Raw genomic sequence first — 115,343 nt, 5'->3', positions numbered from 1 at the left:
CGCGGGCTTCTTCGACTACCGAGAAATCCATGTCCACGCTGGTTTCCGGATTGACCCGGCCCGGTCCGGTCATCGGCTCCAGCAGTTCGCGGATGCGCTGGTTGTAGGAGCTTTCCTGGCGGCGCACCTGTTCGAACTGGGCGGCGTGCTGGGCTGCGTCGCTGTTGGGGTCGGCGATGGAGAGCATGCGGCCGCTCTGGTCGACCACGGTGACGCGTTCGGGGGTCATGTCCGGAATGCTGGACGCCACCAGATTGACGATGGCATCGACCTGATTGCGCTCCAGGCCCTGGCCGCCGCGCAGCTCCAGCACCACCGAGGCGCTGGCGACATCACGCTGGCGGGTGAAGGCGCTGGGCTTGGGAATGGCCAGGTGCACACGGGCTTCGCGCACCGGGCGCAGGGTGCCGATGGTGCGCGAGAGTTCGGTTTCCAGCGCGTGCTGGTAACGGGCGTTTTCCACGAACTGGCTGACGCCGAAGCCCGGGTCCTTTTCCATCAGTTCGAAGCCGCCACCGGTTTCCTTGCCGGTGAGGCCGGAGCCGGCCAGCTTGAGGCGGGCGTCGTACAGACGGTCCTGCGGCACCGAAATGGCGCCGGTGCCCTGGTCGATCTTGTAGGGAATCTGCGCGGTACGCAGCAGGTCGGCCGCTTCGGCATTGCCCTTTTCATCCAGGCCGGTGTACAGCGACTGATAGCCGGGCTTTTGCGACCAGAAGAACACGGCCAGGCCGGCCGCCACCGCCAGGGAGATCATCGCCATCATGGTCAGCTTGCGGGTGATCTGCAGGCTGCGGACACGGTCGAACCATTGCCCCGCCTTTTCGGCGTTCTGGTTCATGTTTTCTTTGCTGATCGCGAGTGCCATGTGTCGTCAACCTTTACAGCGGCATGTTCATGACGTCCTGATAAGCCTGGACGAGACGGTTGCGGACTTCCACGGTGGCGCGGAAGGCCACCTGGGACTGCTGGGAGGCGACCATGACACGTGCCAGATCGGCAGTGGGGTCGCCCATTTCGAATGCTTTGGATAGCGCGCCGGCCTTCTGCTGGGCCTCGTTGACGCCGCCGATGGCGCCGCGCAAGGTCTCGCTGAAGCTCGGTGCCTGGGTTGCCGGTGTTCCCTGCGCGCCGGCCAGTCCCTGGATCTGGTTGCCACGCGCCGCATCGCCCACCGCACCCATCGGGCCTTGGCCCATCTGCGTCTGGTAGCTGCGGATCTGCGAGAGGATGGAGGTAACGGAGTCGCTCATGGGTGCGGTCAGCCAGGGAGGCATCCACACCAATGCAAGCGGCGTGCCGAAATCGCGCCAGGATTCCGGCACGGGACATTCCGGTCGCACCTGTCGGCGGGGGCGTTGCAGCGATATCGCCCCCATCCGCCCTTCGGGCACCTTCCCCCGCAAGCGGGGGAAGGGAACCGGTAGGCGACCAATTGCAGTGCAACCGACAGATCACGCGCAGCCAGGCTTCCCTTCTCCCGCAGGCGGGAGAAGGTGGCGCGCAGCGCCGGATGAGGGCAACACCGTCAATTCACACACAGCCCCACATCCGTTCTACCGCAAGCGGGAGAAGGCTGAAGCAGTGTCCCCGCGCCAGTCCGGCAACCAGGCGGCTCGCCAGGTGTCCAGATGGCTGCCGCTCAACATCCAGTCGCGGTGCACTGCCTCGCGCAACGCTGCGCCTTTCGCCGCTGAGGCGGCCGGGTCGGCCAGATGCGCACGGATCGCGCCGATCCAGTCGCGGTACCGGTTTTTCACCAGCGTCACCGGCAGGTTGCCCTGGTAGCAGCGGACATCGCTGGCGATCACCGGATAGCCACAGGCGCCGTACTCCAACAGCCGCAGATTGCTCTTGCACTCGTTGAACAGGTTCTGCTCCACCGGCGCCAGCGCCAGATCCAGATCCAGCGCTGCCAGCGCGGCCGGGTAGTGGTCGATCTGCACGCCAGGCTGGAAGTGATGGATGTGCTGGCGCAGCGCGAACGGGTACATCCCCATGAACACCCACTCGACTTCGTCGGCCAACTCGCGCACCACGTCGGCGATCAGTTCCAGATCGCCGGTATGGCTGGCACCGCCGGCCCAACCAATCCGTGGCTTGCCACCCTGGCGCTCGCCTCGCGCCGGCAACTGGTCCCACCAATGAGGCGGCAAGCGGTTTTCGGCCACGCGGATATCGCTGTGCAGCCCGGCAAACGCCTCGGCCAGCGCAGGCGTGGACACTACAAAGCGGTCCACCAGTCCCAACCCGCGCCGCATGGTCTTGAGAATGTCCTTGGGCATGTGCTCGCGGTGGGCATTCTTCAGCGGCAGATTGGGCAGGTAATCGTCCAGCTCGTAGACCTTGAACGCGCGCGACAACGCTTTCATCCGCCGCATCGCTTCCAGCCGTGGCTCGCCGACCTGGCGTTGCAGGATCACCACGTCGGGATCCTGACGCGCCAGCTCGCTGATCTCCAGATAGCCGTTGAACAGCACGCCCTCGGCCATCCCGGCCTCGCGCAGGGCGCGCAACGGCTGGATCACCCGATAGTGGCCGCAGCCCTCGATATCGGCCGGCAATGCGATCACGCTCGGCAGCGGCCGCCACGACTGCAACGGCCGCCAGCTGGCGCGCGGATCGGCCAGCGCGAAGCCGGCGCCCGGGTCCAGCGAAAATCCCGGGTTGTAGGCGGGGTCATTGGCCATCACCGGCAGCCAACGCGCGTACATCGCCTCTTCGTCCAGCGCCGTGGCGGGCGTGCGCTCCGCTGGATCGATCAACAGCTGCGCCCGCGCCGCAAACACATTCAGGTACCCGGCCTGGTGCAGGCGCAGGCACAGGTCGACATCGCTCCACTGCGCCAGTGCCGGCTCCAGCGCAAAACCGCCTGCGTCGATAAACAACTGGCGCGGCAGCATCAGACACTCGCCACTGAGCGCGCTGTAGTTCTGATCCAGCTGCAGGCGCTGCAGATAGCCGGATTCGTCGAACGCACTGCCTTCGAAGGCGCGCGCCGCCGGTGCCCCCAGGCCCAGCAGCAGACCGGCGTGATGCACGGTGCCATCGCCGCGCAGCAGCTTGCCGGCCACCGTACCCACTTCCGGGCGGAGTGCGTGGTTGAGCAGTTGCTCCAGCCAATCGGCCTTCATCACCGCAGCGCCGGCCGACAGCCACAACAGCACGTCCCCACGTGCATGTTCGGCGGCCGCGTTGCAGACCGCTTCGCGCGCAGGCTCGGCAGCAAAGCGCAACACGCGGATCTGTTGCGTGCCCAGCGCATCGATGCCGGCCAGCCAAGCGCGCAGGTCCGCAGCGGCGCTGTCGCGATCCAGCAGCAGCACCTCGTAATGCGGGTAGGCCGTGTTGGCCAGGATGCTTTCCAGGCAGCGCTGCACCTGCGGCAAACGGCCATCGACCAGCACCAGGATGCTGACCAGCGGCTGCTGTGCATGACGGTAGTCCACCGCATGCAGGCCGGGCCCGGTGCTATGCACCATGGCGTCCACGTAGCCGCGTTCGGCGAGATGACGCGCAATCGCCTGCCGTTCGTCGTCGTCGGCATGCTGCGGCGTGGTCGATGCAATCAGTAAGGGTTCGGCGATATGTCGAATGCAGGCCAGCCCGTAACGCTCGACCAGGCCGAGCTGGTAATCCAGTTCGAATGCCGCGCCGGGCCCGGTGGGGAAGCCGCCATCGGCAAGCAGCGTGCGCTGCCGGAACATCCAGTGCCGCGAGAGCGTCGCCGGCGCGCTCAATAGCATGTCCAGATACAGCGCGGGTCGTAGCGCCAGCCCCAGCTGGCCGTTGTCCAGCGCCATCACTTCGTCGGCGTAGATGGCCTGGCAGTCGTCGGGCAACGCGAGCATTTCCAGGGCCAGCATCAGCAGGCCGCTGGCAGTGAACAGGCTGCCGGCATCGATCAGCAGCACCCAATCGATCGCGTCTTGTGCGGCGATGACCCGGTTGAGCGTTGCCGCCAAGCCATGCGCGTCGATCTGTACGCCGTGCTCGCCATCCGCCGCAACCTGCTGCGGTGAGCTGCTGACGACCCAGGTTTGATGCTGTTGATAGCAGGCCACCGCGTCCAGGCTGTCCCGCGTTGCTGCCACCCCCGCGGCATCGCCGTGACGATCAATCAGCAATATGGCAATGCGCGGCCCGCCGGCATGCGCCTGCAAGCGGGCATCGATCAACGCGCGCTGCACGGTGCTGGGATGACGCACGCCCAGCCAGGTGGCCGGCGACACCCGCTCGGCCATTCCTGCACTCTGCATCAAGGCGTTGACCAGATCCACCGACTTGAACACCCGCGCCTTGTGCGGGCTGAGCGGGGCAACCCGCACCTGGCGGTTGTCCCCGGTCTCGCGCCGCCAACCCAGCTGGCGGATGCCCTGGCGCAGATCCTCGTGCCCCTGGTCGCCGATGCCGGGCTGATTGCGCCCGGCCTGACTGAACTGCGCGCTGGACACCCGGAAATGCGTGAGTGGACTGGACAGCAAGGCTAGGTTGCCGTGACGCAGCAGCTTGACGTAGATCGCCAGGTCGCCAACCCAGTGGATGGCCTTGCCGTTCAACGTCATCAGCGCGTTGCCCAGCGCCAGCAGGTCGGCGCGGCGTGCCAGCACGCAACTCGGCTCGCCGATGAAGTTGATGGTGTGATCGGCCAGGAACGACACCAGCTCCGGCCCGTCCATCAGCACGTCGTCGGCAAACGGAAAGCAGGTAGCCAGGATGTCCGGCAACGGCGCGCCATCGTCGTCGATGCGCAACCGACGCGACGATGCCATCGCCGTGCCCGGGTTGCGCTCGATCGCCTCCACCAGTTGCTCAACACAGTCCGGCTGCAGCACATCGTCGTCGTGCAGGAACTTGACGTATTCGCCTTGCGCCAGGCCGATCCCCTTGATCGTGCTGCCGAGCTCGCCAAGCCGTGCCGTGTTGCGGTGATAGCGAATGGGGAAGGGCGCATCCGCCAACCTGGACGCCAGCACCGCCTCGATGGCGCCATCGGCGTTGTCGTCGCAGATCACCAGCTCCATCGCCGGATAGGTCTGTGCCAGCACGCTGTCCAGCGCCTGCGCGAAGTAGCGCGGCTTGTAGGTCGGCATGACGATGCTGACGAGTGCGGTGGAGGTCATCGGCGATCGATTGTCCTGAACAGTCAAAGTGCATCCACGGCGAGGCGTTGAGGGAAAGCAGTACATGCCATCGAGCACCCGCGGGGTGCAACTGGGCAGTACTCAGCCTAGCCCAAGATGCAACAAGCGTGCCGTTGAAATGCCGGTGACTACCAAGCCATCACCCAGGCACTGCCATCAAAGCTGTGCCGGCGAAGGCTGTAGAGAAAGATCCTTGCGGTACACCACCTCGATCCAATCGGTACGCAGGCTCTTGGGGTTCTTCGAGACCTTCGCGATGTCCCACAGCGAAAACCCGGATGCCTGCATCAGGTTGACCACGTCCACGAAACTGCTGGTCTTGCCGTAGAAGTCGTACAGCCCGATCTCGATTACCGCACAGTCGGTGTCTTGCAGTATCTTCGCGGCGCCCTCCAGCACATGGCGCTCGAATCCCTGTACATCGATCTTCAGGATATTCACGTGGGTGATTCCCAGCCCAGCGCATGCGCAGTCGAGCGTGGTCTTGTTGACTGCGATGGCCTCATTGGATGCCTTTCGCGCATAGCCCAGAGAGTCGTTTGAAGCCGGATCGATTGGCAGCAATCCACCCAGGTGCGAGATGTCCTGCCGGTAGTAGTGGCTGACCTCTTCCTTTTCTCCCAGCGCCACGCAGACGGCGGTGCTACCAAATTGCGCAGCCACCTTTTGCAATTCTGCGAAGTTCAGCGGGTCCGGCTCGAATGAATACAGTTGGCAATCCGGATAGATGGAAGTGAAGTAGTGGATCGACTCGCCACGGTGCGCTCCTACGTCCAGAATGACTGGCATCTGCGTGGCCAGCAACTGGTCGAAAAATTTGCGTGGCGAATACGCCTGGGCATGTTCTTCATTTCTCAGATCGGAGGTGCCGCAGATCGGCGAGTGCATGGGGGGAGCGTTGTCCTGCGTCATGGTGCAGTGGACTCGGCGAACTGCCTCGCACGCAATGCTGCCTCAACACGCACTACATCTGCAGGCGTATCCACCGCGATCGATTGATTGCTCATTTGCACCATCCGCACCTCGAACCCCAATTCCAGAAACCGCAGGATCTCGATATCTTCGATATCTTCAAGCGCGGTCTTGGACGTCACCGACGCGAATGCCTGCAATGCCCGCTTGGGAAACGCGTACGCACACACCTGCCGCCAGGCACGCCGGAACTCGCCTTGCTTGGTGATCGGGATCGACGCGCGCGACATGTACAACAGACGCCCGTCTGGACGCACGACCACCTTGGGCACGCTCGGGTTGCGGAACTCGTCGATGTTGGCGACAGGGCAGTAACCATTGATCACATCATTGGGCGCCGCTACCGCCGCGTCGATCAGCAGGCGCACGTCTTGCGGATTGAATAACGGGTCATCGCCTTGCACATTGATGTAGGTGTCCACATCGAGTTGCTGTGCGACCTCCGCAACACGATCGGTGCCGGTCAGGCAGTCGCTGGAGGTCATCAAGGTGCGGATGCCGGCCTGCTCGCAGGTACGTTGAATCACATCGCAGTCGGTGGCGACCAGAATCTGCTCGGCCGGCGCGGCCTTGGCGCATTGCTGATAGGTGCGCACGATCATGGGCACACCGCCCAATTGGATCAGCGGTTTTCCGGGCAGACGCGAGGAGTCGCGTCGCGCGGGGATGATGATGGCGTAAGTCATAGAAGCCTCCTGGCAACCGATGGCGTTGAGTCGCTAGGGCGGCTCAGCCGACTCTGCCTTGCCAAAAATCGGTGGAGTTGAGCTCCAGCCGGCTGACTGCCTCGGCAGCCTCCAGCACCGCATCGCTGTCGGTGAACAGCCGGTTCCACAAGTCCAACGAGAAACCATAGCTGTTGTCGCGAGCCACATTGAACAACGACACAAGCTTCAAGGATGTCCAGCTCATATGCGGCTCCAGTGCCAGCAGACGGGACTGTGCAAAGCGATAGCTATCGACCAGTGTCTCGGCCGGGAAGCCAAGCCGGCGTGCGTAGTCCTTCCACAACGACGATTCGAAGGCGTATTGGCTTATCTGTTGAAAATGCCGATTGGGTGCAAGTTCGTTCATTGGAGACAATTCGTCGTCTGCATAATTTGCCGATCGCGGATCCTCTGGCATCGACCACAAAGCCAGCATGTCTTGCGTTCTGCCAAGCATGGCTTTCTCGGTGAAAAGAAACGGGATGTTTCGAAACCCTCCTCCCAAAGAAATTGCGATTTTTCCCTGATTGCGTTTGCCTCTAAAATAGGTATTGATGGCGTCATGGATTGAGCCGTTCAGCACGTTGTCGCTACGGCAACGCACCGCAAACTTGATACCTTGCTCAGCCAGATGCTCAACGCCCAGGCGTGCGGAGCGCAGCACCGCATTACGGTAATGCAGACCCAGGTTGTCCGGTTGAGGCACCAAAATCAGCTTATCCAGCCAGGGCCTGCAGCGGTCCAGCAGCGCACTTGGTTGGTGGTCCCAGGTCACCATGCACTGGTACGCCCAAGGGAAACGCAGGCGATTCCAGGCCAGCACCAAGGGCGTAAAGTCGAACGCGAGCCCCTGCACGAAGATGCCGGTATCCGCCTTTGTCAGTTGGCGCGACAGTTGCAGCTCGGGCAACAAACGCGAGAAATCCTGCAATTCCTGCAGCAGTGCAATGCTGCCCTGGTCGTATTCGACGGCACGCACCGTGCGGAAACTGCCATGTGCCCTTGCGATCTGGTTCATCACCTCTGCTGCGTGATTGGAGAAGATAACGATCAGCACATCATCGACCGATTCGTCCTCCAGCGCCGAAGGTGCTCTGACCGGCAAGCCATGGACAGTCGTTCCCTGATTCTCCGGCCGTGGGCAGATGGTGTACTGCAAGTTCAACTGCTGAGCGATGGCTGGATAGAAGTCGCGAAAAAACTGTCCCGCACCCCAGCCGATCAACTTAGTGTTGCGCGGATTCAGTCCTGGATATTTGATGGTGGCTCGCTCGATCGAGCCGATTGCTAACGCCATGACAGGGCTTCCTTGTGTGCTTTGCTCGTCTTGCTGTGTCATCGAATTCGGAAATGCGGTTGTTTTTCGTCGAGCAGTTCTGCGCCGATTGCGATGGCGATCATCCAGCGCCATGTAGCGATCGAGTCGGCGAAATGGCGCTGGGCGCCTGACGGGTGCGTCGCATATGCGCTCATTTTCGGGTAAGGCAGGTCGTGCGCATCGGGACAAGTTTTTTTGATGCGTCCCGCGCAAACGTCCGGCCACCGGGAACCCATAGGCCGCGATGCAGAGCGTGGCGTGATGGTGGAAGCCCCGCCAACCACGCCCGTCGTCGTGGTCCAGGCCGAACTCCTGCTTCAACTGCTTGTCATCGCGTTCGATCCACCGGCGGGCCTTGACCGTGTTCACCAGTCCCTGGCGCCGCGTGTCTGCAGGAAGATTGGACGGGAAGTAGAAAGAAAAATTTTGCGGGCTTCACTCATCGCTCTATCTCTCCAAGTCGTGAAGTTTCCTGGGCTTACTCCGCCCAGGGCGGCGGTGCGGCACCAGCGACCGGCGATGCATACAAAACGAGGTCGTAGTAGTGGCCGGGTGAGTGCTGGCGTAGACGGAAGTGATAGCCCTCCACCAATTTGTCCAGTTGTTCCACGATATCCAGCAAATCCTGGGCGTAGTGGTAGACACAAATAGCCATGCGGGGGCGCTGGGTCCGGATGAGCTGAGATGCCCCTTCAAGCGCCTTGGCTTCAAATCCTTCGATGTCCAACTTCAGTAGCGTGAGCTTTTCCAATTCGTCGTCCAGGCGTGTAGTCGCCACGGAGATTCCGCCATTTGGCGATACATGGCTGGAAACGGTGCCGGTCTCCTCGAAGCGCAGCGTCGTCTGTTCGTTGGAGATGGCTTTTTTGATGGCCCTGAAATTGTGCGGGGGAAGGGGAATGGCGCTCGCAATACCCTCCAATTTCTGGAAGTTGATGTTGTCGGGTTCGAAGGCGGTGATGCTTTCGTAGCGATAGCGGGATGCTTCCAGAAATTTTTGGACGATGGGGCCCTGGAAGGCACCGCCATCGCAAAAGTGTTCACGCTTGCCCAGCTGGAATGTGCTGCTATCGGCGTATTCTGAAAAGTACTCGTTGATCGGCGTCGCCCAGCAGTCCAGCAGGAGGCTGGAATCGTAGGTCAGGCGGAACAACAGATTGCTGTAGAGCGTAAAAACGCTTAAATCGTCGTCCAGTCGATCCGCAAGACGCAGAAACTCGTCCAGGCGCAGAAGCGTCCGCTGACGGTATACCTGGGCAGGCTCGTATACGGCGGGCAGCCCGCAGTGCGCAACGGCTAGGCAGGCATCTACCCTTTCAATGCCTGCTTGCTCGCAGAGCTTGCGTGCCAAACCCGATTCTCCGGGGGTGTAAGAAAAATCGATGGCCAATGCTTGAGAATGCTGGGCCGCTTGCTCGATGAACCGGCGCGAACTCCAACGCGGCACCCCATGAACGGTATCGCGGTCCCGTGGCTCGTCATCAATGGCGGCAATGACATGGCTGGCGCGCTGGACGATCTGTGGGCCATAAATGTTGCCAAGGCCCGAGCGCGGTTGAATCAGAAAAAGGGGGCGCTGCTCGAAACGTGGGATCGGCGGGGTCACGGAAGGCGCAACGCTCAGTTGCTCGATGCCCGCGCTGGCGCACAGGTCATTTGCAAACGCCCGTCCGCGCGGGCTGCAAGAGAAATCGATAGCGATTGCATCGGCATACTGCCCCGCCTTGGCAAGAAATTCCTGGCTGCTCCAGCGCCGCGCGCCGTGTATGTGGTCCAGATGGACGCTTTGGTCATCAATGGCGGCAACAACATGGTGCAGGTCGGCAACGACCCGGGGACCGTGCACCATGCCTACATGGGACTCGGGAGCGACGAGAAATACAGGGCGGTTGGCAATCGCGGGTAGGCGCGCAATGACATCCTCAAGTGCAGGGCGCTCCTGCTCCGCAATACGTAGAATTCGTTGGCGAAGCTGCTCATTTCTTGAATTCATGAACGTCATGTTCCATAGGTATGAATGGGGGTGTCGTAGCGGGCGTCGAAATAGGTTTTGGTAGGTACGTCCTCGCTATAGACACGCTGCCAACCAAGTTCGCAGCTTCGTCCTATCTTGACGCCCCCGCGCACGATGACACCGGTCCGCAAGATGCTATTGCCGCCGATCTCGACGCCCGCGCCGATTTGCACACCATTCTCTATCCAGCATGACGATTTGACGCGGCATGCTGGTCCCAGGTGTGCGCCGGCATGGATGACGGTGTTGTAGTCGATCCTGCACCCGTGCTCGACGACAGCATTGGCACCCACGAATGCGTTGAGCCCAATGGCCGTGTCGGAGCCGATGGCTGCGCTGGAGTGGATAAAGGGCTCCAGCTTGAAGCCTCGTTCCATCGCTGCCTGCATCAGTTCTACGCGCTTGAAGTTGCCGAAGCGTTCGTCGAAAGCCACGAACATGGCCCCGTCGGTCGGATTCAGTCCATCCAGCACGCCCAGATCGAATTCGTAGTCCGCTTCTTGTGGCACGTCGATCCTGATGACCATCTCGTCCTGACGCGCCTGCTTCCAGGCGTGAAAGGCTAGGTCGAGGTAGTCGCTGCGGCCGATGATCCACCTAGATTTCATGTTCGGTCTCCATCAGTAGCGCGTACCAGCGCTCGACCAGCCGATTCATGGATTCGTAGGCACCCTGGGTGGGTAGCGGAGCATCCGTGTGCAATGCCGCCTGCACCCGCTCCATGATGTCCACGTCTTCGCCCACCACCACCTTGCTGCCGTGCATCTGTGCCAGTAGCACTTGGCTGGAAGAGCCGTAAGGCTGTTTCTTGCGGGCGCTGAACCAATAGATTTCCAGGTCGGTCCGGTCCGGTGCGACGGGGATGTGGTGTTCCAATGTGAAGGAATAGCCGCCGTTGGAACTGGCGATATGCATGTTCGGGAAGGCTAACCAGTTGAAGTAGGCATCCTGCGTGCCCCAGCGTTCCACTTTGTCGTGCCAGCCGAAGTGCTTGAGGTTGGGGATGGGTGCTTCCGGGCCGCCGAAACTAAAGCGGCGCATCTCGCGCCTCAAGGCAGCGGGCGAGCTGTCTTGCAACGCTTCCATGGACTCCTTGGCTTGTTCCTCGTTGACCTGAGGAACGAAGCTGACGCTCTTGGCCAGGGTCTTGGGGTGGACGAAGCGCGGATGGTTGGCGTCCCGCAGATTCTCGTAGGCCAGCTTCCAGTTGTACCGGCCATGCCATGTGGTCACCATGACCTCGGTGTCATAGGCATTGGAACTGCTTTCCAGCAAGGCGATGAAGTCTGTCGAAAACTGTTCGTCGATTGGCATCGGGTCGGGATCGAGGTTGACGAACAGCAGGGTGCCCACCTCGCACAGCGCGAACTCGCGCAGCTTCATACCGCGCCGTTCGTCTTCGCTGAAGCCATAAACGGCATCGCATTCGGGGATGTTCTCGACCCGACCGTCGGCGTCGTACTTCCATGCGTGATACGGGCAGACTAGCGGGCGTTTTCCCACCGCAGTGGTTTGTAACAGCGCGCTGCGGTGCAGGCAGACGTTCTCGAACGCGCGCAGGCGGCCCTGGAAGTTCTGGATCAGCACCGGAATGCCGGCGAGCTTGCGGGTGATGAAGCAGTTGTTGTCGGGCAGCAGCGTCTTCAGGCCGGCAAACAGCCACGCCTTTCGGAAGATCTTGCGCTGTTCACGGGCGAAGATGTCCGTCGACAGGTAGTAGCTGGGGTGCATTCGCGATCGCATCGGCGGGCTTCCTCAGGAATCCTTTTGGTAAATGACTCGGGCAGGGTTGCCGAATACGCTGGCTCCTGCCGGCACGTCCTTCACCACCACCGAACCGGCGCCGACCACTGCGCTGTCGCCGATGTGGATGCCGGGCAGAATGGTGGCGTGTGGGTGCACGATCGCGTGCTTACCGATTCGCGCGCCGCCGCCGACGAAGGTCATCGCCCCGATCTGCGCATAGTCGCCGACATGGACATCGTGCCCGAGCATGGTGTTTGCCTGCACGTTGACGAAGTCGTCCAGCCACACATTGGGGCTGAGCTGTACGCGGTGGCATAGGAAGCAGCCCTGGCCGATGTGCACGCGCGGGCTCAGAAACGCGCCGGTGAGGATGGGGATGAACTGCGCGCCTTGTTCCAGCAATGGCTGCGCATAACGCTGGCGCGCATGCGGATCGCCGATCGCGCAGACGAAGCGTTCTTCATCCTGCGGCTGATACGCGAGCGGGCTGCCGACGATGGTCAGGTCGCAGCCAAGACCGTCCAGTATCTGCGGGCGCGTGTCGAGAAATCCCACCGGACGCCACGTCGTTCCGCATGCGGGATCGCCCTGCATCTGCGCTAGGACCTCGCGCCCCCATCCGCCGGCGCCAACAATCAAAACTGGGTGGGTCATAGGATCGAGCCGCCGTCCATTACTAGGCTGGTCCCAGTGACCCAGCGGCTGGCATCGGCTAGCAGGTAGATTGCGGCGTTGGCCACATCCTGCGGCTTGCCCAGGCCCAAAGGATGTCTTGCCTTCTGCGCTTCGAGTTGGTCTTCGCCCCACATCGGCGTGGCGACAGCGGACGGAGAAATGCCGTTGACCCGAATCCTGCGCTTGGCCTGTTCGAGCGCAAGGCATTTGATGATGCCGATGAGGCCCGCTTTCATCGCCGAATACGGCCCTACGCCTCGGGTGCCGAGGTGCGCGGCAGTGGATAGCATGAACACGATCGAGCCCTGCGGGGCGATGGCATTTGCCTGCAGCAGGCGCTGCGTCAGCATCACCGGAGCGAGAAAATTGACCGTGTACATCTCGGTCATCGCCGCCTCGGTCAGCTGTCGGATCGGGCAATGCTTCTGCATGCCAGCGCAGTGCACCAGACCATGAACCGTCGCACCCGCTGCAGCGGCCAGTGCTTCTCGATCGGCGGCGCTGGTTAGGTCGCCGAGCACGCCAACGTGGCCCGTGCCCTGCAGCTGCGCCTGGGTCTGCGCGAGACGCTCTTTGTCGCGGCCAGCGAGAACAATACGGGCGCCGCGCTGCGCGCAGGCGATCGCGATTTCCTGGCCCAGCCCCGACGACGCTCCCGTCACCAGGATCGTCTTTCCGTTGAGCGAAAACGCAGTGTGTGCCGGTGTGTTCATGCGTAGATGTCCATCGGCACGGTGAGGCCGCCATCCACGACGAAATAGTTGCGCGTGATCCAGCGACTCGCATCGGCAAGCAGGAAAGCAGCGGCGTAGGCGACGTCCTCCGGCTCGCCCATGCCGAGTGGTGTCAGTTCGAACAGCCCTTCCATATTGCCGCCGCTGCCTTGCAGGCCATCTAGCAGCGGCGTGCGCACGTAACCTGGGGCAATACAGTTAGCGCGGATGCCGTTCTTGGCAACTTCCTGCGCCAGCGATCTCACCATGCCGAGCAGCGCGCTTTTGCTTGCCGCATATGCGCTGCTCGCCATCGGCCCGATGTGCGAGGCGACCGAAGCGACGAACACCAGCGAGCCGTTTGCGGCGATGCGTTTCTTCGCCAGCAGTCCCCGGGTCAGCAGCATCGGTGCGAATGTATTGCTGGAGAAGATGTCGTCCAAATGCGCCCGATTGACCAGACGCAGTGGAACCAGCCGAGAGATGCCGGCCGCATGAGCCATCCCGTCCAATACGCCGACATCGGCGACCAGGCGATCGATGTCATCCTGCCGATCAAGGTCCGCCCCGATCGCCACGTGTCCTTCGCCTGCCAACGCATCCAAGGTGGAGGCCAGTCGTATGCGGTCGCGTCCGCTGATTGCCACCTGGGCACCGAGCTCGGCGCAGGAAATGGCGATCTGGCGTCCAATACCCGAGGAGGCGCCGGTGACGAGGATGCGTTTGCCGGCAAGCGAGAAAGGGTCGGGGGCAATACTCACGACTCGATCAGATCCGGGAAGACGGCCCCTTCGATGTCGAGCAGACAGGTGCCCCACGACAAGCCGATGCCGAACCCGCACAGCAGCACACGCTTGGGCCCGGCTTCCAGCTCTTTGTTGATGCGCGCGGTCATGGTCACCGGCAGCGAGGCGCCGCTGGTGTTGCCGAAGTCGCGTAGCGTCGAAGGTACCTTTTCTACAGGTAGGCCGAGCTTCTTGCGGATGGTCTCGTTGATCATGCGGTTGGCTTGGTGGAATACGAAGTAATCGATCTCATCCTTGGACACACCGCTGTAGTCGAGCAGCTTCTGTACCGCCGGCGGAATGCGCTGAGTGGAAAAACTCAATACCGCCACGCCGTCCAGGATCAGGTCAGTTGCACGCCGCCACTGGCCATCGGGTTCTTCGCGGAACGGAATCAGGTGCTGCATGGCAACCGGTTCGCGTTGGCCACCGACTGGCAAAATGATCGCCCTGTAGCCGCTGCCATCGCTGTTGAGATCGAAATACATCGGCGGCGCGTCGGCGCTGAATTCCAGCGCGGTGGCCGTGCCGGAATCGGAAAAAATCGGGTCTTCCAGATTGGCACTGCGGTCGCCGACCAGCAGCAGCCCCTTCTTGACGCCGCCGGCGGCGATCATCGAGCCGAGCAGGTTGATGCCGAACGGGTAGGCCGAGCAGCCCAGGTTGACGTCGAAGGCCACCGTGGCATGCGACAGGCCCAGCCGGTCCTGCAGGATGATGGCGGTGGCCGGGATCGGGTAATCCGGCGATTGGGTCACCACGATCAGTGCATCGATCTCCTCGCGCTTCCACTGCAGCTTCTCGAGCAGCACTTCGGTCGCATCGAAGGCCAGGTCCGAAAAGCATTGCCACTCCGAGGCCATGCGGCGCGTCTCGATGCCGATGTTGCGCACCAGGCGCTCACGCTCGGAGCGGATCTGCGGCCGGCAGTCGGTGAGATTGGACACGACCCGCTTCGGCACGCAGGTCGCCATGCCGGCAAAGCGGACGTTGTGCAGCGTGGAGGTCGGCATGTTTACGCCTCGGTCAATTTGTAGAGATCGCCCACGGTGGTTGCGGCGGTGAGATCTTCGCCGGTAATGGTCTTGCCGTACTCCATGTCGAACATCACGATCACGCCCAGCGCAGCCAGCGAATCCCACTCCGGCAATTCCAGCAGCACGGTGTCCAGCGTGACCTCCACCGGCTCCTGGAAGTCGGTGGCGGAGAGGAAGTTCTCGATAAATGTTGCCTGGGTCATGCGCGCTCGCCTGGTTGCCGGTTGAAGAAATGGGAGTCTGAAATGCAGGTGCAGCGTGGTGCGATCATGTTGCCTGTGCGCCGGCGATCAGGTCGGCAATGGTATCGACCTGTTCGCTGCTCAAGCCGGGAAAGATCGGCAGGCACAATACTTGGGCGGCCACCGAGCGCGCCACCGGCAACCATGCCGGCGCTGAGGAGGGCAGGGCGCGATACATCGGGAAGTCGCTGATCAACGGATAGAAATAGCGCCGCACCAGAATGCCGTGCTCGCGCATCAATTGGTACAGGGCATCACGCGACAGTGGATAGTCGTCCTGCACCAGGATCGGAAAATACGCGTAATTGGGGCTGGAATGCGCGGGCCGCGCAACACAACGGATGCCGCTTACATCGCTCAGTCGCTGCCGATACTGCGCATCGATAGCGCTGCGTTGGGCGATGGCGTTGTCGATGTGCTGCAGCTGCAGCAGGCCGAATGCTGCGCTGATCTCATTCATTTTGCCGTTGATGCCGGGCGCTACCACGGTGGTTTCATCGACAAAGCCGAAGTTCTTCAGATGCCCGATGCGCTGGTAGGTTTTTTCGTCGGGACACACAATCGCGCCGCCTTCGAAGGTGTTGAAGACCTTGGTCGCATGAAAGCTCAACACGCTCAGGTCGCCATGGCGCAGGATCGAGCCGCCGTCATCGCGCACGCCGAAGGCATGCGCTGCGTCGTAGATCACCTTGAGGTTGTAGATGTCGGCGATGCGTGTGATGGCTGTCGTATCGCAGGCGGTGCCGTAGCAGTGCACCGGCATGATGGCGGTGGTCTGCGGAGTGATGGCCGCCTCGATCTTTGACGGGTCCATATTGAGCGTCACCGGGTCGATATCCACGAACACCGGCGTGATGCTTTTCCACAGCAGCGAATGCGCGGTGGCGACGAACGAGTAGGGCGTGGTGATCACCTCGCCAGTGATACGCAACGCCTGCAGCGCAGTGATCAAGGCGGTGGTGCCGTTGGTCAGCAAGGCCAGATGCGGCACGCCCAGGTAGTCGCACAGCGCGCGTTCGAGCGCGTGATGCATCTCGCCACCGTTGCTGACGATGCGGCTGGTCCAGATCCGCTCCAGATAGGGCAGGAATTCTTCCAGCGGCGGCAGCAGCGGACTGGTGACGGGGATGGGCATCAATGCCTCGGCAGGTGCTGATGAAGGTCGGGATTCCGTCGCAGCCGGCAGCTGCGAACGGAGTAATCCTGCTGAAGCAAGCGCTATGCCAGCGAGCGGAAGCTGCGCGTATATCCGCTCAGTTGGCCAGCTCGGTCTGCTCGCGGTCGATGCCGTACTTGCGCAGCTTTTCCACCAGTGTGGTGCGGCGCAGGCCCAGCAGCTGAGCGGCATGCGCCACCACGCCCTGCGTGCGTTCCAGTGCCTCGTTGATCAACGCCAGCTCGATGTTGGCCATATGCCCGCGCAAATCGATGCCGTCGTCCGGCAAGCTGGACGTCGCGGCCGGTTCGGCATCGGCACTCTTCGGTTGCAGCGTCACCACATTGCTCGGCAGGGCGCTGACCTCGACTGGTGCGGCCACCAACTCTGGCTCGGGCGGCAGCTCGACCGGAATGGCCGAGGCAAAATCGCCGCGATAACGCGCCGGCAGATCCTGCACCCGCACCAGCCCACCGGGGTGCAGCACCGCCAGGCGCTCCACCAGGTTGGTCAGCTCGCGCACATTGCCCGGCCAGTCGTAGCTGCGCAGCGCCTGCAGGGCCTCGTCGGCAAAGCGCACTTCACCGCGACCGGTGCGCGCCAGCTGGCCCGCAATCGTCTGCACCAGCATGGCAAGATCGTCCACGCGCTCGCGCAGTGCCGGCATTTCGATCGGGAACACGTTGAGGCGATAGAACAGGTCCTCGCGGAACTGGCCGTCGCTGATGCGGGTTTCCAGATTGCGGTGGGTGGCGGCGATCACGCGCACGTTGCAGCGGATGGTCTGTCCGCCGCCGACGCGCTCGAAGCTGCGCTCCTGCAGCACGCGTAGCAGCTTGACCTGCATCGGTAGACTCATGTCCCCGATTTCGTCCAGCAGCAGCGTGCCGCCTTCGGCCATTTCGAAACGGCCCTTGCGCGTTGTCAGCGCGCCGGTGAAGGCGCCTTTCTCATGGCCGAACAATTCGCTTTCCAGCAGATCCGGCGGGATCGCGCCGCAATTGATTGCGACGAACGGCCCGTCGCGCCGCGGCGAGTGCTGGTGGATGGCGCGCGCCACGACTTCCTTGCCGGTGCCGGATTCGCCCAGCACCAGCACGGTGGTGTCGAACGCGGCCACCTGGTCGATCAGCCGGCGCAGGCGGGTGACCGCCTCGCTGTTGCCGGTCGGGCCCGAATCCTGCTGCACACCGGCCTGATGCTCGGCATCCAGCCGCTTGAGGCTTGCGCGGCGCAGCAAGGCTTCCAGCTGGGCGTGACGCAGGGGGGTGTCCAATGCCCACACATTGGCTTCGTGCAGGCCGTGCGCTTGCGCAAACGCGGTCGGGCTGCCTTCCATCAGCAGCACGGGTGGCGGCAGCTTGGCATCGGCCAGCCAGTCGAAGAATTTGTCGGCCTGTGCAGCATCCTGCGCAGAGCCCACCATCACCGCCATCCACTCATCGTGGCGGTGACGGCCAGGATTGATGTCGGCGCCGTCGGTGACCCAGCGGGGATTGAAGTCCATGAATTCGAGCAGCGACACGGTGCGCTCTGCGCGCACGGCGTCACTGTCGATCAACAGAATGCGGGACTCACTCATTCCTGGCTCCTTCCGTCAGGCCCTCCAGGATTGGCATTACTTCCTGGATATAGGACAGCTTGCTGACAAAATTGTCAGCACCCGCGCGAAGAGCATGTTCACGATGCTCGGCATCATCGAAGTGGCTCGCGATGACAATATACGGCGGATCGTCCTGCGTCTTGATCAGACGCGTGGCCTGCAGCCCGCCCATCTCGGGCATGGCCAGGTCCATCAGCACGACATTGGGGCGCAGCGACTCAGAGCGCTCGATCGCTTCCAGTCCATTGGCGGCACTGCCCACGATATCGAGCCACTCCACTTTGCGAAAATGACGCATCGCAGCGTTGATGAAGCCCTCGTGGTCGTCGACCAGCAGCACGGTGAGTTTGCTCATAGTAGTCCTTATCCTGCCCGGGCAAGCAGTGGTTTAGTAGTGCGGCGGCGCTCGCGTGCCGGGGCGATATCAAGTTGTTCGCGGTACTTGGCGACGGTGCGGCGCGCAATGTTAACGCCTTGCCGCGACAACAATCCGGCAATGGCCTCGTCGGCCAACGGCCGGCCGGCCGGCTCGCTTTCGATCAAGCGGCGCACCATCGCCTTGACGGCCTGGCCGGAGACGCTGGCGCCTTCCAGCCGCACGGCAAAGAAGTGCTTGAGCTCCAAGGTGCCGCGCGGGGTCTGGATGTACTTGCCGGTGGTGATGCGCGAAATCGTCGATTCGTGCATGCCGATCTCGTCGGCGATTTCCTTCAGCGTCAGCGGTGCCATTGCCTCTTCGCCGCGCGCCAGGAAGGCGGCCTGGCGTTCGACGATGGCGCGCGTTGCGCGCAGCAGGGTTTCGTAGCGCATCGACAGCCCGCGGGTCAGCCAGCGCGCTTCCTGCAACATGTCACGCAACGGCTGTGCTGCCTCGCCGGCTTCAGCCAGCGCACGTTCGTGCACCGGATTGATGCTGACGCGATGGGTGGTGGCCGGATTGAGAGCAACACGCCAGCTGCCATCGGCATGCCAGGCGAGCACATCCGGGATCACGCTGGCGTTGCTTTCCTGCAGCAGGTCGTCGCCCGGACGCGGTTGCAGCGAGAGGATCAGCCGCACCGCTTCGCGCGCATCGTCCACCTCGGCATCGTGCGCACGCGCCAGCACCGCGTAATCATGCGCGGCCAGCAGCTCCAGGTCGCCGTTGAGGATACGCGCCGCCAGGTGGCGTGCCGGCACACGACCGGGCAGGGCGGTCAACTGGGCCTGCAGGCACTCGCGCAGGTCGCAGGCGGCCAGACCGGCCGGATCACCGTGCAGCAGGCGCTGGCGGATCGCTTCCACTGCCTGCACGGTCATACCCAGGCGGGTGGCGCCCAACTGCTGCAACGTCGACAGCGCTTCGGTCAGATACCCGGCGTCGTCGGTCTGCTCCAGCCAGAACGCAGCGGCCCCCAATGCCACCTCGTCCAGGTCCAGCGCCAGTTCGCGCAGGATGCGCACATGTGGGTCGGTGGACTCGCCGGCGGCCACGCGCTGCATGCGGTCGTCGTCGCCATCGTTCCAGCTGCTGCTCTGCACGTCCCACATCGTGCTTTCCGGCAGCTCGTCGAACGCGGCGACATCGCTGGCGCCATCGTCGTTGGTGGTGGCCGTCTCCCCGTTATCGGCCAGCTCTTCCAACTCCAGCAACGGATTGGTTTCCAGGGCGCGACGGATTTCCAGTTCCAACTGCATGCCGTCCAATTGCAACAGACGGATCGACTGCAGCAACTGCGGCGTGAGGTGCAGTTGCTGCCCGAGCTGGGCGGAAATGGTCGTCTTCATGGAAGCGCTTCCGAAGGGCGCTGCACGCAGCAGCGATGGAATGCATCTTGCAGGACAACGCGACGGGTTTCTAATCAGGGAGTCAGGTGAGGTGGCTCATGATTTTCCCGACAGTGTGTCAGGAGCTTCCTGACATTGCAGGCGGACTCAAGCATGCCCGCCGGAATCCCGTCACTGTTTTGACCATCGCTAGCCCGACAGCGCGCGCTGAGGTTTTGCGCGTCAGACCAACTCGTTGTGATGTTTGGCCGCCAGCAGCACCAGGTCGTTGGCGCGACGGCAACCGAGCGATTCCATCATGCGTGCGCGGTGGGTTTCCACCGTCTTGACGCTGATGCCGAGGTCGGCGGCGATTTCCTTGTTGCTCTGGCCGCGGCCGATTTCGCGCAGGATTTCGCGCTGGCGCGGCGACAAGGCGGCGATACCAACCGGTTTTTCCCGGCCTAGCATCGGCGCAATCATCTTGGACGAGATCTGCGGGCTCAGGAACACTTGGCCAGCGGCAGCAGCGCGCAAGGCCAATTCCAATTCCAGCGGTGCGGCATCCTTGACCACGAAGCCGACCGCGCCGCGATCGAGCGCATCGCGCACGTGCACCGGGTCGTCGTGCATGGACATCATCACCACATGCGTGCGCGGCGCGGCGCGCAGCACGTCCGTCATGGCATCCAGGCCGCTACGGCCGGGCAGGGACAGGTCCATCAACACCAGGTCGGGCCGGTGCAGGGACGTCATGTCCAGGGCTTGTTGCGCGTTGCTCGCCTCGCCAACGACATCGATGCCGGCGAAAGTTTGCAGCAGCCTGGACAGGCCGGCACGGACAAGGGTGTGATCGTCGACGATGATGACTCGCACGGCGCAGAAGAGACCTTCTTTTTCAGTAAAGAGCACATTAGCTGACCCGGCGCCCCGCGCCAACCATGGCAATCAGCGCTGGCGGCGGGCGTCTGCGATCTGACGGCGATGCAGACGGAACAGGTGGCGTTCCAGGGCGTCCTGCAGTCCCGGCGCAAGCGGGGCAAACCGCAGCCACAGCCAGAAATCATGGCCATCGCTCGCGCTCGCCAGCACGGTGGCAGGGAGCTGTACAAGTTCAGGAAGCCAGTCCGATGGCTGCAAACAAACGCTGCCAGTCGTGCCTGGTGCGTGGCTGGTTGCGCAACTCAGGCGGATTCCGCGCACGGACCAATGCACCAAGCCCTGGCTCAGGCCGCTGTCGCCGTGGCGCACAAGGCGGCCGATCAGCGCCAGCATCAAATCGAGTTTGGCGTCCATGCGCTGCACCAGCAATGGCAGTTCGCCGCGGTCTTCGCTGGTTTCCTCGCTTCGCAAGTCTTCGACCTGGCCAAGGCTGCGCAACAGGGTTTCTGCAGCGTTATGCGTGCCAGCATCGCTCCCCGCGCGGAAGCCGGCCGGCAACTGCAACTCGCAACTAAGCGTGTCGGCAAACAGCTCGGCATCGGCGGATGGCGCGAGTGTGCCGAGCGTGCTCATCAGATCCGACCGACCCGTGCGTAGGCGCGGCTGGCCGACGACGACGTACGCTGTGCGCGGATCAGTTCCAGCAGCTTGCGCTGACGCTCGCGCATCATCCGCATCAGGTCCTGATGCATGGTGAGCAAGGTCTGCAGCGCGTCGCGGTCCTGTTGGATATCGACCTGTTGCGCGTATTCGCGCAGGTGCAGGTCGTGGGCGTCCAGCATCTGCGGCATCACCTCGAACTCCTCCTGCGCCATGGCCAGGCGGAGGTCGGCGATTTCTGCTTGAAGGCTTTGCACGTTATGCATGGCAGGACTCACGAAACGGCGGAAAGGCCGCGTTGTTCGAGGGGGATGGAGTTCCACGCCGAGTCGATTTCGCTGAGCAAATCCAGCGCTTCGGTCAACGCGGTCTCATCGTTGTGCAGGTTGGCTGCAGTCAGCCGCTGCATGACGTAGTCATACAGGGCCGAGAGGTTGCCAGCGATCTCGCCACCGGCTTCGTGATCGAGCGAGCCGTTCAAGTGACCGACGATCGCGCAAGCCTCACCAATCGCCTTGCCCTTGCGTGCCTGATCGCCTTGCGCCAGGCAGGCCTGGGCCAGACGGATGCGCTGGCAGGCACCGGCAAACAGCAGCGAGACCAGCTTGTGCGGGTCGGCTTCGGTCACGCTGGTGGCCACGCCGACCTTGCGGTATTGCTCGGCATATTGACGATTGGAACCGTACATGGATGACTCCTCAATGGGCTGACCTTCGCTGGTCCCGGAGCGCTACGCTCCTGCGACGACGCTCCTGCCGGAAGGCAAGGCCGAAATCACGATAGGCCCTTCTTGTATCGGCAATACCCTGACAGGACTTGAGGATTGTCATCACAGAAATCAGCTTGTCAGCAGGCCGCTGAGCGAGCTGGTGCTGCTTTGCAACTTGCTGATCATGGTTTCCATCGCGGTGAACTGCGCGGTGTAACTATCGGAGAGCTTGGTCATGCGCGCGTCGAGGTCGTCCAGGTCGGACTCGTAGCCCTTGATGGTCTTGTTCAAGCTGTCCGAACGCAGGGTCAGGGTGCCACTGGTGGCGTTGACGTTGCTGTCCAGCAACTTGGTCAGGCCGGAGCCGAACTTGCCGTCCTTGCCGAACACGTCGGCGGCAGCACCGCCGTCGGAGGCGATGGCGGTGTCAAACTTGGCGCTGTCGAAGCTCATCACGCCATCCTTGTCGATGGTCAGGCCCAGCGCCTTGAGCTCGTTGACGTTGCCGCTGACTTGGCCGCGCAACTGTTGCTGCAGGCTGCGCACCAGCGAGTCGCCGGTCAGGGCTGCGGCGGTCTTGGTGGTGGCGTCGTAGGCGCTGCTCTTGGCCAGCAAGGTGTTGGCGGTGTTGTAGGCCGCAGCAAACGCAGTGAGGTTACCTTTGAGGCCACTGGTATCGGCCGCTACGCCCAGGTTGAACTTTGTGCCTTCGGCGGCCTTGGTCAGGTTGAGCACCACGCCGGGCACGATGTCGCTGATGGTGTTGGAGCTGGAGGTGCGCTCGAAGCCGTCCACGCGCACGAGTGCGTCGGCGGCAGCCACGGTCTGGTTCAGCCCGCCGGTGACGCCTGGGCCGTAGGTCAGGCTGCTCAGGCTCGGATCGCTGGCACTGATGGTCAGGGCGCCCTTGGTGCCGGGGTCGACCGCGTTGAAGACCAGGTGCTGGCCATCGTTGGCAGTGACCACGCTGGCAGTGACTCCCTTGCCGCCAGCAGCCTTGTTGATGGCCGCAGCGATGTCGGTGAGCTTGTCGGTGCCGCTGATGTCCACCGTGACGCTCTGATCGCCATAGCCGATCGTCAGCGTGCCGCTGCCCACCGTGGCATCGGCCGTAAACGCGCCGGAGGCCAGTTTTTGCGAGGTCGCCAGCGAGACCAGTTCCACCGAATAGTTGCCCGGCGCCGCCGAGCTGGTGGTGGTGGCGGTGAAGCCGGCATCGGTCGGCACCGTGGCCTTGTAGGCGTTGGTGTCGGCACTGCTGACCACCTTGTCCAGCGCGGACTTGAGCGTGGTCATGCTGCTCTTGATCTGGCTGATGGCCGACAGCTGCGTGGTCGCGGCGGTGCCGGCCTTGTTGATGCGCGCCTGCTCCGGATCCCTCTGACGGGAGACCAGGGTGGACACCACGGTGGGGATATCCAATCCTGAAGCAGAAGTACTGATCAACGATGCCATGTTGCATTCCTCGTCTGGGCATCCGAACAACGGATGCATGGGATTACGAGACGGGTATCGGCCGCATCCGGGAGGACTTTAGCGGCGCCGACGCGTCTTGCTCACCCTTTTGTGGATGCAACTTCCGTGCCCAGCGCGCTGATCGACTGGCGTCAAAAAACCGCGCCCACAAAAAAGCCCCTCCGAAGAGGGGCTTTTGACTTGCTGCAAAGCGTTGCTGGTGACTGTGGCAAGTTACTGCAGCAGGCTCAGCACGTTCTGCGGAACCGACTTGGCCTGGGCCAACATCGCGGTACCGGCCTGCTGCAGGATCTGCGTGCGGGTCAGCTCGGCGGTGGTCTTGGCGTAGTCGGTATCGGCGATGCGGCTACGCGAGGCCGACAGGTTTTCCGAGGTGGCGCTCAGGTTGGCGATGGTGGAGGTGAAGCGGTTCTGCACCGCACCCATGTCGGCGCGCGAGGAGTTGACCGTGGTCAATGCCTTGTCGACGATTTCCAGGGCCTTCTGCGCGCCGGAGAACGTGGAGATATCCAGGCTGCCCAAGGTCGAAGCGGTGGAGCCGGAAGCGGCCGAAGCGGTGGTGATGCCGGCGCCGACGGTGATGCCGGCGGCGCTGGAGGTACCAGCCGACAGCGAGGTGAAGTCCTGGCCAGCCTTCAGCGATTCGATCTGCACCGAACCATCGCTCTTGATCGAGGCGTACATGCCGGTCTGGTCCAGCTTGTCATTGATGGCCGCCGCGACCTTCTTGTTCACATCGGCAGCACTGTCGCCTGAAGCGACCTTGACGTCGGCGATGGTGATGCTCTTGGCCGAACCGCTGGCGTCCTTGAACGACAGGCTGATGCCGCTGACCGAACCCGAGGCGGTGGCGGTGCCGGTCACGCCGGCAGCCGAGACGGCGGCGGCGAAGTTGGCCTTGCCCAGCGTATCGATGTTGGCATCGGCGATGCTGTTGATGCCGATGGTCTGGCCGGCGTCGGCGCCGACCTGGAACAGCGCGCCAGAGAACGAGCCGTCAAGCAGCTTGGTGCCGTTGAAGCTGGTCTGATTGGCGACGCGATCGATTTCACTGGTCAGCTGCTTGACTTCGGAGTTCAGCGCTTCGCGGTCGGTGGACGAGTTGGTTGCATTTGCCGACTGCACCGACAGCTCGCGGATACGCTGCAGGTTGTTGCCGATTTCCTGCATCGCGCCTTCGGCAGTCTGGGACAGCGAGATGCCGTCGTTGGCGTTGCGCGAGGCAACGTCCAGGCCGCGGATCTGGGTGGTGAAGCGCTCGGCGATTGCGCCGCCGGCTGCGTCGACGGCAAAGCTGGTGATCCGCTTGCCCGACGAAAGCTGCTGGATGCTCAGCGCCAAGCTGGAGCTGTTGGTGTTGAGGTTACGCTGAGCGTTCAGCGACATTACGTTGGTGTTGATTACCTGTGCCATTTTGATTTCTCCTAAGCGATTTTTCCGGCAAGGGGGACTTGCCTGGAGCCTCCGCAGGGGGGCCATCAAGTTGGCCGTTGCCGCTGCTGAGATGAATAACGGCGTTGCGTCGGGAACCTTTAGCGAAATCCAGTATTTTTTTACTGTTTTTCTGCATCAGGACGAAATACGTAAGCGTTGTGTATCAAGGGGTTTGGTTTATTCGGCAGCACCCCGCCAATCTTTAGCGCTGGTATAACTCTTCGAAAAATAAACTCCGTCCGCCGCGCAAATGCCCACGCGCAGGAGCGAAGAAAACGCAGGTTTTCTGCGGCAAATCAGCGGATCAGGTTGAACAACGACGACGACTGCATCTGCTGAAAAATGGTCTGAGCGGCCTGCAACGAGGCCTTCTCGAGTTGGTATTGCCCAATCGCCGAGGCGTAATCCAGATCGCGGATCGACGACAGGGTGGTCTTGAGCGTGACTTCGTTGGATTCGAGCAAGGAGTTGGCGTTGTCGATGGCCGACAACTGCGCGCCACCGGAGGCGCGCGCATCGATCATCTTCGAAGACGCCTGCGCGATGTTGCGCATCGACGACTGCACGGTGTTGATCATCGACGCCTTCTGCGGCGGGGTCAGCGTGTCCGAGTTCAGCGCGCCGACCAGGTCGTTGATGGTGGAGAACACGTCCTTGGTGCCGGAGGCGCCGATCTGGAAACTGTCGCCCGCCGCCGGCGTGCCGCTGATGCGCATACGCACGCCGGCCGCGTTGATGTCTTCTCCATCTTTATAGGTGCCGGTGCTGACCACCGCATTGCTGCTGTCGCGCACCTCATAGGTATTGGCGGCGGTGAACTGCACGCTGTAACTTCCACCGTTCCAGCTGCCGGTGCTGGCATCGCGGCTGAAATCCAGCAGCAAGCCGGTCCCGGTGTTGGCGGCGTTGGCGTGCGCGTCCACGGTGCCGTCGCCGGTGCGGATGCGCATGAAGATTTCGCTGCCAGGCAGGGTGTCGCTGACGAAGGTGTCCGGCGCCACTTCGACCTGCTTCTGGGTCTGGTCGCCGTTGTAGACGACGCCGCCATTGCTCTTGATGAACGGCGCGCTGCCGTCGGCAGTACCGCCGAACAGATAGCGGCCGGTGCCGTCGGTGCTGTTGGCCAGGCTCACCATGCTGTCGCGCAGTGCAGTCAGTTCCGAGGCGATCGCCTTGCGGTCATCGGGACTGAGCGAGGAATTGCTGGCCTGCACCGCCAATTCGGTGACGCGCGCCATTTTGTCGCCGGCCTGCGACAGCGCATTTTCCTGCAGCCCGAGGCGGTTCTGCACGTTGTTGGCGTTTTCGCCAAAGCGCGTGATTGCGGCCAGGGCGCGATCCAGACCGACCGCAGTGCCCGCGGCGACCGGGTCGTCCTTGGCGGTGACCAGGCGCTGGCCGCTGGACAGCTGCGATTCGAGCTGGTTCAGCCGCGTCTGCTTGGCGCCCATCGAGGCGACCGACTGGCTGTACATCATGCTGGTGGAGATACGGTCGGTCATCAGCGTACGGCACCCAGGATGGCTTGGAAGATGGTGTCGGCGGTGGAGATCATCTGTGCGGCGGCCTGGTAGGCCTGCTGCAGTTTCAGCATGTTGGCGGCTTCCTCATCGAGGTTGACGCCGGAAATCGAATCGCGGCTGGCCTGCGCCTGGTCGTTGATGACCTTTTGCGCATCGGCCGAATAGCTGGCCGCGCGCGCGGCCGAACCGACCGACGTGGTCAGGCCGGAGAGCGCGCCGTTGAGCGTGACCGTGCCGCCGCTGAGCGCCTTGGCGTCGTCGATCTTGGCCAGCAATTTGGCATTGCCGTTGTCGCTGGAGCCAGCGCCCATCGGGCCGACGCCGAAGGTATCGCCGGCCTTGGGTGCGCCGTCCAGCGCGAAGCTCCAGCCGTTGGCGCTGATGGTCTGGCCGGGGGTGTAGGCGAACGGGCCGGCGCCATCGATGGTGTACTGGTTGGCGTCGATGAACTCGACCGACGACGGGGTCAGCAGCGCAGGGTTCTGCGCATTGGTGACCTTGACGTCGCTGATCTTGCCGCTGCCCAGGTTGGCGAGGGTGGCGGTGGCCTTGACCGGGGTGGCCGCGGCAATGCGCGATGGGTCGGTGATGGCCACCGACAAGGTACCGGCCAGTCCAGCGGTGGGCTGCAGCAGGAACTTGTCGCCGTTGGCCGGCGTGCCGCCCACCACCATGCTCACGCCATTGAGCACCAGCGGGTCGGCCACCGTGCCGGTGCCGGTCATCGGCACCGCAGAGCCAGTACTGGCGCTGGAGGCCTTCCAATTGGTGCCATCGAAACTCAGCGTGACGTTCTGGCCGTCCACCGCGCTCATATTGCTGAAACTGGCGCTCAGCGATGCGCTGCCGGTGTTGCTCGGGTTGGCGGCGGTGGTCGGCGAGCCGATGTTGAAGAAGTTGCCGCCCATCGCGCCATACAGATCCATACCCTGGCTGTGGCCGGCGTTGAACGTGCTGGCCATGCCCACGGCCAGGCGGCCGAGTTCGGCCTGGGTAGGCTCGAGCACGCTGCTGCGAAATTCCAGCAGGCCGCCGATCTGCCCGCCCAGCGAACTGGCGCTAAGGCTGACGTTCTGGCCCTGGGTCTGCATCGCCACCTGCAGCTTGGTCGGCTGATACGGGTCGGCGACGGTGGTCAGTTTGGAAGCGGTGGTAGCGACCACCAGCGCTTGGCCGCCGGCGGTGAAGACATTCATGAAGCCGCCGTCCTGGATCACCGCGGTACCGCCGGTGTAGCCCACCAGCTTGGTCACCAAAGCATCGCGCTGATCGAGCATGTCCGGCGCTGCGTTTTGCGCGCTATTGCCGATGGTGCCGTTGAGCTTGGCGATCTGCTGCGTCAAGCGGTTGACTTCGTCCACCGACGAGGTCAACCCGCTGTTGACCTCATTGCTCAGGCTATCCATCTGCCCGTTGAGTTGCTTGAAGCGCGTCGCCAGCGAATTGCCGCTGTCGAGCATGCTCTGCCGTTCGGCAGTGGAAGAGGCGTTGGACGACACCGCGCTGGTGGAGTCGAAGAAGTTCGACCACAGCCCGGCCACGTTGGTGGCGGTGTTGGAATACAGCGCATCGACGCGGTTGGACAATGAGGACAGCTGCTGTAGGCGCGAGAGTTCGCCGCCGCTGTCGAGCAGGCGCGAGATGGCCAGCTGGTCGGCGACCCGGCCCACATCGGTGATCTTGGCGCCGTTGCCCACGAACGCGTAGCCCATGTCGGTGGGCGTGCGCGTTGCGAATTCCACACGTTGGCGGCTGTAGCCTTCGGTATTGATGTTGGCGACGTTATGGCTAACGGTCGACAACGCCCGTTGGAAGGCGATGAGCGCGCTGGTCCCGGTGGACATGATGGACATGGGCGTTTACCTCAGCGACGGATGGTGCCAAGCCCGGCCGGCTCGGCGGTACTGGCATAGCGGTTGGACAAATCGGCCGCCGCGTTGCCAATGGCGGCCACCGCACGGTCGATGGTCGGGCCGTGAGCGATCGCCGCGATCTTGGCCGCATAGCCCGGATCGGTGGCGTACCCAGCCTGTTGCAAGCCGCGTGCAAAACCCTTGATATCGGTGCCGGCCTGCAGTGCGGGCTGGTAACGGCTGTTGTTCTTCAGCAGCCGCACGTAGTCGGCAAAGCTCTCCTCGGCCGAGCCATAGGCGCGGAAATCGGCGGTTTCGGTGGTTTTGACACCGTTGACGTATTCGTGGGTGCCGGTGGTGACCTTGTCGCCGCTCCAGCCGGTGGCCTTGATGCCGAACAGGTTGTTGGAATCGCCCCCATTGCCGATGCCGCGACGGCCCCAACCGGTTTCCAGTGCGGCCTGTGCCACCAGCGCGCGCGGGTCCACGCCCAGTTCGCGCGCGGCTTTCTGCGCATGTGTCCAGATCTTGGCGACGAAGCCTTCCGGGGTGCGCTCACCCAGGCTGGCAGCGGCGCTGCTGGCGGCGCTCGCAGTGACGGCGGCGTTGGCATCAGCCGCGTCGCTGGCGGCCACATCGGCCCAGCGGTCGTTGGCCGACGGCCAGCTCAGTGCGGCGGCATCGTCGCCGCCGGCTTCGCCAGCGCCGGTGCGCCCGGCAATCAGATCCAGCACCTGGCTCATGCCGATGCCGGTCAGGTTGCCTGCGCCCAGGGCCGCCTTCGCGACGCTGCTGGTGGTGATGCCGCTGGCCGCACCATCGCGCGCAGGCAGCGGCAACGACGCATCGCGCTTGCCGGCAACGAGGGAGTAGGCCTTGGCCGCTTCGGCGGTATTCAACGAGGTGTTCAGCGCCGGGCCGCCGGTGTCGCCACTGAGCTGCTTGGAAATCATCGCCGACAGCCCCAGCCCCTTGCCCTCGGTCAACGCCTTGGCCATCTGCTGGTCGTACATTTCGCGGAACATCTGGTTTTCGCCCGGAAACATCGGGTCGCCGGAGCTCGCATCGCGCATGCTCTTGACCAGCATCTGCGCGAACTGACCTTCGAGCTGACGTGAGACCTTGTCGATCTTTGCGGGATCGGCCTTGGTGCTCGGGTTGAGATCAATGGGCGAGGCTGCAATACGCATGTCAGATCACCTCTAGCTCCGCGGTGAGCGCACCGGCTTGCTTGAGCGCTTCCAGGATGGCCACCAGGTCGCCGGGAGCGGCGCCCACTTCGTTGACTGCGCGCACGATCTGATCGAGCGTGGTACCGCCTTCAAACTTGAACATGCGGCTGCCTTCGGAGGTGGCGGTGATCGTCGATTGCTGGGTCACTGCGGTGCGGCCACCGCTGAAGGCGCCCGGCTGGCTGACGTTGGTGTTTTCGCTGATGGTCACCGTGAGCGAGCCATGCGCAATCGCCGCTGGCATCACCCGCACCAGCTGGCCGATGACCACGGTGCCGGTACGTGCATTGACCACGACCTTGGCCGGTGCATCGCCGGGCGAGAGTTCGACGTTTTCCAGTCGCGACAACAGGCCGATCCGCGCGCCCGGGTCGGTCGGCGAGCGCACCGCAACGGTCACGCCGTCCACCGCACGTGCGGTTCCGGCACCGAAGCTGCTGTCGATCGCCGCGACCATGCGCGAGACGGTGGTGAAGTCGTTCTGATGCAGGTTGAGCGTGATCTCGCCGGTGCCGGCAAACACGTCCGGCAATGCACGTTCGACGGTGGCGCCGTTGGGAATGCGACCGACGCTGGGCACATTGACCGAGACGCGCGAGCCGTCCTTGCCTTGTGCACCGAAGCCGCCGACCACCAGGTTGCCCTGGGCCATTGCGTACACCTGGCCATCGGCGCCTTTCAGCGGTGCCATCAGCAGCGAGCCGCCACGCAGCGACACGGCGTTGGCGATCGAGGAGACGGTGATGTCGATCGGCTGGCCGGGCTTGGCGAACGGCGGCAATTCGGCGTGGATGGCCACGGCCGCGACGTTTTTCAGCTGCGGGTTGACGTTCGCCGGAACATTGACGCCCAGTTCGCCGAGCAGGTTCTTCAGGCTCTGCACGGTGAAGGGCGCCTGGCTGGTGCGGTCGCCGCTACCGTCGAGGCCAACGACCAGACCGTAACCGACCAGCGCGTTGCCGCGCACGCCGCCGACCTGGGCAAGATCCTTGATGCGCTCGGCGCTGGCCGGCGCGGCGATCGCGCACAGCGCAACGGCGGCAGCCAGTAGACGGAAGGGCAGAGAAGACAGATTCATGGTCGCAGGCTCAGTAAGGCGACAGACGGGAATTGAAGAAGCGGCTCAGCCAGCCCATTGCATTGGACTGCGCGATCGCGCCACGGCCGCCGTAGGCGATGCGCGCGTCGGCCACCTTGCTGGAAGGCACGGTGTTGTCTGGCGCAATGTCGGCGGCGCGCACGATGCCTTGCACCTGCACCAGTTCGTCACCCTGGGTCAGGCGCAGGTTCTTCTGCCCCTGGATGACCAGATTGCCGTTGGGCAGGCGCTGCATCACGGTGACGGTGACGCTGCCCTGCATGCGGTTGCTCTGTGCGGTGTTGCCCTTGCCGGCAAAGCTGCGGTCGCCGCTGGTGCTGTTTTCCAGCACGTTCAAGCCACCGACGGTGAGCGGCGCGCCCAGCAACGTCGGCGCGCCCATGGTGGTGGCGTCTTTCTTGCTGATGCTGGTGTTGGCGGTGGACGAGGCGGTGGTGCTTTCGACCAGGTTCACCGTCAGCAGATCGCCGACATCGCGCGCACGGCGGTCGCCGTACAGGTTCAAGCCGGGGCCGGCGGCGTAGATCGCGCCGGCGGTCGGCTGCGCCACCGGTGCAACCACCGGCACGATCGGCGCCAGTTCGGCGAACGGGCGTACATCGCCGGCGGCCACGCAGCCACCCAGCAGCGCGCTGCAGGCAATGGCGAGGCACAGGGAGGAGAGGGAAGGCAGGCGTGACATGGCGTTGATTCCTGAGAGGGCGACGAGCGGCGAACCGATCAGACGTTGTTGTTCAAGTAACCGAGCATCGAATCGGTGGTGGAGATGGCCTTTGCGTTCATTTCGTAGGCGCGTTGCGTCTCGATCATGCTCACCAGCTCTTCCACCGTATTGACGTTGCTGCCCTCCAGCGCGCCCTGCACGGTGTTGCCCAGGCCGTTGAGGCCAGGGGTGCCGTTCTGCGCGGGGCCGGAAGCGGTGGTTTCGACGAACAGGTTTTCGCCCTTGGCCTGCAGGCCCGAGGGATTGATGAAGTCGGTGAGCGTGAGCGCGCCGATTTCCTGTGCGGCAGCCTGGCCGGCGAGGGTGACGCTGATGGTGCCGTCGTTGCCGATGGTCAGCGACTGCGCGCCTTCCGGCACCTGGATGCCCGGCTGCAGCGGGTAGCCGCTGTTGGTGACCAGTTCGCCCTGGGCGTTGATCTGGAAGGTGCCGTCGCGGGTGTAGGCAGAAGTGCCGTCGGGCATCTGCACTTCGAAGAAGCCGCGACCGTTGACCATCACGTCGAGCGCGCGGCCGGTCTGCTGCTGGCTGCCCTGGTCAAAGCCCTTGAACGTGGACACCACGCGCACGCCGGTACCCAGTTGCAGGCCGGTCGGCAGCTGCGTCTGCGCGGAGGTCGAGCCGCCGGGCGCACGCACCTGTTGGTACAACAGGTCTTCGAACGCGGCACGGTCGCGCTTGAAGCCGGTGGTATTGGTATTGGCCAGGTTGTTGGAAATGACCGACATGCGCGTCTGCTGCGCATCCAGTCCGGTTTTTGCGACCCACAAAGCCTGATTCATGACCCGATTCCTCGTTAGACCCGGGGATGTGTTCCGGGCACGGCTGGGTAGATGCACGTGCCGTGCCAAAGTCGCGTCGGATTTCTGCCGGCTGTGCGCGGGATCACGCCGAGCAGGGTGCGGCGGCCTTCGCGGGGCAGGGCTGGCAGCGGGTAGGCAGCGGCTAAGCGGAAGCGGTGAAAACCTGCGCGGCAGATCAGGCGCGGTAGATCGGTCGCCGGTCAGCGATGTGTTTGACCACGTGTAAACCCTTTGCGCTGCGTGCGGAAGGGTTCTTGGGATTTGCCGGCTGGCATTGCGACGCCGTCAACAGGCTGGTTGGTCGAGCGCGCGGCGGCCTCACCGCCCGCGGGACACGCCGCAAGTACGTCCATGTAGGCTCGGTGGCGGCCTCCATGCCGCCACACGGTCCCGCAATCGGCGAGGACACCGCACCAGACAGTTGGCTGGCTGTTTTATTGAAAACCATGCACACCGACCATCTCGACAGGTCCTTGCACGCCCACCCTCGCGGGACCTTACGCGGAATGGATGCCGCGTAAGAGCCTACACGGACGTACTTGCGGCGTGTCCCGCGAGGGTGGGCGGGCGGCCCTGCAGCCAAGTCACAAACCAGCCGCTCTGCAGCGAAATTGGGCGGCCGCCATCCAGGTGCTCGGCAGCGCGGCAAGCCAACCGGCGGTCGGGCAGTGGGCGCCAGTGGCGCTTAGCCGCTGACCCGCAGCAGCGAATTGGCCGACTGCGCGTTGTCGTCGCCGTTCTTGATGATCTTGACCTGCATTTCGAACTGCCGCTGCAGCTGGATCATCTCCACCAGCGCGCCAGCCGCATCCACGTTGCTGCCTTCCAGCATGCCGCTGTTGATGGTCTTGCCGGTGGCGACCGCAAATGCCTGCGCCGGGTCGGTACTGGTGTTGCGCATCAGTCCGTCTGGGCGCCGCGTCAAACGGTCGGCGGGCGCATCCACCACCTTCATCTTGCCGACGATGGCCATGGTCTGCGGGCCTTCGCCCTGCGGAATGATCGAAATACTGCCATCGCTGCCGATCTCCATCGCCTGGTGCGGCGGGATCGTCATCGGGTTGCCGCCTTCATCGAGCACCGCATGCCCGTTGGCGGTGACCAACTGGCCATTGGCGGTGAGCGCCAATTCGCCGTTGCGGGTGTAGGCCTCGCTGCCGTCGGGCGATTGCACCGCCAGCCAGCGGTCCTGCTGCAGCGACACATCCAGCGGGTTGCCGGTGACCTTCTGATGGCCCTGGCTGCGATCGAAGCCCTGATCCACGTGCAAGGCATCGATCCGCGACGGATAGCCCTTGCCCTGGATCTTGAACGCCTCGGTGTTGGCCAGTGCGGCCTTGAACCCCACCGTATCGACGTTGGCGAGATTGTGCGACACGGTGCTCTGCGCCTGCAGGGAGGCGCGGGCACCGGTCATCGCAACGTAGAGGGCTTTGTCCATGGGGCACCGGGAATCGGAAATGGAGAATCGGGAATCGGGAATCGTAAAGGCGGGATTGCTGGAGACTGGAAGAAGGGGGCAAGGCCGGCATCCGATACACGCAATGCCAGCTCTTACGACTCCCGATTCCCCACTCCCGCTTCCCAGCCGTTAACGAATATTGATGATCGTCTGGGTGACCTGATCCTGGGTCGAGATCATCTGCGAGTTGGCCTGGAAGTTGCGCTGGGCCACGATCATGTTCACCAGCTGCTCGGTCAGGTCGACCGTGGACGATTCCAGCGAGCCGGATTCGATCTGGCCCAGATCCGATGTGTCTGGCGCACCGGTGCGCGCGGCGCCGGAGGTGTAGCTTTCGGCCCACATGTTGTTGCCCTGCGACTGCAGGCCCTGCGGGTTGACGAAGCTGCTCAGTGCGACCTGGCCCAGCGGCTTGTCGGCACCGTTGGAGTAGCGCGCGAACACCACGCCGCCGGTGTCGATGCTGATCTCGTTGAGCTTGCCGCTGGCATAACCGTCCTGGCGGGTGTCGCGCAGCGCGAAGGCTTCGCCGTACTGGGTCGAGCCGCTGACATTGAGCTGCATGTTCAGCACGCCCGCGCCGGTGCTCGGGGTGAACGGGTCCATCGTGATGATGCCGTTGGCCGGGGTGGTCAGCGAGCCGGTGTTGGAGAACTGCAGCGTGGTCGGCGCACCGACCGCGGCGCCGTCCACGTAGTTGTGCACCTGCCATTCGTTCGGATTGGCGGTCTTGACGAAATAGGAGGTCTGCACGTGGCTGACGCCCAGCGAGTCATAGACGTTGATGCCGCCGGTGGAATGGCTGTAGGTCTTGTCGTCGGCCGGGCTGAACGGGGTCACCGTCGGCGCGGTGGCATTGCCGGGCAGGGTGAAGGCCAGGTTGACCGTGGAGGTCGACTTGGGCGGGCTGTCGGTGGTCAGCAACTGCAGGTCCGACAGGCGGCCCACGTCGAAGCCATTGCCGCTCGGGTTGGGAGCGAACACCTGCAGGCGCGCACCCTGCGGATTGACCACGTAGCCGTTGGCATCGGTCTGGAAGTTGCCGGCGCGGGTGTACATCTTGGCGCCGTTGGAGGTCACGGTGAAGAAGCCCTCGCCGGAGACCGCCAAGTCCAGGCTGCGTCCGGTCGGGTCGATATTGCCCTGCGAGAACTGCTGCGCCACGTTACTGACCCGCACGCCCGAACCCACTGCATTGCGCGACAGGCCGTAGCTGGTGCTCTGGAACATGTCGGCGAACTCGGCGCGCGATTCCTTGAACCCGGTCGTGTTGACGTTGGCGATGTTGTTGGACGTAACGTTCAGATCGGCATTGGCTGCGTTGATGCCGGACAACGAGGTATTGAAAGCCATGGATGAGGTCCTTTAAGTGTCGGTTGCCGGCTCAGCTGACGCGGAGCACGTTGGCGAGCGGGGAAGTGCCTAGCCCGGTCAGATTGAGATACAGACCGTCCGAGCCGATCGTGACGCTGTCCACCGGTGCATCGACATAGGTGGACAACTTGCTTTTGGAGCCGGCGGTGTCGGTCTGGGTGGCGGTCACGCCGTATTTGCCGGCGGCCATGCGGTTGCCGTTGGCATCGGTGCCATCCCAGGCGAACGACACTTCACCGGCGGCGCTGGACGGCACGCTGATCTGTTTGACGAAGGCCCCGTTGGCGTCGGTGATTTCAAAATTGACGGTGCCGGCCGAGGTCGCGGCGACCACGCCCTTTGCCGAGCCGGTGGCATCGATCGCCACCTGCGCCGAGGGCACCAGCACGTTGTGACCAACCAGCGCCGCGCCCTTGAGCACCTGATCGCTGCTCATCGACGTTGATAAATTGCTGAACTTGGTATTGAGGTCGCCGATCCCCTGCACGGTGGAGAACTGCGCCAGCTGGCCAAGAAACGCGCTGTTTTCCATCGGCTTGAGCGGGTCTTGATGCTGCAACTGCTCGGTCATCAATTTGAGGAAGTCGGCCTGGCCGAGCGACTCCTCTTTTTTGGTGGTTTTGCTGCTGGTACTCAGGCCCAAGTTTTTGTAGATATCGCTGGCGATCGTGCTCATCTGGAGGATTCCGTTGGTATGGGGCAGCTAGGAAGGGTCAGCGACCCATGGTCAGGGTCGCGAGCGCCAGTTCCTTGGCGGTATTGAGCATTTCCACGCCTGCCTGGTAATTGCGCGAGGCGGAAATCATGTTGACCATCTGCGAAACCGGGTCCACGTCGGGCGAGAACACATAGCCATCGGCATCGGCCAGCGGGTGGCCGGGCTCGTAGCGGCGGATCGGCGGCGCATTGGTGGTGGTGATCTCTTTGACGTTCACCGAGGTCAGGCTGGGGTCCTGCCGGCTTTGCTGGGCCTGGAAGATCGGTTCGATCGGCTTGTAGGTGGCCTCGGCCGAGCCCGCGACCGAGTCCGCATTGGCCAGGTTGGAGGCGATGGTGCTCAGGCGGACCGACTGCGCGTGCAGCGCCGAGCCGGCCACATCGAAAATGGGAAGGTTGCTCATGATTTATTGGCCCGTGATCGCGGTGAGCATCGAGCGCACCTTGGATTCGAGGAAGCTCAGCGACGCGCGGTATTCCAGCGCGGCGCGGCCGTAGGCGGCGCGTTCGGCGTCAGGATCGACGGTATTGCCGTCAAGGCTGGGCTGATCGGATTCGCGGGTGATCTGGAACGGGTTGAGCCCGCCGCCACCGCCCACTGCGTAGTGCTTGGCGTCGGTGGTTTGCATCAAGCCGCCGTCCTGCTCGCCCTGCGCCGACTTCAGCGCCGCCTCGAAGTTCAGGTCTTTGGCCTTGTAACCGGGCGTGTCCACATTGCTCAGATTGCTGGCAATGAGCTTCATGCGCTGCTCGCGCAGCGCCAACGCGTCGCCATGGACGCCGAGGAACGAAGAGAAGGGACTGGACACGGTGCTCTCCCGCGAAGTGTTGCCAGGGAGGAAGCAATGTTTGTGCCAATCGAGGTGGTACGGGCCGCGCAACGCGGAGAGTGATCGGCGCTGTCGACCAACGGCAGCTGGCCATCCGGAAGACGCGATGGACCCGTGTCCGCCACGACGTTCGATTCAATCAAGGGTGGCAAGCCGGAAGGTTCGGCATTCCCTGGGGCGCAGTCGGGCGTCGCAGATATCACGTCGAGAGCGCGTCGGCGCACCGACCCAATCCCTAAGCCGCGATGTGCTTGCAGCCCGGTACAGCGCCTTGTTCCTGCGATCGGCGCCGATCCGGCGGCCGATCGACCTGCTCAGGCCGCTTCGGCGACCACCTTCAGGCGAGCCAGCACGTAATCGGCCAGTTCGTGGGCGCTGTACTTGGCCACGAAGGCGTTGGCGCCCACCTGCTCGACCATGGCGTTGTTGAACACGCCCGACAAGGAGGTATGCAGCAGCACGTACAGGCCTTGCAGGCCCGGCGTGCGCCGGATTTCCGTCGTCAGCGTATAGCCGTCCATTGCCGGCATTTCGATATCGGAGATCACCATGGCATAGCGGTCGGCCGGGTTTTCGCCCGATGCCGCCACCTGCAGGAGGTGGTCCAGCGCCTGACGGCCGTCGGATAGCAGGGTCGCCGAAACGCCCAGCTGGTCGAGCACGCTGCGGATCTGCTGACGCGCCACGCGCGAATCGTCCACCACCAGTACCTGGAATTGGCGGTCGTAGGCCACCAACTGCAGCGACGGATCCAACTGCACGTCCTTGCTGACCTTTGCGATGTCGGCCAGCACGCTTTCCACGTCGATGACCTGGATCAGCTCGCCCTGGAACCGCGTCACCGCCGTCAAATAAGTGGCTTCGGCGCCAAGCTCCGGCGGCGGATGGATATCTTCCACCGCGATATTGACGATGCGCTCCACGCCGCTGACCAGGAACCCCTGGACCGAGCGGTTGAACTCGGCCACTACTAGATAGCCGGGGCCGTTTTCGGAGTGCGAATCGCGCTCCGGGTGGCCGATGGCCAGGCCCAGATCCAGTACCGGCACCGACCGTCCGCGCACGTCGGCAACGCCGGCGAACTCGGTCGGCAGGCCGGGCACCTGGAACAGTTCCGGCCGGCGCAGCACTTCCTGCACCTTGAAGACGTTCACGCCAAAAAGCTGGCGTCCGCCCAGCCGGAACAGCAGCAGGGCCAGTCGGTTGTGGCCAGCCAGTCGGGTGCGCTGGTCGATGCGGTTGAGCAGATCGTGGGTCATGGGGCAGATATCGACAGCGCCCTTGGAAAACTTGAGTGGTTTTACGGTTGGCGTGCGGTGCTGTCGGGAATGGGGAGTCGGGAATAGGGAATGGGGAGTCGGGAATAGGGAATGGGGAGTCGGGAATAGGGAATGGGGAATTGCAAAAGCGGAGGGCTTTTTGCAGCAAGCCCGAGGCGAAGGACCTTGCTGTGACGTACTTACGGTGTTCACTAAGAGCAGCTAACAAAACTACTGCGCAGCCCGCCAGGCGGGCGCGGCCGGTGCTCGGAATCGGCATGTACCACTCGTACACTCCGGTTCCTGCGCGCCGTCCGCGCCCACCTGACGGCTGCTCGCTACGTTTTGTTGGCCGCTCTAAGCAAATCGCACGGCAGCAACGAAGACCGACCAAGGCTCAGCCCCCGACCGATTCCCGATTCAAAAAAACAGGCACGCCTCTTGCAGTGTCTGTTCCGTCTTCCTCCGGATCTGGTCCCATGCGCCTGCTCCTGCTTGTCATCTTGTTGGCTGCCGCTCCGGCCTGGGCCCAGAGCTATCAGTCTGTCGATTCCATCCGCGCCGCGGCGCTGGCCACCGTTGGCCCGGACGCCGAGGCCGAGGCCACGCTCGATCCGGGCTTGCGCATGCCGGCCTGTCCGATCGCGCTGCAGGCCCAGCCGACCGGCACCAATACGGTGGAGGTGGCCTGCCCGCAGCCGGCCGGCTGGCGCCTGTTCGTGCCGTTGAAGGTGCGCCGCAACCAGGATGTGCTGGTGCTGCGCCGTGGCATCAGCGCTGGAGAAACCATCTCGCTGGCCGATATCAGTATCGAGAAGCGTGACGCTGCCCGCATCGTCGGTGCGGTGCTGGCCGATCCGGTGGCCGCAGTGGGTAAGTCCGCCCGTCGCGTCCTGCCGGCCGGCTCGCTGCTCTCGGCCAACGATCTGGTGACGCAGCGGCTGGTCCGGCGTGGCGACACCGTCCCGCTGGTCTCGCGCAATGGCGGGCTGGAAGTGCGCATGAGCGGTCGCGCGCTGTCCGATGCCGGCGAGAACGAGCGCGTCTCGGTAGAGAATTCGTCCTCGCGCCGGGTGGTGCAGGGCATTGTTGAAGCCAGCGGAACCGTTGTGGTCTCCAGGTGAAAAATTTCTATAAAGTTTTTTTTCTGGGTGCCGTTATCCCCTACGACCTGTAGAGGAGTTCCTGACATGACCCAGAAAATTGAAGGCAATCTACCGACCGCTGCCACCCTTCGCACCGCGGCCACCAGCAGCAAGATCGCCTCGGCCGGCGAAGATCGCGCGTCTCCAGTAGCCGCCACCCCGCCGACCGACAGCGTCAAGTTGACCGGCGAAGCCACCAACCTGCAGAACCTGCAGCGCGAGCTTTCGCAGTCCTCGGCGATCGACACCGGTCGCGTCCAGGCGGTGAAGGATGCATTGCAGAACGGCAGCTATTCCATCAACCCGGATGCCATCGCCAGCCGCATGATGGATCTGAATCAGCAACTGGCGGGTTGATCCCCGACTGAAAGGATGAACGTGAACGAGTTCCTGCAACGTCTCAGCGATGCGCTGGCCGGCGAACGCCAGGCATTACTCGAGAACGACATCGATGGGTTGATGCGACACACGCAGGACAAGCTGTCGGCGCTGCAAGCGCTCGAAGCGGCGATGCCTGCCGGAGAAGAAGAGCGCCTGCGTGAGCTGGCAGAAGCCAACCGCGCCAACGGCGCGCTGCTGGCACGCCGACGCCGCGAAGTGAACTGGGCGCTGCGTCACCTGGGCCGCACCGAAAGTGCGCCGTCTTACGATGCCAAGGGGCAATCGAGCGTGCTGCGCGGCGGGCGTTCGTTGGCGGTGGCCTGAGTCGCAGGTTGTTTTGCAGCACACCGGGTTGCAGATAACGCAGCACGCCTGAGTCAGCCGGCATGCCTTGTTCTGTCTGCGACACACGCCGGGTAATGCAAGACAGCGATACGGCGCATCAATGGTTCGGCGTATATTGAGCTGTCTTCTACGCTGCCCGCTCCCGTGACCGCCAAGTTTTTTCTCAATCAAGCCTTATTGCCGTCCTCGGACATCCTGCGCGCCTTCGGCGACCAGATGCTGGAGGGCGTGCTGCTGTTCCGCGCAGACGGAAAGCTGATTCTTGCCAATGCCATTGCGCGCCAAAGCCTGTGCAAGGAAGACCCCGGCGACGACCGCAATCTGGGCGAGCGGATTTCGCAGGTATTGCCATCGGACGCACTCAATCAAGCGCGCAGCAAGGGGAGCTGGACCGGCAGCCTGCCGGTGGCCGACCGCGTGGTCATTGCGCACCTGTATTTCAACGACGAGTGCGGCGTCGGGCATTTTCTGGCGCTGTTCCACAATATCGAAGGCCAGCAGGATTACGAGCGCGAGCTGCAACAGCGCCACGCCGAATTACGCCAGGCCTATCTGCGCTTGAACGGTGCGCAGGACAAACTGCTGCAATCGGAAAAGATGGCATCCATCGGCCAGTTGGCTGCGGGCGTAGCGCACGAAATCAACAATCCGATCGGTTACGTGCACTCCAATCTGGGCAGCTTGCAGGAATATCTGCGCAGCCTGTTCACCCTGATCGAAGCCTATGAGCGCGCACTGCAGGCGCCGGACCCGAAGGCGCTGATTCCGGAAATCGATGAGATCCGCAACCGCGCCGACATCGATTTCATCAGCCGCGATCTGCCGCAATTGATGGCCGAATCGCGCGAAGGCATCGAGCGGGTGACCCGCATCGTGCGCGACCTCAAGGACTTCTCGTACTCGGACCGGTCCGAGTCGTGGAAGATGGTCGACCTGCACGCCGGTCTCGAATCCACCATCAACATCATCTGGAACGAGCTCAAGTACAAGGTCACGCTGGAGCGTAATTACGCCGAGCTGCCGCTGGTGGAGTGCCTGCCCTCCGAGCTCAACCAGGTGTACATGAATATGCTGCTCAATGCCGGCCAGGCCATTGTCGAGCGCGGCACGATCGTCGTGACCACCGGTCGCGATGAAGCAGAGAACGTCTGGATCCAGTTTCAGGACAGCGGCGCCGGCATCGCCCCGGATCTCCTGCAACGCATCTTCGACCCGTTTTTCACCACCAAACCGGTGGGCAGCGGCACCGGCCTGGGCCTGTCGATTTCCTACGGCATCATCAACAAGCACCACGGCCGCATCGACGTCGAAAGCACTCCGGGGCAGGGCGCCAGTTTCCGGATCGTGCTGCCGGTGCGGCAGCCGCGGTAGCGCTGCGCGCTGGGAATAGGGAGTAGGGAATCGGGAGAGCGGCTTGCGCTGGTGCTGTGGTTTTGAGGCACGATTTGGCACGCGGAGAATCAAGCGGTAGATATCTGCTCTACCAATTCTCCATTCCCGATTCCCTATTCCCGGCCGTTACGCAGCTCGTCATGCGTGCGAAATGCCTGGCGAATATGCTCGCGCAATTCGTCGTCGTTCCAGGGTTTGGTCAGGAAGCGGTAGATCGCGCCGCGGTTGATCGCTTCGGTCACCGTGGCCAGATCCGTGTAGCCGGACAGCACCAGGCGCACGGTGTCGGGGTAGAGCATCTTCACCCGGCCCAGGAACTCGGTGCCGCTCATGTCGCTCATGCGCTGGTCCGAGAGGATCACCTGCACATCGTTGGTGGCGAGCAGATCGAAGGCATCGCGTACGTTGCCGGCCGCCAGAATCCGGTAGCCGTCGCGACGGAACAGACGCACCAGCGAGCGCAGCACGTTCTCTTCGTCGTCCAGTAGCAGCAAGGTGCGGTCGGGGCGGCTTTCGGCAAACGATTCCGGGCGCAGATAGCGTCGACGTAACGCCATGCCGGCCGATTCCGCCGACATCGGCTCGCCAAATAAATAGCCCTGGAAAATGTCGCAATCGTTGCGACGCAGGAAGCCCAGCTGCGCCTGCGATTCCACGCCATTGGCAATGACCGTCATGCCGAGCTGGTGGCCCATGGCGATGATGGCGCGCGCAATCGCCGCCTCGCGGCTGCCGGCCGGTGCGCTCTTGATGAAACTGCGATCGATCTTCAGCCGGTCCACCGGGTAGCGCACCAGTGCGCTCAGGCTGGAGTCGCCGGTGCCGAAGTTGTCCAGGCTCAGGCTAATGCCTTCGTTGCGTAGGTTGGCCATCGTCTCGTGGACGAAATTGACGTTGTTGGTCAACGCGCTTTCATTGATCTCCAGCGTGACGAACTGCGCCGGCACGCCGGCGGTCTGCAGCATCGCCATGACTTCGTTGAAGAAGCCCGGGCGCAGCAGCTGCAGCGTAGAGACGTTCACGGCAATGCTGAAGTCATCGAAGCCCTGGTCGCGCCATAGGCGTGCCTGACGCACCGCGTTCTGCAGGACCCATTCGCCGATCTGTACGATCACGCCCAGACGTTCGGCGGTGCGCATGAAGCGCTCCGGCACCAGCATGCCCAGGGTCGGCGACTGCCAGCGCAGCAGCGCTTCCATGCCGACGATGCGGCCGTCGCGCGCGCTCACCAGCGGTTGGTAACGCAGGCGCAATTCGCCGTGCGGAATCGCATCGACGATCTGCCGCGCAATGATGCTTTCGCTATGCGCGTTGGTGGCCGAGTTGCGCGTGTACAGCCTTACCGTGTTGCCGCCTTCGCGCGCCGCCTGGTAGCTGGCTTCTTCGGCATAATCCAGGAGCGTGGAGAGCGAGGTGGAATGCTCCGGGCACAGGCTGATGCCGACCTTGCCAGTCATGAACAAGGTGTACGGCAGCACCGACAGTGGCAGTTCCAGTTGCTGGCGGATTTCTTCGGCGAAGTCTTCCGGCAGCGGCGTGTCTTCGCGACGCACAGCCACCACGATCATCTCATCGCTGCCATGACGCCACAGTTTGCCGCGGGTTCCGAGAAACTCTTGAAGGCGGCGCGCTACCAGCGTCAGCGCCTGGTCGCCGACCTCGCCACTCATGTTCTCGTTGATCGAGGCGAAGTGATCGATGTCGACGTGGAAAATCATCAGCGGCGGGCCGCCGGATGCGGCCGCATCCACCAAGTGCAGCAAGTCGGGGTTGCCCGCGCCAAGCCGTGTGGGCTTGACGACTTCCAGTCCGGGCGGAATGACAGGGTTCCACATGACTCAACGTCCACCATCGTCGTGGACGGACTCGCCGACCGGGTGATAGGGCAGGCGCAACGTCACGCGCGTACCTGCTCCGGGTGCTGATTCTATCGCGAGCGTGCCGCCCACGGTCTGCGCACGCTCACGCATCACGATCAGGCCCAGGCCGCGGGGGCCTTCCGGTTCGAAGCCATCGCCATCATCGCTGACTTCCAGCCGGAAACTGTCGCTGTCGATCGGATACAGACGCAGGCGTACTTCGCCCGCGCAGGCGTGCCGCAGCGCGTTAGTGAGGCTCTCCTGCGCGATCCGGAAGCAAGCTTGCTCGATCTCGTTGCCCGGTCGTTCTCCGAGCGCCTGGATGTCCAGCTCCAGCCGGACCTGCGAGGCACGGAACAACATCGACGCCTGCCAGCGTAAGGCGGCCTCCAGGCCCAAGGCATCGAGTTGTGGTGGACGCAACAGCATCGACAGATTGCGCAGCTTGGTCACCGTGCTGTCGGCCAGCGACACCACTTCCAGCAGGTCCTCGCGGCGCGCGTCCGCGTCCGGCTCATCCAGGGCCGCATGCGCGGAGAGCTTCATCGCGGTGATCGCCTGCCCGATTTCGTCATGCAGATCGCGCGAGATGGCGCGGCGTTCGTCTTCCTGCAGCGAGAACAGCCGCTTGGCCATGGCCTGCAGTTCGGCATTGCTCTCGGCCAGGGCATCGCGCATGCGCTCGGGTTCGCTCAGGTCGCGCACGACCAGTAACTTGCAGTTGCGCCCGCCATAGCGGATGTCGCCGGCTGACAGGCCGGCGTAGAAGGTACTGCCATCGCGACGCCGCATTGCACGTGCGCTGGAGACCGGCTCGTTGCGATCGCTACCTGCACGCAGGTATTCGCGCACCACCGGCAGGTCGTTGTCGCCGACCAGGGTCTGCAGCGGCTCGCCCAGGATGGTTTCGCCGTGAAAGCCGAACTGGGCGGAGCCGGCCGCATTGGCGTACATCACATGCTCGTCGGCGAGGATCAGCACGCCGTCAGGCAGCACGCGCACGAGTTCGCGAAACTGCTCCTCGCGTTCGCGCAGCAGCCGACGCGATTGCTCGCGTTCGCTTACGTCCTGCAAGGTCCCGTGCACATGGCGCGTGCCGCTGGGGCTGGTCACGCTTTCCGCACGCAGGTGCACGGTGCGCGGTTGCGAATCACCACCGGTCAGCGGCAGCAGCACGTCGATCTGCACCTCGCCACCGGTACACATGTCTTCGATCATGCGTTCGATGCGCGTCTGGGTAGCGGTGTCGGACGCGGTCAGCAGCTCCTCCAGCCGATGTTCGCGGCGATGCATCGGCACGCTGCGCCCCAGGATGCGATAGACCGCCGACGAATAACGGCCGAGGCCGGTGGCACGATCCAGCTGCCAGGAGCCCAACCGCGCGATGCTCTGCGCTTCTTCCAGGCGTTCAAGCGCCTCGTCGCGCAGATGCTGCGCCTGGCGCTCTTCGCTGCGGTCCACCGTGACCACCAGGCGGGCAGGGCCGCTGGACAGATGGAGCTGGTTGCTGCGTACCTCGACATGCCGCAGGCCGCTGCGTGTGAGCAGGTCTTCGTTCAACACACAGGTGGCATCTCCCTTGCCCCGGATTTGCGCAATAACCTCTTCCAGCCGCTCGCCATCGGCGTTGGGCCAGATCGCCTGCAGCGTCTGCTGCAGGAACTCGTCGCGCTCCCAGCCGAAGAATTCCAGCGCCGCCGGATTGGCATCGAGGATGCGCATCGTGGCCAGGTCGTAGATGAAGGCAGGGCTGGGCAGGGCCAGGAACTTGGCCTGCAGCAAGGCTTCGGACTGCGCCAGCTGTGCGTACTCGTCCACGATCAACCTGGCGAAGCGGCGCAGCACCAGGTGGATGACGATGCTGGACAGCACCAGAAAGCTCGCGTCCGACCAGCGCTCCGGCACGACGGTACCGGCCAGGTTGAGCAGCCGGTTGCCCAGGAGCAGCCAGACCACGCCGATCAGCAGATACAGGCCGGTCAGGGTCCACAGGCCTTGCTGCAGGCGTTCGGCGAGGCGGAGACAGGAGACGGGGGCGGACGAAAACGCGGGCGCGGCGACGGGCTGTTGCATGGATCCGCGGACGACCTTGGGTGCTGACGATACGGCCATCTTAGCCGTAACTCGGGCCGGTTCGGTCCAGCGCGAAACAGGTGGCTCAACTAATCGGCGGCACGGCCGTTATCCATTGCGACTCCGAAAGCCGGAGCCGATTCTTCGGAGTGTTCCAGAGTGGACTCAGGCGTCATTGCAAGCATGCTGCAGCACCCGCTGACCTCGGCGGTGGTGTTGTTGGATGCGCATGGCCAGCCTCTGGCGGCCAACCGCGTTGCGCAATCCCTCGGATTGCCGGCAACCCTTGGTGCGTATGCCGAAGTATTGGAAAGCAGCCGTGCCCAACTGGTCGACAGCGGTGGCATGGCGCCCTGCGTATTGCCGGGGACCGGCGGCGGTCGGCTGGAAGGCTGGTTGCGTGCGGTCTGCGACGAACATGGCCAGGTCATGGCGTTCACCTTGAGCATTCCCGAGCCGAAGGGTGCCGACGGCACCAGTCGCTGGGAAATGGGGTTGGACAGCGCCGACCACGGCTTGTGGGACTGGGATATTCCGGCCGATGTGGTGTATCGCTCCGAGCGCTGGACGCGCATGCTCGGTTATTCCGAGCAGCCGCTGCCAAATAATCTCACCGCCTTGTCCGGGCTGATCCATCCGGAAGACCATGCGCATGTCAGCGCGGCGGTGCAGGCGCACCTGGAAGGGCGCACCGACACTTACGTGGCCGAATTCCGGCTGCGTCAGCACGACGGCCAGTGGCGCTGGATCCTGGACCGCGGCCGCGTGGTATCGCGTACCGCCGACGGACGCCCGCTGCGCATGGTTGGCACGCACACCGACGTGCACCATCACAAATTGCTCGAGCAACAGCTGCGCGAGCAGCAGGCCCAGCTCGAAGAAGCCCAGCGCATTGCCAGCATGGGCAGCTGGAGCTGGGATTCGCATCAAGACGCGCTGTGGGTGTCGCAGGATTTCCTGCAACAACTCGGCATGACCCAACTGCGTTTGCAAGGCATCCGCGACATCCTGCGTTTGCTCGGTCGGCCCTCGGTTGCGCAACTGCGCAGCGCCTGGCGCAAGATCAAGCACGAAGGCATGCCGGTGCATTTCGAGCTGGAAATCAATGGACTGCTCGGTGCCAACCCGCATCATCTGCGGGTGTGGGCGCAGCCGGTGTTCGACGGCGACGGCAGCATGGTGCGCGTCCTTGGTCAACTGCAGAACGTTACCGAGCAACGCCAGACCGACGCACTGATCCGCTGGCGCACCGAGTTGCTCAATCGCGTGTCTGCGTTGGGCAAGATCGGCGGCTGCGAGATCGAGGTCGACACCCGACGCATGCAGTGGACCGAAGAGTGCTACCGCATCCATGGCCTGCGTAAGGAAAATATCACCCTGGAGCAGGCGCTGTCGCTGTACACCCAGGATTCGCGCGACGCCTTCGAAGCAGCGCTCCTGCGTATTTCCGATGGCGGCCTGCCCGAGCAACTGGAGCTGTGTTTCTATCGCAACTCCGGCCAGCGCATCTGGGTGCAGGTGCTGATCGAGCTGGACCGTCGTGAGGGCCTGCCGCCGCGGTTTGTGGCCTTGTTCCGCGATGTCACCCGCGAGCGCGAAGCCAACGAACGGATCGAACTGCTTGCCCATTACGACCGCCTGACCGGCTTGCCGAACCGCTTCCTGCTGCGCGAGCAGGCAGAGAATGCCATTCGCGAAGCGCACGAGCGCGGCCAGGTACTGGCAATGCTGCTCATCGATCTGGATGGTTTCAAAAGCATCAACGATTCGTTTGGCCACGCCACCGGCGACAACCTGCTCAAGCTCGCCTCGGCGCGTCTGCATCAACATCTGCGCAATAGCGATCTGTTCGGCCGCTTCAGCGACGATGAGTTCATCGTGCTGCTACGCGATATGTCCGAGCCGGAAGATGCCGGCCATGTGGCGCGCAAGCTGATTGCTGCGCTCGGCGAGCCGCTGCGCAAGGAACACGTCACCCTCAAGCTCGGCGCCAGCATCGGCATCGCGCTGCAGGGCGAAGGGCTGTCCGATTTCGACAGCCTGCTGCGCGCCGCCGATGCGGCAATGTATGCAGCCAAGGAATCCGGCCGCAACACCTTCCATTACTACAGCCAGGACGTGTTGCTGCGTGCGCAGCGCCGCCTGGAGCTGGAGCACGCGCTGCAAGGCGCGCTCGAGCGCGAAGAATTCACCCTGGTCTATCAGCCGCTGGTCAACACCGTAGGCGATGCATCGCCGGCGATCGAAGCGCTGATGCGCTGGAATCGCCCCGGACATGGTCCGTGCAGCCCGGTGGAATTTATTCCGATCGCCGAAGAATGCGGCGAAATCGTGCGATTGGGCGAATGGGTGATCGGCGAGGCTTGCCGCCAAGCCGTGGTCTGGGATCGCGCCGGCCTGCATTTCAGCCGCGTCGCGGTGAATGTGTCGGCCGTGCAATTGCGCGAGCGTGGTTTTGCCGAGCGTGTGCTGGAAATCTGCCGCGATAACGGCTGGCCGCCTTCGCGCCTGGAGCTGGAGCTGACCGAATCTGCCTTGATTCGCGACTCCGATTCGCTGCGGCGCTGCTTCGAATTGTTCGAACAGAACGGCGTATTGCTGGCGGTGGACGACTTCGGTACCGGCTTTTCGAACCTGCATTACCTCAACCGCTTCCCGGTGCAGCGTTTGAAGATCGACCGTAGCTTCGTGCAAGGCATGCTCGACGACGCCAACACGGCCGAAGTCACCCAGGCCATCGTGCATCTGGGCCATGCCCTGGGCATGCAGGTGGTCGCCGAAGGCGTGGAGACCGTGCAGGAAGATGCACTGCTGCGCCAGCAGGGCTGCGACGAAATCCAGGGCTATTTCTACTCGCGCCCGCTGTCGCCGCGCGACATGGCGCAGTGGCTGCGCGAGGCCGATGCCGGTATGCGGCTAGGTGCGCGCCTGGTCATCGCCAACTGAGGTTCTACCAGGCGTGCGCGCAGGTACACCGGCATCCGGTCTTGCCATCGAGCAGGCGCTGACGCATGCGATGGGGCTGCCTTCCAACTGATGTGCCGCAGGGGCCGCACTGGCTCAGCTGCACGCACGGCTGCTGCAAGCACGTGGCATGCGTAAACGCTGATGTGCCAGCGCTTATTCTGGTTTGAAGGACAGCTCGCGTCTGCAGACCAACGGTTTGCTCGCCCGTCGGCTGTCTGGGAAGGAACAGGGATAGATCGCCGGTGGCGATTGCGCGGTCGCGAATTTGCGCGCCGACGCCCTCTGCCGTCACCACCGACACATCGGTCACCTTGCCTTGGGCATTGACCGTCATCTCCCACACCAGGCGCCCAACCCACTGGCCTGGTGGAATGCTGGCGTCGTAGTTCGGGCGGCCCACCACATATGGTGTTGCAGGATCCCTGGAGAGCGGGGAATCGGCGAGTTTCGCATTGACGTGGATCGTGTCTTCGCCGGTACGTCCATCGCTTGTTCGTGCGCGAAACGTCCACAGCCCGGGCTTGCCCTCGTGGCCGAGATCTGCGCTGTAGCACCGTTTGACGCCACGATTGTCGGGATACTGGTGGCGGGAGACCTCTTTGCCGGCTGCGTCGCATGCCGTCAGTACCAGCCCGCCGACATCGGTAGCGGCGAAGTCCGTCGCCACACAAACCTGGTGATCGTGCTGACCATCGGTCAGGAACTGCATGGTTTGCTGGCGGGCAATCGCATGCGGCGCACGCGCATCCCACAGAAATTCGATATAGACGCTCTTGTTCGCCGCACTGGCCGTGCACGCGAAGGTGGCAGCCGCCATCACAGCCCAGCAGGTGTTCTTCATAGGGATGGGGGATGCGCAGTCTGTCGACGAAACCGATCGTTTCAGATCCCATCCTCACCAACAATCAGACACGTCGAGGTAGCTCGTTATAGCGCTGGCGCGACGCCTGCTCAGCGGTAGGCCCTGATCACGTGCGGGCGGGGCAGGGTGGAGTGTCCGGCTCGCCTGCGGCAAGCGCCATGCGGCGGGCTTGAGGGGAGGCGGAGGGATGGAGACTCTCAGATCGGGCAGTGGAACGACACAACGGGGCGCCTGCCGAGGCACGCCCCGCTGCTTGCCGCGCTAGCCCCTTACTGGTCGGACACACCGACTGCAGCGCCGTCGAGACCCAAATCCCACGCCACCGTGGCGAACAGCAGGTCTTCCTCGCTGCAGGTGCGGCGCGGGTTGATCAGTGCCTGCAGCTCTGCACGGGCGCTGTTTTCCAGCCGTTCCAACGCGGCCGGCATGCGAACGCGCCGTAGCGCTGGCTTGGCCGCATCGCTTTGCGCGATGCGCTCGGCATGTGCGGTTGCCAGTGCAGCGGCCTGCAGTGCGGCGGTGGGAGCGTCAATGGTCGGAGCAAGAAGCGTCATGAGCGGAACACCGGGTCGTTACGGAACGACAAATCCCCGGAAGGCCGGGGAATGTCGGAATCAGCAGCTGCGTGGCGGCATCGGTCTTAGAACAACTCGACCGTGCCGGCACCCATGCCTTGCTGTGCCACCGGCTTGTGCGGCGGGCGTTCCCACTCCACACGCATATCGCGCAGGCGGTTGGACACCTTGGCCAGCGCGGCGACCAGATCGCTGTCGTACACGCCGCCATTGCGATGCAGCAGTTCCTGCAGCGCCACCGCTTCGCGGTTGATCGCGGTGAGGCGATCCAGGTGGGTGTGGATGCCGCTCAGCGTCTGCGTCGCGATGTCCTCGAACTGCAGGGCACGTACCGCTTCGGCCACGCTGCCATCGATCGAACGTGCGCACTCGGAGATTTCGCGCATGCCATCGCCCAACGAGGCGTTGATCTGCGCGACGTTCTCCAGCATCGCGGCCGATTCATGGCGCGCCTCGCGGGAGCGGTCCATGTGACGCGATGCCAGCTGCGAGACCGTTTCACGCACCTTGGCGATCGATTCCTTGGAGCTGTGCGCCAGCTTACGGATCTGCTCGTTGAAGGTGGTGGAACGCTCGGACAGATTGCGCACCTCGTCGGCAACCACGGCGAAGCCGCGACCGGCTTCACCGGCACGTGCTGCTTCGATGGCGGCATTCAAGGCCAGCAGGTTGGTCTGGTCGGCGATCGACTTGACGTCTTCCAACAGCGCGAAGATGCCATCCAGATGCTGCGCCATCTCATCGATGTGATGGACGGTGTTGGTGCTTTGGCCGCTCACCTGTTCCAGCGCTTCCACCAACTGCTCCATGCGGGAGCTGGCGTGCTGGGCGAAGCGGGCGACGTCGACGCCGGCGCTGCCATCGTCACCGGCACGGTCGACGATGCGGGCCAGTGCCTGGCTCTGCTGACGCGATTTGCGGTTCATCGCTTCGAAGCTGCCACCAAGACCGGAGACGGCCTGGCGGATCAGTTCACGGGCACGCTCGACTTCCGAGCGCGAACCGTCGACTTCGTTGCTGACGAACGTACGCAGTTCGTTGAGCAGTTGATCCTGCTCGCGCAGGATGCGTGCCTGGTCCGGATTAGGCCGGAACTGGGAATACGTCACCCAGGCAGCGAAACCCAGCCAACTGAGGGTCATGGTCGCCAGGATTGCCCAGCGCACCGAAGCGGGCCAGTCGAATCCGACAGCGAAGGGGAACAGCAAGGTCAGAGCCAAAGGAGCGGCTAGACGGATGAGTGGACGTGAATACATGGGCGTTCTCGGCAGAGTCACGGTTGCTGTATCGGCACTGCCCCCGTTGTCTTTAGCGACGATCGCCAGATCGTCTTGCCCATTCAACCGCTGTTGGCGTCCGCCAGCGGCCGCTAGCGTTGCATTACAAGCGGTTTTTCGCGCTGTTTAGCGCAGCGCGCGGTCCACCGCTTCGATCATTGCGCGTTTGGCGAACAGGAAATCCCACAGGCTGCCGCCCATCTGTCGCCACAGCACCGCCGAGCGCACCGCTGCCAGCAACAGTGCGCGGATCTCCGCAACCACGCCGGCCTGGCCGAGATAGTGCGGGTTGCCTTGCACCATGACTTTAGGACGCAAGTGGCTGATGGTCTGCGCGTACAGACCGCCGAGCGAGCTCAACACATCGGGGTGGTTGCTGTCGCCCAATTGCTGCGCCTGGCGCGCGGCCGCGTCGATTCCGCTGGCGACGGTGGCAACGGTCGTGGTGTCGCGTACGAACCGGCGCTCCAGCTGCAGCACCGCCAGTGCCAGACGCGGCAGCACCTCGTCCTGGCCCTGGTTGCGGAAATAGTTGTGCAGCAGGCGCAGGCCGGGCGCCAGCGCCGCTGACGAGCCGTACACGGCCTCCGGCGAGGCGGCGTCCACCCGGAACACGCTATCCATGGCGGTACGCACCGTCGCGGCCTCCGAATGCCCGGTCTCGGCGATCCGCCGCACCTGTTGCAGGGCCTGGGCGACGCCGGCAAGCGCTAGCACGCGGTGATCCATGGAAACACTCATCAAGCCACTACCTCAGAGGAAAAAGAAGATCCCGCCAACTGGCGTTCCAGCGGTGCGTCGGTGGCGGCGATGACGGCACCGCCCAGGCATTCCTCGCCGTCGTAGAGCACCAGCGACTGTCCCGGCGTCACCGCCCGTTGCGGCCGTTCGAAGTGCACCTGCACGCTGCCATCGTCCTGCACGTCGACCGTGCAGGGCTCGTCGGGCTGGCGGTAGCGCGTCTGCGCCGTGCAGCTGAAGCGGCGCGCCGGCGGCGCATCGGTCACCCAGTGCGCTTGTTCGGACTGCAGCCAGCGCGATTGCAGCAGTGGGCTGTCGCGTTCCTGGTCCACGTACAGCACATTGCTCGCCACATCCTTGCCGACCACGTACCACGGCGCCGCCGCCCGCCCGCGCACGCCGCCAATGTTCAGTCCCTCGCGCTGACCCAGGGTGAAGTAGAACACCCCCGGATGCTCGGCGATGCGCTGCCCCTGCGGGTCGCGGATCTCGCCGGGGCGCGCGGGCAGGTAGCGGCCCAGAAACTCGCGGAAATCGCGCTCGCCGATGAAGCAGATGCCGGTGGAATCCTTCTTGGCATGGGTCGGCAAGCCGGCATCCTGGGCAATCCGGCGCAGCGTGCTTTTTTCCAGATCGCCGATCGGGAACAGTGTCGCCGCCAGCTGGGTCTGCCCGAGCTGATGCAGGAAATAGCTCTGGTCCTTGCCGCGGTCGGCGCCGCGCAGCAGGCGCCAGCGCCCACCGCGATGCGCCACCTGCGCGTAGTGACCGGTGGCGATGCGCTCGGCGCCCAGCGCGTGTGCCGCATCCAGAAAGTGCTTGAACTTCACTTCGCGGTTGCACAACACGTCCGGGTTAGGCGTGCGCCCGGCCGCGTATTCGGCCAGAAAATGCTCGAACACGCCGTTCCAGTATTCGCCGGAAAAATCGCGAAAATGGAACGGGATGCCCAGCACCCCGCACACTGCGACCGCGTCGCGGCGGTCGTCTTCGGCGCGGCAATCGCCGCTGCCGTCGTCGGCCCAGTTCTGCATGAACAGCCCGGCGATCGGCTCGCCTTGCTGGGCCAATTTCCATGCCGCCACCGACGAATCCACGCCGCCGGACACACCCACCACAATGCGCGGCGTGCTCATGCGACGTGCCGCACCAGCGATAGCGGATAGCGCTGCCCGGCCAGGTAGTCGGCAACCACCTCCCACACCAGCGGGCTGCGCAGGCGCTCGGTCGAGGCGCGCAGTTCATCCGGTGTCATCCACAGCGCGCGCACCACGCCGGTGTCCAGGCTGCGGTCGGGGTGGTGAGTGAGGGCATCGGCAACGAAGGCAAAGCGCAGAAAGCACTGCCCGGTAGGCGCGACCCATTGGTAGGTACCAATGAACTGGGTCAGGCGTACATCCCAGGCCGTCTCCTCTAGCGTTTCGCGCACTGCGGCGTCCAGCAGGCTTTCGTTCGGCTCCAGGTGCCCGGCGGGCTGGTTCAATAGCAGACGGCCACCAATGGATTCTTCCACCTGCAGGAAGCGCCCGCCGCGCACCACAACCGTGGCAACTGTCACATCAGGATGCCAGCGTTGCTCCTGGGTACTCATCGCAGCCGCTCCTGCGCGTCGCAACGCTTACCTGCCGCAGGATCCGCAGCGGGGCCGGCATCGCAGTGCCACACCTGCGCGCCTGCGCCGTAGCGCGCTGCGGGCAAGGGGGCATCTGCAGTGGACGACGGCGCCAGCAACAGCGCGGTCATGGAATCGATCATCGAGGGACAGCCGGAAAGTTGGAGACAAATTGTGCGGGGCGCGGCGTAAATCGTCCAATGCACGCGAGCTTGAACCGTATAATGGCCCGATGCCTCGGAATACCTCACACGAACACGACCACGGCCTGATGGTCGAAGCCAGCAAGCCTGAAGTGGCGCCGCCGCCGCGCTACCAGGTGCTTTTGCTGAACGATGACTACACCCCGATGGATTTCGTGGTGACGGTCCTGGAACAGTTTTTCAACCTGAATTTGGAGCAGGCCACCCAGATCATGTTGCATGTCCACACCCGCGGGCGTGGCGTGTGCGGGGTCTACAGCCGCGAGGTCGCCGAGTCGAAAGTCGCTCAGGTCAACGAGTTCTCGCGCATGAACCAGCACCCGCTGCTGTGCACGATGGAACAGGCCTGAGGCCCCGGCAGGATCATTCCAGCAGCGCAACAGTGTGGCTGCGATCACGTGCTAACGCTGTCTGAACACGCCTATCCGATAGGGTTGTGGAAAATCCCAACAAAAGCCGCATATTGTTGGCAACAGCCGTTCGGAGTTACCAATGTTCAGCAAAGACCTAGAGCAAACCATCGGCCAGTGCTACAAGCGAGCACGCGAGGCGCGTCATGAGTTCATGACCGTCGAGCACCTGCTGCTCTCGCTGCTGGACAACCCCTCCGCCCAGGCCGTGCTCAAGGCCTGCGGTGCTGATCAGGTGCGACTGCACAACGATCTGGAACAGGCGATCGAAGCGTCGGTCTCGCGGTTGGCCGAAGACGACGGTCGCGACACGCAACCCACGCTGGGCTTCCAGCGCGTGCTGCAACGCGCCGTTTACCACGTTCAGTCCTCGGGCAAGAAGGAAGTGACCGGCGCCAACGTGCTGGTTGCGATCTTCGGCGAAAAGGACTCCCATGCGGTGTATTTCCTGAATCAGCAGGACATCACCCGCCTGGATATCGTCAATTATCTCTCGCACGGCATCGCCAAGCTGGGGGAGGACGGCGAGCAGCCGTCCGCGCCCGATGGCGAGTCCAAGAGCGAAGGCGGGGAGGGCGAAGCCAAGGGTGACGCGCTGGCCGAGTTTGCCACCAACCTCAACGAGCAGGCGCGCAACGGCAAGATTGACCCACTGGTCGGCCGCGCCGACGAGATCGAGCGCACCATCCAGGTCCTGTGCCGCCGGCGCAAGAACAACCCGCTGTACGTGGGTGAGGCCGGCGTAGGCAAAACCGCGATCGCCGAGGGTCTGGCCAAGCGCATCGTCGACAACGACGTGCCGGAAGTGCTGGCCGATGCAGTGATTTTCTCACTGGACCTGGGTGCACTGGTGGCTGGCACCAAGTACCGCGGCGATTTCGAAAAGCGCCTCAAGAGCGTGCTGGCCGCGCTGAAGAAGGTGCCCAACGCGGTGCTGTTTATCGACGAGATCCACACCATCATCGGTGCCGGCTCCGCGTCGGGCGGCACCATGGACGCCTCCAACCTGATCAAGCCGGCCCTGTCGTCGGGCGAGCTGCGCTGCATTGGCTCCACCACGTTCCAGGAATATCGCGGCATTTTCGAGAAGGACCGTGCGTTGGCACGTCGCTTCCAGAAGATCGACATCGTTGAGCCGACCGTGGGCGAAACCTTCGAGATCCTGCAGGGCCTCAAGCCCAAGTACGAGGCGCATCACGGTGTGACCTACGCCGATGATGCACTGCAGGCAGCCGTTGATCTGTCGGTGAAGCATATTGGCGACCGCTTGCTGCCGGACAAGGCGATCGACGTGATCGACGAGGCAGGTGCACGTCAGCGGCTGCTGCCGGAAGGCAAGCGCAAGGAATTGATCGATATCGAAGAGATCGAGACCATCGTGGCCAAGATGGCGCGCATTCCGGCCAAGCAGGTCAGCGCGACCGACAAGGACGTGCTGCAGCATCTGGAGCGCAACCTCAAGATGGTGATCTTCGGGCAGAACCCGGCCATCGAAACGCTGGCCGGTTCGATCAAGCTGGCCCGTTCCGGCCTGGCCAATCCGGAGAAGCCGATCGGCAACTTCCTGTTCGCAGGCCCCACCGGTGTCGGCAAGACCGAGGTCACCAAGCAGCTCGCGCTGCAGCTGGGCATCGAGTTGGTGCGCTTCGACATGTCCGAGTACATGGAAGCGCATTCGATCAGCCGTCTCATCGGTGCACCTCCCGGCTATGTCGGTTTCGATCAGGGCGGCTTGCTGACCGAGAAAATCGTCAAGACGCCGCACTGCGTGCTGCTGCTGGACGAAGTCGAGAAGGCGCATCCGGACATCTTCAACATCCTGTTGCAGGTCATGGACCGCGGCATCCTCACCGACACCAACGGGCGCGAGGCCAACTTCAAGAACGTGATTCTGGTGATGACGACCAATGCCGGCGCCACGCAGGCGTCACGTCGGTCGATCGGCTTCACCAAGCAGGATCATTCCACCGATGCGATGGAATCGATCCGTCGTGGCTTCACGCCGGAGTTTCGCAACCGTCTGGATGCGATCGTGCAGTTTCAGCCGCTGGCGTTCGACCATATCTTGCGGGTGGTGGACAAGTTCATCATCGAGCTGGAAATGCTGTTGCAGGAAAAGCACGTGTCGTTGTCGGCCACGCCGACCGCGCGCGACTGGCTGGCCCAGCACGGCTTCGACCCGCTGATGGGCGCGCGTCCGATGTCGCGGGTGATCCAGGAGAAGATCAAGCGTCCGCTGGCCGACGAACTGCTGTTTGGCAAGTTGGTGGACGGTGGCCGGGTCAACATCGACGTCAAGGATGGCGAGCTGGTGGTCGAAGCGCATCCGGAACCAGAGCGCTTGTTGCCTGCGACGGTGGATTGATCGCCACACGCCGCGTTGGCAGGTAAAGAAGAGCCGCTCGAAAGAGCGGCTTTTTTACGCCTGCAAGGTGGGGTCAAAACGTCTGCGAGGCGACCACGTCTGGCGCGCATGGCGTTAGCGCCGATGGCCCGTGCAGCGCGTAGGTGCGGGAGCTGCCGATGCTTTCTTGCGAAGGAACCGCTAAGGAGCAGGGCGCGTCAACCGATATTCTGCATTGCACGCTGAAATCGCGGGCACGACAAAAAGCGGCCAATGGCCGCCTTGCGTCTCAATACCAAAACCGCTTACTTCATGCGGTAGGTAATACGACCCTTGGTCAGGTCGTAAGGAGTCATCTCAACTTTGACCCGGTCGCCGGTCAGGATGCGGATGTAGTTCTTACGCATACGGCCGGAGATGTGGGCGATGATCTCGTGCCCGTTCTCCAGCTTTACCCGGAACGTGGTGTTGGGAAGCGTCTCGCTGACGCTGCCTTCGAATTCAATGGAGTCGTCTTTCGACATGTAATCCTGTGCAATCACGGCTGGCCCGGAAGGGCCGTAAGGGACGGCATTTTACGCGCCATCTCCCTGCCGTGCAAATTTTATGTTAAGCGGCCTTCACCGAGCGCGCTGGCAGGGCGTTCTCCGTAGCGCCTGGACCAGGTGCCGGGCGTCGCGTGTTGAGCGATCTGCAGTTCCACCTGTTGCAGAAACTGCGCGCGCGGTAGGCGCTGCGCGCCCAGGCTGAGCAGGTGCGGGTTCTCCACCTGGGCGTCGAGCAACGGCCAGCCTTCTGCCTGCAGATACGCAGCCAGTGCGGCCAGCGCCACCTTGGAGCCGCCGCTTTCGGCGCTGAACATGCTTTCGCCGAAAAACATCTGGCCGATCGCAACGCCGTAAATGCCACCCACCAGGCGCGCGCCGTCGAAGACTTCGAACGAGTGCGCATGGCCAAGCCGGTGCAGTGCGATGTAAGCCTGCTGCATCGGTGCGGTGATCCAGGTGCCGTCCTGGCCTGCGCGTGGCACCGATGCGCAGGCGTTGATCACCTGTTCGAAGCCGGTGTCGGCTCGTAGGGTCCAGCTGCTGCTGCGGAGCTGGCGCCTGAAGCGCGACGACAGACGCAGCGCATCGGTGCGAAACACCATGCGCGGGTCGGGACTCCACCACAGGAGCGGCTGGCCGTCCGAGAACCATGGAAAGATGCCATGCGCATAGGCGTTGAGGAGCCGTTGCGGCGACAGATCGCCGCCGATGGCGAGCAGGCCGTCCGGGTCGCGCAACGCCTGCGCGGCCGGCGGAAACGGCGCCGCTGGATCGGGATCGAGCAGAAAGGGGAGGTGGCGCGTCATCCAGGCAGTGTAGAGCAGCTGATAAAACGACTGGCTGACCGCTAGGCGGGGGCGGACGATTCCTGCCTCAACACATATCACGCATGCGCTCCGGCTCCTGCTCGCTGTTCGCACCCTGTGGGCGACTGCTGACTGCGACTAGCTAGCCACGCTGCGCGGGGTGCAGTTCGCAGTGAGGCGCCGCGCAACACACGGGGCGCTGCACGCGTTGCGGATTCAATCAGCGCCGCCAATACCTGCTGAGTTGGATCAATCGCGAAACGGGCTGTGCGCTGACAGGTCGCGCGCGTGTCGTGCCACGGCATCGCGCTCGTCTGCGCACCACTGTGCCAGCGGTTCGCGAAAGCCCGGGTCGGCGATCCAGTGCCGGCTACGCACCAGGGTTGGCAGGAAGCCGCGCGCAATCTTGTGCTCGCCTTGTGCACCGGGCTCGAAGCGGGTGAGTCCTTCGCGCAAGCAATATTCGATGCCCTGGTAGTAACAGGTTTCGAAATGCAGGCCGGGTAGCGCTTCGCCGCCCCAATAGCGGCCGTAGAGCGTGTCCTGCCCGCGCAGGCACAGCGCCCCGGCGATCGGTTGCCCGTCGAGCTCGGCCAGAAACAGCACCAGCTGGCGCGGCAAATGCTGCGCAAGGTGGCGCAGGAACTCCGGCGTCAGGGCCGGCGAGTTGCCGTACTCGTTGAAGGTCTTGAGATAGAAACCATACATGGCGTCCAGATCGGCGTCGCTGGCTTCATCGCCATGCACCACGCGCAGTTGCACACCGGCGCGTTGCACCTTGGCGCGCTCCTGGCGGATGTTTTTGCGTCGCTTGTGATCCATCGCCGCCAGGAACGTCTCGAAGTCGCTCCAGTCGCTGACGTTGTGCCAGTGGTATTGCAGGTCGTTGCGCTCCAGCCAGTCGGCATCGAAGGCGGCGTCTTCATCGGCAGGGTAGAAATTCACGTGCGCCGACGACAGCCCGCTGCGCTCCACCAACTCACGCATCGCGGCCAGCAGCTGGCCACGCCACTGGGGCGCGCCAAGCAGGCGCGGGCCGGTGACGGGCGAGTAGGGCACCCCGCACAGCCACTTCGGGAAGTACTCCTGCCCGTAGCGCGCATAGGCATGCGCCCAGGCGTGGTCGAACACGAACTCGCCGTGCGAATTGTTCTTCAGATAGCCCGGCGCGGCGGCGACCAGGGTGTCGCCTTCCCACAAGGTCAGGTGCAGCGGGTTCCAGCCCCAATCCGGGCGCAGGCATCCCTGGCGTTCGAGGCCTTGCAGAAATGCGTAGCTGATGAAGGGGTGCGTGCCATCGTGCAGCGCATCCCAGGCGCCAGCCGGAAGTTCGTCCAGCTGGCGGCACCAGCGAGCAGTCACGCTCATGCGCTCGGCCCGCTGGCGATGCTGGCCGCGTGGCGCGGCCGGCAATCAGTCGCCATCTCAGGCGCTCTTGTCGAGGAATCGCTCGGCATCCAGCGCGGCCATGCAGCCGAAGCCAGCCGAGGTGATGGCCTGACGGTAATGCTGGTCGGCCACGTCGCCGGCGGCGAACACGCCGGCGACCGAGGTTTCGGTCGCCGCGCCATTCAGGCCGGAGCGGATCTCCAGGTAGCCGTTGTTCATCGCCAGCTGGCCATCGAATAGTTGCGTATTGGGGTGATGGCCGATCGCAACGAAGAAGCCGTGCGCATCGATGTCGCGCGTGCTGCCGTCGAGGGTGGACTTGACCCGCACACCGGTAACGCCGGCATCGTTGCCCAGCACCTCGTCGATCGCGTGGTGCCAGACGGTTTCGATCTTGCCTGCGGCGACCTTGGCGAACAGCTTGTCCTGCATGATCTTTTCCGCACGCAGGGTGTCGCGGCGGTGCACCAGGTAGACCTTGCGGGCGATGTTGGACAGGTATAGCGCCTCTTCGACCGCGGTGTTGCCGCCACCGACCACCACCACGTCCTGGTCCTTGTAGAAGAAGCCGTCGCAGGTGGCGCAGGCAGAGACGCCGCGACCCTTGAAGGCTTCTTCGGTGGGGATGCCCAGATACTTTGCCGTAGCGCCGGTGGCGATGATCAGCGCATCGCAGGTGTACTCGGCGCCGTCGCCAATTAGCCGGAAGGGGCGCTGTGACAGGTCTGCCGTGTGGATGTGGTCGAAGATGACCTCGGTCTCGAAGCGTTCGGCATGCGCCTGCATGCGGTTCATCAGGTCCGGGCCCATCAGGCCGTGGGGGTCGCCCGGCCAGTTGTCCACCTCGGTGGTGGTCATCAGCTGGCCGCCTTGCTGCAATCCGGTAATGACAACCGGCTTGAGATTGGCGCGGGCGGCGTAGACCGCGGCGGTCCAGCCGGCCGGGCCGGAGCCCAGGATCAGCAGGCGGGAATGCTTGGCGGGACTGGCAGAAGAGGCGCTCATGTATACTCGCGATCTAGGAATTGGCAGGGCAGGCGGGTGAATTCGCGTCCCTGTGGCGGCATAGAGTGGCGGTCCCCACCCGGTGAATCAAGGCGGCGCGATGGAACTGCTTGAACCGCAGATGGCATGGTCCGCCTCATCCACGTGCTCGACGCCGCCTTGTGCGGCGTTTTTCGTTGAGCCGCCCGCGACTGGATGGTCGGTGCGCATGCAACTGCTGAAACCGTGGCTTCAGTCGTTTATTATCAATCACTAACAGCATTTTTCTAAGGTCTGGCTACAGGTGGCAAAGCAGGTTCCCGAACGCAGCAGCAAGCCCGCAGAGGGCAAACCGTCGTCGCGCAAGACGGCGGTGGCGGACAATCCGCGGCGGCAGAAGCTCTGGCGCGATCTGGCCTTGATCGCGGTGGCGCCGTTGCTGCTGTATCTGCTGGCCAGCCTGTTCACCTATTCGGCGACCGATCCGGGCTGGTCGCGCACCGGCAATCTGGTTGCGCCCATCCACAACATGGGCGGCCGCTTCGGCGCGCTGGCCGCGGACGTGCTGCTGCAGCTGTTCGGCTATGTGGCCTTCCTGCTTCCGGTACTGTTGGGGGCGGTCGCGTGGATCGCCCTGATCGGCGAGCGCGAGGAGCAGAGCCAGAGCGATCTGGGGCCGGCGCTGCGCCTGGTCGGCATGGTGGGGTTCCTGATTTCCTCGACCGGCTTTTTGCACCTGCGCCTGTTCCGGGGCGAAGTGGCCGAGGCCGGCGGCATCCTGGGGAAGTTGGTCGCCGGCTCGCTCAGCTCCGGCTTCGGTGCCTTGGGCGCCAACCTGTTCGTCCTGGTACTGCTGCTGGTGTCGATCACCCTGGCAACCGGCTTGTCGTGGTTTGCGGTGATGGAGCGCATCGGCAAGTGGGTGCTGGCGCTGGGGCCGCTGATGCAGCGCAAGACCCATCAGGCCACCGAGTGGCAGCAGACCCGGGTGATGCGCGAGGAGCGCGAAGAAGTGCGCAAGGTCGACGCGGTCAAGCAGGCCAAGCGTGAGCCGGTCAAGATCGAGCCACCGCCTGCGGTGGTGGTGGAGAAGAGCGAGCGCGCCAAGCGCGATACCCAGATTCCGATGTTCCAGGGCGTCAGCACCGACGGCTCGGACCTGCCGCCGTTGGCGTTGTTGGACGACCCCAAGCCGCAGGCCAAGGGCTATTCGGAAGAAACCCTGGAAACGCTGTCGCGGCAGATCGAGTTCAAGCTCAAGGACTTCCGCATCGAGGCGCAGGTGGTCGGGGCCTATCCGGGTCCGGTGATCACCCGCTTCGAGATCGAGCCGGCGCCGGGCATCAAGGTCAGCCAGATCAGCTCGCTGGACAAGGACATCGCGCGCGGGCTGTCGGTGAAGTCGGTGCGCGTGGTGGATGTGATCCCGGGCAAGTCGGTGATTGGCCTGGAAATTCCCAATGTCAGCCGCGAGATGATCTTCCTGAGCGAATTGCTGCGCTCCAAGGAGTACGACAAGTCGGCCAGCCCGCTGACGCTGGCCCTGGGCAAGGACATCGCCGGCCGGCCGACTGTGGCAGACCTGGCGCGCATGCCGCACTTGCTGGTCGCCGGTACCACCGGCTCGGGCAAGTCGGTGGCGGTCAATGCGATGGTGCTGAGCCTGCTGTTCAAGGCCTCGCACAAGGAACTGCGGATGCTGATGATCGACCCGAAGATGCTCGAACTGAGCGTCTACCAGGGCATCCCGCATCTGCTCGCGCCGGTGGTCACCGACATGAAGGAAGCCGCCAACGGCCTGCGCTGGTGCGTGGCCGAAATGGAGCGCCGCTACAAGCTGATGAGCGCGGTGGGCGTGCGCAACCTGGCCGGCTTCAACAAGAAGGTCAAGGACGCCATCGACGCCGGTCAGCCGATGATGGACCCGCTGTTCAAGCCGAACCCGGAACTGGGCGAGGCGCCGCGTCCGCTGGAAACGCTGCCGTTCATCGTCATCTTCATCGACGAATTCGCCGACATGATGATGATCGTCGGCAAGAAGGTCGAAGAGCTGATCGCCCGTCTGGCGCAGAAGGCGCGTGCGGCCGGTATCCATCTGATCCTGGCGACGCAGCGGCCGTCGGTGGACGTGATTACCGGCCTGATCAAGGCCAATATCCCGACCCGCGTGGCGTTCCAGGTCAGCTCCAAGATCGACTCGCGCACCATCCTGGACCAGTCCGGCGCCGAAGCGCTGCTGGGTAACGGCGACATGCTGTATCTGCCGCCGGGCACCGCATTGCCGGACCGCGTGCATGGCGCCTTCGTCAGCGACGAAGAAGTGCACCGCGTGGTCGAACACCTCAAGGCCAGCGGGCCGGTGTCCTACGTCGAAGGCGTGCTGGACGAAGTGCAGACCATGGGCGATGGCACCGTGGTGGGTGCGACCGGCTTGCCGGAAAGCAGTGGCGGTGGCGGCGACGAATCCGACCCCTTGTACGACGAAGCCTTGCGCATCGTCACCGAGACCCGGCGTGCCTCGATTTCAGGTGTGCAGCGGCGTTTGAAGATCGGTTACAACCGTGCCGCGCGTCTGATCGAAGCGATGGAAGCGGCAGGAGTGGTCAGCCCGCCCGAGCACAACGGCGATCGCACCGTGCTGGCGCCGCCGCCGCCCAAGTGAGTGCCTGCGGTATCGGTGCACGCTGCCACTGGTGCGTTTTCGATTCAGGAACCTCGCCGCGTGCAGCAATGCGGCATTGTTGGAAGTCCGTGCCTGTCATTGCCGGGCACAACGGCTACCCTGTGAGCGAGGGCCGCTCCGGCCTGCCGCGACCGAGACCCATGTTGGATCGTCCCTTGTTGTTGTTCGTGCTGTTTCTCTGCGTACCGTTGCTCGCCCAGGCGCAGGCCCAGCAACGGCCAGCGCCCACTGCTGCGGCACGCACGCAGGCCGACACCAACTACAGCTTCGTGCGCTATCGCGCTGATTACGAAGTGCGCGCCGACGCCAGCAGCGTGGAGACCGACGAGTACGAGATCCTGCTCAAGACAAAGTCGGCGGTGGAGCAGTTCAGTCAGGTCCGACTGAGCTACAGCGAGAAGATGGAAACGCTGGACGTGCTGCAGGCGTATACCGTCACGGCCGAAGGGCTGCGCCAGGATGTGGCGGCCGACAAGATCTACACCCAGGAAAGCTATTCCAGCGCCTCGGCGGCGATGTATGCCGACCGCAAGGTCAAGGTCGTGGTATTCCCGAATCTGGCGCCGGGCGCGCGCATCGTCTACCGGGTGCGGCGGGCGCAGAACACACCGTATTTCCCAGGCTATTTTAGTTTGTGGGAGACCTTCAGCGTGTTCGCGCAGTACGACGATGCGGTCGTCACGCTAGTGGCACCGAAGTCGCTGCCGATGCATCTTTCCACACGCGGGCTGCAGGGCAGTAACAAGCCGGTAGTGCGTGGCGACCAGGCGCGCTGGGAGTGGCGCTACCAGCGTACCGCGCCGATGAAAAACCAGAACTGGAGCGCGGCGACCTGGGAGTTCAGCCCCACCTTGATGGCCAGCACCTTCGATAGCTGGTCGCAGATGGGCCTGGCGTATCACGTCAAGGGCGGGCGCGCTGCCGCGGTGACGCCGGCGATCCAGGCGCTGGCCGATGAAGTGACCCGCGGTATCGACGCTCCGCGTGCGCAGGCAGCTGCGCTGTACGCCTGGGTCGCGCGGAATATTCGCTATGTGGCGGTGTATCTGGGCAATGGCGGGCTGGAACCCAACGGCGCCGATAGCATCCTGGCTAACCACTATGGCGATTGCAAAGACCACACCGTGATCCTGGAAGCTCTGCTTGCAGCCAAGGGCATCGCCAGCACGCCGGTGCTGATCGGCGCCGAGGGCGGCCCGACACTGCCTGAAATTCCGGTGCTGGGCCGCTTCAATCACGCCATCACCTACATCCCTGCATTCGATCTGTATGTCGATTCGACCAACCCGTACGCGCGCTTCGGCCAGTTGCCGGCCGGCGATCTCGGCGCGCCGGTGGTGCATACGCGCGACGGCAAGGTCACGCAGACGCCGCCGAACGACCGCAAGGTCAATCGCTACGTCGCGCGCACCGGCTACCGCTTCACGCCCCAGGGCGGCCTGCAGGGCATGACCACGCTCGACAGCGGGCAGACCGGCGAAGTGGGCTTGCGCGCGATGTTCGTGCAGCTCAATGCGCAGAATCGCAACCGGATCGAAGAGTCGATCCTTGCCCAGTCCGGTTTCGACGGCACCGGCGATCTGCTGATCCAGGGCGACCCGCTGGATCTGGATGCGCCATTCAATTATCGCTACAGCTTCCTGGCGAAGGATGCGGTGGATTTTTCGGTGGTCGGCGGTATGACCTTGCCGGACATGCCCGGTGCCGAATCGATCCGCGCGATCTACACCACCACCTCGGCCGAAGACAATCTGACCCCGTTCTACTGCAACGACAGCGTACGCGAAGAGACCTATGTGGTGACTTTCCCCAGCACGGTGCCGATCATTGCGATCCCGCGTAGCAGCACCTTTCGCAATGCCGCTGGCGAATACGTGGTCGACTGGACACGCGATGGGCAGACGGTGACCGCCGTGCATCGCCTGCAGCGCGCGGCCGTGCGTGGCCCGCAGGCGTTGTGCCAGCCACAGGATTACCGTGCGTTTCGCGAGTTGTACCAGCAGGTGCGGCGCGGCTTTCGCGGGCAGATCGTGTACGGCGATTTGTCCAAGGTGCAGACCGCGCACTGAGCCGGATCGCCGCGCAAGCGCCGCCATCTGAACACGTCGTGCAATAGCGCTCGCCCATTCATCTATGAAGCATCAGAATCGACGCATGTCCTTTTGGAAGACCGCGATGCATCGCCAGCTCCGTTATGCCGTCCTTGCCACTGCTCTGTTCGCCAGTACCGCCTTTGCCGGTGCGCGCCAGGAGCTGGACACCTTCACGCGTGGCTTGAAGGGGCTGGATGGACAGTTCAGCCAGCGCGTGACCGACGCGAATGGTCGGGTCAAGGAAAATTCAAGCGGGCGGGTTGCGTTGGCAACACCGCGCCAGTTCCGTTGGGAATATGCCAAGCCCTACAAGCAGTTGATCGTGGCCGATGGCAAGAAGGTCTGGGTGTTCGACCCCGATCTGGAGCAGGTCACCGTGCGCGCACAAGGCAGCGAAGAACAGAACAGCCCGCTGGTGGCATTGATCGATCCGACGCGTCTGGACAGGCAGTACGATGTCAGCGAAGAAGCCGCGCCGCGCGATGGGCTGCAGTGGTTGTCGTTGACGCCCAAGGTCGACACCGACGCCAGCTTCCAGATGGCCTCGCTGGGGTTCGGCAAGGACGGCCTGGCCAAGATGGAAGTCGTGGATGCAGTCGGCCAGCGCACCGCGATCAGCTTCAGCGGGTGGAAGCGCAACCCCGCATTCGCAGCCGACACCTTCCGTTATACCCCGGGCAAGGGCGTGGATGTGGTGGGCGACGCGCAGTAGATGCGTCTGCGGACGCACGGGATGAAGGCAAGGTGCAACGATCGGTTGTGCCTGCGAGGGGCGCAGCCGTCACCGTGACCTGGCGGAGACCCCACCCCTTGGGGGCCACGCCTGCAGTGCTAGGGGACTGGCTCGTACGGGATCCATTGACCGACCGTCCGCATCGCCTCCGCCGCTTGGTTGGTCTGGCGTTTGACGAAGAAGTCGATGCCACGCTCGCGCTGGCGCTTGCCCTTTTCGCGCAGGATCAGGATGGTCGGTTCCCAGATGCCTGGGTGGCTGATCAGGTCATCGAAGGCGCGATCTGCTTCCACTGCTTGCGCTTCGCATCCGGCGAACCGTAATAGCTGGGCCTGCGCGCGCAATGCGTCCAGACGCGGTGCAGCCTCTGCCTGTAACACCCAGTCGACGATCATCGAGGCGAACTTGTTGTCTTGCATATGGAGGCGGACCCGGTCGACGAAGTCCTGCAATTGGCGCTCGGCCACCATGTAGACCCGCTGGTCGTCGACCTTGCCTTGCAGTTTGGAGATTCCATAGTGCGTCCATAACTGCCAGTTGCGTTTCACTTCGCGTTCGAATGAGGCGAAGTCGAAGAATTCGAAGCCACGATCCGTGCGCACAGGGTCGATTTCGTTGTTGAACATCCACAAGGTGGAGAACGTATTGCTGCCGGCCGAATGCAGTTCTCTGCTATAGCCGAGATCGAGCGTGGCCATGGACAGCCGCGCCACTGGCGTGGGCGGCGCATTGCCGATGCTCGGGTGCGTCCACTGCTGAGCGACGACACTGGCCGATGCGCGGCCTGCGAGCTCTACCCTGGATTGCGCGCTCGAATCCTTCAGTACCATCGTCATGTAGCCTTCGATCGGCGTCTGCGAACGGGAGGTTTCCCGGCGCGCTTTTAAGCCGAGCGAAGCCCCCAGGGTGGCCCGACGCGGTTTGCCATCCATGTTTCCCACGCGTACGCCCGCAGCGACGCTGATGCTGGACTCGGTGGCCGAAGCGTTGCGCTCGGCATGGCCGATCAAGCCAACGGTGATGCTGGGGTGATGCGCCAGTAGCTCCCCCAGAAAGTCGCGCTCGGTCAGCTGGCCTGCATCGCCGCCGGATTGCTCGGCGAGCTGCAGCAGGTGTTCAAACATGGCCAGGAATTGCGCGCGCTGCTCCAGCTCCTGGCCCTTGCCCCGCCGTGGTACGCGGATCTGCACGCCATGCTCGATGCCCGATTCCTTTTTCATGCGCCACTCGGCTGCGCCCGTGATACCCACCGGTGCGTGTTCGGTGCCCGGCAGCAGCACGCCCGCGCTAATGCCCGTACTGGCGTTGAACTGCCGCGCCTTCTGCCGCCCGATCTGCAGCGACAGCCCGGTGCGTCCCATGTAAATCTCCACCGAGCGATCGGAACTGGTCTGACCGCCCGCGGAGAGTTTCAGTCCCAGGCCGCTGGGGATGATCGCAAGCGCGGCCGATAGCGGCGTCGTATTGAGTCCGATCACACGTTGTTCGGTAATACGCAGCTTGTCGCGCCATTCCAGCCGTTCCATCAGGTTGCGCAGGCATTCGAATAGCGCGCGGGGCGACCTGACGCGGGACGTGTCGCCCTCATGCAGAAAGCGGCTGGCATGACCAACGGCCTGATGGAAGTGGTTGCGTGCGACCGACGCCAGTTCTTCATCCAAGGGCGCTGCACCGATCGGCATGTCGGTCGGCTGTCCGGCGTGGTCGAGCAGGCCGCGTTGGATCAGGCGCAGCGTTTCCGGCAGACGCATGCGGCCCGCGCGTAATGCGACCCAGGCGGATGCGATCGCCGGATGGCACGCCGCCGGCTGCAGATCGTCGCTCTCGCTCGCGGAGGCAGCCACCGAGCGCTGAAGCTCCTGGGCGCGCCGCTCGATCGTGCCCAGTACCTTGGCAGTGAAGGTCAGGTCGGTCGCGTTCTGCTCGTGTGGTAGCCAGTGCGCGTATTCCGACAGTGCCTGCATCGCCAGCTCGTCCTGTGACGGCATTCGCCCGCCCGCCAGTTGGATCTGGCGGCGCGCGACGAGCCAGCTGGTCAAGTGGCCGGCCGCCTCGCGAAAAGCATCGTTGGCACGCCGCACAGCGGTGGGAAGCGCTTCGGAGGCGCCGACCTTCATTCCCAGTGCGAGCGCGTTGAAGGGGTTGAGGTCGCTATTTCCCCGCCTTCTGCTGCCTGCTACCGCCCATTGCGCAAACATCTGCAGGCATGCGTTGACGCGTGCATAGGGTGAACCTGTCCGGGTGGTTTCGTAGCCGTTGCGGAACGCATGAAATGCGCCGCGCTGGGCATCGGTTGCAGACTGCAGGCCCTGCAGCGGCGAAGCGCCGTGCACGGCATGGCGCGCTCCCATTTGCGCATCGCCCAGCCAGGTGCGTTCAGCCTGTTCTGCGTCCGGCGTCAGTGCAAGCCGGTGGCTGGCACGCAGATGGACCTGCGCCGCCTCCAACCATTCCCGGGAGGCAGGCGTGGGTTCTTCGCGCAGCATGTGCGAAAGCACCTGCATGCCGCGCGGCACGCTGGCCAGCAGGCCGACGCAGGCGGTGACGGTCTCCATCGGCGGGACCGCCTCGGCAGCGATGGAGACCTGCGGCGGCGGAATTAGCTCACGCATCCGCACGACGCTCAGGCGTTGCAGTGCGTTGGCCGCCGCCGTGGCATCGCCCCCGCTGGCGATCGATAAGGCCTGCAGGGCGATGCGCAACGCGTCGACCGGCTGCAGGGCCTCGGTCCCGAACGCAGCGCTGCGAGCATGCAGGCCATCAGCCCAGACGCGCAGAACCTGTCGACTCACGGGGTCGAGCGTTTCCTCGCGAAAGCCGGGAAGCACGTCGAGCAGTGTCTGCATGGTGTCGGCGACGATATCGGAAGCTACGGGCCGGGCCTCATCTGCCGGCAGCTGCGCGGCTGCATGTTCCACTCCGCGCTGCATGTCGCCGTCCGCTGCTTCCAGCACGCTGACGGTCTGTTCCTGCTGCCACAACTCCTCGGTGTTGATCCGCGACGAATGCCGCGCCTGCTCCAGTTTTGCGTCGACCTGGGCTAGGCGTGCCTGTAGGCGCCGCGTATTCCGCCGGCAGCGCTCGGCATGCGTGCCTTGCAGGGTCAGCATCTTCTCGTCGTACCCAAGTCGTGTGCGCAGTGCCTCGATTTCTCGGTCTTGCTCTGCAACAAGTTCCGACGCAAGCGTGCGAGATGCCGGCCTGTTGGCAGAGCTGCTTGCTGGATCTGACCGCAACGCATCGCGCGCTTGTGCATACGCGCTCCGTAATTGATCGATCTGCGCATTAGTATCCGCAAGTGCTTGCTCTGCCTGTGCTGCCTGTGCCGAGCCGCGGCCGAAAAAGACCGTTTTGGCCAGCGCATCGCCGCGCGCGCGCGCATCCTGCACTGCGTGTTCGAGCCGAGTGCAGACGCGCTGCAGGTGTGAGGGATCCTCGCCCTGATGCGCGTTGGCCGCGGATGGCGCCGCGCGCGCTACGACAGCGCGCGATTGCCGAACGCCTGGTAACGCGTTCAATGCAGCGCGCGCGGAGACGATGTTCGACTCGAGATCGTGTATCGCCGCCGACACTGCATCAGTTCGCACATTGCATCCATGCAGTTGCTGCAGCAGTTCGGCGCGTTCACGCGTCAGCACATTGATGCTGTCGCTGAGATTGGCGGCGCGCCGGGCTCTCAACGCCAACTGCTCGCGTGCAGCGTGTAGCGTTTGTGCATGCGCGTACTTCAATTCGGCTTGGCGACGCCGGGAGATCCCTGCGGCCAGGTCGTGGTTGGATTGCTCAAGGCGTGCTATCAGCGCTCCATTGAGATCCTGGGTGGCATTCGACAGCAGCGGGGCTGCGTGCGGAGCAAGGGCGACATTGGCGCTGCGATCCGATGGATCGGCTGGTCTGTCACGCTCGCACTGCAACGAGGAATAGCGCAGCAGGCGCGCGTGCGGTTCTGGCGCACCACTGCTGAGGCCCAATCGCTCTGCGGCCTTCCTGCAGGGCCGCAGGAGAGCGTGTTTGCGTTTGGGAGCGGCTTTCAATCCGGGCTCGACGACGCTTGCCTGTCTGACTTGCTCACGCAGCGTCTCTGACCAACCCAGCGGATCTTCCTGTGCCTGGATCAGTTCCGCCTCGAACGCGCGTGGGTCGGGCGTCGCCAATTTGTTATGCGTCTGCCGCTTCGCTGAAGGTTTGGATGGATGCGAGATGGTCTCGGCCATCCCTGGAAGGCAAGCGGCGATGACAGAGGGACGAAGCGGAATGCGAGGCATGGTGGGATCCGTACGCTGAACGTGCCGCTCGCGCTGGCGCAGCTGGCGGCCGGTGCGGGGTGCCGGCAAGCGATTGTATGCGGTCACTCGTTACTTAGTAACATTATTGTGCTGCGCGTTTTAGGTATTGCACCTGCGCGAAGTGGTCGCTTGGAAAGAGAACGCCAGCATTTCTGCCAGCGATGGCCGAACACCGCATTGTGGAACGTCCCGCCGACAGAGGCGGTAGAATGAAGGGGTGAGCAAAGCCAAACGTCCCGACTCGATCACGCCCGATCTGCTGCATGTTGATCGCAGCGCCATGGGGCCGTTGGCAGAGCGGATGCGCCCACGTACCCTCGACGAGATGGTCGGGCAGAAACGCTTGCTTGCGGCCGATAGCGCCTTGCGGCGCGCGGTCGAATCCGGGCGCGTGCATTCGATGATCCTGTGGGGCCCGCCGGGCTGCGGCAAGACCACGCTGGCCTTGTTGCTGGCGCACTATGCCGATGCCGAATTCAAGGCGATTTCTGCGGTGTTGTCCGGATTGCCCGATGTGCGCCAGGTGCTGGCCGAGGCCGCGCAGCGGTTCGCCAGCGGCCGCCGCACCGTGCTGTTCGTCGACGAGGTGCATCGCTTCAACAAGGCGCAGCAGGATGCGTTCTTGCCGCACATCGAGCGCGGCACCATCCTGTTCGTCGGTGCGACGACCGAGAATCCATCCTTCGAGTTGAACTCTGCGTTGCTGTCGCGCTGCCGCGTGCATGTGCTGGAAGGCGTGTCGCCGCAGGACATCGTCGAAGCCTTGCAACGGGCCTTGCACGATGCCGAGCGCGGCTTGGGCCAGGAGACGATCCAGGTCAGTGAAGCATCGCTGCTGGAAATCGCCAGCGCCGCCGACGGCGATGTACGCCGGGCACTGACGCTATTGGAAATTGCTGCGGAACTGGCGACGGGCGAGGGCGGTGAGATCACACCGCGAACGCTGCTGCAGGTGCTGGCCGACCGCACGCGCCGCTTCGACAAGAACGGCGAGCAGTTCTACGACCAGATTTCGGCGTTGCATAAATCCGTACGCAGTTCCAACCCGGATGCAGCGCTTTACTGGTTGACGCGCATGCTCGATGGTGGCTGCGACCCGGCGTATCTGGCGCGGCGGCTGACCCGCATGGCGATCGAGGATATTGGCTTGGCCGATCCGCGCGCGCAGAGCATGGCGCTGGAGGCCTGGGACATCTACGAGCGTCTCGGCAGTCCGGAAGGCGAGCTGGCCTTCGCGCAGCTGGTGCTGTACCTGGCCAGCACCGCCAAATCCAACGCCGGCTATGCGGCCTTCAATCAGGCCAAGGCCGAAGTGCGTGCCAGCGGTACGCAAGAGGTGCCGCTGCATTTACGCAATGCGCCGACCAAGCTGATGAAGACGCTGGGTTACGGCCAGGACTATCAGTACGACCATGATGCCGAGGGCGGCATCGCGCTGGATCAGACCGGCTTCCCGGATGCGATGGGCGAGCGCGTGTACTACAACCCGGTGCCGCGCGGGATGGAGATCAAGCTGAAAGAAAAGCTGGATCGGTTGCGCGAGGCACGCGCGCAGGCACGGGCTGACAAGGCCGGCAAACCCACGGCATAATCGCCCGCACAGGAGATGGCATTCCTCCTTGAACCGCACGCACTCTGCGCGCTGATGATGCCTGCCACCCCCGCCGGGGCGGCGGGTCCGTGCCCCGGCATCGCTTCTTGACTCAGGATGGATGACGCCGATGTCGCACGCTATTTCTTCGAAGACTCACCCCGATAGCGGGGTACACGCATGAACGCACCGGTGTGGTGGCAACAGCTGCTGCTGGCGATGACGGGCGGCGCGCTGGGTTCCGGTCTGCGTTTCGCGATTGGTGCATCGTTGGTCCAGCGCTTCGGTACCGGTTTTCCGTGGGGAACGCTGACGGTCAACCTGGTCGGTTCATTCGTCGCGGGGGTGTTGTTGGTCTGGCTGGATGCGCGCGGGCCATCGAGCTGGCCGCTGCGGGCCTTGTTGATCGTCGGCGTGATCGGCGGACTGACCACGTTCTCGTCGCTGATGATGGAATGCCTGGTGTTTTCGCGCACCGATCGGTCCACGATGATCGGCGTGTATCTGGCAGTGACGCTGGTGGCCGGGCTGGTGCTGGTGTTTGCGGGCGCGCGGACAGGCCAGTGGCTGGTGGCGCGCTAGGCATTGCGCCTTTGTTTAGGTGCTGAAGGTTGCCGGCGAAGGCTTCCGGGCTGCGCATTGCGTGCGGCGGTTATCTCGGACTGTGCGGCATTGCTGGCGCGGCAGTTCCCATGATGCAGCCGAGCGCTGCGGTCGCTAAAAAGAGCGCAGCAAGGTGCAAGCGGCGCACCCACCGCAGATGTGGACTGGTGCAAGCGATTCCGCTCGCAGCGCACCTCCCGCCGACGATGGGTTGCAGTTGGGCATAAAGAAGGCGTGCTCGCGCACGCCTTCGGTCACTGCTGATCGCGTTCGCGAGATCGACACCCTCTGGCCGATCTCGTCAAACGCATGCTTACAGCGCTTCGATGATGCCCGCCGCGCCCATGCCGGTGCCGATGCACATGGTGACCATGCCGTACTTCTGCTGGCGGCGACGCAGGCCGTGCACCAGCGTTGCGGCACGGATCGCGCCGGTCGCGCCCAGCGGATGGCCGAGGGCGATCGCGCCACCCAGCGGGTTGACCTTGGACGGGTCCAGTTCGCTATCGCGGATGACCGCCAAGGCCTGCGCGGCGAAGGCTTCGTTGAGTTCGATCCAGTCGAGTTGGTCCTTGGTCAGGCCGGCCTGCTTGAGCGCCTTGGGAATGGCCGCGATCGGGCCGATGCCCATCACTTCGGGGCGCACGCCGGCGACCGAAAAGCTGACGAAACGCGCCAGCGGGGTCAGTCCGTAATCCTTGATCGCCTGCTCGGAGGCCAGCAGCACCGCACCGGCGCCATCGCTCATCTGCGAGGAGTTGCCGGCGGTGACGCTGCCACCGAACTGGCCGTTGCGGAACACCGGGCGCAGCTTGGCCAGGCCTTCGAGCGAGCTGTCCGGGCGCGGGCCTTCGTCGGTATCGACCAGCCGCTTGCGTAGCGCGATGACATTGCCTTGCAAGTCGGGCTGATGCGAAAGGATCTCGTACGGGGTGATCTCGTCGCGGAACTCGCCCGCCGCGATCGCCGCGATCGCCTTCTGATGCGAGGCCAGCGCAAACGCATCCTGATCCTCGCGCGACACCTTCCACTCTTCTGCGACCTTCTCGGCGGTGATGCCCATGCCATAGGCAATGGCCACGTGGTCGTCGGCGAACACGCTCGGCGACATGGCGACCTTGTTGCCCATCATCGGCACCATCGACATCGATTCGGTACCGCCGGCCAGCATCAGATCGGCATTGCCCAGACGGATCTGGTCGGCGGCCATGGCGATGGCCTGGATGCCGGACGAACAGAAGCGGTTGATGGTCTGGCCGGCGACGGTATTGGGCAGGCCCGCCAGCAGCACGCCGATGCGCGCCACGTTCATGCCTTGCTCGCCCTCGGGCATGGCGCAGCCGATGATGGCGTCGTCGATGCGCGACAAGTCGATGCCCGGCGCCTGCGCGACCACCGCACGCAACACGTGCGCCAGCATGTCGTCGGGACGGGTATTGCGGAACACGCCCTTCGGCGCCTTGCCGACCGGCGTACGGGTGGCGGCGACGATGTAGGCTTCTTGAATCTGCTTGCTCATGGCTATCTCCGATAGCCGGGAATCGAGAATGGGGAATCGGGAATCGCAACTGCGGATTCGCCTGAGTTCACCATTTTCATTACCCGGCAGAATAAATGGGAGAAGCGGGGAGTCGGTTGGGCTTTTACCCATTCCCGATTCCACACTCCCGAATCTCAGTTCCTGAGTGGCTTACCCGTCTTGAGCATGTGCCCGATCCGCGCCTGGGTCTTTTCCTGCTGGGCCAGTTCGACGAAGTGCTTGCGCTCCAGCTTGAGCAGCCATTCTTCGTCCACCAGCGCACCGCGATCGACTTCGCCGCCGCAAACGACCGTGGCGATGCGGGTGGCGATTTCGTAGTCGTATTCGCTGATGAAGCGGCCCTCCAGCATGTTGACCAGCAGCATCTTGAAGGTGGCGATGCCGACGTCGCCGGCGACCTGGATGCGGCGTGCCGGCAGCGGGGCGCGGTAGCCCCCTTCGGCCAGCGCACGCGCTTCGGCCTTTGCGATGTGCAGTGCCTCGTAGCTGTTGAAGACGATCTTGTCGGTGGTGCGCAGCAGACCCAGCTCCTGGGCGTTGACTGCCGAGTTGGAGACCTTGGCCATCGCGACGGTTTCGAAGGTCTTCTTCAGTTCGGCGAACACATCGCCGCCCGGACCTGCAGCCACCGAGGCCCGCGCCGCGATCTCCTTCAGGCCGCCACCGGCCGGCAGCAGACCGACGCCGGCTTCGACCAGGCCGATATAGCTTTCCAGCGAGGCCACGGTCTTGGCGCTATGCATCTGGAACTCGCAACCGCCGCCCAGCGCCAGGCCGCGCACGGCCGAAATCACCGGCACCTGCGCATATTTGATGCGCTGGCTGGTGGCCTGGAAGTTGGCGACCAGCGCTTCGAACGCGTCCACCTTGCCGGCCTGCAGCAGACCCAGTGCGCCGGCCAGATCGGCACCGGCGGAGAAGGGCTCCTTCTGCTGCCAGATCACCAGGCCGGCGAAGTCCTTCTCGGCGCGGCCGACGACTTCCTGCAGACCGTTGAGCACGTGGTCGGACACGGTGTTCATCTTGGTCTTGAAGCTGACCACGGCGATGTCATCGCCGTCGTGCCACATGCGCACGCCGTCGTTTTCGAACACCGTCTCGCCCGGCGAGAACTGCTCGCCCAGCAGCGGATCGGGGAAGCGCTGGCGCTTGTACACCGGCAGCGCCGAACGCGGCAGCTTGGCATCGCGCGCCGGGCTGTAGGAGCCTTCGGCGCCGTGCACGCCGTCGCGACCGTCGAACACCCAGTTCGGCAACGGTGCACTGCTCATGCTCTTGCCGTTGGAGATGTCTTCGGCAATCCACTGCGCCACCTGCTTCCAGCCGGCGGCCTGCCAGGTCTCGAACGGGCCGAGCGACCAGCCGTAGCCCCAGCGGATCGCCAGATCCACATCGCGCGCGGTCTCGGCGATATCGGCCAGATGGTAGGCGCTGTAGTGGAACAGGTCGCGGAACGTGGACCACAAAAATTGCGCCTGCGGGTGCTGGCTTTCGCGTAGCTTGGCGAACTTTTCCGCCGGGTTCTTGATCTTGAGGATCTCCACCACCTCGGATGCGGCAGTGCGATCGGCGGCGCGGTAATCCTGCTTTTCCAGATCCAGCACCACGATGTCCTTGCCGACCTTGCGGAAGATGCCGGCGCCGACCTTCTGGCCCAGCGCACCCTTGCCGATCAGCGAATCCAGCCACTTGGGCGACTTGAAATACTGGTGCCACGGGTCGTCCGGCAGGGTGTCGCCCATGGTCTTGATCACGTGCGCCATGGTGTCCAGGCCCACCACGTCGGAGGTACGGTAGGTCGCCGACTTCGGGCGCCCGACCAGTGGGCCGGTCAGGCCGTCCACTTCATCGAAACCCAGTGCGAATTCCTGAGTGTGATGGATGGTGGACAGGATCGAGAACACGCCGATGCGGTTGCCGATGAAGTTGGGCGTGTCCTTGGCGTACACCACGCCCTTGCCGAGCGTGGTCACCAGGAAGGCTTCGAGACCTTCGAGCACGGCCTTGTCGGTGCCCTTGGCCGGGATCAGCTCGGCCAGGTGCATGTAGCGCGGGGGGTTGAAGAAATGCACGCCGCAGAAGCGATGGCGCAATTGCTCCGGCAGTACGTCGGAGAGCTTGTTGATGCCAAGGCCGGACGTGTTGGACGCCAGCACCGCATGCTCGGACACGAACGGCGCGATCTTCTTGTACAGGTCCTGCTTCCAGTCCATCCGCTCGGCGATCGCCTCGATGATCAGGTCGCAGTCGCGCAGCTGTTCCAGGCCGCTCTCGTAGTTGGCCGGTGTGATCGCCTCGGCCAGCGCCTTGCTGGCGAGCGGGGCGGGGCTGAGCTTGCCGAGATTGGCAATCGCCTTGAGCACGATGCCGTCGGCGGGACCTTCCTTGGCAGGCAGGTCGAACAGCACGGTATCGACACCGGCATTGGTGAGGTGCGCGGCGATCTGCGCGCCCATGACGCCGGCACCGAGCACGGCGGCACGACGGACTAGCAACGGATTGGACATAGCGATAAGCCTCTTGTGGAACGTTTACGGTGTGGAATGAGCACGGAAACCGGGTTCGGCGAAACGAATGAGTTCGCGCGCGGCACGCGCACGGTGGTCGGCCTCGCTGACGCCCGGCGGACGCTTGATGAGACCGAAATCGGCCATGGCATAGGTCAGCGCACCGGCGAGGAAGTCCAGGCGCCAGTACAGCTCTTCCTTGCTCAGGCCCGGTACGCAGCCGGCGATGGCCTTGCCGAATTCGCGCAAGACATGGCCGTAGTGGTCGGACAGGAACTTGCGCAAGTTGTCGTTCTTTTCGGCATAGGCGCGTGCGATCACGCGTACGAAGGCGCCGCCGTTCTGGCGGTCCTGCGCCATTGCCAGCGCCGGCTCGACGAAAGCTGCGAGCACAGCCGTGAGCTCGCCGGGCTGCGACTTCTTCGCCGCTTCCAGCTGCTGCAACCGCGCCGTGGTCATCTCGTCCATGCGCCGGCGAAACACCTCGTTGACCAGGTTTTCCTTGGAGCCGAAGTGGTAATTGACCGCCGCGATGTTGACGTCGGCCTGGGTGGTGAGTTGGCGCAGCGAGGTGCCGGCGAACCCGTGCTGGGCGAACAGCTCCTCGGCCGCACCGAGAATGCGGTCTTTCGTGGAGAAGTGGGCGGGCTTGGGCATGCGCAGGGATAAAGCTCAATCAAACGATTGTTTGAGTCTACGGGCTCAATTGCCGACAGGTCATGCCGCAATGCAGCACGATTCAGGGGGCGGTGTGCAAACGGATCTGCGACGGGATAGAATTGACCATCGCAAAGAAGCCTAAGCCCGCGTTTTGACGCGGGTTTTTTTCATGATAACCTCGGGCCTTCAGTGGCCCGCCCAACGGAGAATTCCCAATGGCGCTGGAGCGCACCCTGTCCATCATCAAGCCCGACGCCGTCGCCAAGAACGTCATCGGCGAAATCTACAGCCGCTTCGAGAAGGCCGGCCTGAAAGTCGTGGCCGCCAAGTACAAGCAGCTGTCGCGCCGCGAAGCCGAAGGCTTCTACGCCGTGCACCGTGAGCGTCCGTTCTTCAACGCGCTGGTCGAGTTCATGATCTCCGGCCCGGTGATGATCCAGGCGCTGGAAGGCGAGAACGCCGTTGCTGCACACCGCGACCTGCTGGGCGCGACCAATCCCAAGGACGCTGCGCCGGGCACCATCCGCGCCGACTTCGCCGACTCGATCGATGCCAATGCCGCTCACGGCTCGGATTCGGTCGAGAACGCTGCCAACGAAGTCGCGTATTTCTTTGCTGCTACCGAAGTGGTCTCGCGCTGAGGCCGAGAGAGTCGAATCGTGAATGAGGTCGTGATCCCCTCCGTGTTGCAGGACATTCCCGTCCGCACTTCGGAACCGCGCAAGCAGAACCTGCTCGACCTCGATCGCGAGGGTCTGGAGCGCTTCTTCGCCGACACGCTCGGCGAGGCGCGTTACCGTGCCCATCAGGTGATGAAGTGGATTCACCACCGCTACGTCACCGATTTCGACCAGATGACCGACCTCGGCAAGGCACTGCGTGCGAAGTTGCACCAGCACGCCGAGGTCCTCGTCCCGAATGTCGTGTTCGACAAGCCTTCGACCGACGGCACCCACAAATGGCTGCTGGCCATGGGCACCGACGGCAAGAACGCCATCGAAACCGTGTATATCCCCGACAAGGGCCGCGGCACGCTGTGCGTGTCCTCCCAGGTCGGCTGCGGCTTGAACTGCACCTTTTGCTCAACCGCCACCCAGGGCTTCAACCGCAACCTCACCACTGCCGAAATCATCGGTCAGGTGTGGGTGGCGGCGCGCCATTTGGGCAATGTGCCGCACCAGCAGCGTCGTCTCACCAACGTGGTGATGATGGGCATGGGCGAGCCGCTGATGAATTTCGACAATGTCGTGCGCGCGATGAGCGTGATGCGCGACGACCTCGGCTATGGGCTGGCCAGCAAGCGGGTGACGTTGTCGACTTCCGGCCTGGTGCCGATGATCGACCGGCTCTCCACCGAAAGCGACGTCTCGCTGGCAGTGTCGCTGCATGCGGCCAACGACGCGCTGCGCGAAAGCCTGGTGCCGTTGAACAAGAAGTACCCGATCGCCGAGTTGATGGAGTCGTGCGCGCGTTATCTGCGCGGCAGCAAGAAACGCGACTCGGTGACCTTCGAATACACCTTGATGAAGGGCATCAACGACCAGCCGGAGCATGCGCGCCAGCTGGCGAGACTGATGCGTCAGTTCGATAATGCGGTGCAGTCCAAGGACGCCGGCAAGGTCAATCTGATTCCGTTCAATCCGTTCCCGGGCACGCGCTATGAGCGTTCGGGCGAGACGGAGATTCGCGCGTTCCAGAAAATTCTGCTCGATGCGCAGGTGCTGACGATGGTTCGCCGCACCCGTGGCGACGACATCGACGCCGCATGCGGGCAGCTCAAGGGGCAGGTCATGGACCGTACCCGTCGCCAGGCGGAGTTCCGCCGCACATTGGAAGGGCAGGGCGATCGAGATGCGGCAGCGTGAACTCGCGTTAATGGCGGCGGTGGCGATCGCGCTGTGTGCGGTCGGCTGCGGTGGGCGTAATGCCAAGGCAGGGTCGGTCAAGACCGTGGAAGAGGTCTCGCCGGTGTATTCATTCCGCGATAGCTCTGAGACCAAGAGCCGTCTGGCGGTGCAGGAGAAACTCGGCCTCGCCCGTAATCGTCTGCAGACCGGCGATTACGCCAGTGCCGAAGAACAGGTGCGTGCTGCCCTGAAAAAGGATGCGCAATCGGTGGATGCCATTGGCTTGCTGGCGCTGATTCAGGGTGCCAAGGGCGAGACAGCAGCTGCTGGTGCGTCGTACCGGCGCGCTGCGGAACTCGCGCCGCAGCGCGGCGACGTGCTGAACAACTACGGCGCCTGGTTGTGTGCCAATGGGTCGCCAGCTGAGGCGTTGACCTGGTTCGATCGTGCATTGGCTGATCGTACGTACGCGTCTCCCGCGTCTGCACTGGGAAATGCTGGCGGGTGCGCGATCAAGGCGGGGCAGTCCGAACGCGCTGCGGGTGATCTGCGCAAAGCGCTCGATCTAGATCCGGATAATCCATATGCGCTCGAATCAATGGCGCGCCTGGAAGCGGGGCGTCGCAATTATTTCGAAGCCCGCGCTTTTATCGAACGACGTCTTTCGGCTGCACCGGCGACTGCTTCCGTGTTACAACTCGCCATTCAGATTGAGCAAGGGCTAGGCGACAAGGTAGCTGCCGGCCGTTACCAACAGCGGTTGGTCAAGGAATTCCCTGACGCAGCGACCGCTACTCCCGGGGCCAATGCATTGTGATCAGTGATTCCAACCCGAACCTTTTCGAGCAGGAAAAGGGCTGCGGACAGCATTTGCGCGAAGCGCGCGAGGCGGCAGGTCTGAGCGTGGACGAGGTGGCTGGCAAGCTGCGCATGCCGTCGCATGTGGTGCGTTCGTTGGAGCAGGAGGACTGGCAGCGTCTGGGCGCGCCCGTGTTCGTGCGCGGGCAACTGCGCAGCTATGCGCGCTTGCTGCAGGTCGACCTGGAGCCGCTCATGCAGCAGGCGACCATCGCGCCGATCGAACCGGTCAAGCTGATCAGTCACACGCATACGCCACGTGCGCGGCGCATTCTCGAAAGTACCGCGCGTAAGGCCATGTACGTGGTCATTACCGGCGTGTTCGCGGTGCCGGTCTGGTATGCCACGCGCTCGCATCTGGATGGCAAGGCGCCAAGCACGGTGTCGTTGGACAGCATGCCGGAGGCTGCGAAGTCGGCTGCGCCAGGGACTCCTGTAACGCCGCCGGCTCCCGTGCCGCGCGAGCAGCCCGCGCCATATATCGCATCGATGACCCCGGTGCCACGTGCCGCCGCCGACGCCCAGGTGCCTGCCGCGGCAGCTGCCCCGGGCGGCAGTTTGTCGTTGAATTTCAGCGGCGACAGTTGGGTGCAGATCCTGGCGCCGGACGGCACTGCGGTCGAAAAAGCACTCGTACGTGCCGGCGAACGTCGCACGTATTCGCCGGGTCAGGTGGGTCGCATCGTGCTCGGCAATGCGTCGGCGGTACAGGTTCAGCAAGGCGGCAGTATTGTCGATGTGAAACCGTTCCAGCGCGCTAACGTGGCCCGTTTTGCGGTATCCTCCGACGGCTCCGTGGTACCTGCTTCCGAGTGAAGCGGACTGCGGTTTTTCATTTATTCCTTTTGATGTTCCGCGCCTCCGGGATGACGGAGCGAGAGTACGCATGGCGATCGACGATCTGCTGGACGAACACGAACAAGGCGAACGCGTTCGTTCCTGGTTGAGAAACAATGGCGCGGGTCTGGTGGGCGGCGTCCTGGTTGGACTGGCTCTGATCCTGGGTTGGCAGTGGTGGCAGAAGCACACCAACACCGAGTTGGTCGAGGCCAATACCCGCTACGAGGCGGTGGTCAAGTCGATCCAGGCCAAAGACCTGGACAAGGCAGCCAAGGACATCGTGGCGCTGGACGACGGCAAGGGTGGCATTTACGCCGAACTGGCAGCGCTACGCCTGGCCAAGGCGCAAGTCGACGCCGGCAAGAACGCTGAAGCAATCAAGACGTTGCGCGACGTCCCAGCCGAAGGCGAGCTCAAGCAGATCGTGCAGCAGCGCTTGGCGCGCGTGCTGACCGAAAGCGGCAAGCCGGACGAGGCGATCAAGCTGCTGGCCGATGCGCAGGACCACGCCAGCCTGGAGATCCGCGCCGACGCGTTGGTGGCGCAGGGCAAGCCGGATGAAGCGCGTGCGTTGTATACCAAGGCCCTGACCACGGTGGATGTGGCTTCGCCGCAGCGCCGGTTGCTGGAAACCAAGCTGATGGATGTGGGTGGCAAAGTGCCCGATCCGGCGGAGCAGATTTGATGAAGCAGGTTGATATGTATAAGCGCGTTGCGTTGATTGCCGTGATGGGTCTGTCGCTGGCTGGCTGCAGCACCGTCAAGGGCTGGTTTGCCGGGAAGGACGCTGCTGCCAAGAAGGCGCAGGAACCTGCCGAGCTGGTGAAGTTCGAGCCGTCGGTCAAGGTCGAGAAGATCTGGTCCACCGGCGTTGGCAAGGGTGAAGGGCATATCGGCGTACGTCAGCGCCCGGCCGTGGCCGATGGCAAGGTGTATGCAGCGGCGATTACCGGTGGCGTGCAGGCACTGGACCTGCAGACCGGCAAGCGCGTGTGGGAATACAAGCCCAAGAAAGAAGAACGTAACGACCGCAAGTTCAAGCAGCGCCTGTCCGGCGGTCCCGGTGTCGGCGAAGGCTTGGTGGTCATCGGTAGCCTGTCCGGCGATGTGATCGCGTTGAACCAGGCTGACGGCACTGAAAAGTGGCGTGCCAAGGTGCCCAATGAAGTAATCGCCGCGCCGGCCATCGCGCAGAATTTGGTCCTGGTGCGCAGCAACGACGGTCGCGTGACCGCGTTCGATGCGGCTACCGGCGAGCGTCGCTGGTTCCATGCCGAAGAAGGTCCGACCTTGTCGGTGCGCGGTAACGCGCCGATCGTCACTGGCCCGGGCGTGGTGTTCGTGGGCAACGACAGCGGAACCTTGAGTGCGCTGGCGCTACAGGACGGTCGTCCATTGTGGGAGCAGGCCATCGGCGTGCCGGAAGGTCGTACCGAGCTGGAGCGCATGTCCGACGTCGACGGCGCGCCTGTGTTGGATGGCACCACGCTGTATGCAACCAGCTTCAAGAACGAAACTCTCGCACTGGAAGGCCCGAGCGGACGCCCGCTGTGGACGCGCGATCACGGTGGCGCCGGCGGCGTCGGTGTGTCGTCGGCCGTCGTGGTTGTATCGGACAACGCGGGTTCTGTGTGGGGCCTGGACAAGAGCAGCGGTGCGGCGATGTGGTCGCAGGCTGCCTTGGCACGTCGTTCGCTGACCGGTGTGGCCATCCAGGGCGATTACGCCGTGGTCGGCGATTACAAGGGCTACCTGCACTGGCTGAAACTCAGCGACGGTGCGTTGGCCGCGCGCGCGCGCGCTGGACGCGACACGCTGCTGGCGCAACCGCAGGTCGTTGATGGCATCTTGCTGGTACAAAACACCGACGGCGATCTCACCGCCTTCCGGTTGGCACAATAAGGACCTTGCGATGCTGCCCCTGGTCGCCCTGGTTGGACGGCCCAATGTCGGCAAGTCCACCATCTTCAATGCGCTGACGCGCACCCGCGACGCGTTGGTCCACGACCAGCCCGGCGTTACCCGCGACCGTAACTACGGGGTCTGCCGTCTCGACGAGCAGCAACCCTTCATCGTCGTCGATACCGGCGGTATTGCCGGCGACGAGGAAGGCCTTGCCGGCGCCACTGCGCGCCAGGCACGTGCCGCCGCCGGCGAAGCCGATCTGGTGCTATTCGTGGTCGATGGCCGCGAAGGCGCATCGTCGCTCGATGACGAAATCCTGGCCTGGTTGCGCAAACTGGCGCGGCCGACCGTGTTGGTGATCAACAAGATCGATGGCACCGACGAAGAAACCGTGCGCTCGGAATTTGCGCGCTACGGCTTCTCCGACGTGGTGGCGCTGTCTGCTGCGCACCGGCAGGGCATTGATGAATTGCTCGAAGAGGTGGCTGCACGGCTGCCGGAAGAAGGATCCGGCGAATTGCTGGACAACGACCCGGCACGCGTGCGTATCGCCTTTGTCGGCCGTCCGAATGTGGGCAAGTCGACGCTGGTCAATCGCCTGCTGGGCGAAGAACGCATGATCGCATCGGAAGTCCCGGGCACCACGCGTGATTCGATCGCGGTGGACCTGGAGCGCGATGGCCGTCAGTACCGCCTGATCGATACCGCCGGCTTGCGCCGTCGCGGCAAGGTGGAAGAGGCGGTCGAGAAATTCAGTGCGTTCAAGACGCTGCAGGCGATCGAGCAATGCCAGGTCGCAGTCTTGATGCTGGACGCCACCGAAGGCGTGACCGATCAGGATGCGACGATTCTCGGCGCGATCTTGGACGCCGGCCGCGCGTTGGTCGTGGCGATCAACAAGTGGGATGGGCAAAGCGACTATCAGCGGGCGCAGGCCGAAGATCTGCTCTCGCGCAAGCTGGGCTTCGTCAGCTGGGCAGAGGCGGTGCGGATTTCTGCATTGCATGGTTCGGGCATGCGCGAGCTGTTCCAGGCGATTCACCGTGCGCACGCATCGGCGACGCACGAATTCAGCACCAGCGAAGTGAACCAAGCGCTGGAAATCGCGTATGAGACCAACCCGCCACCGAGCATTCGCGGCCATGTCTCCAAACTGCGCTATGTGCATCCGGGCGGGGCGAATCCGCCGACCTTTATTGTGCATGGCACGCGTCTGAAGGTGTTGCCGGAGTCTTATAAGCGCTATTTGGAAAATTTCTTCCGCAAGCGTTTCAAGCTGGTCGGCACGCCGGTGCGTTTCATCTTCCGCGAAGGCGCAAACCCGTACGAGGGCAAGAAGAATCCGCTCTCCGATCGGCAGGTCGCCCGCAAGCGGCGCCTGATGCGGCACGTCAAAGGGAAGTAATTGCGCGCAGGCCGCCTGAGCGTGATGTTCAGGTGGTGTGGCAGGGGCTTAGACCGTTGGGCTGCGCGTTTTAATTGGTTGCTTGTAGTCGGGGTTCTGAGCGTTCTGGGCTTCCTCCTGAGTGTTTGACCGACACTCGAGGCAGTTGCCGGCACGGGGGCCGCGCGCTCATGCGCAATCGAAATTCACTCGCAGCGCAGTGCGTTCTCAAAGCCCATCTCCTGCTTTGGCGGCCGAGTGATGCCGGCATCCTTCGCGTTGGCGGCGCACTGGTATCCTGCGCGCCATGACTGACTATCCTTCCCGCATTCCTTACGCGCAGGCGCTGCAGATTCTGCGCGCTGTCGCGGCCAGCAACCGTCCGCCGGATGAAAACATCGCCATCTCGCGCGCCGATGGGCGGATCTGTGCCGGCGATTTGATTGCACCTCTGGCACTGCCGCCATTTGCCAACAGCGCGATGGATGGCTTTGCGCTACGGCACGCCGATGTTGCTGACGGCGATGCGTCGTTGCAACTGGTCGGCGAACAGTTTGCCGGCGAGCGTTGCGCAGGCACGCTGAGCGCCGGGCAATGCCTGCGCATTACCACAGGTGCGCCGCTGCCGGATGGTGCCGACACCGTGATTCCAAAGGAGGACGCCGACGAGCGCGACGGCAGCGTACGGTTTCGAACCGCGCCTTCAGCGGGCGCTGCCGTACGCCTGGTCGGTAGCGACGTGCGTGCCGGCGATCTGGTGATACAGACCGGGCAGGTGCTGACGCCGGCGCGTATCGGTCTGGCTGCTGCGCTAGGTGTATCACGCCTTGCGGTTGCGCCACGCCCGACCATTGCGGTGCTGGCTACCGGCGATGAACTGATCGAGCCGGGCATGCCGCTTGGGCCGGGACAGATCTACAACAGCAACCGCGACATGCTGATGGCGCAGCTGCGTGCGCTGGGCTATGCGCCAACCGCCTGGCCGACCTTGCCGGACGACCCGCAGCGCATCCGCACCATGCTGGAAGATGCGGCCGCTGCGTTCGATGTGGTGATTACCTGCGGCGGCGTCTCTGCCGGCGAAAAGGATTATCTGCCCCGTTTGATCGGCGAACTGGGCCGCATCCACTTCTGGCGCGTGCGCATGCGCCCGGGCATGCCGGCGGTGCTGGGGCAGATCGGCCGTTGCCTGGTGCTGGGTCTGCCGGGCAACCCGGTCTCGGTGCTGGCAACGCTGATTGCCTACGGCGTGCCATTGCTGGATGAATTGCAGGGGCGCAGCGAAGCGCGCCCGGTCTGGCATGCCGCGTTGGCAAGCCCCTGGGAAAAGCGCCACGAACGCCTGGAATTCCTGCGTGGACGGTTGGAGTGCGGCGAAGACGGGCGGCTGACCGCGCTACCGCACCGCGGCGATGCGTCGCATCTATTGCGTGGCGCGGCCGACAGCAATGCCTTGATCGTGCTGCCAGAGCAGGCGCGGCGTTTCGACGCCGGCGAGGTTGTGCGGGTGATTCCTTACGCGTTGTGAGCGTTTGATGGATCGATTGTGCTCGGCTACCTGCCGCGCATTGTTGAGGGCGATGGCGAATGAGTCATGACGTCGCGAGGTGCGGGACGAGAATCTCCCACATGCCGGATGAGTTTCTTCTGTTGCTTGAGGTGTCTGTGTCGTGGTGTAAACGCGAAAACCTGGACAAGCGAGTGCGCGTCGCGTTGTAGCCCCTCTCCGGTCGGCAGAGGAGTGAGGGTACGGCGCAAGATAGCAATCGACGCCCACGCCGAAATGCGCAAAGCAGCAACACACGTTGCATTGCATCGGTGGCAAGCCAATCAGTCAGCAGGCTGACACCACACAGCCACTGTCAGCTGCTCTCAGCCAACCGCACTGCCGCAGAATGCCGCGTAATCCGCATAGCCGCTAAAGACCACGCCAGGCGCACACACCGGGCAGTGCGGATCCGGCGGCAAGCGGATGTCGCGAAACCGCATCGCTAGCGCATCGAAGCTGAGCAGGCGGCCAGTCAGGCTGTCGCCGATGTCGAGCAGCAACTTGATCACCTCGGTGGCCTGCAATAACCCGATGACACCGGGCAGCACGCCGAGCACGCCAGCCTCGGCACAGCTGGGTGCGAATTCCGGTGGCGGCGGTTCGGGAAACAGGCAGCGGTAGCAGGGCGCATGGCCGCGGCTGCGGCCGGCATCGAACACGCTGACCTGTCCTTCGAACTGCTGCACCGCGCCGTAGACCAGTGGTTTGCCGAGTTTGACGCAGGCATCATTGAGCAAATAGCGCGCAGGAAAATTGTCTGCGCCATCCACCACCACATCCACGTCCTGCAGCAAGGTTTCCACATTGTCGGCGCTGACGCGCGTCTGCACCGCGTCGATGTGCACGCGCGGGTTGAGTGCAGCGATGCGTTGCGCGGCGGAGTCGACTTTGGCAGTGCCGACGCTGTCTTCGGTGTGCAGAATTTGGCGTTGCAGATTGCTGCGGTCCACCACATCGTCGTCGGCGATGCGCAGATGTCCCACACCGGCTGCGGCAAGGTAGAGCGCTGCTGGCGAGCCCAACCCGCCTGCGCCGACCAGCAGCACGTGCGCACGCGCAAGGCGCTGCTGACCTTCCACGCCGACCTGCGGTAGACGCAGATGGCGCGAATAGCGCTCAAGAAAATCCTGTTCGTCCGGCGGCAGCGTGGGGTGCACCAACGGCAGGCCGTCGCTGGCCCAGGCACTGGTGCCACCGGCGACCGACGCCACCTGCGCATAGCCGTGCGTGCGCAAGATGGCGGCTGCGTGCGCCGAGCGTTTGCCACTCTGGCAGATCAGTACGATTTCGCGGGTCTGATCGGGCAAATGCGCTGCCGGCTCCGTTTCCACCGCGTTCTGTGCGATGGCTAAGGCGCCTTCTGCCTGACCGCTGGCGCGCTCATGCAGTTGCCGGATGTCGATCAGCAAGGCGCCTTGCAAGGCGCGGGCACGGGCATCGGCGGGGGAGATGTCATGGCTGCTCATATGACTATTGTCGCGCAAACGATGCCGCTGCGATGCGCAGCCGCCGGCGATATCTAAGCAATGGCGTAGCCGGTGCATGGTGATCTACGATCTGCGATGTCGCAGCGGCGATGACGTTGTACTACCAGCCACACGGGTAAATCCGGCCTTGTTCCACATGTGAAAGCGGCTCTTCAGGCCCGGACTGCTTGCTCTGAAGCATGCCCAAGCGCGCGTCATCGCCAGCGACCCACTTCGAGACCCGCGTGTTCATTTCATCGCGGCAAGCCTGTCTCACGCATCATGCTGCGGCTTCGCCTTAGCGTACCTACGCCCCGGGTGTTTGCTTTCGCATGTGAGCGGGTAACGCAATCTGCGCACAGCCTTGGCACCAGTCTCACCGGCGCAAGGTTAGCGTAAGCGCAGTAAAGGAGATCGTTATGACACCTGAAATCGATGCGCAATTGAAACAACTGGCCGACGCACTGCCGGACATGCGTAGTCAACACCCGGATGACTTTTGGGATGTGTTCCACGCCCGTGCTGAAAAAATCATCGGTGCGGCGGAGTCGCAGGAGCAAGCTGCACAGATCGTCAAACGGATCGACGAGATTTTGGCTGCCAATCAATTGGGGCCTGCGGATCCTGGGGCGTAGTGGAACCTTGTTGGCGCGCGGCCAGCCAGTCTCGTTGTGATGATGGTCTCGCATCGCACTGGACTGCGCGTTTCACTGCATCAAGATATGAAAGTGGCGCTGTGCCGGCCGGTGCGCAGTTGGGCGAATTGGTGCGTTACGACTGGCAACCCACAGCCCGGGCCGAAGTGCGATTACAAGCTTGCGTGATTCGAGCGCCCGACCCGGCATGCAAAAACGTTGGTGGACTTGCCGCATCCGGTTGCACTGATCGGCGACTTCAATGTGGTGCCCACCGATTCGGATATCTACGATCCCAAGGGATGGCGCAAGGATGCCTTGCTGCAGCCGCAAAGCCGCCAGGCGTATCAAACGCTGTTAGTGCAAGGCTGGACCGACAGCTTGCTGGCAGTGCATGGCGATGCGCCGATCTACACGTTCTGGGATTACTTTCGCCAGCATTTTGCCCGCGATCGTGGCTTGCGCATCGATCATCTGCTGCTCAATCGCAGGCTGGCGCCTGGCTTGCAAGGTGCCAGCGTCGACAAGCGGGTATGTGGGCTGGAGAAGGCCAGTGATCACGCACCGACCTGGATCAGGGTACGTGTGCCCGATGCGCCAGGTGGCGCAGCGGTAGATGCCGCACCCGTTGAGAAGGCGCGGACGCCGGCAGCAGCGAAGACGCCTGTGCGCAAGGCGGCCGCCAAGAAGATGCCTCCCGCTGCTGCAAAGGAAGCGGTCAAGAAGATCATTGGCAAGACAGCGGAAACTGCATCGGCGAAGCCGCGGAAACCAGCGAAAAAGACCAACTGACAATCTCAACCAGCCTGCAGGCGTTATCCACACCACACATCTAAGCCGCGCGTTCCAGCTTGCGGCTCTTGAGTCGTTGCACTCCGTAGCCGTGAGGGCGGTCATGAAGATCAGCACGTTGCTGACGATACATACCGCATCGCCAACGAGATCGCTGGACAGGCGCTGATCTGGCCGAGGAACAACCAGCGCGAGATACTACGCGCGGCGTAGGAGCGCCTTTTTTGTGGATCTGCCGGATCGAGGCGGCGATCAGGATGATGCTGGCGAGCCAGCCCACAGAGTCGACGCATTGCAGGCGTTGCAGTTGCTCTCACGTGCGGCCTGCGACCTTGCCGCGCGCACGGTCTGCATCCTGTTTGAGCAGCTTCAAGCATTGTGTGCAGTGTGTGAGGCGGGCTTGGGCTATGCAAACGCCGTGCTGCCGCAACGGCCGCGCCTGTACCTGCTGCGCCAGGGGCCGGTATCCTAGCCAGGTCACCCATTGATCGGCACTGTCCTGCACATGATCAGCTATGCCGAAGCACTCGCGCTGGTCCGCGCGCACGTCGCACCGCTCACCAGCGAGTGGGTCGCGAGCGCCGATGCGGAAGGCCGCGTGCTCGCCGACACCTTGTTGAGTCCGGCCGAGTTGCCGCCCTTCGATAACAGTGCGATGGATGGGTTTGCGCTGGCAACCGCCGGTGCTGGCGCATTGGCAGACAGCGAGCACGTGGTCTGCGGCACCGTGGCAGCTGGGCAGGATGCCGGTGCGGCCGCCAGAGGTGTGGCCTGGGAAATCATGACCGGTGCCGGGCTGCCGGTCGGTGCCGATACGGTGGTGCCGATCGAACAGGTGCAGATTCTAGAACGCGACGGCGAGCGCCCCAGCCGCATCCGCCTGCGTCAGCCGGTGCGTGCGGGGCAGCACATCCGTCGTCGCGGCGAAGACGTGTGCTTGCACGATCGCGTGATCGATGCCGGCACCGTACTGCGCGGTGCGCATCTGATGCTGTTGGCAGGCTTGGGCTGCGCGCGCCTGCAGGTGGTGCGGCGGCCGCGCGTCGCCTTGATCGCCACGGGACGCGAGTTGATCGGCGACCCCGCGCAAGCGTTGCAGCCTGGCCAGATCCGCGACGGCACCAGCAGTTATCTGCTGAGTCAGCTACGTGCCGCTGGTGCCGATGTTGTGTGGCGCGGGCAGGTGGGCGATGACGATGCTGCGTTCGATGCGGCGCTGGCGCGGGCCTGCAATGCCGGTGCCGATCTCATTCTGAGCACCGGCGCAGTCTCGCGTGGTCGTTACGATTTCATCCCGGATGCGCTGGCACGCCACGCTGCCGCGTTACTGTTTCACAAGGTGGCAGTGCGGCCGGGCAAGCCGGTATTGCTGGCACGCTTCGGTGATGGTGCCCTGTTTATCGGCTTGCCAGGCAACCCGATGGCCAGTGCAGCCGGGCTGCGCTTTTTCGTGGAGCCAGCACTGCGTGGTTTGTCGGGTATGCCGGTCGAGCATGGCTTGCGCGTGGCCTTGGAAACGCCAATGCAGGCGCGGCCGATCTGGCGGCAGCATTTGCGCGCACGGCTGCTGTGCAGCACGGCAGGGGAGCTGTCGGTGCAGATCCTGCCGCAGCAAGAATCCTTTCGTGTGGCGCCGTTGCTGCAGGCTAGCGTTTGGGCAGTGCTGGAGCCGCAGGAAGAAGGCGCTGCACCGAGCACGCATGCAGAGGTTTTTGGCTTGGGCCATCTGCAACCGGCTGCGCCTGAGATTGCGCCATGAAGACGCATCTGCCCGACATCAAGCGTTGGGCTGTCGCATGACGACGATGCAGCCATGGACGGGTGTGGTGCTGGCGGGAGGCCGTTCGTCGCGGATGGGGCAGGACAAGGCGTTGTTGCCTTGGCATGGGCGCCCGTTGTTGGATCAGATGCAGGCGCTGTTGCGCGAGGCTGGTGCGCAGCACGTATTGGTCAGCGGCGACCGACCCGACTACGCCGGCATTGCCGACGCCCAGCCTGATCTGGGCCCGCTCGGTGGGCTTGCGAGCGTGATCGCGCGTGTGGCCGATGCCACCAAGTTGGTGGTGGTGCCGGTGGATATGCCGCTGCTGTCGGCTGCGTTGCTGAGCAAGCTGCTGGCGCCGTCGCAGCACCGCTGCGTGGCGTTCGAGGATCAGATGTTGCCGATGTGCCTGCGCATCGATGTCGTTGTGCGTGAGGCCTTGGCCACGCGGATGGCTGGCGACGCATCGTCACGCTCGCTGCGCGCCTTGCAGCGTTCACTGCAATGCCATCGCGTGGCTGTCACCGCCAGCGAACGTACCGCATTCGTCAATTGCAACACGCCCGAGCAGTGGAGTGAGCTGATCCATGAAAATCCAGATTGAAGGCCAGCAGGTGCGATTCCGTATCGACGAAGCCGAGCTGGCCGAATTGCTGGCCGGTCACACAGTCGACAATGCGAGCCGGTTGCCGAGCGGGCAGGGTGCGCGATTGGTGCGGCACAGCGTAAGCCTCACCGGCGGTCACGCAGCGTGCAATTGCGCCACCGATCATTGGCAATTATTGGTACCACGTGGCGCGCTCGAAGAGCATGTGCGGCAACTGCCCAGCCGCGAGGGCTTGAGCTTCACGTTCGATGCGGGTGCCGGGCACGCGGAAACCATGGCACTGCGCGTCACTTTCGATATCGATGTGCGCGACAGTGCGCGCAAGCGGTTTCCGAAAGACGGATCTTGATGCGCGCAGTGTGGCGTTGCTGCAGTAGTTGAAGTGATGCAGCGTTTGATGTGCGAGCGTCCCAAACGTCAGGCGAGGCAGTTGCTTAGGTGTATGCCGAATAGTCTCGCCAACGCGTCGCCGATCATGACGCAGGGTCAATCGTGCGCATGGGTGGCAGTAATTCCAGGCACGCGATCGCAGGCCAAACCGCGTGCCTGCAAGGCAGCGTCGATCGCATCGGCAGCGGCGCTGTCGTAACCGGCGCCGCTGCGCAGGGCGACGACATGTAGGCCGGCGCTGGCCAGTTCCACGATCAGTTGCTGTTGTGCGTCAGTTGCCGGCGGCAACGTGCGGCGTGAGGCGTCGCGGCGCGCAAGCTCAAGCACGGCATCGGGAATGTGTTCGTCGATCAGCAGCACATCGGCCAGATTCATCGCGCGCAGGGCTTTCAAGGTGAGTAGGCCCGGATCGCCGGGGCCGGTACCGACCAGCTGTACGCTGCCGCGCGCCGGGATGGTGCCGGCATCATCGAGCGCTGCATTGAACGCGGCCTCGGCCGCGTCATCGTTGCCAGCCTGCAGCAACAACGGCACGTCGCCGTCGATGACACGGTCGAACCAACGGCGACGACGATTCATGTCCGGAAACTGGCTGCGAATGCGCTCGCGGTGCTTTGCAAACAGTCCGGCGAAGCGGCCGACCGACGCATCCAGTTCGCGTTCCAGCCGTTCACGCAGACGCCGTGCCAACATCGGCGCGGCGCCTGCCGAGGAGATGGCGATGACCAGCGGGTCGCGGTCCACGATGGCCGGCACCTGATACGTCGACAGTTCGGCATCGTCCACCACATTGACCAGCCGTTGTCGCGCACCTGCGGCGGCCGCAACGCGCTGGTTCAAATCGGTGTCGTCGGTCGCAGCCACCACCAGCCAGACATCGTCGATCCATGCCGGGTCGAACTCGCCACCCAGTTGCTCGAAGCGGCCGGTCTGCATCAGCACGGCAAGCTCCGGCGAGAGCGCGTGTGCATAGAGGCGGATGTGCGCCTCGGCCTTGAGCAGCGCCAGCACTTTGCGCGTGGCGACTTCGCCGCCGCCGATGACCAGGACGGCGCGCCCCTGCAGATTGGCGAACAACGGGAACAACGGCATCAGACACACTCCGAAAAGATGGCTCGCACCAACGGCATGTTGCATGGCACCATCAAGCCACGTCCACGCCTCGCTGCCGCCAATGCGTGTTTTGCTGGTCAACGATACCGAAAAGCCGATCGCCGAACTGCGCCAGGCGCTGACGCGTGCTGGCTACACGGTGCTCGACGATGTGGCGTCGATCAGTGCGTTGCTGCATGCCGTGCAGAGCCAGCAGCCCGATGTGGTCGTGATCGATGTGGATTCGCCTTCGCGCGATACCTTGGAGCAGCTGTCGATGCTGCATGCACATGCACCGCGGCCGGTGGTGATGTTTTCCGGCGATGGCGACGATGCGTTGATCCATGCGGCGGTCGGTGCGGGCGTGACGGCGTATGTGGTGGATGGCTTGGCGCCAGCACGGCTGGCGCCGATCGTGCAGGTGGCGCTGGCCCGTTTTGCGCAAGAAAGCAGCATGCGCAAGCGCCTGGACGATGTACAGCAGGCGTTGCAGGACCGTAAGCAGATCGACCGCGCCAAGGGCCTACTGATGGAAAAGCGCGGTCTGAGCGAGGCCGATGCCTATGCGGCGTTACGCCAGCAGGCGATGAAGCAGGGCGTCAAGCTGGCCGAAGTGGCGCGCCGCATTGTGGCCATGGCCGACTTGTTGGGATGAATCTATGAGCCAAGCCGAACTTCCCGTATTGCGCGTGGCCTACATGCCGTTGATCGACTGCGCGCCGTTGGTTGCTGCACAGCGCCTGGGCCTGGACAGTGCGCATGGTCTGCAGTTGGACTTGCAGCGGCAGGCATCGTGGGCGGGCGTGCGCGACCGTCTGCTGGCAGGCGAAGTGGAGGCGGCGCATGCCCTGGCCAGCCTGGTCTACGCGATCGATCTGGGTATCGCCGGGCCGCAGTGCCCGATGGCGTTGTTGATGACGCTCAACCATAACGGCCAGGCGATCACGCTGGCGCCTGCAATTGCGCAAGCGTTGGCGGCTGGTCGCACGTTGCTCCAGGCATTGACCGGTTTGGGGCGCCGCGCGGTGTTCGCGCAGACCTTTCCCACCGGGACACATGCGCTATGGCTGTACTACTGGCTGGCCGCGGGCGGGGTAGATCCGATGCGCGATGTGGATGTGCTCAGTATTCCGCCGCCGCAGATGCCCGAGGCACTGGCCAGCGGTTTGGTCGACGGCTATTGCTCCGGCGAGCCGTGGGCGGCAGTGGCCCAAGCGCAGGGCAGCGGGCAGCGTGTGATCCGCAGCGGTGAGTTATGGCCCGGCCATCCGGAAAAAGTGCTGGCATGCCGTCGCGAATTCGCTGCGCTGCAGCCTGAGTTGACCGAGCGACTAACCGCCTGCGTGCTGGAGGCCTGCCGTTGGCTGGACGCCACGCCGGCCAACCGTGCGCTGTGCGCACAATGGTTGGCCGAGCCGGAGCATATCGGTGTGCCGGCCGCGCATCTGGCCGCGTGTCTGGACGCTGCTGTCGAGATTGAGGCCAATGCGGGTGCCAACGCCGTTGCAGACGATGCGACAGGGTTGGCGTTCCATCGCGGCGGCACAGTGAACATGCCGTGGCTTTCGGACGGGGAATGGTTCTTAAGCCAGTTCCAGCGTTGGGGTTGGCATGACATCGAGGACGATGACATCGCGCGGCTGCGTGACATCCATCGGCTCGATAACTATCGGCGCGCTGCCGCACGGGTGGGTGTTGCGGTGCCGGACAGCGATCACCGCAGCAATCGGTTGTTCGATGCGCTGAAAGGCGATTGAGCACTGGGTGGAGTCTGCCATGGTGGTTGGAGATTGCGATAAATCACGCGTAGCGCAGCGCATCTGCGACATGGTTGGAGGGCCCTTGCCCGTTCACCGTCGCAGGAAGCGCTGCAAGGACGTCCTTGTAGGCTCGATGGCGGCGTGGATGCCGCCATCGAGCCCCCTGCGATGCGCCAACGGCGTGTCCCGCGAGCAGCGAGGGCATCGTCCGCGCTTCGCGTTTGCTGCGAGGACCAACTGAGCTGATCGGTGCACAGAGCTTTCAACAGATGGATCGCTTCTCTCAAGAGTGGTAGCTGATCGCGCCCTCGACCGACGCACATTGTTGGTGCATCGCTGCACGAAAGCCGGGAATGACCAGCTACATCGGCTTCCATAAACAACGCCGCAGCACTCCGGAAGTCGGCCGAAAAAAAACTATTTATCAAAGACTTGCAGTTCTGGAATAGCTGCAGAGAAACAGTTGGCACGCTGATTGCGTAGGAATCACGTGCAGGCGCAACGGCGTGCCTGCAACAACACGTACACGGTGCAGCGGTTCAACGGCGATCCGCGTGCACCCAGGACAACGGCGTCCTTCCGGTTTACCGGAGGGGCGCCGTTTTTTTTTGACCATCGCACTCGAAGAGGTCTCTATGCAGCGCTCGTTCTGGCGATCCGGGCACACGCCCACCTTGTTCGCATCCTTCCTGTATTTCGACCTGAGCTTCATGGTGTGGTACTTGCTCGGTCCGCTGCAGGTGCCGATTGCGCAAGCGCTGGGATTGGACACGCAGCAGCGCGCCTTGATGGTGGCCGTGCCGATCCTGTGCGGCGCCGTGCTGCGCCTGGTACTGGGCATGTTTGCCGATCGCATTGGTGCCAAGCGTGCCGGCATGCTGGCCCAGCTTGCGGTCATCGCGGCGCTGTTCGGTGCCTGGCAACTGGGCGTCAACAGCATGGGGCAGGTGTTGATGCTGGGCGTGTCGCTCGGCATTGCCGGTGCCTCGTTTGCGGTGGCATTGCCACTGGCATCGCGCTGGTATCCGCCCGAGCATCAGGGCACCGCGATGGGCATTGCCGGTGCAGGCAATTCCGGCACGGTGCTGGCTGCGTTGTTTGCGCCGATGCTGGCCGCCGCATTCGGCTACCAAAACGTGTTCGGGCTGGCGTGTATTCCGTTGGTGCTGACGCTGATCGTGTTTGCGTCGATCGCCAAGGAGGCGCCGACCCCGGTCGCACGCAAGCAATGGTCCGACTACGGCCGGGTGCTCGTGGGTAACCGCGATGCGTGGCGCTTCATGTTTTTCTATGCGATCACCTTTGGCGGGTTTTCCGGCTTTGCCAGCGCGTTGCCGGGCTACTTCCACGACCAGTTCGGCTTCGATGCACGTACTGCGGGCTGGGCCACGGCCGCCTGCGTGCTGGCCGGCTCGGTGATGCGGCCGCTCGGCGGCGTCATCGCCGATCGCGTCGGCGGCACCCGCGCCTTGCTCACCGTGTATCTGCTGGTTGCCACGCTGGTGGGCATCGCCGGGTTCGGTGCGGGTGGCGCCACGCTGACGCTGGCGTTGTTCGTGCTGACGCTGCTGTGTCTGGGCGCTGGAAATGGGGCGGTGTTTCAGCTGGTGCCGCAACGCTTTGGCCGGGATATCGGCGTCATGACCGGGTTGATCGGCATGGCCGGGGGCATCGGCGGATTTGCGCTGGCCGCGAGCCTGGGTGTGCTCAAGCAACACACCGGCAGCTATGCACTGGGCATGTGGCTGTTCGCGGCGTTCGCTTTCGGGGGCTGGGCGTTGCTGGCCGGGGTCAAGACCCAGTGGCGCAGCGAATGGTCCACCGCCGGCGCGCCGCGCGTCTGATATGTCGACAGGAATCCAGGCAATGAAGCAATCCAGACTCGTCGTCATCGGCAACGGCATGGCCGGCATCCGCACCGTGGAAGAATTGCTCAAGCTGATGCCGGGCATGTACCACATCACGGTGTTCGGCGCCGAGCCGCATCCCAATTACAACCGCATCCTGCTTTCGCCGGTGCTGGCCGGCGAGCAGGAGTTCGACGATATCGTGCTCAACCCGTTGCAGTGGTACCGGGACAACGGGATCCATCTGCACTTGAACAAGCAAGTCACGCGCATCGATCGCGTGCGTCGCCGCGTGATCGCCGCCGATGGCACCGAAGCCGAGTACGACCGGCTGCTGATCGCCACCGGCTCGGTGCCGTTCGTGTTGCCGATTCCCGGCACTGAATTGAAAGGCGTGATCGGGTACCGCGATATCCAGGACACCCGCACCATGATCGACACCGCGCGTACCAGGCAGCACGCGGTAGTGATCGGTGGCGGTCTGCTTGGCCTTGAAGCGGCCAACGGTCTGAAAGTACGCGGCATGGACGTGACCGTGGTGCATCTGGCCGGTTGGTTGCTGGAGCGCCAGCTCGACCCGGTGGCCGGCAATCTGTTGCAACAGGCATTGCGCGCACGCGGGCTGGAGTTCCGTTTGAACACCGCCACCAGCGCGCTGCTGGGCAATGCGCAGGGCGAGGTGATCGGGGTGAAGTTTGCCGATGGCAGCGGGATCCCCGCCGATCTGGTGGTGATGGCAGCGGGCATTCGCCCGAACACGCGCCTGGCCGAAGAAGCCGGCATCCATTGCTCGCGCGGCATCGTGGTCAACGACAGCCTGCAGAGTTTCGACCCGCGCGTGTACGCAGTGGGCGAGTGCGCAAACCATCGTGGCATTGCCTATGGCCTGGTGGCGCCGTTGTTCGAGCAGGCCAAGGTGTGTGCGAACCATCTGGCGCAGTTCGGCATCGGTATCTATCGCGGCTCGGTGGCATCGACCAAGCTCAAGGTCACCGGCATCGACCTGTTTTCGGCTGGCGATTTCATGGGCGGCGATGGCTGCGAGGAAATCGTGTTGTCAGACCCGGCCGGCGGCGTCTACAAGAAGCTGGTGATCCGCGACGATGTGCTGGTGGGTGCATGCCTGTATGGCGACACCAGCGACGGTGCCTGGTACTTCAAGCTGCTCAAGGACGGCACGCCCATCCAGGCGCAACGCGATCAGCTGATCTTCGGCGAAAGCGCACTGGGCGATGCTGGCACCGGCGGCCAGGACCGCGCCAGCGCGATGTCCGACAGCGACGAAGTCTGCGGCTGCAACGGCGTGTGCAAGGGCACGATTGTCAAAGCCATCAGCGAGCAAGGCCTGTTCACCGTGGACGAGGTGAAAAAGCACACCAAGGCCGCCAGTTCCTGCGGTTCATGCACTGGCCTGGTCGAGCAGATCCTGATGAACTGCCTGGGCTCCAACTTTCAGGAAACCCCGAAAACCAAGGCGGTTTGCGCATGTACGGACCTGAGTCACGGCGAGGTGCGTCGCGCCATTGCCGAGCACAAGCTGCTCACGCATGCGCAGGCCTATGCGTTCATGGAATGGCGCACACCCAACGGCTGCGCCACCTGCCGGCCGGCGATCAACTACTACATGCTGTCGACCTGGCCGCATGAGGCCATCGACGATCCGCAATCGCGTTTCATCAACGAGCGTGCGCACGCCAACATCCAGAAGGACGGCACGTTCTCGGTGATTCCGCAGATGAAGGGCGGGGTGACCAATGCCGGCGAGCTGCGCCGCATTGCCGATGTTGCCGACAAATACGCGGTGCCGATGGTCAAGGTGACCGGCGGCCAGCGCATCGATCTGCTGGGCGTCAAGAAAGAGGATCTGGTGGATGTATGGCGCGATCTGGGCATGCCATCCGGCCATGCCTACGGCAAGTCGATCCGCACGGTGAAGACCTGCGTGGGCAGCGAGTTCTGCCGCTTCGGCACCCAGAACAGCACACAGATGGGCATCGATCTGGAAACCATGCTGGCCAATATGTGGAGCCCGCACAAGGTGAAGCTGGCGGTGTCGGGGTGCCCGCGCAACTGCGCCGAATCCGGCATCAAGGACGTGGGCATCATCGCAGTGGACTCGGGTTGGGAGCTGCATGTGGGCGGCAACGGCGGCATCAAGACCGAGGTGGCGCGCTTTCTGGTCAAGGTGAGCACTGCCGAGGAAGTGCGTGAGTACACCGGGGCATTCCTGCAGCTGTATCGCGAGCAGGCGTATTACCTGGACCGCACCGTGCACTACATCGCGCGCGTGGGCCTGGATTACATCCGCGCGCAGGTGGTGGACGACGCAGCCAACCGACGTGCGCTGTACGAGCGCCTGCTGTATTCGCTGGAAGGCCTGGTCGACCCATGGAAGGCGCGCATCGCCGGCGAGCGGCGTCAGGAATACCAACCGCTGCGCATCGCTGCGCCAGCTGCGATGGTGGAGGAATGAGCATGCACCATCACGCATGGGTGCGCGTGTGCGCGCTGCAGGACTTGCCGGTGCTGGGCGCGCGCGTGCTGGAGGTCGATGGACTGCCGGCGATCGCCATCTTCCGCACTGTCAGCGATCAGGTGTTTGCGCTGCGCGACCGTTGCCCGCACAAGGGTGGGCCGTTGTCCCAAGGCATCGTGGCTGGCGACACCGTGACCTGTCCCCTGCATGGCTGGGCGATCGGCTTGCAGAGCGGGCAGGCCTGCGCCCCGGACGTGGGCTGCGCGCCGCGCTATCCGATCAAGGTGGAGGCCGAGGCAGTGTGGATCGTCCTGCAGCCGGTAGAGCAGGACGATGCCGTGACCGAGCCGGCAACATGAGCGAAGGCCTGCAGCCACCGTCCCCTGGCAGTGCGGCGCAGCCACAGACGGCAGGGCCGATGTATCGCATCACGCGCTCGACTTGTTGCTATTGCGGCGTGGGGTGCGGCGTGATGATTCACAGTACGCACGATCGCGATGGCGAACGCATCGTCGGCATCGAAGGCGACCCGCTGCACCCGGCCAATTTTGGGCGCCTGTGCAGCAAGGGGCTGGCATTGCCGCAGACCGTGGCAAGCACGCAGGGGCGCGTTCTTGCGCCGGAGTTGCGCCGGCATCGGCAGGCGTCGCGTGCGCCGGTGAGCTGGGATCAGGCGCTACAGCATGTCAGCAGCAAGCTGGCCGCCATCATCCAGGAACATGGCCCGGATGCGGTGGCGTTCTATCTGTCCGGGCAGCTGCTCACCGAGGACTATTACGTCTTCAACAAGCTGGCCAAGGGGCTGATCGGCACCAACAACATCGACACCAATTCGCGCCTGTGCATGTCCAGTGCGGTCACCGGTTACAAGCTGGCGCTCGGCGCCGATGGCCCGCCCACCTGCTATGAAGATCTGGAGCTGGCGCACACCGTGCTGTTTGCCGGCAGCAACATGGCGTACGCGCATCCGGTGCTGTTTCGCCGGCTGGAGGACGCGCGTGCACGCAACCCGGACATTCGCTGGATCGTGATCGACCCACGGCGCACCGATACCGCGGCCATGGCCGACCTGCACCTGGCGATCGAACCCGGCACCGACGTCGCCTTGTTCAACGGCATGCTGCATCACCTGATCTGGGAAGGTCTGGTGGATGCGCGCTTCGTTGCGGCAAGCACGCAGGAGTTCGATGCCCTCAAGCGGATGTTGCGCGAGTACACCCCGCGCATGAGCGCCGAGATCTGCGGGATTTCGCACGAGGACCTGGTGCAGGCGGCCGAGTGGTTCGGGCGCAGCCCGGCGGCGCTATCGCTGTATTGCATGGGCCTGAATCAGTCGGCGCACGGCACCGACAAGAATCTTGCGTTGATCAACCTGCATCTGGCGACCGGACAGATCGGCAAGCCGGGCGCAGGGCCGTTTTCGCTGACCGGCCAACCCAATGCGATGGGCGGGAGGGAGGTGGGCGGCATGGCGACGATGCTGGCGGCGCACCGCGAGATCGGCAATGCGGACCATCGTGCCGAGCTGGAACGGCTGTGGGGCGTGCCGGCGGGGCGCATCTCGCCCAATCCCGGCGCGCCGGCGGTGGAGTTGTTCGAGCGGCTGCGCGCCGGCAGCCTGAAGGCGGTGTGGATCGTCTGCACCAACCCCGTGCACTCGATGCCGGACGTGGCGGGTATTCGCGCCGCGCTGGATCAGGCCGAACTGGTGATCGTGCAGGACGCCTTCTCCGGCACCGACACCGTGCCCTATGCCGACGTCTTGCTGCCGGCGGCCAGCTGGGGCGAGAAGGACGGCACGGTGACCAACTCCGAGCGCCGCATCACCCGCGTGCGCAAGGCAGTGGAAGCGCCCGGACAGGCACGTGCCGATTGGTGGATTGCCAACGAGGTGGCACGTCGTCTGGAGGCGCGCCTGGCGCCCGCGAGCGGGAAGGGCCTGTTCGCATTCGACAACACTGCGCAGATTTTCGACGAGCATCGCGCCCTCACGGTTGGGCGTGATCTGGATATCGGTGGCCTGGATTACCCGTTGCTGGATCACGGAGCGCAGCAATGGCCGTTTCCGGCAGGCAGCACGCAGGGGCAGGCGCGGCGTTACTCCGATGGCGTATTCGCACACGCCAACGGACGTGCGCACTTCCACGTCACGCCGTATCGCAAGGTGGCTGAAGCCACTTCGGCAAAATTCCCGATGCGGTTGCTCACCGGCCGTCTGCGCGATCAGTGGCATGGCATGTCGCGTACCGGGCGGGTAGCGGCTGCATTCGCGCACAGCCCTGAGCCGGCTCTGCGCATGCATCCAGGCGATGCGCAGCGGCGTGGGCTTGTGGCGGGCGAATTGGTGCAAATCGCGAGCAAACGCGGCGCTCTGGTGCTACCGCTGGAACTGTCGGACGAACTGCGCTCGGGCACGGTGTTTGCGTCGATGCATTGGAGTGGGCACAGCCTGTCCAGCGGTGGCGTCAACGAAGTCAGCACGCCGGCAGTGGATGCACGCTCGCAGCAGCCCGAGCTCAAACACGCTGCCGTGCGGGTTGAAAAAGCCGTGTTCGGCTGGCATCTGCTGGCAGCGCGACGCGGCGATGCACTGTCTTTGCAGCAGGCACTGCAACCGTTGCTGCGCGACTGCGGTTACGCCTCGCTACGCCTGCATGCCGAGCCGCCGAGCGGCGCCGACAAAGATGCGAGCGGCCAGTGGGCGGTGCTACACGCTGCCTGCGAAATCGCGCCCGATGCCGCGTGGATCGACCGTCTGGTTGCGGCATTGCAATTGCCGGCCGGTGCGGACGTGCTGGAATACCGCGATCTACGTCGCGGCCTGATGCGCCGCGTCGGCTGGCGTATGCAAGACGGGCACAGCCATATCGACGGTCTGCTGCTCACCGCCGCGCAGCCCAGTGAGGCCAATCGATCGCTGCTTACCGCTGCACTCGCTGGCAAACCTTGGCTTGGTGCACGGCTGTCGGTCTTTGCGCACACCCACAGCGCGCCCAGCGATCCGATCGTGTGCACCTGCATGAATGTTTCGGCCGCCGCGATTCACGCCGCCATCGACGACGGTGCCGATGTCGCGCAACTCAAGCAACGCCTGGGCTGCGGCACCGTCTGCGGCTCGTGCGTGCCGCAACTCACCCGGCTATGCCGGCAACCAAGACTTGCCTGATCGCAAGTTTTCCCTGAGCGCATTCCCCTCCACACAGAGCGAGATCTCCCATGTCAGTCACACCTTCCTGCACGCGTGATGTGGTGGTGTTGTCCGCCGGCCCCGGCGATCTGGAATTGCTCACCATCAAGGCGGTGAAGGCGTTGGCGTCGGCGCAGGTACTGTTGCTCGACGACCTGGCTAACCCTGAGATCGTCGAACTCGCACCGCAGGCGCGCGTGATCCGGGTCGGCAAGCGCGGTGGATGCCGTTCGACACCGCAGGAATTCATCTGCCGGTTGATGCGTCGCTACGCATTGCAGGGCCTGCGCGTGGTGCGGGTCAAAGGCGGCGATGCGCTGCTGTTTGGCCGCGCTGGCGAAGAAATCAGCTTCCTGCGTCGCGCCGGTATCGGGGTGCAGGTGATCAATGGCGTGAGCGCGGCATTTGCGGCGGCGGCCGCGCTGGAAGTGTCGCTGACCCATCGCAGCCATTGCCATGGCATCACCTTCGTCACCGCGCACACGCATGATCACGGCGAGCCGAACTGGGGGGCGCTGGCGGCCAGCGGCACCACGCTGGGCATCTATATGGGCCTGCGGCGTGCCGAGGCGCTGGCCTCTGCGTTGCTGGCGCATTTGCCCGCCAGTACGCCCGCGGCCATCGTGCAGGCCGCAACGCGACCGGAGCAGCGGCGTCGCCTCACCACCTTGGGCGAATTGGGAATGACGGCCAGCGCGCTGTCGCCGGGGTTGCCGACCTTGTTGCTGGTAGGCAACGCCTTGGCCGAAGCGGCTGCAGCGTGCGACGACCGTGATGGGGCGATGTTGGCGCAGGGGGTGGGTTGAGTGCGGACATCACTTCCTTGCGCGGGGCAGGGAGGGACGATTGGGGCTTAGAGCGGCTAACAAAACGTAGCGAGCAGCCGTCAGGTGGGCGCGGACGGCGCGCAGGAACCGGAGTGTACGCGTGGTACATGCCGATTCCGAGCACCGGCCGCGCCAGCCTGGCGGCTGCGCAGTAGTTTTGTTAGCTGCTCTTAGGTGTTGCATTGGACTTTGTATGCGTCTATCCGGGGGCGATTCGCCACGCCTTTCTAGCCGGTCCTCACCAACACGCGTCAACCGGCATGGCAGGGGGATGGGGCGGGTCTGAAGTCCGAGTCTGCCATGGGTACTCACACCAGTGCGCGCAGAGCAAAGGCATTCTTGCAGGGTGTCTAGCGCCTCCTGGTCGTTGAAGGCTTCAGTGCGTGTCACGATGCGTGCGCAGTCTGCGTGTGGACGTTGCCGGTTGCGGATTCGGTGAGCACTTGCGCTAACCAAAGACGACGGCAAGCATTCGCTGCGCCGCAGTCCGAGTTGTCATGGCGATTCTGCGCATCACTCTCCCGGACAGTGCGATGCGCTGGGCACCCAGCACCCAAGCGATGCCGGAGGCAGGACGATCTAGTGGCCTGCAAGGTGATGGCCCATCCCTTCACCAGGCATGGTGGCAACCTCACCAGGCGAGCCTGAGACAATGCCTGCATCCGTGGGCGAGGCAGTTGGTCGTACGCGTCAGAGCTTGCCCTTCTGCAGTTGCGCATCCCACCTATAGCCACTCCATCCGCAACAGCGCCGGGTGTTAGCGCTACCCATCTAGAGGTAGTCCCGAGAGTCCGGCGAGATGAAGGTGTGCAAGATTTGCGCAGCAAGCGCAGCCGTTTTTTCCTGCATCCATCCGAATGCACCGCGGTATCTGCCTTTCAGGGTTGGCACGAATGTTGCGGTAACCCAATTACCCAGGCGTAACCGAAGCATTGAGAGGAGGCACAGTGGAAGACGGACAAAACACTACCCGTAGCCGGCGCGGCTTTGCCGCATTGGATCCGGAAAAGCGTCGCGTGCTTGCAAGCAGCGGCGGTAAAGCCGCTCACGCCAGTGGCAATGCGCACGAATTTACTAGCGACGAAGCACGTGAAGCTGGCCGTAAGGGTGGCCAGGCCGTGAGCCGCGATCGCGATCACATGTCGCGGATCGGCAGCAAGGGCGGGCGTTCAAAGCAGGCAAAGCCGCAGGAAGAATCCGCGTAATCCAGTTATCGGCGTGCCTAGGGCGTGCCGGTCTGGAGCAAATCTTGCGTGACGTTGGACACAGGCGCGATGCCCACAGGGGTTAGCGCCTGTGTTGTTTTCGCCTTACGCGAGAGGGTTATCTTGCGCGGTTGCGCGCAATCGATTGCACTTTTTTCAGTCAACTAGCGTCCAGCGTTGCCCAGAGTGCACTCGAACATCCACAATGGCTTGCTGTGCAACGCATCAAGCGCAAGCGCGAAATTTCTGCAGCCTTGTAAATGGCCGGCATCGATTGCAGGGAAAAATTTCACTCTTGCCACGCTCGCGTCCCTAGCGCCGGCAGGATGTGCAGCCCTTTGATTTCTTGGCTACCTTGCACCGCAGCGTGCAGCATCCGACAGTTCCGAATGAGCGTGGATGCTGTCGAAGTCCAGTAAGGCAATGAGGACGTCCGGCCCGGTGCTTGGCGGGCTGATCTTTGATCGCAGCGCATCTTCTGTGCGTACACAGACGGCGCTCTTACGCCTTCGTTGTCCGCCTGCGATTTCGCAGCGTGTCAATGCCACGTGGACATCGCGCGCGTCGTTCACTTGAAACAGCCACGTCCTTACATGTGCGTCGCTGCAGGCTGGACACATCGCAACAAACAGGCCGGGCCCTTGGCCGAACCCCAAGAAAGCCTGATGGACTGATTGCGCGACGCGCATGCAATGGAGCAGCAGGCATGGCAGATGCTCAAGGACTAGGCCGCGCGCATCGACCACTCTCCCAGTTCAAGGCGCGCATCGAGCAGCATCTGGACGAAACGCTGTGGCAGTAGGCACCGCCAGGCACGACAAGTTGCACAGGCCCCGCAGTGCGGGGCCTTTTTGTTTCTGCGCGCTGAGCGCTTACCCTTGGCGCTTTCCTCGCACCCGGGTTCTGCAATGACGACCAACGCACCCTATCCGATCGGCACGCCTGGGCTACCGTGGGGTGAGCCGGAGCGCGCCGCGTGGCGCGCACGCCAACTGAAGCAGCGCAGCTATGCGGATGATGTCGTGCAGCAGATCGCCGCACTGGCCGTGCGCTGCCAGCGCGTGCAGTACGGAGCCATTGCCCATGCGCAAGGTGGCTATCCGCTGCTCGCGCTGCGCAGCGCCGAGTGGGATGACAGCTTGCCGTGCGTGTTGGTCACAGGCGGCGTGCACGGCTACGAAACCAGTGGCGTGCAAGGTGCGCTGCAATTCCTGCAGCAGCGCGCTGCCGAATACGCTGGCAGATGCAATCTGTTGGTGGCGCCGTGTATCAACCCGTGGGGCTATGAGCGCATCCAGCGGTGGAATGCCCACGCGGTAGATCCGAATCGTGCCTTCCGCGGCAACAGTCCTGCCGAAGAGTCGGCTGCACTGATGCGGCTGGTTGCCGAAACCACGGGGCGGATGCTGGTGCATATCGATCTGCACGAAACCACCGACAGCGATGAGAGCGAGTTTCGCCCCGCCTTGGCGGCGCGCGATGGTGCAACGTTTGTGCCGGGCGGCATTCCGGATGGCTTTTATCTCGTCGGCGACAGCGAAGACCCGCAGCCAGCCTTCCAGCAGGCGGTGATCGCGGCGGTGGCAGGGGTGACGCATATCGCGCCTGCCGATGCGAATGGGCAGCTCATCGGTGCACCGGTGGTCGGGCACGGCGTGATCAACTATCCGGTGCGGCGGCTGGGGTTATGCGCCGGTGTCACCGATGCGCGGTATCGCACAACCACCGAGGTGTATCCGGATAGCCCGCGCGCCACGCCCGAACAATGCAACGCTGCACAGGTGGCGGCGATCTGTGCGGGAATCGATTACGCATTGGCGCAGGACTGAGGGTAGGGCGCGTGAGGCTGGGGCAGCAGGCATCTGGACGCGGTGTGCGCCGCCATTGGCTGCCTGCTGATTCGGCACGCGTTTCCGCGGTATGTCGCCGTTGCGGGTGACGCATGTCCGCAATGCTCTGCGTTGAACCGCGGCCTTGCGCTGCATGCATGTGGTCCTACGCTGACCCCAGGTAAACTCCGCAGTCATCAGTCGCAGGAGCGCATTCGATGCAACATGAAGCATTCAATCGCACACGCAGGCGCGTGCTGGGTGGGGTAGTCGGGATGACGTTCAGTGGCAGTGCGTTTGCACAACAGACCAAACCGGGGAAAACGATGGCGCAGCACAGCAGTTGGCAGGCGGGCACCTGGCTCAACCGGCCGAAGACAGTCGATCTCGGTGATGACACGCTGGATGTGGTGACCGATAAGGCCACCGACTTCTGGCGCAAGACGCACTACGGGTTCACCCGCGACAGCGGGCATTTTCTCGGCATCAAGGCCGGCGCAGGTTTTACTGCGCAGCTGCGTGTGCGAGCGCAGTACGAAGCGTTGTACGACCAGGCCGGCATCATGGTGCGCGTGGACGAGCAGCACTGGGTCAAGGCCGGGATCGAACTCAGCGACGGGCGGGCCATGCTCAGTAGCGTGTTGACCAACCCGGTGTCGGATTGGGCCACGGGTCCGTACGAAGCCGACCCCAAGGATTTCTGGGTTCGTGCCACGGTTGCCGATGGTGTGTTGCGCTTGCAGGTGTCTGCGGACGGCCGTCACTGGCCGCTGGTGCGTCTGTGTCCGTTCCCGGTGGCAAGCGAGTATCTGGTCGGACCGATGTGTTGCACGCCGGAACGCGCCGGGCTGAAGGTGCGTTTCTCCGACTGGGCACTGAGTGCGCCGTTGGGCAAGGACCTGCACGATCTCAGTTGAGCGATTTGGCCACTGCTGCATCGCATGTACGGATAGTGTGTGCATCGCATCGCGATGCACTGCATTTGCGACCTAATAAATCTGGAGCGGCGTGCTTGCCTGTCAAGCAATACCGCGCCGTCGCAAACCTCAGGGCAGACGTTGCAAGGCCGCGGTCTGTCTGACGTAGTCGGCCACTAAGTGCGCTTCCATCGGTTTGGCGAGCAGATACCCCTGCGCCTCATCGCATCCCCAGCTGCGCAGCAAGGCGATTTCGTCGGCATGTTCGATGCCCTCGGCCACGGTACGATAGCCCAAGGCGTTGGCCAGGCGTACCACTGCTTCGGCACGCATCTGCATGCCGGCTTTGTTGGCGATGCCGGTGACCAAGGACCGGTCCAGCTTGAGCACATTGATCGGTAACTCGGTGAGATAGCCGAAATTGCTGTAGCCGGTGCCGAAATCGTCGATGGCCACGCTCACGCCCGCATCGCGCAATGCGCGCAGCCGCGGTACCGCTTCGACATTGCTGCGCAGCCAGCGGCCTTCGGTGATTTCCAGCTCGATGCGAGTGGTAGGAATCGCCAGATCCTTGCAACGGTTGATCACATCGGCAGCAAGGTTGATGTTGCCGAAGTCGCGCGACGACAAGTTGATGGAGATGGAAAAATCCAGCCCCAGCGCTCGCCATTGCGCCAGTTGTACCAGCGCAGTTTCGATCACCCAATTGGTGACCGTGCACATCAGCGCCGTTTTCTCGAACAACGGGATGAACTCGTCCGGGCCAATCGGGCCGAGACTGGCGTGATGCCAGCGCAACAAGGCTTCGAAGCCGGTCACTGAGAGATTTGCAAGATCGATGCGCGGCTGGAACACCAACCGAAAATCGCCGGCGTCTAAGGCCTGTTCGGCATCCAGTGCCAGCCGGTAGGAACGCTGGATGGCATCGTCGTGCGAGGCGCTATACCAGCACATAATCGCATGGTTGTTGATGGCATCGCCCAATGCCACCAGGCCCTTGCGCATTACATCGTTGGTGTCCGGCTGCTGTGGAGCAAAGCGCACCACACCGGCATGAAAGGTCAGCGACATCGGCACGCCGGCAGCATCCACTGGCTTGTGCAGCATGTCGCGTAGATCCAGTAGCAGGTCTTCCATCTCATCCGGCGCAGAGTTGAGTAGGAAGAACGCAAAGCGCATCGAGGCCACGTGGTACACGGTGGCCTTGCCGCGCAAGGCACGCGTCAACACGTAGCTGGCGTGGCGGATCAGCTCTTCCAGCGGCTGCATGCCCAGCACCTGGCGCGCTTCGTTGGCGGCCTGGGTGTCGTAGACCTCAATGAAGGCAGCAATGGTGGGCAAGCAGTGGCTGCCGAAGGCGAGGGCATCCAGATCCGATTGCAGCTGACGTGCATTGAGCAAGCCGCTATGCGGCTCGCGTCGGCCAGCGCCGAACTGTAATTCCAGCTGTGCGGCAGCCACATTGGCGAACATCAGCAGCTGCTGATGCTCCTGGTTTGCCAGCCGACGCTCGCGCGTGTCAATCACACACAACATGCCGGAAACGCCGGTCTGCGGCGCGCCCACTGGCACGCAGGCGATGAAGCGGGCGGGCAAACCGGGGAACGCGGCATCGCCGAGTTGAATCTGCGTAAGCGCCGCATGCTCGATCAACTCGGCCACGCCATTCGGCCCTGCCGGAACCTGGTGGCACAGCGCAATCGCCTGCTCGACATGACTGCTGTTGATGCCACGCGCTGCAAGTACGCGGAGGCGGCCGCCTTCACTGATCGCCAGCGCCGCCGCCGGGGCGACCAATGCGTGGCAGAGCAATCGCGCGATTTGTTCAAGCGGCTCCATGCCGCCCAAGTTGATTGGTACGCCCGACCAGTCGAAGTGGCGATCGTATGATTTGTCGTCCAGAGCAAGCGTCATGTCGTCAGTTCCGTGTTGAAGATCACACACTGCACTGCTACTAGAAACAAACCGAGGTCATCGATAGGTGATGACCTCTGCGCAAACTGCGCGTGACACTTATCGCCTTCGAGTTATTTCAGATGTTCAGCAGGATAGCAGTCCCGACCATAAACGCTGCTGTTGCGCCCGCGACATACAAATACCTCACTCCGGAGTCTGATGTCGAATGGGTAGTGGTATTAATCGTTGAGGCGAACTCATGGATGACCGGACCCATCCGTTAATGTGAATTCACGCGGACTTTGCGGTGCAGCAAGTTTATTGAAAAAGAAGATTATGAATAGAGGTGAGGGCCAACTCGACATGCATCAGCCTGCTTTGAATAATCCGGCCTCATCCAGTCCAGTTCCTTGCAAATTCTCGATGAATAAAGGTTATTTTGGCAAATCAGGCGGCGCGACTGTTGTGCGCGATGACGGATGAGTCAGTGAATTGACTTGGCGAGCACAAGCAAACCAGTCGACATATTTCGCTTGTGTCATGTGTGAATTTTAGGTTAGTGATGCTCGGCACAGTTTCAGGTGTTTCAATTAAACTATTAATTCCTCAATGGGGTAATTTGAAAGTGGTATTAATCAATGTGTTCGTTTCAGGGTCGTCGCTGGCTCTGGATCGATGCTCGCTGGAATAGCGTTGCTGCGTTAAACAAGCTCTGCCGTTATTCCAATCCCGCCTTTGGAGGCGCGTGCATGGGCGCGCGTCGGTTTCTGCTCGGCAATCAGGGGAATTTAAATGAATCGTGCATTTGCGCTGGTCTGGAATGCTGCCATCGGCAATTGGGTGGTGACGCATGAATTGGTGCGTCGGCGTCGCAAGCCCGGCTCTACCCGGCGTGTTTTGCCGGCCCTGGTCGTCCTGGCGGTGGGGGCCGCCGCACCGGGTCTGGCCTGGGGCGCGTGCACGCCAGCCATTCCGACAGCGGGCGCGACGGTCACGTGTTCGGGTATTCCGGTCACCAGCAACAGCTTTGCCAGCAGCGCAAACAACCTGACCGTGAATATTGCGTCCGGCAGCCAAATGACCGCCGGCCTGTTGGGCGGTACCGCCATTGCCTTGAGTGGCACCAATTCCACGCTCACCAACGCCGGCACGATCGACCCCTCCGTGCTCGGGTTGCTCTCGGTGCTCAGCACCGGTGTGACCATGGGCAACGCCAGCTCTACTGCAGTGTCCGTCAACAATCTTGCCAGCGGCATGATCTACGGTACTGGCGGCTTGCTCGGCGCCAATCTGCTCAATCTCGACGGCATGGCGCTCGGGCTGACGTCGGCCAGCAACGGCACGGTGCAGCTCAACAATGCTGGCGTAATCGATAGCCGCCCGCTGGCGGGGCTGTCGATTCTGGGTGTGGACACCCCGGTGATCGCGGTAACAGGCGGCGGAGCCGTCAACGCCGTCAATACCGGCACTATCAACGGGCGGGTGGGCTTTCAGAGTTCCGCCACCGGCAATACGTTCGTCAACGCAGGCACCATCAACGGCAGTGTTTCGATGGGTGCGGGCAGCATCAATAACTTCACCGCGGTAACCGGCGGCAGCGTCAATAGCGCCGGTGGACTCGCACTCGAACTACTCGGCCCCGGCGGCTTGCTGAGCTTTGCGCAGACCGGCGTCGTGGACGGCGGCCTGGGCGGCAACAACACGCTGATCCTGCAAAATTCTGCAGGTGGTACCGGCAGCGGCAGCACCGGCACAGGGACGTTGAGTACTGCGCAGTACATCAATTTCGGTAATTTGCGCGTCAATAGCGGCACCTGGTCGGTGGGCGGCGCGAGCAACTTCGGCAACAGCGCGCTCAATGGCGGCGTGTTGCAGTTCGCCAATCCCGCGCAGTTGGGCAACACCATCACCGCCAACGGCGGCACGCTCGAAGCCACGGCTGCGGACCTGACGCTGGCACCGACCAATGGCATTGCGCTGGGCGCGGGCGGCCTGATCGTGCAGGGTAGCAATACCTTGACCGTCGGCAGCCCGATGACCGGCGCCGGTGCGTTGACCAAAACCGGCACTGGCGGACTGGCGCTGACCGGTGCCAGCACGTTTGCCGGTGGCGTCAACTTGATCAATGGCGCCTTGACGGTCGGCACCAACAATGCGTTGGGCACCGGCACCGTCACCGCATCCGGGGGCAGCGTATTGGCTGGTGCTTCGGTGAACCTGGCCAATGCATTTTCGCTGAGCAACACGGTCGGTATCGGCGGCACAAACGCCCTACGGATTGGAGGCACGATCAGTGGCACCGGAGTCCTCAACAAGGTTGGCACCGGCACGCTGACCCTGGGCGGCAGCAATACCTACAGCGGTGGCACCACTTTGGGCGCGGGAAGCGTACTGCTGGAAACCTCCGGTGCGCTCGGCACTGGCACGGTCACTGCAGCAGGTGGTTTGCTGGATAACACTGCGCCACTGTCGCTGACCAATAATTTCGCACTGACCAATACGCTGGGCCTGGGCGCCAGCGGCAACGCGCTGACCTTGAGTGGCACGCTCGCTGGCGTTGGTGGTGTCAACAAAACCGGGGCGGGCACGCTTACGCTCGGCGGACTCAATACCTACACCGGTGGCACCAACCTGGCATCGGGTACGCTGCAATTGGGTACCGCCTCCGCGCTGGGCACGGGCGCATTGAATGTCACCGGCGCATCCAGCCTGAGCACCACTACGCCGATGACGGTGGCCAATGGCATCAGCCTTGCTGCGCCGCTGAGCTTGACCGGCACACAAGCACTCACGCTCAGCGGCGCCATCAACGGTGCCGGCAGCTTGATCAAGAGCGGCACCGCCGATCTCACGCTGACCAATGCCAATGCCTACACCGGCGGCACCACGCTCAGCGCCGGGCGGTTGGTGGTCGGTTCGAATGCAGCATTGGGCACCGGCACGCTCACCGCCAGCGGTGGCGAACTCGATGCGACGGCTGCGACCACGCTGGGCAACGCGATTGCGCTGACCGGAACGATGGGCGTCGGCAGTAGCGGCAACGCGTTGAATCTCACCGGCACCATCAGCGGCGCCGGTACATTGAACAAACTCGGCACCGGTACGCTGACGCTGGGCGGCTTGAACACCTATACCGGTGGCACCAGCCTCAATGCCGGCACCTTGCAGGTGGCCAGCGGGACCGCACTGGGCACCGGTGCGTTGAATGTCACTGGCGCTGCGACCTTGCAGAATACGGCCGCCGCCACGCTAACTAATGCAGTGACGCTGAGCGCCGGCGCACTGACGCTCAACGGCGCGCAAGCGTTGACGTTGGGCGGCAGCATCAGCGGTGCCGGCAGCCTGGTTAAATCCGGCGGCGATCTCACGCTAAGCGGCAACAACACCTATAGCGGCGGCACCGCGCTCACTACCGGCAAGCTCACGGTGGGCAGCGATACCGCGCTCGGTAGCGGGACACTGGCCGCAGCGGCGGGCACCACGCTGGACACCGCCGTGGTGAGCACGCTCGCCAATGCGATTGCACTGGCAGGGCAGCTCAATGTGGGTGGCAGCAATGCGCTCACGCTCACCGGTGCCATCAGCGGCGCCGGCAGCCTGGATAAACTCGGCCCGGCCAGCCTGACCCTGACCGGCAACAACACCTATCTGGGCGGCACACGCCTGACTGCGGGCAGCCTGATTCTGGGCAGCGATAGCGCACTCGGGGCAGGCAGCCTGAGCGTGAGCGGCGGCCTGCTCGATAGCACCGCTGCACGTGTACTCGCCAACAACGTGGTATTGGATGCGGATCTGCAACTGGGTGGCAGCCAGGACCTGACCCTCAATGGAGGCATCAGCGGCGTCGGTGGCTTGATCAAGAACGGCGCTGCGGCGCTGACCCTGACTGGTGCAAACACCTTCAACGGCGGCGTGGATCTCAACGCGGGCAGTTTGTTGATCGGCAGCGGCGCTGCGTTGGGCAGCGGCGTGTTGACCGCAGCCGGCGGCACACAACTGCAGGCCACGACCGCGACCACGGTGGGTAACGATGTGGTGGTCAATGGCGCGCTGTCGTTGACCGGCAACAACGACCTGGGTCTGACCGGCACCGTGAGCGGCACCGGCAGCCTGGTCAAGCAGGGCACTGGTGCGCTCACACTCAACGGCAACAACGTCTACACCGGCGGCACGCTATTGAACGACGGCGCCCTGGTGGTGGGGAGCGATACCGCGCTGGGCAGCGGCGCACTCACCGCCGCCAACGGCACGCTGCTCAATGCCGCCACCGCAGTGACCTTGCAGAACGCGGTCACCGTGGATGGTGCGCTGACGGTCGATGGACAAAACCTCAGGCTCGATGGCGTGATCGATGGCGCCGGCAGCCTGATCAAGACCGGCACGCAAACGCTCACACTCAACGGCAACAACACCTGGGGCGGCGGGCTGCAATTGCAGAGCGGGTCGTTGCTGGTTGGCAGCGATACCGCATTGGGTGTCGGCACCCTGACCGCCGCAGGCGGTACCACATTGGATGCGAGCACCGCCGTGGCACTGGGCAACGCAGTTGCGTTGAATGGCACGCTGACATTGCCGGGAAACCAGGATATCGCGCTCAATGGCGTCATCAGCGGCATCGGTGGTCTCAACAAACAAGGCAATGCCACGTTGACACTGGGCAACGCAAATAGCTTCAGCGGCAGCGTTGCGCTGGACGCAGGGCGGCTGGTACTTGGCAACAATGACGCGCTCGGCGTGGGCGGCCTGGTGGTCGGCGGCGCGGCCGAACTGGATACCACCGCCGTGTTGGCGGTGGGCAACGACGTCTTGTTGAACGCTCCACTGACGCTGCTCGGCAGCAACGATCTGGCCTTGGATGGCACCATCAGCGGCACCGGCAGCCTGATCAAGAACGGCACCACGACGTTGTCGCTCAATGCGAGCAACAGCTACAGCGGTGGCACGAGCTTGAACGCGGGCACGATTGCGGTGGGGGCCGACAATGCACTGGGCACCGGCAGCCTGTCGGTGCTCGGCAATTCGGTATTGAGCAATGCGGTCGCCGTGGCGCTGGGCAACGATATTGCACTGAACGCTGCGCTCACCGTGGAGAACGCCGCAGACATGCTGGCCAGCGGCGCCATCAGCGGAAGCGGCGATCTGATCAAGACCGGACTCGGCACGCTGACCTTGAGCGGCAACAATAGTTACACCGGCCCGTTGGCGATCCAGGCTGGCACCGTGGTGGCAAGCACCGCTGCCTCGTTGGGCAACGCAAGCAATGTCGATGTCGCGGCAGGTGCGCTGTTGAATCTGACCAACGGTGGCTTGATCAACGCGCTCAGCGGTGCGGGCGGCGTGGATACCGATACCGGTGCCACCCTGCAACTGGGTGGCGGCGATTTTGCCGGCAGCCTGGGCGGTGGCGGTAATCTGGACAAGGTGGGTACCGGCACCGTGCGTTTGCTCGGCACCAGCGCCATCGGCGGCACCACGCAGGTCAGCGGGGGCACGCTCGATGTGGTCGGCAGCCTCGGCACCAGCGCATTGAACGTGGCCTCGGGCGGCACGCTGACCGGCACCGGCACCGCCGGTAACGTGGGCGCTGCCGTGACCGTCAGCGATGGTGGCCGGCTCGCACTGACCAGCGGTTCGTCGCTGAGTGTGGGCGCGTTGACGCTGGCACCGGGCGCGTTTGTCGATGTGGCGTTGGGTGCGCCAAGCGCAACGCGACTGCTTGAGGTCAATGGCAATCTCACCCTGGACGGCACGCTCAATATCACCGATCTCGGTGGCTTCGGCACCGGCGTGTACCGCTTGATCGACTACACCGGCGCGCTCACCAATAACGGCATGCTGATTGGCCTGTTTCCCGGCAGCGTAGACATCAGCCAGCTCGCTTTGCAGACCGCCATCAGCCAGCAACTCAATCTGGTAGTGACCGCACCGGGCAGCATCGTGCAGTTCTGGGACGGCGTGCAGACCACGGCCAATGGCACCGTCGATGGCGGCTCCGGTACCTGGGGCGCGGGCACTAACTGGACCGGCCAGGACGGCAGCGCCAACAGCACCTGGCAAGGCGATTTCGCAGTGTTTTCCGGCGCTGCAGGCACAGTCGGCGTGCAGGGCACGCAGAACATCGGGGGCCTGCAGTTCGTCACCGATGGATATCGGTTAACCGATGCCGGCGCGGGCGCACTGGCGGTGACGGGTCCGTTGACCGCCATTCGCGTGGACCCAGGTGCAACCGCCAGCATCGATATCGCCATCACCGGCCTCGGCGGGGTGCAAAAGCTCGACACCGGCACATTGGTACTGAGTGGGCCCAACACCTACACCGGCGGTACCGCACTTGGCGGCGGCAGCCTGGTGTTGGGTAGTGCGCAAGCGTTGGGCACAGGCACGCTGACCGCCGCAGCGGGCACGACACTCGACACCAATCAAGCATTGGCGGTGGGCAATGCGGTGGTGCTCGATGGTGCGTTGACCTTGCCCGGCAGCAACGACCTGGCATTGACCGGTGCGATCAGCGGTGCCGGCAGCCTGATCAAGAACGGCACCTCCACGCTCACGCTGGATGGCAGCAACAGTTACGTCGGCGGCAGCTTGTTGAACGCCGGCACGCTGGCGGTGGGCAGCACCACCGCACTCGGCGCAGGCAGCCTGTCGGTGCTGGGCACATCGACCTTGAGCAATGCGATTGCGCTGGCTCTGGGCAACAACGTCAACCTGGGCGCGAACCTGACCATCGCCAGTGCGGACGATCTGGCGTTGACCGGCGTGCTCAGTGGTGCGGGTGCGCTGACCAAGACCGGCCTGGGCACGTTGACCTTGTCTGGCAGCAATCTGTTCAGTGGCCCGGTGTCGGTGCAGAGCGGCGTGCTGGCCACCTCCGCCACAGGCACATTGGGGACGACCGCCAGCGTGGATGTCGCGGCAGGGGCAGGGCTCTCGCTCGGCAGCAATACCGCATTGAATAGCGTTACCGGCTTGGGCAATGTGGCGATCGTGGGTGGCAACACACTGCAGTTGGGCGTCAACAACGCAAGCAGCACCTTTGCAGGTTCGTTGAGCGATGCCGGCAATCTTGAAAAGGTCGGCACTGGCACGCTGCAAGTCACTGGTACCAGCGCGATCGGCGGCACCACGCAGATCACGGCAGGCACGCTGGATGTGGATGGCGCGCTGGGCAGCACCGGTGGCCTCACGGTAGGTGCTGGCGGCACGCTGAGCGGGAGCGGTGTGGTCGATGCCGCGGTGACGGTGAACGACGGTGGCCGTCTGGTGGTGACTAGCGGCTCGCTGCTGACCACCGGCAGCCTGAGCTTTGCACCCAATGCCACGCTCGATGCGTTCTTGGGAATACCCAGCCAGACAGGGGTGCTGGCGGTCAACGGCGACCTGACGTTGGACGGTACGCTCAACATCACCGACATCGGCGGTTTCGGTACCGGCGTGTACCGCTTGATCGATTACACCGGCGCGTTGACCAACAACGGCATGGGCTTCGGCACGTTGCCGGGCACGGTCGACCCCGCCCAGCTCACACTGCAGACCTCATTGGCGCAGCAGGTCAATGTGGTGCTGTTGGCATCCGGCACCAACGTGCAGTTCTGGGATGGCGCGCAGACTGTCGCCAACGGCATCGCCGATGGCGGCACCGGCGTGTGGACTGCTGGTACCACCAACTGGACCTCGATCGATGGGCTGACCAATAGCGACTGGCAGAACAGCTTTGCGGTCTTTGCCGGCACCGCGGGCAACGTGGGCGTGCAGGGCACCCAAGGCA

At 63.7% G+C, this 115,343-nt stretch carries 92 protein-coding genes, 2 other RNA genes, 3 pseudogenes and 1 riboswitch (2 of these 98 running past the window's edge); of the genes and pseudogenes, 39 read left to right on the top strand and 58 right to left on the bottom strand.

All coding sequences use genetic code 11. The features are described 5' to 3' along the window. The 19 genes from fliF to XpruCFBP8353_RS16105 all read right to left on the bottom strand — a co-directional run. Positions 1-868 carry the 5' portion of a flagellar basal-body MS-ring/collar protein FliF gene (gene fliF / locus XpruCFBP8353_RS16200; protein ID WP_101364122.1) on the bottom strand. It extends 857 nt beyond the left edge of the window, so the window shows 868 of its 1,725 coding nt (coding positions 1-868); it begins with the start codon at positions 866-868; its stop codon lies off the left edge, out of view. Positions 869-881: 13 nt separating this feature from the next. Then, positions 882-1,253 (bottom strand): flagellar hook-basal body complex protein FliE, encoded by a 372-nt coding sequence (gene fliE, locus XpruCFBP8353_RS16195; protein WP_065467883.1) that lies wholly within the window; start codon positions 1,251-1,253, stop codon positions 882-884. Positions 1,254-1,556: 303 nt separating this feature from the next. Beyond that, positions 1,557-5,093: a glycosyltransferase gene (locus XpruCFBP8353_RS16190; RefSeq protein ID WP_101364240.1), complete on the bottom strand. Its 3,537-nt coding sequence runs from the start codon at positions 5,091-5,093 to the stop codon at positions 1,557-1,559. Between the two features lie 207 nt (positions 5,094-5,300). After that, positions 5,301-6,056: an FkbM family methyltransferase gene (locus XpruCFBP8353_RS16185; protein WP_101364121.1), complete on the bottom strand. Its 756-nt coding sequence runs from the start codon at positions 6,054-6,056 to the stop codon at positions 5,301-5,303. Then, positions 6,053-6,802 (bottom strand): 3-deoxy-manno-octulosonate cytidylyltransferase, encoded by a 750-nt coding sequence (locus XpruCFBP8353_RS16180; RefSeq protein WP_101364120.1) that lies wholly within the window; start codon positions 6,800-6,802, stop codon positions 6,053-6,055. The genes XpruCFBP8353_RS16185 and XpruCFBP8353_RS16180 overlap by 4 nt, the downstream gene beginning before the upstream one ends. 43 nt (positions 6,803-6,845) lie before the next feature. Further along, on the bottom strand, positions 6,846-8,510 hold the full coding sequence (locus XpruCFBP8353_RS24635; RefSeq protein WP_407071315.1) for a hypothetical protein: 1,665 nt from the start codon (positions 8,508-8,510) through the stop codon (positions 6,846-6,848). A 109-nt stretch (positions 8,511-8,619) separates the two neighbouring features. Then, on the bottom strand, positions 8,620-10,143 hold the full coding sequence (locus XpruCFBP8353_RS16165) for an FkbM family methyltransferase (RefSeq protein WP_101364119.1): 1,524 nt from the start codon (positions 10,141-10,143) through the stop codon (positions 8,620-8,622). Beyond that, entirely contained in the window at positions 10,140-10,763 is a 624-nt protein-coding gene (locus tag XpruCFBP8353_RS16160) for an LbetaH domain-containing protein (protein ID WP_101364118.1), read from the bottom strand. Before XpruCFBP8353_RS16160 ends, XpruCFBP8353_RS16165 begins: the two co-directional genes overlap by 4 nt. Beyond that, the gene (locus XpruCFBP8353_RS16155; RefSeq protein ID WP_101364117.1) at positions 10,753-11,898 is read right to left on the bottom strand and encodes an aromatic ring-hydroxylating oxygenase subunit alpha; all 1,146 of its coding nucleotides are present in this window, start codon (positions 11,896-11,898) and stop codon (positions 10,753-10,755) included. Before XpruCFBP8353_RS16155 ends, XpruCFBP8353_RS16160 begins: the two co-directional genes overlap by 11 nt. A 12-nt stretch (positions 11,899-11,910) precedes the next feature. Beyond that, a complete protein-coding gene (locus XpruCFBP8353_RS16150; protein ID WP_101364116.1) occupies positions 11,911-12,555 on the bottom strand; it encodes a NeuD/PglB/VioB family sugar acetyltransferase in 645 nt (214 codons plus the stop codon). Then, positions 12,552-13,289 carry an SDR family NAD(P)-dependent oxidoreductase gene (locus XpruCFBP8353_RS16145; RefSeq protein WP_101364115.1) on the bottom strand — a complete coding sequence of 246 codons (738 nt, stop codon included), beginning with the start codon at positions 13,287-13,289 and terminating at the stop codon, positions 12,552-12,554. Before XpruCFBP8353_RS16145 ends, XpruCFBP8353_RS16150 begins: the two co-directional genes overlap by 4 nt. Then, positions 13,286-14,050, bottom strand: coding sequence for an SDR family NAD(P)-dependent oxidoreductase (locus XpruCFBP8353_RS16140; protein ID WP_101364114.1), 765 nt, complete (start codon positions 14,048-14,050; stop codon positions 13,286-13,288). Before XpruCFBP8353_RS16140 ends, XpruCFBP8353_RS16145 begins: the two co-directional genes overlap by 4 nt. Then, complete coding sequence (locus XpruCFBP8353_RS16135) at positions 14,047-15,087, bottom strand: ketoacyl-ACP synthase III (RefSeq protein ID WP_101364113.1); 1,041 nt, start codon at positions 15,085-15,087, stop codon at positions 14,047-14,049. Before XpruCFBP8353_RS16135 ends, XpruCFBP8353_RS16140 begins: the two co-directional genes overlap by 4 nt. Before the next feature lie 2 nt (positions 15,088-15,089). Beyond that, positions 15,090-15,314 (bottom strand): acyl carrier protein, encoded by a 225-nt coding sequence (locus XpruCFBP8353_RS16130; RefSeq protein ID WP_024939600.1) that lies wholly within the window; start codon positions 15,312-15,314, stop codon positions 15,090-15,092. A 64-nt stretch (positions 15,315-15,378) separates the two neighbouring features. Then, entirely contained in the window at positions 15,379-16,488 is a 1,110-nt protein-coding gene (locus XpruCFBP8353_RS16125; protein WP_101364112.1) for a DegT/DnrJ/EryC1/StrS family aminotransferase, read from the bottom strand. A 118-nt stretch (positions 16,489-16,606) separates the two neighbouring features. Continuing rightward, complete coding sequence (locus tag XpruCFBP8353_RS16120; RefSeq protein WP_101364111.1) at positions 16,607-18,091, bottom strand: sigma-54 dependent transcriptional regulator; 1,485 nt, start codon at positions 18,089-18,091, stop codon at positions 16,607-16,609. Then, the gene (locus tag XpruCFBP8353_RS16115; RefSeq protein ID WP_016904817.1) at positions 18,084-18,467 is read right to left on the bottom strand and encodes a response regulator; all 384 of its coding nucleotides are present in this window, start codon (positions 18,465-18,467) and stop codon (positions 18,084-18,086) included. Before XpruCFBP8353_RS16115 ends, XpruCFBP8353_RS16120 begins: the two co-directional genes overlap by 8 nt. An 8-nt stretch (positions 18,468-18,475) precedes the next feature. Next, positions 18,476-19,879: an RNA polymerase factor sigma-54 gene (gene rpoN / locus XpruCFBP8353_RS16110; RefSeq protein WP_101364110.1), complete on the bottom strand. Its 1,404-nt coding sequence runs from the start codon at positions 19,877-19,879 to the stop codon at positions 18,476-18,478. A gap of 222 nt (positions 19,880-20,101) precedes the next feature. After that, a complete protein-coding gene (locus XpruCFBP8353_RS16105) occupies positions 20,102-20,680 on the bottom strand; it encodes a response regulator (RefSeq protein WP_229014455.1) in 579 nt (192 codons plus the stop codon). Here XpruCFBP8353_RS16105 and XpruCFBP8353_RS24335 point away from each other — a divergent pair. Then, positions 20,600-20,779, top strand: coding sequence for a hypothetical protein (locus tag XpruCFBP8353_RS24335; RefSeq protein ID WP_243391140.1), 180 nt, complete (start codon positions 20,600-20,602; stop codon positions 20,777-20,779). The genes XpruCFBP8353_RS16105 and XpruCFBP8353_RS24335 overlap by 81 nt on opposite strands. Before the next feature lie 27 nt (positions 20,780-20,806). On the opposite strand, the gene XpruCFBP8353_RS16100 is transcribed toward XpruCFBP8353_RS24335, so the two are convergent. From XpruCFBP8353_RS16100 to XpruCFBP8353_RS16010, 17 genes are all read right to left on the bottom strand, one after another. After that, a complete protein-coding gene (locus XpruCFBP8353_RS16100) occupies positions 20,807-21,373 on the bottom strand; it encodes a PilZ domain-containing protein (RefSeq protein WP_101364109.1) in 567 nt (188 codons plus the stop codon). After that, positions 21,373-21,666, bottom strand: coding sequence for a hypothetical protein (locus XpruCFBP8353_RS16095; protein ID WP_101364108.1), 294 nt, complete (start codon positions 21,664-21,666; stop codon positions 21,373-21,375). The genes XpruCFBP8353_RS16100 and XpruCFBP8353_RS16095 overlap by 1 nt, the downstream gene beginning before the upstream one ends. Positions 21,667-21,674: 8 nt before the next feature. After that, complete coding sequence (gene fliS, locus XpruCFBP8353_RS16090; RefSeq protein WP_010380875.1) at positions 21,675-22,088, bottom strand: flagellar export chaperone FliS; 414 nt, start codon at positions 22,086-22,088, stop codon at positions 21,675-21,677. A gap of 150 nt (positions 22,089-22,238) precedes the next feature. Continuing rightward, positions 22,239-23,564 carry a flagellar filament capping protein FliD gene (gene fliD, locus XpruCFBP8353_RS16085; protein ID WP_101364238.1) on the bottom strand — a complete coding sequence of 442 codons (1,326 nt, stop codon included), beginning with the start codon at positions 23,562-23,564 and terminating at the stop codon, positions 22,239-22,241. Positions 23,565-23,798: 234 nt separating this feature from the next. Next, complete coding sequence (locus XpruCFBP8353_RS16080) at positions 23,799-24,998, bottom strand: flagellin (RefSeq protein WP_101364107.1); 1,200 nt, start codon at positions 24,996-24,998, stop codon at positions 23,799-23,801. A gap of 317 nt (positions 24,999-25,315) precedes the next feature. Further along, on the bottom strand, positions 25,316-26,521 hold the full coding sequence (flgL, locus tag XpruCFBP8353_RS16075; RefSeq protein WP_101364106.1) for a flagellar hook-associated protein FlgL: 1,206 nt from the start codon (positions 26,519-26,521) through the stop codon (positions 25,316-25,318). After that, on the bottom strand, positions 26,521-28,395 hold the full coding sequence (gene flgK / locus XpruCFBP8353_RS16070) for a flagellar hook-associated protein FlgK (protein ID WP_101364105.1): 1,875 nt from the start codon (positions 28,393-28,395) through the stop codon (positions 26,521-26,523). The genes flgL and flgK overlap by 1 nt, the downstream gene beginning before the upstream one ends. Before the next feature lie 11 nt (positions 28,396-28,406). Beyond that, complete coding sequence (locus tag XpruCFBP8353_RS16065; RefSeq protein WP_101364104.1) at positions 28,407-29,585, bottom strand: flagellar assembly peptidoglycan hydrolase FlgJ; 1,179 nt, start codon at positions 29,583-29,585, stop codon at positions 28,407-28,409. A gap of 1 nt (position 29,586) precedes the next feature. Beyond that, positions 29,587-30,705, bottom strand: a complete 1,119-nt coding sequence (locus XpruCFBP8353_RS16060) for a flagellar basal body P-ring protein FlgI (RefSeq protein WP_007971976.1) — start codon at positions 30,703-30,705, stop codon at positions 29,587-29,589. A gap of 10 nt (positions 30,706-30,715) precedes the next feature. Continuing rightward, positions 30,716-31,408: a flagellar basal body L-ring protein FlgH gene (gene flgH / locus XpruCFBP8353_RS16055; protein WP_019300291.1), complete on the bottom strand. Its 693-nt coding sequence runs from the start codon at positions 31,406-31,408 to the stop codon at positions 30,716-30,718. Positions 31,409-31,446: 38 nt separating this feature from the next. After that, positions 31,447-32,232 (bottom strand): flagellar basal-body rod protein FlgG, encoded by a 786-nt coding sequence (flgG, locus tag XpruCFBP8353_RS16050; protein WP_042822359.1) that lies wholly within the window; start codon positions 32,230-32,232, stop codon positions 31,447-31,449. A gap of 706 nt (positions 32,233-32,938) precedes the next feature. Beyond that, positions 32,939-33,694 (bottom strand): flagellar basal-body rod protein FlgF, encoded by a 756-nt coding sequence (gene flgF / locus XpruCFBP8353_RS16035; RefSeq protein ID WP_019300290.1) that lies wholly within the window; start codon positions 33,692-33,694, stop codon positions 32,939-32,941. 150 nt (positions 33,695-33,844) lie between these two features. Next, the gene (gene flgE / locus XpruCFBP8353_RS16030) at positions 33,845-35,068 is read right to left on the bottom strand and encodes a flagellar hook protein FlgE (protein WP_101364101.1); all 1,224 of its coding nucleotides are present in this window, start codon (positions 35,066-35,068) and stop codon (positions 33,845-33,847) included. A gap of 31 nt (positions 35,069-35,099) precedes the next feature. Beyond that, positions 35,100-35,765, bottom strand: coding sequence for a flagellar hook assembly protein FlgD (locus XpruCFBP8353_RS16025; protein ID WP_101364100.1), 666 nt, complete (start codon positions 35,763-35,765; stop codon positions 35,100-35,102). A gap of 37 nt (positions 35,766-35,802) precedes the next feature. Continuing rightward, positions 35,803-36,210, bottom strand: a complete 408-nt coding sequence (flgC, locus tag XpruCFBP8353_RS16020) for a flagellar basal body rod protein FlgC (RefSeq protein ID WP_005914451.1) — start codon at positions 36,208-36,210, stop codon at positions 35,803-35,805. A gap of 3 nt (positions 36,211-36,213) precedes the next feature. Continuing rightward, positions 36,214-36,615 (bottom strand): flagellar basal body rod protein FlgB, encoded by a 402-nt coding sequence (gene flgB / locus XpruCFBP8353_RS16015; protein WP_014503325.1) that lies wholly within the window; start codon positions 36,613-36,615, stop codon positions 36,214-36,216. Between the two features lie 335 nt (positions 36,616-36,950). After that, positions 36,951-37,895 carry a chemotaxis protein CheV gene (locus tag XpruCFBP8353_RS16010; RefSeq protein WP_003482947.1) on the bottom strand — a complete coding sequence of 315 codons (945 nt, stop codon included), beginning with the start codon at positions 37,893-37,895 and terminating at the stop codon, positions 36,951-36,953. Positions 37,896-38,173: 278 nt separating this feature from the next. On the opposite strand from XpruCFBP8353_RS16010, the gene XpruCFBP8353_RS16000 reads away from it, so the two are divergent. From XpruCFBP8353_RS16000 to XpruCFBP8353_RS15980, 5 genes are all read left to right on the top strand, one after another. Then, positions 38,174-38,249, top strand: a non-coding RNA gene (locus XpruCFBP8353_RS16000) — sX9 sRNA. 125 nt (positions 38,250-38,374) lie between these two features. Beyond that, positions 38,375-39,019: a flagellar basal body P-ring formation chaperone FlgA gene (gene flgA, locus XpruCFBP8353_RS15995; protein ID WP_101364098.1), complete on the top strand. Its 645-nt coding sequence runs from the start codon at positions 38,375-38,377 to the stop codon at positions 39,017-39,019. 66 nt (positions 39,020-39,085) lie between these two features. Then, positions 39,086-39,397, top strand: coding sequence for a flagellar biosynthesis anti-sigma factor FlgM (flgM, locus tag XpruCFBP8353_RS15990; protein ID WP_014503328.1), 312 nt, complete (start codon positions 39,086-39,088; stop codon positions 39,395-39,397). A gap of 15 nt (positions 39,398-39,412) precedes the next feature. Next, complete coding sequence (locus XpruCFBP8353_RS15985) at positions 39,413-39,745, top strand: flagella protein (protein ID WP_003482942.1); 333 nt, start codon at positions 39,413-39,415, stop codon at positions 39,743-39,745. 165 nt (positions 39,746-39,910) lie between these two features. After that, a complete protein-coding gene (locus XpruCFBP8353_RS15980; RefSeq protein WP_101364097.1) occupies positions 39,911-41,137 on the top strand; it encodes an ATP-binding protein in 1,227 nt (408 codons plus the stop codon). 134 nt (positions 41,138-41,271) lie between these two features. Here XpruCFBP8353_RS15980 and XpruCFBP8353_RS15975 read toward each other — a convergent pair whose 3' ends face one another. Next, positions 41,272-42,993 carry an EAL domain-containing protein gene (locus tag XpruCFBP8353_RS15975; RefSeq protein WP_101364096.1) on the bottom strand — a complete coding sequence of 574 codons (1,722 nt, stop codon included), beginning with the start codon at positions 42,991-42,993 and terminating at the stop codon, positions 41,272-41,274. A gap of 3 nt (positions 42,994-42,996) precedes the next feature. Continuing rightward, complete coding sequence (locus XpruCFBP8353_RS15970; RefSeq protein ID WP_162301085.1) at positions 42,997-45,129, bottom strand: sensor histidine kinase; 2,133 nt, start codon at positions 45,127-45,129, stop codon at positions 42,997-42,999. A gap of 120 nt (positions 45,130-45,249) precedes the next feature. Here XpruCFBP8353_RS15970 and XpruCFBP8353_RS15965 point away from each other — a divergent pair, with 120 nt between their 5' ends. After that, entirely contained in the window at positions 45,250-48,036 is a 2,787-nt protein-coding gene (locus tag XpruCFBP8353_RS15965; RefSeq protein ID WP_207759661.1) for a sensor domain-containing protein, read from the top strand. A 4-nt stretch (positions 48,037-48,040) separates the two neighbouring features. Here XpruCFBP8353_RS15965 and XpruCFBP8353_RS15960 read toward each other — a convergent pair whose 3' ends face one another. The 7 genes from XpruCFBP8353_RS15960 to XpruCFBP8353_RS23980 all read right to left on the bottom strand — a co-directional run bounded on the left by XpruCFBP8353_RS15960 (position 48,041) and on the right by XpruCFBP8353_RS23980 (position 53,267). Beyond that, on the bottom strand, positions 48,041-48,898 hold the full coding sequence (locus XpruCFBP8353_RS15960) for a hypothetical protein (protein WP_243391134.1): 858 nt from the start codon (positions 48,896-48,898) through the stop codon (positions 48,041-48,043). A gap of 290 nt (positions 48,899-49,188) precedes the next feature. Further along, positions 49,189-49,473, bottom strand: coding sequence for a hypothetical protein (locus XpruCFBP8353_RS15955; protein ID WP_101364094.1), 285 nt, complete (start codon positions 49,471-49,473; stop codon positions 49,189-49,191). A gap of 86 nt (positions 49,474-49,559) precedes the next feature. Beyond that, on the bottom strand, positions 49,560-50,837 hold the full coding sequence (locus XpruCFBP8353_RS15950; protein WP_181093154.1) for a methyl-accepting chemotaxis protein: 1,278 nt from the start codon (positions 50,835-50,837) through the stop codon (positions 49,560-49,562). A gap of 60 nt (positions 50,838-50,897) precedes the next feature. Next, complete coding sequence (hflD, locus tag XpruCFBP8353_RS15945) at positions 50,898-51,512, bottom strand: high frequency lysogenization protein HflD (RefSeq protein WP_101364093.1); 615 nt, start codon at positions 51,510-51,512, stop codon at positions 50,898-50,900. Further along, the gene (gene mnmA / locus XpruCFBP8353_RS15940) at positions 51,512-52,648 is read right to left on the bottom strand and encodes a tRNA 2-thiouridine(34) synthase MnmA (RefSeq protein WP_101364092.1); all 1,137 of its coding nucleotides are present in this window, start codon (positions 52,646-52,648) and stop codon (positions 51,512-51,514) included. The genes hflD and mnmA overlap by 1 nt, the downstream gene beginning before the upstream one ends. Continuing rightward, positions 52,645-53,103 (bottom strand): NUDIX hydrolase, encoded by a 459-nt coding sequence (locus XpruCFBP8353_RS15935; RefSeq protein WP_101364091.1) that lies wholly within the window; start codon positions 53,101-53,103, stop codon positions 52,645-52,647. Before XpruCFBP8353_RS15935 ends, mnmA begins: the two co-directional genes overlap by 4 nt. Then, entirely contained in the window at positions 53,100-53,267 is a 168-nt protein-coding gene (locus XpruCFBP8353_RS23980; protein WP_165786168.1) for a hypothetical protein, read from the bottom strand. Before XpruCFBP8353_RS23980 ends, XpruCFBP8353_RS15935 begins: the two co-directional genes overlap by 4 nt. An 89-nt stretch (positions 53,268-53,356) precedes the next feature. Here XpruCFBP8353_RS23980 and clpS point away from each other — a divergent pair, with 89 nt between their 5' ends. Both clpS and clpA read left to right on the top strand, forming a co-directional pair. Beyond that, entirely contained in the window at positions 53,357-53,677 is a 321-nt protein-coding gene (clpS, locus tag XpruCFBP8353_RS15930) for an ATP-dependent Clp protease adapter ClpS (RefSeq protein WP_005914463.1), read from the top strand. Positions 53,678-53,819: 142 nt separating this feature from the next. Then, positions 53,820-56,102, top strand: a complete 2,283-nt coding sequence (gene clpA, locus XpruCFBP8353_RS15925; RefSeq protein ID WP_101364090.1) for an ATP-dependent Clp protease ATP-binding subunit ClpA — start codon at positions 53,820-53,822, stop codon at positions 56,100-56,102. Positions 56,103-56,386: 284 nt separating this feature from the next. Here clpA and infA read toward each other — a convergent pair whose 3' ends face one another. From infA to trxB, 4 genes are all read right to left on the bottom strand, one after another. Next, positions 56,387-56,605, bottom strand: coding sequence for a translation initiation factor IF-1 (gene infA, locus XpruCFBP8353_RS15920; RefSeq protein WP_002813418.1), 219 nt, complete (start codon positions 56,603-56,605; stop codon positions 56,387-56,389). Positions 56,606-56,685: 80 nt separating this feature from the next. Next, positions 56,686-57,435, bottom strand: a complete 750-nt coding sequence (gene aat, locus XpruCFBP8353_RS15915) for a leucyl/phenylalanyl-tRNA--protein transferase (RefSeq protein WP_101364089.1) — start codon at positions 57,433-57,435, stop codon at positions 56,686-56,688. Between the two features lie 249 nt (positions 57,436-57,684). Then, complete coding sequence (locus tag XpruCFBP8353_RS15910) at positions 57,685-58,803, bottom strand: GNAT family N-acetyltransferase (RefSeq protein ID WP_101364236.1); 1,119 nt, start codon at positions 58,801-58,803, stop codon at positions 57,685-57,687. A 57-nt stretch (positions 58,804-58,860) separates the two neighbouring features. Next, entirely contained in the window at positions 58,861-59,829 is a 969-nt protein-coding gene (trxB, locus tag XpruCFBP8353_RS15905; RefSeq protein ID WP_101364088.1) for a thioredoxin-disulfide reductase, read from the bottom strand. Positions 59,830-60,112: 283 nt separating this feature from the next. On the opposite strand from trxB, the gene XpruCFBP8353_RS15900 reads away from it, so the two are divergent. The 3 genes from XpruCFBP8353_RS15900 (at position 60,113) to lolA (ending at position 65,296) form a co-directional block, all read left to right on the top strand. Then, positions 60,113-62,470, top strand: coding sequence for a DNA translocase FtsK (locus XpruCFBP8353_RS15900; protein WP_101364087.1), 2,358 nt, complete (start codon positions 60,113-60,115; stop codon positions 62,468-62,470). Positions 62,471-62,631: 161 nt separating this feature from the next. Then, positions 62,632-64,560, top strand: a complete 1,929-nt coding sequence (locus XpruCFBP8353_RS15895; protein WP_101364086.1) for a DUF3857 domain-containing transglutaminase family protein — start codon at positions 62,632-62,634, stop codon at positions 64,558-64,560. Positions 64,561-64,624: 64 nt separating this feature from the next. After that, positions 64,625-65,296, top strand: coding sequence for an outer membrane lipoprotein chaperone LolA (gene lolA / locus XpruCFBP8353_RS15890; RefSeq protein ID WP_162301084.1), 672 nt, complete (start codon positions 64,625-64,627; stop codon positions 65,294-65,296). Between the two features lie 119 nt (positions 65,297-65,415). Here the strand turns inward: lolA and xopZ are convergent, their stop codons facing one another. Then, positions 65,416-69,582, bottom strand: coding sequence for a XopZ family type III secretion system effector (gene xopZ, locus XpruCFBP8353_RS15885; RefSeq protein ID WP_101364234.1), 4,167 nt, complete (start codon positions 69,580-69,582; stop codon positions 65,416-65,418). 238 nt (positions 69,583-69,820) lie between these two features. Here xopZ and XpruCFBP8353_RS15880 point away from each other — a divergent pair, with 238 nt between their 5' ends. Together XpruCFBP8353_RS15880 and crcB are read left to right on the top strand one after the other, a co-directional pair. Further along, entirely contained in the window at positions 69,821-71,194 is a 1,374-nt protein-coding gene (locus XpruCFBP8353_RS15880; protein ID WP_040941322.1) for a replication-associated recombination protein A, read from the top strand. A 2-nt stretch (positions 71,195-71,196) separates the two neighbouring features. After that, positions 71,197-71,265: riboswitch (Fluoride riboswitch) on the top strand. Positions 71,266-71,374: 109 nt separating this feature from the next. After that, positions 71,375-71,776: a fluoride efflux transporter CrcB gene (gene crcB, locus XpruCFBP8353_RS15875; RefSeq protein ID WP_101364085.1), complete on the top strand. Its 402-nt coding sequence runs from the start codon at positions 71,375-71,377 to the stop codon at positions 71,774-71,776. 334 nt (positions 71,777-72,110) lie between these two features. On the opposite strand, the gene XpruCFBP8353_RS15870 is transcribed toward crcB, so the two are convergent. The 3 genes from XpruCFBP8353_RS15870 to XpruCFBP8353_RS15860 all read right to left on the bottom strand — a co-directional run bounded on the left by XpruCFBP8353_RS15870 (position 72,111) and on the right by XpruCFBP8353_RS15860 (position 76,501). Beyond that, positions 72,111-73,316 carry an acetyl-CoA C-acyltransferase gene (locus XpruCFBP8353_RS15870; protein ID WP_101364084.1) on the bottom strand — a complete coding sequence of 402 codons (1,206 nt, stop codon included), beginning with the start codon at positions 73,314-73,316 and terminating at the stop codon, positions 72,111-72,113. A 155-nt stretch (positions 73,317-73,471) separates the two neighbouring features. Beyond that, positions 73,472-75,844, bottom strand: a complete 2,373-nt coding sequence (locus XpruCFBP8353_RS15865) for a 3-hydroxyacyl-CoA dehydrogenase/enoyl-CoA hydratase family protein (RefSeq protein WP_101364083.1) — start codon at positions 75,842-75,844, stop codon at positions 73,472-73,474. 24 nt (positions 75,845-75,868) lie between these two features. Beyond that, positions 75,869-76,501: a TetR/AcrR family transcriptional regulator gene (locus tag XpruCFBP8353_RS15860; RefSeq protein ID WP_101364082.1), complete on the bottom strand. Its 633-nt coding sequence runs from the start codon at positions 76,499-76,501 to the stop codon at positions 75,869-75,871. Positions 76,502-76,719: 218 nt separating this feature from the next. Here XpruCFBP8353_RS15860 and ndk point away from each other — a divergent pair, with 218 nt between their 5' ends. The 8 genes from ndk to XpruCFBP8353_RS15820 all read left to right on the top strand — a co-directional run bounded on the left by ndk (position 76,720) and on the right by XpruCFBP8353_RS15820 (position 84,866). Further along, positions 76,720-77,145, top strand: coding sequence for a nucleoside-diphosphate kinase (gene ndk / locus XpruCFBP8353_RS15855; RefSeq protein ID WP_002812972.1), 426 nt, complete (start codon positions 76,720-76,722; stop codon positions 77,143-77,145). Positions 77,146-77,163: 18 nt separating this feature from the next. Further along, the gene (gene rlmN / locus XpruCFBP8353_RS15850; protein WP_101364081.1) at positions 77,164-78,369 is read left to right on the top strand and encodes a 23S rRNA (adenine(2503)-C(2))-methyltransferase RlmN; all 1,206 of its coding nucleotides are present in this window, start codon (positions 77,164-77,166) and stop codon (positions 78,367-78,369) included. Positions 78,370-78,379: 10 nt separating this feature from the next. Beyond that, on the top strand, positions 78,380-79,168 hold the full coding sequence (gene pilW, locus XpruCFBP8353_RS15845; RefSeq protein WP_101364080.1) for a type IV pilus biogenesis/stability protein PilW: 789 nt from the start codon (positions 78,380-78,382) through the stop codon (positions 79,166-79,168). Continuing rightward, positions 79,165-80,025 carry a helix-turn-helix domain-containing protein gene (locus tag XpruCFBP8353_RS15840; protein WP_101364079.1) on the top strand — a complete coding sequence of 287 codons (861 nt, stop codon included), beginning with the start codon at positions 79,165-79,167 and terminating at the stop codon, positions 80,023-80,025. Before pilW ends, XpruCFBP8353_RS15840 begins: the two co-directional genes overlap by 4 nt. A 70-nt stretch (positions 80,026-80,095) precedes the next feature. Further along, entirely contained in the window at positions 80,096-80,734 is a 639-nt protein-coding gene (locus XpruCFBP8353_RS15835) for a YfgM family protein (RefSeq protein ID WP_101364078.1), read from the top strand. Further along, a complete protein-coding gene (bamB, locus tag XpruCFBP8353_RS15830) occupies positions 80,734-81,951 on the top strand; it encodes an outer membrane protein assembly factor BamB (protein WP_162301083.1) in 1,218 nt (405 codons plus the stop codon). The genes XpruCFBP8353_RS15835 and bamB overlap by 1 nt, the downstream gene beginning before the upstream one ends. Positions 81,952-81,961: 10 nt before the next feature. Then, positions 81,962-83,359 (top strand): ribosome biogenesis GTPase Der, encoded by a 1,398-nt coding sequence (gene der, locus XpruCFBP8353_RS15825; RefSeq protein ID WP_010373532.1) that lies wholly within the window; start codon positions 81,962-81,964, stop codon positions 83,357-83,359. A 286-nt stretch (positions 83,360-83,645) separates the two neighbouring features. Next, entirely contained in the window at positions 83,646-84,866 is a 1,221-nt protein-coding gene (locus tag XpruCFBP8353_RS15820) for a molybdopterin molybdotransferase MoeA (protein WP_101364076.1), read from the top strand. 344 nt (positions 84,867-85,210) lie between these two features. Here XpruCFBP8353_RS15820 and moeB read toward each other — a convergent pair whose 3' ends face one another. Further along, the gene (gene moeB, locus XpruCFBP8353_RS15815) at positions 85,211-86,431 is read right to left on the bottom strand and encodes a molybdopterin-synthase adenylyltransferase MoeB (protein ID WP_101364075.1); all 1,221 of its coding nucleotides are present in this window, start codon (positions 86,429-86,431) and stop codon (positions 85,211-85,213) included. Between the two features lie 341 nt (positions 86,432-86,772). On the opposite strand from moeB, the gene XpruCFBP8353_RS15810 reads away from it, so the two are divergent. Further along, positions 86,773-86,988: a hypothetical protein gene (locus XpruCFBP8353_RS15810; RefSeq protein WP_101364074.1), complete on the top strand. Its 216-nt coding sequence runs from the start codon at positions 86,773-86,775 to the stop codon at positions 86,986-86,988. Continuing rightward, a pseudogene (locus XpruCFBP8353_RS15805) lies at positions 86,976-87,780 on the top strand (exodeoxyribonuclease III); the annotation flags it as partial. The gene XpruCFBP8353_RS15810 and the pseudogene XpruCFBP8353_RS15805, both read left to right, overlap by 13 nt. A gap of 40 nt (positions 87,781-87,820) precedes the next feature. On the opposite strand, the pseudogene XpruCFBP8353_RS23975 reads toward XpruCFBP8353_RS15805, so the two are convergent. Continuing rightward, positions 87,821-88,078, bottom strand: a pseudogene (locus tag XpruCFBP8353_RS23975) (hypothetical protein). Between XpruCFBP8353_RS23975 and XpruCFBP8353_RS23845 the strand changes: the two are divergent. Genes XpruCFBP8353_RS23845 through XpruCFBP8353_RS15785 form a run of 4 tightly spaced genes read left to right on the top strand, consistent with a single transcriptional unit; the run spans position 88,007 to position 90,498 of the window. Then, a complete protein-coding gene (locus tag XpruCFBP8353_RS23845) occupies positions 88,007-88,252 on the top strand; it encodes a hypothetical protein (protein WP_162301079.1) in 246 nt (81 codons plus the stop codon). The pseudogene XpruCFBP8353_RS23975 and the gene XpruCFBP8353_RS23845 overlap by 72 nt on opposite strands. 12 nt (positions 88,253-88,264) lie before the next feature. Beyond that, positions 88,265-89,539 (top strand): molybdopterin molybdotransferase MoeA, encoded by a 1,275-nt coding sequence (locus XpruCFBP8353_RS15795; RefSeq protein WP_207759662.1) that lies wholly within the window; start codon positions 88,265-88,267, stop codon positions 89,537-89,539. 37 nt (positions 89,540-89,576) lie between these two features. Then, positions 89,577-90,146 (top strand): molybdenum cofactor guanylyltransferase, encoded by a 570-nt coding sequence (gene mobA, locus XpruCFBP8353_RS15790; RefSeq protein WP_101364073.1) that lies wholly within the window; start codon positions 89,577-89,579, stop codon positions 90,144-90,146. After that, entirely contained in the window at positions 90,130-90,498 is a 369-nt protein-coding gene (locus XpruCFBP8353_RS15785) for a hypothetical protein (RefSeq protein ID WP_101364072.1), read from the top strand. The genes mobA and XpruCFBP8353_RS15785 overlap by 17 nt, the downstream gene beginning before the upstream one ends. Before the next feature lie 137 nt (positions 90,499-90,635). Here the strand turns inward: XpruCFBP8353_RS15785 and XpruCFBP8353_RS15780 are convergent, their stop codons facing one another. Beyond that, a complete protein-coding gene (locus XpruCFBP8353_RS15780) occupies positions 90,636-91,631 on the bottom strand; it encodes an NAD(P)-dependent oxidoreductase (RefSeq protein ID WP_101364071.1) in 996 nt (331 codons plus the stop codon). Positions 91,632-91,713: 82 nt separating this feature from the next. On the opposite strand from XpruCFBP8353_RS15780, the gene XpruCFBP8353_RS15775 reads away from it, so the two are divergent. The 7 genes from XpruCFBP8353_RS15775 to cobA all read left to right on the top strand — a co-directional run bounded on the left by XpruCFBP8353_RS15775 (position 91,714) and on the right by cobA (position 101,707). Beyond that, positions 91,714-92,286: an ANTAR domain-containing response regulator gene (locus XpruCFBP8353_RS15775; protein ID WP_101364070.1), complete on the top strand. Its 573-nt coding sequence runs from the start codon at positions 91,714-91,716 to the stop codon at positions 92,284-92,286. A 4-nt stretch (positions 92,287-92,290) separates the two neighbouring features. After that, on the top strand, positions 92,291-93,388 hold the full coding sequence (locus XpruCFBP8353_RS15770; protein ID WP_101364069.1) for a CmpA/NrtA family ABC transporter substrate-binding protein: 1,098 nt from the start codon (positions 92,291-92,293) through the stop codon (positions 93,386-93,388). A 677-nt stretch (positions 93,389-94,065) separates the two neighbouring features. Further along, on the top strand, positions 94,066-95,235 hold the full coding sequence (locus XpruCFBP8353_RS15760) for a nitrate/nitrite transporter (RefSeq protein ID WP_207759666.1): 1,170 nt from the start codon (positions 94,066-94,068) through the stop codon (positions 95,233-95,235). Between the two features lie 58 nt (positions 95,236-95,293). Further along, positions 95,294-97,711, top strand: a complete 2,418-nt coding sequence (gene nirB / locus XpruCFBP8353_RS15755; RefSeq protein ID WP_243391139.1) for a nitrite reductase large subunit NirB — start codon at positions 95,294-95,296, stop codon at positions 97,709-97,711. Then, complete coding sequence (nirD, locus tag XpruCFBP8353_RS15750; RefSeq protein ID WP_162301082.1) at positions 97,708-98,073, top strand: nitrite reductase small subunit NirD; 366 nt, start codon at positions 97,708-97,710, stop codon at positions 98,071-98,073. The genes nirB and nirD overlap by 4 nt, the downstream gene beginning before the upstream one ends. After that, entirely contained in the window at positions 98,070-100,880 is a 2,811-nt protein-coding gene (locus XpruCFBP8353_RS15745; protein WP_162301081.1) for a nitrate reductase, read from the top strand. The genes nirD and XpruCFBP8353_RS15745 overlap by 4 nt, the downstream gene beginning before the upstream one ends. Positions 100,881-100,960: 80 nt before the next feature. Beyond that, positions 100,961-101,707: a uroporphyrinogen-III C-methyltransferase gene (cobA, locus tag XpruCFBP8353_RS15740; protein WP_207759667.1), complete on the top strand. Its 747-nt coding sequence runs from the start codon at positions 100,961-100,963 to the stop codon at positions 101,705-101,707. 54 nt (positions 101,708-101,761) lie between these two features. Here cobA and XpruCFBP8353_RS15735 read toward each other — a convergent pair. After that, positions 101,762-101,837: non-coding RNA, sX9 sRNA (locus XpruCFBP8353_RS15735), on the bottom strand. Between the two features lie 838 nt (positions 101,838-102,675). On the opposite strand from XpruCFBP8353_RS15735, the gene XpruCFBP8353_RS15730 reads away from it, so the two are divergent. The 3 genes from XpruCFBP8353_RS15730 (at position 102,676) to XpruCFBP8353_RS15715 (ending at position 105,679) form a co-directional block, all read left to right on the top strand. Next, the gene (locus XpruCFBP8353_RS15730) at positions 102,676-102,933 is read left to right on the top strand and encodes a KGG domain-containing protein (protein ID WP_101364065.1); all 258 of its coding nucleotides are present in this window, start codon (positions 102,676-102,678) and stop codon (positions 102,931-102,933) included. A gap of 908 nt (positions 102,934-103,841) precedes the next feature. Continuing rightward, positions 103,842-104,762: a M14 family metallopeptidase gene (locus XpruCFBP8353_RS15720; RefSeq protein ID WP_101364064.1), complete on the top strand. Its 921-nt coding sequence runs from the start codon at positions 103,842-103,844 to the stop codon at positions 104,760-104,762. 218 nt (positions 104,763-104,980) lie between these two features. Continuing rightward, the gene (locus XpruCFBP8353_RS15715) at positions 104,981-105,679 is read left to right on the top strand and encodes a DUF1349 domain-containing protein (protein ID WP_101364063.1); all 699 of its coding nucleotides are present in this window, start codon (positions 104,981-104,983) and stop codon (positions 105,677-105,679) included. Between the two features lie 129 nt (positions 105,680-105,808). Here XpruCFBP8353_RS15715 and XpruCFBP8353_RS15710 read toward each other — a convergent pair. After that, a pseudogene (locus XpruCFBP8353_RS15710) lies at positions 105,809-107,619 on the bottom strand (EAL domain-containing protein). A 748-nt stretch (positions 107,620-108,367) separates the two neighbouring features. Between XpruCFBP8353_RS15710 and XpruCFBP8353_RS15705 the strand changes: the two are divergent. Then, positions 108,368-115,343, top strand: partial view of an autotransporter-associated beta strand repeat-containing protein gene (locus XpruCFBP8353_RS15705; RefSeq protein ID WP_101364061.1) — the 5' portion only. 3,218 nt of this gene lie beyond the right edge of the window; only the first 6,976 of its 10,194 coding nucleotides appear in the window; the start codon lies at positions 108,368-108,370; the stop codon falls past the right edge of the window.

This window comes from Xanthomonas prunicola, from assembly GCF_002846205.1.
Taxonomy (GTDB): Bacteria; Pseudomonadota; Gammaproteobacteria; order Xanthomonadales; family Xanthomonadaceae; genus Xanthomonas; species Xanthomonas prunicola.
Note: the sequence above shows the minus strand (reverse complement) of the source record. Positions and strands in the feature narration are given on the sequence as shown.

Bases quoted from the DNA above. Each gene is read 5' to 3' on its own strand.
- fliS (WP_010380875.1), bottom strand. From the start codon at position 22,088: ATGTACGGTTCCAATCGTCAATATGCCGAGCAATACCGCAAGGTCGGC.
- aat (WP_101364089.1), bottom strand. From the start codon at position 57,435: ATGACGCGCCACCTCCCCTTTCTGCTCGATCCCGATCCAGCGGCGCCG.
- nirD (WP_162301082.1), top strand. From the start codon at position 97,708: ATGAGCATGCACCATCACGCATGGGTGCGCGTGTGCGCGCTGCAGGAC.
- XpruCFBP8353_RS16160 (WP_101364118.1), bottom strand. From the start codon at position 10,763: ATGAAATCTAGGTGGATCATCGGCCGCAGCGACTACCTCGACCTAGCC.
- XpruCFBP8353_RS15715 (WP_101364063.1), top strand. From the start codon at position 104,981: ATGCAACATGAAGCATTCAATCGCACACGCAGGCGCGTGCTGGGTGGG.
- XpruCFBP8353_RS16100 (WP_101364109.1), bottom strand. From the start codon at position 21,373: ATGAGCACGCTCGGCACACTCGCGCCATCCGCCGATGCCGAGCTGTTT.
- fliD (WP_101364238.1), bottom strand. From the start codon at position 23,564: ATGGCATCGTTGATCAGTACTTCTGCTTCAGGATTGGATATCCCCACC.
- XpruCFBP8353_RS16130 (WP_024939600.1), bottom strand. From the start codon at position 15,314: ATGACCCAGGCAACATTTATCGAGAACTTCCTCTCCGCCACCGACTTC.
- XpruCFBP8353_RS16095 (WP_101364108.1), bottom strand. From the start codon at position 21,666: ATGCATAACGTGCAAAGCCTTCAAGCAGAAATCGCCGACCTCCGCCTG.
- pilW (WP_101364080.1), top strand. From the start codon at position 78,380: ATGGCGGCGGTGGCGATCGCGCTGTGTGCGGTCGGCTGCGGTGGGCGT.
- fliE (WP_065467883.1), bottom strand. From the start codon at position 1,253: ATGAGCGACTCCGTTACCTCCATCCTCTCGCAGATCCGCAGCTACCAG.
- flgK (WP_101364105.1), bottom strand. From the start codon at position 28,395: ATGTCCATCATGTCCACCGGGACCAGCGCGCTCATCGCCTTCCAACGG.
- XpruCFBP8353_RS16025 (WP_101364100.1), bottom strand. From the start codon at position 35,765: ATGAGCACGATCGCCAGCGATATCTACAAAAACTTGGGCCTGAGTACC.
- XpruCFBP8353_RS16115 (WP_016904817.1), bottom strand. From the start codon at position 18,467: ATGAGCAAACTCACCGTGCTGCTGGTCGACGACCACGAGGGCTTCATC.
- XpruCFBP8353_RS16190 (WP_101364240.1), bottom strand. From the start codon at position 5,093: ATGCCGACCTACAAGCCGCGCTACTTCGCGCAGGCGCTGGACAGCGTG.
- mnmA (WP_101364092.1), bottom strand. From the start codon at position 52,648: ATGAGCACGCCGCGCATTGTGGTGGGTGTGTCCGGCGGCGTGGATTCG.
- xopZ (WP_101364234.1), bottom strand. From the start codon at position 69,582: ATGCCTCGCATTCCGCTTCGTCCCTCTGTCATCGCCGCTTGCCTTCCA.
- XpruCFBP8353_RS15785 (WP_101364072.1), top strand. From the start codon at position 90,130: ATGAAAATCCAGATTGAAGGCCAGCAGGTGCGATTCCGTATCGACGAA.
- clpS (WP_005914463.1), top strand. From the start codon at position 53,357: ATGCCTCGGAATACCTCACACGAACACGACCACGGCCTGATGGTCGAA.
- XpruCFBP8353_RS16180 (WP_101364120.1), bottom strand. From the start codon at position 6,802: ATGACTTACGCCATCATCATCCCCGCGCGACGCGACTCCTCGCGTCTG.
- flgG (WP_042822359.1), bottom strand. From the start codon at position 32,232: ATGAATCAGGCTTTGTGGGTCGCAAAAACCGGACTGGATGCGCAGCAG.
- XpruCFBP8353_RS15865 (WP_101364083.1), bottom strand. From the start codon at position 75,844: ATGTCCAATCCGTTGCTAGTCCGTCGTGCCGCCGTGCTCGGTGCCGGC.
- XpruCFBP8353_RS15820 (WP_101364076.1), top strand. From the start codon at position 83,646: ATGACTGACTATCCTTCCCGCATTCCTTACGCGCAGGCGCTGCAGATT.
- XpruCFBP8353_RS15745 (WP_162301081.1), top strand. From the start codon at position 98,070: ATGAGCGAAGGCCTGCAGCCACCGTCCCCTGGCAGTGCGGCGCAGCCA.
- XpruCFBP8353_RS15970 (WP_162301085.1), bottom strand. From the start codon at position 45,129: ATGGCCGTATCGTCAGCACCCAAGGTCGTCCGCGGATCCATGCAACAG.
- XpruCFBP8353_RS16165 (WP_101364119.1), bottom strand. From the start codon at position 10,143: ATGACGTTCATGAATTCAAGAAATGAGCAGCTTCGCCAACGAATTCTA.
- XpruCFBP8353_RS16080 (WP_101364107.1), bottom strand. From the start codon at position 24,998: ATGGCACAGGTAATCAACACCAACGTAATGTCGCTGAACGCTCAGCGT.
- trxB (WP_101364088.1), bottom strand. From the start codon at position 59,829: ATGAGCGCCTCTTCTGCCAGTCCCGCCAAGCATTCCCGCCTGCTGATC.
- crcB (WP_101364085.1), top strand. From the start codon at position 71,375: ATGAACGCACCGGTGTGGTGGCAACAGCTGCTGCTGGCGATGACGGGC.
- XpruCFBP8353_RS15720 (WP_101364064.1), top strand. From the start codon at position 103,842: ATGACGACCAACGCACCCTATCCGATCGGCACGCCTGGGCTACCGTGG.
- XpruCFBP8353_RS15985 (WP_003482942.1), top strand. From the start codon at position 39,413: ATGAACGTGAACGAGTTCCTGCAACGTCTCAGCGATGCGCTGGCCGGC.
- XpruCFBP8353_RS16135 (WP_101364113.1), bottom strand. From the start codon at position 15,087: ATGCCGACCTCCACGCTGCACAACGTCCGCTTTGCCGGCATGGCGACC.
- XpruCFBP8353_RS16125 (WP_101364112.1), bottom strand. From the start codon at position 16,488: ATGCCCATCCCCGTCACCAGTCCGCTGCTGCCGCCGCTGGAAGAATTC.
- XpruCFBP8353_RS16120 (WP_101364111.1), bottom strand. From the start codon at position 18,091: ATGAGTGAGTCCCGCATTCTGTTGATCGACAGTGACGCCGTGCGCGCA.
- moeB (WP_101364075.1), bottom strand. From the start codon at position 86,431: ATGCACCGGCTACGCCATTGCTTAGATATCGCCGGCGGCTGCGCATCG.
- ndk (WP_002812972.1), top strand. From the start codon at position 76,720: ATGGCGCTGGAGCGCACCCTGTCCATCATCAAGCCCGACGCCGTCGCC.
- XpruCFBP8353_RS15860 (WP_101364082.1), bottom strand. From the start codon at position 76,501: ATGCCCAAGCCCGCCCACTTCTCCACGAAAGACCGCATTCTCGGTGCG.
- XpruCFBP8353_RS15975 (WP_101364096.1), bottom strand. From the start codon at position 42,993: ATGTGGAACCCTGTCATTCCGCCCGGACTGGAAGTCGTCAAGCCCACA.
- nirB (WP_243391139.1), top strand. From the start codon at position 95,294: ATGGCCGGCATCCGCACCGTGGAAGAATTGCTCAAGCTGATGCCGGGC.
- XpruCFBP8353_RS23980 (WP_165786168.1), bottom strand. From the start codon at position 53,267: ATGATCGATTCCATGACCGCGCTGTTGCTGGCGCCGTCGTCCACTGCA.
- der (WP_010373532.1), top strand. From the start codon at position 81,962: ATGCTGCCCCTGGTCGCCCTGGTTGGACGGCCCAATGTCGGCAAGTCC.
- XpruCFBP8353_RS15910 (WP_101364236.1), bottom strand. From the start codon at position 58,803: ATGAGCGTGACTGCTCGCTGGTGCCGCCAGCTGGACGAACTTCCGGCT.
- XpruCFBP8353_RS15770 (WP_101364069.1), top strand. From the start codon at position 92,291: ATGAGCCAAGCCGAACTTCCCGTATTGCGCGTGGCCTACATGCCGTTG.
- XpruCFBP8353_RS15835 (WP_101364078.1), top strand. From the start codon at position 80,096: ATGGCGATCGACGATCTGCTGGACGAACACGAACAAGGCGAACGCGTT.
- XpruCFBP8353_RS15870 (WP_101364084.1), bottom strand. From the start codon at position 73,316: ATGAGCAAGCAGATTCAAGAAGCCTACATCGTCGCCGCCACCCGTACG.
- XpruCFBP8353_RS15810 (WP_101364074.1), top strand. From the start codon at position 86,773: ATGACACCTGAAATCGATGCGCAATTGAAACAACTGGCCGACGCACTG.
- lolA (WP_162301084.1), top strand. From the start codon at position 64,625: ATGAAGCATCAGAATCGACGCATGTCCTTTTGGAAGACCGCGATGCAT.
- rpoN (WP_101364110.1), bottom strand. From the start codon at position 19,879: ATGAAGACGACCATTTCCGCCCAGCTCGGGCAGCAACTGCACCTCACG.
- bamB (WP_162301083.1), top strand. From the start codon at position 80,734: ATGAAGCAGGTTGATATGTATAAGCGCGTTGCGTTGATTGCCGTGATG.
- XpruCFBP8353_RS16010 (WP_003482947.1), bottom strand. From the start codon at position 37,895: ATGACCCACGATCTGCTCAACCGCATCGACCAGCGCACCCGACTGGCT.
- XpruCFBP8353_RS16155 (WP_101364117.1), bottom strand. From the start codon at position 11,898: ATGCGATCGCGAATGCACCCCAGCTACTACCTGTCGACGGACATCTTC.
- XpruCFBP8353_RS15775 (WP_101364070.1), top strand. From the start codon at position 91,714: ATGCGTGTTTTGCTGGTCAACGATACCGAAAAGCCGATCGCCGAACTG.
- flgF (WP_019300290.1), bottom strand. From the start codon at position 33,694: ATGGACAAAGCCCTCTACGTTGCGATGACCGGTGCCCGCGCCTCCCTG.
- flgE (WP_101364101.1), bottom strand. From the start codon at position 35,068: ATGGCTTTCAATACCTCGTTGTCCGGCATCAACGCAGCCAATGCCGAT.
- mobA (WP_101364073.1), top strand. From the start codon at position 89,577: ATGACGACGATGCAGCCATGGACGGGTGTGGTGCTGGCGGGAGGCCGT.
- flgA (WP_101364098.1), top strand. From the start codon at position 38,375: ATGCGCCTGCTCCTGCTTGTCATCTTGTTGGCTGCCGCTCCGGCCTGG.
- infA (WP_002813418.1), bottom strand. From the start codon at position 56,605: ATGTCGAAAGACGACTCCATTGAATTCGAAGGCAGCGTCAGCGAGACG.
- flgH (WP_019300291.1), bottom strand. From the start codon at position 31,408: ATGTCACGCCTGCCTTCCCTCTCCTCCCTGTGCCTCGCCATTGCCTGC.
- XpruCFBP8353_RS15895 (WP_101364086.1), top strand. From the start codon at position 62,632: ATGTTGGATCGTCCCTTGTTGTTGTTCGTGCTGTTTCTCTGCGTACCG.
- flgL (WP_101364106.1), bottom strand. From the start codon at position 26,521: ATGACCGACCGTATCTCCACCAGCATGATGTACAGCCAGTCGGTCGCC.
- XpruCFBP8353_RS16185 (WP_101364121.1), bottom strand. From the start codon at position 6,056: ATGACGCAGGACAACGCTCCCCCCATGCACTCGCCGATCTGCGGCACC.
- clpA (WP_101364090.1), top strand. From the start codon at position 53,820: ATGTTCAGCAAAGACCTAGAGCAAACCATCGGCCAGTGCTACAAGCGA.
- flgM (WP_014503328.1), top strand. From the start codon at position 39,086: ATGACCCAGAAAATTGAAGGCAATCTACCGACCGCTGCCACCCTTCGC.
- XpruCFBP8353_RS15955 (WP_101364094.1), bottom strand. From the start codon at position 49,473: ATGACGCTTCTTGCTCCGACCATTGACGCTCCCACCGCCGCACTGCAG.
- XpruCFBP8353_RS16065 (WP_101364104.1), bottom strand. From the start codon at position 29,585: ATGCGTATTGCAGCCTCGCCCATTGATCTCAACCCGAGCACCAAGGCC.
- XpruCFBP8353_RS15960 (WP_243391134.1), bottom strand. From the start codon at position 48,898: ATGAAGAACACCTGCTGGGCTGTGATGGCGGCTGCCACCTTCGCGTGC.
- XpruCFBP8353_RS16060 (WP_007971976.1), bottom strand. From the start codon at position 30,705: ATGAATCTGTCTTCTCTGCCCTTCCGTCTACTGGCTGCCGCCGTTGCG.
- XpruCFBP8353_RS15935 (WP_101364091.1), bottom strand. From the start codon at position 53,103: ATGAGTACCCAGGAGCAACGCTGGCATCCTGATGTGACAGTTGCCACG.
- XpruCFBP8353_RS16150 (WP_101364116.1), bottom strand. From the start codon at position 12,555: ATGACCCACCCAGTTTTGATTGTTGGCGCCGGCGGATGGGGGCGCGAG.
- XpruCFBP8353_RS15780 (WP_101364071.1), bottom strand. From the start codon at position 91,631: ATGCCGTTGTTCCCGTTGTTCGCCAATCTGCAGGGGCGCGCCGTCCTG.
- XpruCFBP8353_RS16145 (WP_101364115.1), bottom strand. From the start codon at position 13,289: ATGAACACACCGGCACACACTGCGTTTTCGCTCAACGGAAAGACGATC.
- hflD (WP_101364093.1), bottom strand. From the start codon at position 51,512: ATGAGTGTTTCCATGGATCACCGCGTGCTAGCGCTTGCCGGCGTCGCC.
- flgC (WP_005914451.1), bottom strand. From the start codon at position 36,210: ATGAGCAACCTTCCCATTTTCGATGTGGCCGGCTCGGCGCTGCACGCG.